98 protein-coding genes and 4 tRNA genes are annotated in these 103,409 nt (G+C 67.1%); 58 read left to right on the plus strand and 44 right to left on the minus strand.

The window, feature by feature from the left end; translation table 11 throughout:
• Positions 1 to 403: 403 nt before the first annotated feature.
• Both GGR43_RS16760 and GGR43_RS16765 read right to left on the minus strand, forming a co-directional pair.
• Positions 404 to 1,024 (minus strand): hypothetical protein, encoded by a 621-nt coding sequence (locus GGR43_RS16760; RefSeq protein ID WP_188073121.1) that lies wholly within the window; start codon positions 1,022 to 1,024, stop codon positions 404 to 406.
• Between the two features lie 470 nt (positions 1,025 to 1,494).
• Positions 1,495 to 1,569 (minus strand) — tRNA-Gly (locus tag GGR43_RS16765).
• Positions 1,570 to 1,781: 212 nt separating this feature from the next.
• Here GGR43_RS16765 and GGR43_RS16770 point away from each other — a divergent pair.
• A complete protein-coding gene (locus GGR43_RS16770) occupies positions 1,782 to 2,693 on the plus strand; it encodes a tetratricopeptide repeat protein (protein WP_188073122.1) in 912 nt (303 codons plus the stop codon).
• Between the two features lie 16 nt (positions 2,694 to 2,709).
• Positions 2,710 to 3,327, plus strand: coding sequence for an LON peptidase substrate-binding domain-containing protein (locus GGR43_RS16775; RefSeq protein ID WP_188073123.1), 618 nt, complete (start codon positions 2,710 to 2,712; stop codon positions 3,325 to 3,327).
• Positions 3,328 to 3,330: 3 nt separating this feature from the next.
• Here the strand turns inward: GGR43_RS16775 and GGR43_RS16780 are convergent, their stop codons facing one another.
• From GGR43_RS16780 to GGR43_RS16800, 5 genes are all read right to left on the minus strand, one after another.
• Positions 3,331 to 3,783, minus strand: a complete 453-nt coding sequence (locus GGR43_RS16780; protein WP_188073124.1) for an MAPEG family protein — start codon at positions 3,781 to 3,783, stop codon at positions 3,331 to 3,333.
• 559 nt (positions 3,784 to 4,342) lie between these two features.
• The gene (locus GGR43_RS16785; protein WP_188073125.1) at positions 4,343 to 5,545 is read right to left on the minus strand and encodes a type III PLP-dependent enzyme; all 1,203 of its coding nucleotides are present in this window, start codon (positions 5,543 to 5,545) and stop codon (positions 4,343 to 4,345) included.
• Between the two features lie 150 nt (positions 5,546 to 5,695).
• The gene (locus GGR43_RS16790; RefSeq protein ID WP_188073126.1) at positions 5,696 to 6,883 is read right to left on the minus strand and encodes a carboxynorspermidine decarboxylase; all 1,188 of its coding nucleotides are present in this window, start codon (positions 6,881 to 6,883) and stop codon (positions 5,696 to 5,698) included.
• Between the two features lie 13 nt (positions 6,884 to 6,896).
• Complete coding sequence (locus GGR43_RS16795) at positions 6,897 to 7,268, minus strand: hypothetical protein (RefSeq protein WP_188073127.1); 372 nt, start codon at positions 7,266 to 7,268, stop codon at positions 6,897 to 6,899.
• Position 7,269: 1 nt separating this feature from the next.
• A complete protein-coding gene (locus GGR43_RS16800; protein ID WP_188073128.1) occupies positions 7,270 to 8,478 on the minus strand; it encodes a saccharopine dehydrogenase family protein in 1,209 nt (402 codons plus the stop codon).
• Between the two features lie 301 nt (positions 8,479 to 8,779).
• Here GGR43_RS16800 and GGR43_RS16805 point away from each other — a divergent pair, with 301 nt between their 5' ends.
• Positions 8,780 to 9,547: a PilZ domain-containing protein gene (locus GGR43_RS16805; RefSeq protein WP_188073129.1), complete on the plus strand. Its 768-nt coding sequence runs from the start codon at positions 8,780 to 8,782 to the stop codon at positions 9,545 to 9,547.
• A 179-nt stretch (positions 9,548 to 9,726) separates the two neighbouring features.
• Here the strand turns inward: GGR43_RS16805 and GGR43_RS16810 are convergent, their stop codons facing one another.
• Positions 9,727 to 10,341: an FMN-dependent NADH-azoreductase gene (locus tag GGR43_RS16810; protein ID WP_188073130.1), complete on the minus strand. Its 615-nt coding sequence runs from the start codon at positions 10,339 to 10,341 to the stop codon at positions 9,727 to 9,729.
• Between the two features lie 137 nt (positions 10,342 to 10,478).
• On the opposite strand from GGR43_RS16810, the gene GGR43_RS16815 reads away from it, so the two are divergent.
• Complete coding sequence (locus GGR43_RS16815; protein WP_223177494.1) at positions 10,479 to 11,354, plus strand: LysR family transcriptional regulator; 876 nt, start codon at positions 10,479 to 10,481, stop codon at positions 11,352 to 11,354.
• Here GGR43_RS16815 and GGR43_RS16820 read toward each other — a convergent pair.
• The 3 genes from GGR43_RS16820 to GGR43_RS16830 are packed head-to-tail and all read right to left on the minus strand — an operon-like array spanning position 11,351 to position 15,527.
• Positions 11,351 to 12,781 carry an efflux transporter outer membrane subunit gene (locus GGR43_RS16820; RefSeq protein WP_188073131.1) on the minus strand — a complete coding sequence of 477 codons (1,431 nt, stop codon included), beginning with the start codon at positions 12,779 to 12,781 and terminating at the stop codon, positions 11,351 to 11,353. The two genes, GGR43_RS16815 and GGR43_RS16820, sit on opposite strands and share 4 nt — an antisense overlap.
• An 8-nt stretch (positions 12,782 to 12,789) precedes the next feature.
• Positions 12,790 to 14,373 carry a DHA2 family efflux MFS transporter permease subunit gene (locus GGR43_RS16825; protein WP_188073132.1) on the minus strand — a complete coding sequence of 528 codons (1,584 nt, stop codon included), beginning with the start codon at positions 14,371 to 14,373 and terminating at the stop codon, positions 12,790 to 12,792.
• Positions 14,370 to 15,527, minus strand: coding sequence for an HlyD family secretion protein (locus GGR43_RS16830; RefSeq protein ID WP_188073133.1), 1,158 nt, complete (start codon positions 15,525 to 15,527; stop codon positions 14,370 to 14,372). The genes GGR43_RS16825 and GGR43_RS16830 overlap by 4 nt, the downstream gene beginning before the upstream one ends.
• 80 nt (positions 15,528 to 15,607) lie before the next feature.
• Here GGR43_RS16830 and GGR43_RS16835 point away from each other — a divergent pair, with 80 nt between their 5' ends.
• Complete coding sequence (locus GGR43_RS16835; RefSeq protein WP_188073134.1) at positions 15,608 to 16,060, plus strand: MarR family winged helix-turn-helix transcriptional regulator; 453 nt, start codon at positions 15,608 to 15,610, stop codon at positions 16,058 to 16,060.
• 511 nt (positions 16,061 to 16,571) lie between these two features.
• The gene (locus GGR43_RS16840) at positions 16,572 to 18,605 is read left to right on the plus strand and encodes a M3 family metallopeptidase (protein WP_188073203.1); all 2,034 of its coding nucleotides are present in this window, start codon (positions 16,572 to 16,574) and stop codon (positions 18,603 to 18,605) included.
• Between the two features lie 19 nt (positions 18,606 to 18,624).
• Here the strand turns inward: GGR43_RS16840 and GGR43_RS16845 are convergent, their stop codons facing one another.
• From GGR43_RS16845 to GGR43_RS16855, 3 genes are all read right to left on the minus strand, one after another.
• On the minus strand, positions 18,625 to 19,182 hold the full coding sequence (locus GGR43_RS16845) for an NADPH-dependent FMN reductase (RefSeq protein ID WP_188073135.1): 558 nt from the start codon (positions 19,180 to 19,182) through the stop codon (positions 18,625 to 18,627).
• Positions 19,183 to 19,217: 35 nt separating this feature from the next.
• Positions 19,218 to 20,111, minus strand: a complete 894-nt coding sequence (locus GGR43_RS16850; protein WP_188073136.1) for a pirin family protein — start codon at positions 20,109 to 20,111, stop codon at positions 19,218 to 19,220.
• Positions 20,112 to 20,379: 268 nt separating this feature from the next.
• Entirely contained in the window at positions 20,380 to 21,255 is an 876-nt protein-coding gene (locus tag GGR43_RS16855) for a pirin family protein (RefSeq protein ID WP_223177495.1), read from the minus strand.
• Between the two features lie 114 nt (positions 21,256 to 21,369).
• Between GGR43_RS16855 and GGR43_RS16860 the strand changes: the two genes are divergently transcribed.
• Positions 21,370 to 22,284: a LysR substrate-binding domain-containing protein gene (locus GGR43_RS16860; protein ID WP_188073137.1), complete on the plus strand. Its 915-nt coding sequence runs from the start codon at positions 21,370 to 21,372 to the stop codon at positions 22,282 to 22,284.
• A 239-nt stretch (positions 22,285 to 22,523) separates the two neighbouring features.
• Here GGR43_RS16860 and cydX read toward each other — a convergent pair whose 3' ends face one another.
• From cydX to GGR43_RS16875, 3 genes are read right to left on the minus strand one after another with little or no spacing between them, the layout of a single operon-like run.
• The gene (cydX, locus tag GGR43_RS16865; protein WP_188073138.1) at positions 22,524 to 22,634 is read right to left on the minus strand and encodes a cytochrome bd-I oxidase subunit CydX; all 111 of its coding nucleotides are present in this window, start codon (positions 22,632 to 22,634) and stop codon (positions 22,524 to 22,526) included.
• An 18-nt stretch (positions 22,635 to 22,652) separates the two neighbouring features.
• A complete protein-coding gene (gene cydB / locus GGR43_RS16870) occupies positions 22,653 to 23,801 on the minus strand; it encodes a cytochrome d ubiquinol oxidase subunit II (RefSeq protein WP_188073139.1) in 1,149 nt (382 codons plus the stop codon).
• An 11-nt stretch (positions 23,802 to 23,812) separates the two neighbouring features.
• Positions 23,813 to 25,384, minus strand: coding sequence for a cytochrome ubiquinol oxidase subunit I (locus GGR43_RS16875; protein ID WP_188073140.1), 1,572 nt, complete (start codon positions 25,382 to 25,384; stop codon positions 23,813 to 23,815).
• A gap of 89 nt (positions 25,385 to 25,473) precedes the next feature.
• Here GGR43_RS16875 and cydD point away from each other — a divergent pair, with 89 nt between their 5' ends.
• The 15 genes from cydD (at position 25,474) to GGR43_RS16950 (ending at position 37,969) form a co-directional block, all read left to right on the plus strand.
• A complete protein-coding gene (cydD, locus tag GGR43_RS16880) occupies positions 25,474 to 27,066 on the plus strand; it encodes a thiol reductant ABC exporter subunit CydD (protein ID WP_188073141.1) in 1,593 nt (530 codons plus the stop codon).
• A complete protein-coding gene (locus GGR43_RS16885; protein ID WP_188073142.1) occupies positions 27,063 to 28,679 on the plus strand; it encodes an amino acid ABC transporter ATP-binding/permease protein in 1,617 nt (538 codons plus the stop codon). The genes cydD and GGR43_RS16885 overlap by 4 nt, the downstream gene beginning before the upstream one ends.
• Positions 28,680 to 28,776: 97 nt before the next feature.
• Complete coding sequence (leuC, locus tag GGR43_RS16890; protein ID WP_188073143.1) at positions 28,777 to 30,216, plus strand: 3-isopropylmalate dehydratase large subunit; 1,440 nt, start codon at positions 28,777 to 28,779, stop codon at positions 30,214 to 30,216.
• Positions 30,213 to 30,374, plus strand: a complete 162-nt coding sequence (locus GGR43_RS16895; protein ID WP_188073219.1) for a hypothetical protein — start codon at positions 30,213 to 30,215, stop codon at positions 30,372 to 30,374. The genes leuC and GGR43_RS16895 overlap by 4 nt, the downstream gene beginning before the upstream one ends.
• Complete coding sequence (gene leuD / locus GGR43_RS16900; protein WP_188073144.1) at positions 30,374 to 30,967, plus strand: 3-isopropylmalate dehydratase small subunit; 594 nt, start codon at positions 30,374 to 30,376, stop codon at positions 30,965 to 30,967. Before GGR43_RS16895 ends, leuD begins: the two co-directional genes overlap by 1 nt.
• 57 nt (positions 30,968 to 31,024) lie before the next feature.
• Positions 31,025 to 31,348, plus strand: coding sequence for a DUF1476 domain-containing protein (locus GGR43_RS16905; protein ID WP_188073145.1), 324 nt, complete (start codon positions 31,025 to 31,027; stop codon positions 31,346 to 31,348).
• Between the two features lie 21 nt (positions 31,349 to 31,369).
• Positions 31,370 to 31,603 carry a BolA/IbaG family iron-sulfur metabolism protein gene (locus GGR43_RS16910; RefSeq protein ID WP_188073146.1) on the plus strand — a complete coding sequence of 78 codons (234 nt, stop codon included), beginning with the start codon at positions 31,370 to 31,372 and terminating at the stop codon, positions 31,601 to 31,603.
• Between the two features lie 52 nt (positions 31,604 to 31,655).
• The gene (gene grxD / locus GGR43_RS16915) at positions 31,656 to 31,988 is read left to right on the plus strand and encodes a Grx4 family monothiol glutaredoxin (protein ID WP_188073147.1); all 333 of its coding nucleotides are present in this window, start codon (positions 31,656 to 31,658) and stop codon (positions 31,986 to 31,988) included.
• Positions 31,989 to 32,409: 421 nt separating this feature from the next.
• Positions 32,410 to 33,108 carry a DUF2726 domain-containing protein gene (locus tag GGR43_RS16920; RefSeq protein ID WP_188073148.1) on the plus strand — a complete coding sequence of 233 codons (699 nt, stop codon included), beginning with the start codon at positions 32,410 to 32,412 and terminating at the stop codon, positions 33,106 to 33,108.
• An 84-nt stretch (positions 33,109 to 33,192) separates the two neighbouring features.
• Entirely contained in the window at positions 33,193 to 34,080 is an 888-nt protein-coding gene (locus tag GGR43_RS16925; RefSeq protein WP_188073149.1) for an MBL fold metallo-hydrolase, read from the plus strand.
• Positions 34,077 to 34,730 carry a DUF4230 domain-containing protein gene (locus tag GGR43_RS16930; RefSeq protein WP_284278466.1) on the plus strand — a complete coding sequence of 218 codons (654 nt, stop codon included), beginning with the start codon at positions 34,077 to 34,079 and terminating at the stop codon, positions 34,728 to 34,730. The genes GGR43_RS16925 and GGR43_RS16930 overlap by 4 nt, the downstream gene beginning before the upstream one ends.
• Before the next feature lie 13 nt (positions 34,731 to 34,743).
• Positions 34,744 to 35,748: a quinolinate synthase NadA gene (gene nadA, locus GGR43_RS16935; RefSeq protein WP_188073150.1), complete on the plus strand. Its 1,005-nt coding sequence runs from the start codon at positions 34,744 to 34,746 to the stop codon at positions 35,746 to 35,748.
• A gap of 25 nt (positions 35,749 to 35,773) precedes the next feature.
• Positions 35,774 to 36,334: a DUF924 family protein gene (locus tag GGR43_RS16940; RefSeq protein ID WP_188073151.1), complete on the plus strand. Its 561-nt coding sequence runs from the start codon at positions 35,774 to 35,776 to the stop codon at positions 36,332 to 36,334.
• Between the two features lie 50 nt (positions 36,335 to 36,384).
• Complete coding sequence (gene nadC / locus GGR43_RS16945) at positions 36,385 to 37,245, plus strand: carboxylating nicotinate-nucleotide diphosphorylase (RefSeq protein ID WP_188073152.1); 861 nt, start codon at positions 36,385 to 36,387, stop codon at positions 37,243 to 37,245.
• Positions 37,238 to 37,969, plus strand: coding sequence for a ribonuclease T2 (locus tag GGR43_RS16950; protein WP_246343848.1), 732 nt, complete (start codon positions 37,238 to 37,240; stop codon positions 37,967 to 37,969). Before nadC ends, GGR43_RS16950 begins: the two co-directional genes overlap by 8 nt.
• A 277-nt stretch (positions 37,970 to 38,246) precedes the next feature.
• On the opposite strand, the gene GGR43_RS16955 is transcribed toward GGR43_RS16950, so the two are convergent.
• Both GGR43_RS16955 and GGR43_RS16960 read right to left on the minus strand, forming a co-directional pair.
• Positions 38,247 to 38,322 (minus strand) — tRNA-Ala (locus GGR43_RS16955).
• A gap of 155 nt (positions 38,323 to 38,477) precedes the next feature.
• Positions 38,478 to 38,816, minus strand: coding sequence for a TIGR02300 family protein (locus GGR43_RS16960; RefSeq protein ID WP_188073153.1), 339 nt, complete (start codon positions 38,814 to 38,816; stop codon positions 38,478 to 38,480).
• A 176-nt stretch (positions 38,817 to 38,992) separates the two neighbouring features.
• Here GGR43_RS16960 and aroA point away from each other — a divergent pair, with 176 nt between their 5' ends.
• From aroA to GGR43_RS16990, 6 genes are all read left to right on the plus strand, one after another.
• Positions 38,993 to 40,324, plus strand: a complete 1,332-nt coding sequence (aroA, locus tag GGR43_RS16965) for a 3-phosphoshikimate 1-carboxyvinyltransferase (RefSeq protein WP_188073207.1) — start codon at positions 38,993 to 38,995, stop codon at positions 40,322 to 40,324.
• Positions 40,321 to 40,950 (plus strand): (d)CMP kinase, encoded by a 630-nt coding sequence (locus GGR43_RS16970; protein ID WP_188073154.1) that lies wholly within the window; start codon positions 40,321 to 40,323, stop codon positions 40,948 to 40,950. The genes aroA and GGR43_RS16970 overlap by 4 nt, the downstream gene beginning before the upstream one ends.
• 218 nt (positions 40,951 to 41,168) lie before the next feature.
• Positions 41,169 to 42,875, plus strand: coding sequence for a 30S ribosomal protein S1 (rpsA, locus tag GGR43_RS16975; protein WP_188073155.1), 1,707 nt, complete (start codon positions 41,169 to 41,171; stop codon positions 42,873 to 42,875).
• Positions 42,876 to 43,090: 215 nt separating this feature from the next.
• Entirely contained in the window at positions 43,091 to 43,378 is a 288-nt protein-coding gene (locus tag GGR43_RS16980) for an integration host factor subunit beta (protein ID WP_188073156.1), read from the plus strand.
• Between the two features lie 348 nt (positions 43,379 to 43,726).
• Positions 43,727 to 43,812 (plus strand) — tRNA-Leu (locus tag GGR43_RS16985).
• A 226-nt stretch (positions 43,813 to 44,038) separates the two neighbouring features.
• The gene (locus tag GGR43_RS16990; RefSeq protein WP_284278461.1) at positions 44,039 to 45,412 is read left to right on the plus strand and encodes an ABC transporter substrate-binding protein; all 1,374 of its coding nucleotides are present in this window, start codon (positions 44,039 to 44,041) and stop codon (positions 45,410 to 45,412) included.
• Positions 45,413 to 45,418: 6 nt separating this feature from the next.
• Here GGR43_RS16990 and GGR43_RS16995 read toward each other — a convergent pair whose 3' ends face one another.
• On the minus strand, positions 45,419 to 46,072 hold the full coding sequence (locus tag GGR43_RS16995) for a prolyl hydroxylase family protein (RefSeq protein WP_188073158.1): 654 nt from the start codon (positions 46,070 to 46,072) through the stop codon (positions 45,419 to 45,421).
• 158 nt (positions 46,073 to 46,230) lie between these two features.
• On the opposite strand from GGR43_RS16995, the gene GGR43_RS17000 reads away from it, so the two are divergent.
• From GGR43_RS17000 to GGR43_RS17060, 13 genes are all read left to right on the plus strand, one after another.
• A complete protein-coding gene (locus GGR43_RS17000) occupies positions 46,231 to 47,094 on the plus strand; it encodes a type II secretion system protein N (protein ID WP_188073159.1) in 864 nt (287 codons plus the stop codon).
• Entirely contained in the window at positions 47,091 to 49,292 is a 2,202-nt protein-coding gene (gene gspD, locus GGR43_RS17005) for a type II secretion system secretin GspD (protein ID WP_188073160.1), read from the plus strand. Before GGR43_RS17000 ends, gspD begins: the two co-directional genes overlap by 4 nt.
• A complete protein-coding gene (gene gspE / locus GGR43_RS17010; protein WP_188073161.1) occupies positions 49,289 to 50,881 on the plus strand; it encodes a type II secretion system ATPase GspE in 1,593 nt (530 codons plus the stop codon). The genes gspD and gspE overlap by 4 nt, the downstream gene beginning before the upstream one ends.
• Complete coding sequence (gene gspF, locus GGR43_RS17015; RefSeq protein ID WP_188073162.1) at positions 50,874 to 52,106, plus strand: type II secretion system inner membrane protein GspF; 1,233 nt, start codon at positions 50,874 to 50,876, stop codon at positions 52,104 to 52,106. The genes gspE and gspF overlap by 8 nt, the downstream gene beginning before the upstream one ends.
• A gap of 44 nt (positions 52,107 to 52,150) precedes the next feature.
• Positions 52,151 to 52,648, plus strand: coding sequence for a type II secretion system major pseudopilin GspG (gene gspG, locus GGR43_RS17020; protein ID WP_188073208.1), 498 nt, complete (start codon positions 52,151 to 52,153; stop codon positions 52,646 to 52,648).
• A 112-nt stretch (positions 52,649 to 52,760) separates the two neighbouring features.
• Complete coding sequence (locus GGR43_RS17025) at positions 52,761 to 53,255, plus strand: GspH/FimT family pseudopilin (protein ID WP_281392519.1); 495 nt, start codon at positions 52,761 to 52,763, stop codon at positions 53,253 to 53,255.
• The gene (gspI, locus tag GGR43_RS17030) at positions 53,248 to 53,628 is read left to right on the plus strand and encodes a type II secretion system minor pseudopilin GspI (RefSeq protein WP_284278104.1); all 381 of its coding nucleotides are present in this window, start codon (positions 53,248 to 53,250) and stop codon (positions 53,626 to 53,628) included. The genes GGR43_RS17025 and gspI overlap by 8 nt, the downstream gene beginning before the upstream one ends.
• Positions 53,625 to 54,395 carry a type II secretion system minor pseudopilin GspJ gene (gene gspJ / locus GGR43_RS17035; protein WP_188073164.1) on the plus strand — a complete coding sequence of 257 codons (771 nt, stop codon included), beginning with the start codon at positions 53,625 to 53,627 and terminating at the stop codon, positions 54,393 to 54,395. Before gspI ends, gspJ begins: the two co-directional genes overlap by 4 nt.
• A complete protein-coding gene (gene gspK / locus GGR43_RS17040; RefSeq protein WP_188073165.1) occupies positions 54,388 to 55,389 on the plus strand; it encodes a type II secretion system minor pseudopilin GspK in 1,002 nt (333 codons plus the stop codon). The genes gspJ and gspK overlap by 8 nt, the downstream gene beginning before the upstream one ends.
• Complete coding sequence (gene gspL / locus GGR43_RS17045; RefSeq protein ID WP_188073166.1) at positions 55,386 to 56,519, plus strand: type II secretion system protein GspL; 1,134 nt, start codon at positions 55,386 to 55,388, stop codon at positions 56,517 to 56,519. Before gspK ends, gspL begins: the two co-directional genes overlap by 4 nt.
• Entirely contained in the window at positions 56,516 to 57,007 is a 492-nt protein-coding gene (gspM, locus tag GGR43_RS17050; RefSeq protein ID WP_188073167.1) for a type II secretion system protein GspM, read from the plus strand. Before gspL ends, gspM begins: the two co-directional genes overlap by 4 nt.
• Positions 57,004 to 57,726 carry a type II secretion system protein N gene (gene gspN, locus GGR43_RS17055; RefSeq protein WP_188073168.1) on the plus strand — a complete coding sequence of 241 codons (723 nt, stop codon included), beginning with the start codon at positions 57,004 to 57,006 and terminating at the stop codon, positions 57,724 to 57,726. The genes gspM and gspN overlap by 4 nt, the downstream gene beginning before the upstream one ends.
• A gap of 14 nt (positions 57,727 to 57,740) precedes the next feature.
• On the plus strand, positions 57,741 to 58,484 hold the full coding sequence (locus tag GGR43_RS17060; RefSeq protein ID WP_188073210.1) for a prepilin peptidase: 744 nt from the start codon (positions 57,741 to 57,743) through the stop codon (positions 58,482 to 58,484).
• Here GGR43_RS17060 and GGR43_RS17065 read toward each other — a convergent pair whose 3' ends face one another.
• The 3 genes from GGR43_RS17065 to GGR43_RS17075 form a co-directional block, all read right to left on the minus strand.
• Positions 58,485 to 59,111: a glutathione S-transferase family protein gene (locus GGR43_RS17065; RefSeq protein ID WP_188073169.1), complete on the minus strand. Its 627-nt coding sequence runs from the start codon at positions 59,109 to 59,111 to the stop codon at positions 58,485 to 58,487. It abuts the gene before it with no gap.
• A 121-nt stretch (positions 59,112 to 59,232) separates the two neighbouring features.
• Positions 59,233 to 61,554 carry an ATP-dependent Clp protease ATP-binding subunit ClpA gene (clpA, locus tag GGR43_RS17070; protein ID WP_188073170.1) on the minus strand — a complete coding sequence of 774 codons (2,322 nt, stop codon included), beginning with the start codon at positions 61,552 to 61,554 and terminating at the stop codon, positions 59,233 to 59,235.
• A 147-nt stretch (positions 61,555 to 61,701) separates the two neighbouring features.
• Positions 61,702 to 61,905: a DUF1192 domain-containing protein gene (locus GGR43_RS17075; RefSeq protein ID WP_425502246.1), complete on the minus strand. Its 204-nt coding sequence runs from the start codon at positions 61,903 to 61,905 to the stop codon at positions 61,702 to 61,704.
• Positions 61,906 to 62,054: 149 nt separating this feature from the next.
• On the opposite strand from GGR43_RS17075, the gene GGR43_RS17080 reads away from it, so the two are divergent.
• The gene (locus tag GGR43_RS17080; protein WP_246343854.1) at positions 62,055 to 63,020 is read left to right on the plus strand and encodes an NAD(P)H-quinone oxidoreductase; all 966 of its coding nucleotides are present in this window, start codon (positions 62,055 to 62,057) and stop codon (positions 63,018 to 63,020) included.
• A 159-nt stretch (positions 63,021 to 63,179) separates the two neighbouring features.
• Positions 63,180 to 63,908 carry a DUF1013 domain-containing protein gene (locus GGR43_RS17085; protein ID WP_188073212.1) on the plus strand — a complete coding sequence of 243 codons (729 nt, stop codon included), beginning with the start codon at positions 63,180 to 63,182 and terminating at the stop codon, positions 63,906 to 63,908.
• 425 nt (positions 63,909 to 64,333) lie between these two features.
• Here the strand turns inward: GGR43_RS17085 and GGR43_RS17095 are convergent, their stop codons facing one another.
• On the minus strand, positions 64,334 to 65,107 hold the full coding sequence (locus GGR43_RS17095) for a sulfite exporter TauE/SafE family protein (RefSeq protein WP_188073173.1): 774 nt from the start codon (positions 65,105 to 65,107) through the stop codon (positions 64,334 to 64,336).
• Positions 65,108 to 65,284: 177 nt separating this feature from the next.
• Positions 65,285 to 67,453 (minus strand): primosomal protein N', encoded by a 2,169-nt coding sequence (locus GGR43_RS17100; protein ID WP_188073174.1) that lies wholly within the window; start codon positions 67,451 to 67,453, stop codon positions 65,285 to 65,287.
• Between the two features lie 122 nt (positions 67,454 to 67,575).
• On the opposite strand from GGR43_RS17100, the gene fsa reads away from it, so the two are divergent.
• On the plus strand, positions 67,576 to 68,229 hold the full coding sequence (gene fsa, locus GGR43_RS17105; protein ID WP_188073175.1) for a fructose-6-phosphate aldolase: 654 nt from the start codon (positions 67,576 to 67,578) through the stop codon (positions 68,227 to 68,229).
• 160 nt (positions 68,230 to 68,389) lie between these two features.
• Here fsa and GGR43_RS17110 read toward each other — a convergent pair whose 3' ends face one another.
• Entirely contained in the window at positions 68,390 to 69,577 is a 1,188-nt protein-coding gene (locus GGR43_RS17110; protein ID WP_188073176.1) for a penicillin-binding protein activator, read from the minus strand.
• A gap of 11 nt (positions 69,578 to 69,588) precedes the next feature.
• On the opposite strand from GGR43_RS17110, the gene rsmI reads away from it, so the two are divergent.
• Genes rsmI through GGR43_RS17130 form a run of 4 tightly spaced genes read left to right on the plus strand, consistent with a single transcriptional unit; the run spans position 69,589 to position 72,449 of the window.
• A complete protein-coding gene (rsmI, locus tag GGR43_RS17115; RefSeq protein WP_188073177.1) occupies positions 69,589 to 70,425 on the plus strand; it encodes a 16S rRNA (cytidine(1402)-2'-O)-methyltransferase in 837 nt (278 codons plus the stop codon).
• Positions 70,422 to 70,799, plus strand: a complete 378-nt coding sequence (locus GGR43_RS17120; protein ID WP_188073178.1) for a YraN family protein — start codon at positions 70,422 to 70,424, stop codon at positions 70,797 to 70,799. The genes rsmI and GGR43_RS17120 overlap by 4 nt, the downstream gene beginning before the upstream one ends.
• Before the next feature lie 29 nt (positions 70,800 to 70,828).
• Positions 70,829 to 71,788 (plus strand): glutathione synthase, encoded by a 960-nt coding sequence (gene gshB, locus GGR43_RS17125; RefSeq protein ID WP_188073179.1) that lies wholly within the window; start codon positions 70,829 to 70,831, stop codon positions 71,786 to 71,788.
• A 34-nt stretch (positions 71,789 to 71,822) separates the two neighbouring features.
• Positions 71,823 to 72,449 carry a DedA family protein gene (locus GGR43_RS17130; protein ID WP_188073180.1) on the plus strand — a complete coding sequence of 209 codons (627 nt, stop codon included), beginning with the start codon at positions 71,823 to 71,825 and terminating at the stop codon, positions 72,447 to 72,449.
• 162 nt (positions 72,450 to 72,611) lie between these two features.
• Here GGR43_RS17130 and GGR43_RS17135 read toward each other — a convergent pair whose 3' ends face one another.
• On the minus strand, positions 72,612 to 73,511 hold the full coding sequence (locus GGR43_RS17135) for a tyrosine recombinase XerC (RefSeq protein ID WP_246343856.1): 900 nt from the start codon (positions 73,509 to 73,511) through the stop codon (positions 72,612 to 72,614).
• 7 nt (positions 73,512 to 73,518) lie between these two features.
• Positions 73,519 to 74,700 (minus strand): radical SAM family heme chaperone HemW, encoded by a 1,182-nt coding sequence (hemW, locus tag GGR43_RS17140; protein ID WP_188073182.1) that lies wholly within the window; start codon positions 74,698 to 74,700, stop codon positions 73,519 to 73,521.
• A 46-nt stretch (positions 74,701 to 74,746) separates the two neighbouring features.
• On the opposite strand from hemW, the gene GGR43_RS17145 reads away from it, so the two are divergent.
• Positions 74,747 to 75,472: a CAP domain-containing protein gene (locus GGR43_RS17145; RefSeq protein WP_246343858.1), complete on the plus strand. Its 726-nt coding sequence runs from the start codon at positions 74,747 to 74,749 to the stop codon at positions 75,470 to 75,472.
• Positions 75,473 to 75,653: 181 nt separating this feature from the next.
• Here the strand turns inward: GGR43_RS17145 and rdgB are convergent, their stop codons facing one another.
• Both rdgB and rph read right to left on the minus strand, forming a co-directional pair.
• Complete coding sequence (gene rdgB / locus GGR43_RS17150; protein WP_188073183.1) at positions 75,654 to 76,283, minus strand: RdgB/HAM1 family non-canonical purine NTP pyrophosphatase; 630 nt, start codon at positions 76,281 to 76,283, stop codon at positions 75,654 to 75,656.
• The gene (gene rph / locus GGR43_RS17155) at positions 76,280 to 76,996 is read right to left on the minus strand and encodes a ribonuclease PH (RefSeq protein WP_188073184.1); all 717 of its coding nucleotides are present in this window, start codon (positions 76,994 to 76,996) and stop codon (positions 76,280 to 76,282) included. The genes rdgB and rph overlap by 4 nt, the downstream gene beginning before the upstream one ends.
• 206 nt (positions 76,997 to 77,202) lie before the next feature.
• Here rph and GGR43_RS17160 point away from each other — a divergent pair, with 206 nt between their 5' ends.
• The 4 genes from GGR43_RS17160 to GGR43_RS17175 all read left to right on the plus strand — a co-directional run bounded on the left by GGR43_RS17160 (position 77,203) and on the right by GGR43_RS17175 (position 80,913).
• A complete protein-coding gene (locus GGR43_RS17160) occupies positions 77,203 to 78,288 on the plus strand; it encodes a hypothetical protein (RefSeq protein ID WP_188073185.1) in 1,086 nt (361 codons plus the stop codon).
• Between the two features lie 111 nt (positions 78,289 to 78,399).
• Complete coding sequence (gene hrcA, locus GGR43_RS17165; RefSeq protein ID WP_188073186.1) at positions 78,400 to 79,464, plus strand: heat-inducible transcriptional repressor HrcA; 1,065 nt, start codon at positions 78,400 to 78,402, stop codon at positions 79,462 to 79,464.
• Positions 79,461 to 80,021: a nucleotide exchange factor GrpE gene (gene grpE / locus GGR43_RS17170; protein ID WP_188073187.1), complete on the plus strand. Its 561-nt coding sequence runs from the start codon at positions 79,461 to 79,463 to the stop codon at positions 80,019 to 80,021. Before hrcA ends, grpE begins: the two co-directional genes overlap by 4 nt.
• Positions 80,022 to 80,328: 307 nt before the next feature.
• Positions 80,329 to 80,913 carry a PadR family transcriptional regulator gene (locus GGR43_RS17175; protein WP_223177499.1) on the plus strand — a complete coding sequence of 195 codons (585 nt, stop codon included), beginning with the start codon at positions 80,329 to 80,331 and terminating at the stop codon, positions 80,911 to 80,913.
• A gap of 237 nt (positions 80,914 to 81,150) precedes the next feature.
• Here the strand turns inward: GGR43_RS17175 and GGR43_RS17180 are convergent, their stop codons facing one another.
• Positions 81,151 to 81,627 carry a vgr related protein gene (locus GGR43_RS17180; RefSeq protein WP_188073188.1) on the minus strand — a complete coding sequence of 159 codons (477 nt, stop codon included), beginning with the start codon at positions 81,625 to 81,627 and terminating at the stop codon, positions 81,151 to 81,153.
• A gap of 26 nt (positions 81,628 to 81,653) precedes the next feature.
• Positions 81,654 to 82,193 carry a copper chaperone PCu(A)C gene (locus GGR43_RS17185; protein WP_188073189.1) on the minus strand — a complete coding sequence of 180 codons (540 nt, stop codon included), beginning with the start codon at positions 82,191 to 82,193 and terminating at the stop codon, positions 81,654 to 81,656.
• Positions 82,194 to 82,369: 176 nt separating this feature from the next.
• Here GGR43_RS17185 and dnaK point away from each other — a divergent pair, with 176 nt between their 5' ends.
• Together dnaK and dnaJ are read left to right on the plus strand one after the other, a co-directional pair.
• Positions 82,370 to 84,277 carry a molecular chaperone DnaK gene (dnaK, locus tag GGR43_RS17190; protein ID WP_188073190.1) on the plus strand — a complete coding sequence of 636 codons (1,908 nt, stop codon included), beginning with the start codon at positions 82,370 to 82,372 and terminating at the stop codon, positions 84,275 to 84,277.
• A 109-nt stretch (positions 84,278 to 84,386) separates the two neighbouring features.
• The gene (dnaJ, locus tag GGR43_RS17195; protein WP_188073191.1) at positions 84,387 to 85,535 is read left to right on the plus strand and encodes a molecular chaperone DnaJ; all 1,149 of its coding nucleotides are present in this window, start codon (positions 84,387 to 84,389) and stop codon (positions 85,533 to 85,535) included.
• A 300-nt stretch (positions 85,536 to 85,835) separates the two neighbouring features.
• Here the strand turns inward: dnaJ and GGR43_RS17200 are convergent, their stop codons facing one another.
• Both GGR43_RS17200 and GGR43_RS17205 read right to left on the minus strand, forming a co-directional pair.
• On the minus strand, positions 85,836 to 88,244 hold the full coding sequence (locus GGR43_RS17200; protein ID WP_188073192.1) for a patatin-like protein: 2,409 nt from the start codon (positions 88,242 to 88,244) through the stop codon (positions 85,836 to 85,838).
• A gap of 73 nt (positions 88,245 to 88,317) precedes the next feature.
• On the minus strand, positions 88,318 to 89,316 hold the full coding sequence (locus tag GGR43_RS17205; protein ID WP_188073193.1) for a 2-hydroxyacid dehydrogenase: 999 nt from the start codon (positions 89,314 to 89,316) through the stop codon (positions 88,318 to 88,320).
• Positions 89,317 to 89,549: 233 nt separating this feature from the next.
• On the opposite strand from GGR43_RS17205, the gene GGR43_RS17210 reads away from it, so the two are divergent.
• Positions 89,550 to 89,981 (plus strand): SH3 domain-containing protein, encoded by a 432-nt coding sequence (locus GGR43_RS17210; protein ID WP_246343871.1) that lies wholly within the window; start codon positions 89,550 to 89,552, stop codon positions 89,979 to 89,981.
• Positions 89,982 to 90,120: 139 nt separating this feature from the next.
• Here the strand turns inward: GGR43_RS17210 and GGR43_RS17215 are convergent, their stop codons facing one another.
• From GGR43_RS17215 to GGR43_RS17235, 5 genes are all read right to left on the minus strand, one after another.
• Positions 90,121 to 90,633, minus strand: coding sequence for an MmcB family DNA repair protein (locus tag GGR43_RS17215; RefSeq protein ID WP_188073216.1), 513 nt, complete (start codon positions 90,631 to 90,633; stop codon positions 90,121 to 90,123).
• A 5-nt stretch (positions 90,634 to 90,638) separates the two neighbouring features.
• Positions 90,639 to 91,310: a ligase-associated DNA damage response endonuclease PdeM gene (pdeM, locus tag GGR43_RS17220; RefSeq protein WP_188073194.1), complete on the minus strand. Its 672-nt coding sequence runs from the start codon at positions 91,308 to 91,310 to the stop codon at positions 90,639 to 90,641.
• A gap of 203 nt (positions 91,311 to 91,513) precedes the next feature.
• On the minus strand, positions 91,514 to 93,961 hold the full coding sequence (locus GGR43_RS17225) for a ligase-associated DNA damage response DEXH box helicase (protein ID WP_188073217.1): 2,448 nt from the start codon (positions 93,959 to 93,961) through the stop codon (positions 91,514 to 91,516).
• 261 nt (positions 93,962 to 94,222) lie between these two features.
• Positions 94,223 to 95,734 carry a succinyl-CoA:acetate CoA-transferase ScpC gene (gene scpC, locus GGR43_RS17230; RefSeq protein WP_484592892.1) on the minus strand — a complete coding sequence of 504 codons (1,512 nt, stop codon included), beginning with the start codon at positions 95,732 to 95,734 and terminating at the stop codon, positions 94,223 to 94,225.
• Positions 95,735 to 96,017: 283 nt separating this feature from the next.
• Positions 96,018 to 96,094: transfer RNA gene (locus GGR43_RS17235), tRNA-Arg, on the minus strand.
• Between the two features lie 101 nt (positions 96,095 to 96,195).
• On the opposite strand from GGR43_RS17235, the gene GGR43_RS17240 reads away from it, so the two are divergent.
• On the plus strand, positions 96,196 to 96,939 hold the full coding sequence (locus tag GGR43_RS17240; protein WP_188073195.1) for a queuosine precursor transporter: 744 nt from the start codon (positions 96,196 to 96,198) through the stop codon (positions 96,937 to 96,939).
• A 174-nt stretch (positions 96,940 to 97,113) separates the two neighbouring features.
• Here GGR43_RS17240 and purQ read toward each other — a convergent pair whose 3' ends face one another.
• From purQ to GGR43_RS17265, 5 genes are all read right to left on the minus strand, one after another.
• On the minus strand, positions 97,114 to 97,788 hold the full coding sequence (gene purQ / locus GGR43_RS17245; RefSeq protein ID WP_188073196.1) for a phosphoribosylformylglycinamidine synthase subunit PurQ: 675 nt from the start codon (positions 97,786 to 97,788) through the stop codon (positions 97,114 to 97,116).
• Positions 97,789 to 97,815: 27 nt separating this feature from the next.
• On the minus strand, positions 97,816 to 98,049 hold the full coding sequence (gene purS / locus GGR43_RS17250; protein ID WP_188073197.1) for a phosphoribosylformylglycinamidine synthase subunit PurS: 234 nt from the start codon (positions 98,047 to 98,049) through the stop codon (positions 97,816 to 97,818).
• 85 nt (positions 98,050 to 98,134) lie between these two features.
• Positions 98,135 to 98,917: a phosphoribosylaminoimidazolesuccinocarboxamide synthase gene (purC, locus tag GGR43_RS17255; protein WP_188073198.1), complete on the minus strand. Its 783-nt coding sequence runs from the start codon at positions 98,915 to 98,917 to the stop codon at positions 98,135 to 98,137.
• A gap of 272 nt (positions 98,918 to 99,189) precedes the next feature.
• Entirely contained in the window at positions 99,190 to 100,107 is a 918-nt protein-coding gene (locus GGR43_RS17260; RefSeq protein ID WP_188073199.1) for a DUF4349 domain-containing protein, read from the minus strand.
• A 21-nt stretch (positions 100,108 to 100,128) separates the two neighbouring features.
• The gene (locus GGR43_RS17265) at positions 100,129 to 100,908 is read right to left on the minus strand and encodes an SDR family oxidoreductase (protein WP_188073200.1); all 780 of its coding nucleotides are present in this window, start codon (positions 100,906 to 100,908) and stop codon (positions 100,129 to 100,131) included.
• A gap of 98 nt (positions 100,909 to 101,006) precedes the next feature.
• Between GGR43_RS17265 and parC the strand changes: the two genes are divergently transcribed.
• Positions 101,007 to 103,298 (plus strand): DNA topoisomerase IV subunit A, encoded by a 2,292-nt coding sequence (gene parC / locus GGR43_RS17270; protein ID WP_188073201.1) that lies wholly within the window; start codon positions 101,007 to 101,009, stop codon positions 103,296 to 103,298.
• Positions 103,299 to 103,409 lie beyond the last annotated feature (111 nt).

Here is a 103,409-nt window from a genome sequence, read left to right on the forward strand (position 1 = left end):
TCAGGAGGCTATGTGATGGTCCGGCGACCGCGCGCCATGCCGTTCGTCATGCCGGAGAAGAAATGGCGCAACCTGCCTCTATGGATCGACGCCGGGAAGGGGGAGGGATGACTGCGATATCGGACATAGCGAAGAAGTTCCGGCGCGCTCTGCGCAACCAGACCGGTACATCATTTTCACCGGATGAGCTTCGCGCTCTCGCTACGATCGGCGTATTGGAGGCTGTATCGTCAGCCGAACTTGAGGAATTGAAGCAGCAATGTCGCGTGGAAAGCGCACCTTTGAATATAACGGCTTCTGGCTCGAATACCGACGAGACGGAAAGGCCCCAGGTATCTGGCAGATCGCGGCCTATAAGCAGGCGTCCCGATCAGTCGTATATCGCAGCACTCGGACGGACAGCCTAGAGGATGCGAAAGCAGCCCTCATCAGCCATGCCAATCTTGAAAAGGCGAAGCAGCGTCAGCGCGCAGAGGACGCGGAGGTCATTCCGCTCATCATGACCTATTGGCAGGAACACGCGAAGAGCCTGATCGCTGCCGACCAGTCGGCCCGGAGCTTCCGCGCCTTCATGTCGTTCCTGAATATGGATGAGGCGGGTCCGCGCGCGGTGGTGACAGATATGAATCCGGCGCTGTTCGAACGCTTCCGGCGCTGGCGGATGGGGCCGCACAAGTTTTCCATGCCATGGGGTACGAAGGAATATTCTGTCGATTCGCAGGGCGTCTCTGGCGACACTGTGGAGCGGAATATCAATGATGTGCGAGCGGCGATCAACCATGCGGAATTGAACATGCGGATCGCGCTGGCGCCGCGCATCAAAGGCGTTGATGCGAAGCACAAGAATCCACTGCGCGAGCGCGTTCTGACCGAGGACGAGTTGGCGCGCATATTCTGGTATGCGCGCCACTTCCCGATGTTGTTCCGCTTTATCGCTCTCCAGATGGCCACCAGCGTGCGCCCGGATGCCGCCAAGAAATTTGATGCCCGGCAGCAATTCGATGGTCGGTTCATCGATCTGCAACCGGATGCCGCGCCGCGCACGAAAAAGCGCAATGCAATCATCCCTGCGATTCGTCCTATGCGCCCGATCCTCCGCGCATGGGCGAAAGAGGACTACGCGCCTGTAACCAGCCACAAGACCGCATGGCGCACCCTGCGCCGCGTCCTCGGCCTATCCGATGACGTTTTCCCCAAGACGATCCGGCATACGGTCGCGACATGGCTCTACAATGATCCAGCGATACCGGAGCGCCAGATTAGCGAGATGCTGGGGCACGAAGGCTCTTTGCGGCGGACAAGCCGCCTCTACGCGAAGTACCGCCCGGACTATCTAGGGGAGGTGGAGGCGGGACTGGAGCGCATCTGGCTGCGGACCACGATGCAGGCCAAGCGCTATGGCGCTGGCCATTGTTTGGCCACCGACAAATATGGCGCACTAAAAGTGGTTGCGGCTGATTCGGAATTTTCCTACGATTTACGCAGGGTTGAAACTGGAGCGGGCGAAGGGATTCGAACCCTCGACCCCAACCTTGGCAAGGTTGTGCTCTACCCCTGAGCTACGCCCGCTCTGGCGGCCGGTGGTGGGTGGCGGTTGCCTCCATCTCCCGGCGGGTGGCGGCCAACTAGCATCGGGTCGGGACCTCGGCAACCCCCTTTTTCAACTTATTTTGCACATTCTTCGATGACGGTTGCGCAACGCGCGCTTCCTCCCCACATAGAGGGCCGTTATCGGGGGCCGGACGGCCCGCTTGTGGGTTTGATCGATCAGGAGGGTAGACGTGGCGACCTTGGGCCTCAGCGAAGCGGACAGGAAAGCGGTCGAGGATTTCCGCAGGGACGTGGTCGACCCGTCCCGCACCGCGCTGGTCATCGTCGATTTCTGGGCGGAATGGTGCGGCCCCTGCAAGCAGCTGGCGCCCATCATCGAAAAGGTCTGCGCCGATTATGCCGCCAAGGGCGTGCAGCTGGTGAAGATCAATGTCGATGAGAACCGCTTCATTGCCGCGCAGTTCCGGGTGCAGTCGATCCCCACCGTCTATGCCGTGTTCCAGGGCCAGCCCGTCGCCGACCTCAGCCAGGCGCGCACCGAGGGGCAGCTCAAGCAGATGCTGGACCAGATCTTGGCGCAACTGCCGGTGGAATCGGAAGAGAAGCTTCAGGCCGAGGAGATCGCCCCGCTGATCGCGATGGGCGAGGGCGCGCTGGACGAAGGCGACGGCGAGCGCGCGCTGTCGATCTTCAGCCAGATCGCGGAGATGGTGCCGGATCATCCGGTGGTGATCGCGGGGCAGGCGCGCTCGCTCGTCGCGCTCGGCCGGCTGGACGAGGCCGGGGCCGTGCTCGACGCCGCGCCGGAGGAACTGGCGAAGGACCAGGCGCTGGAGCGCGCCCGCGCCGCGCTGTCGCTGGCGCGCGACGCCAAGCCGGTGCAGGACCTGTCCGGGCTGGAGGCACGCGTCGCGGCCAATCCCGATGACCATGAGGCGCGATTCGAGCTGGCGGGCGGGCGCATGGCCAATGGCGACCGACAGGGCGCGGCCGACGCGCTGCTGGAAATCGTCGCCCGCGACCGGGAATGGAACAACGGCGCGGCGCGCGCGCAACTGCTCAAGCTGTTCGAGGTGGTGGGCCTCGAAGATCCGTGGGTATCCACCCAGCGGCGGCGCCTGTCGGCGATCCTGTTCACCTGACGGGCCGGGCAGGGTGATGAAGAGGCAGCGCATCTCCCTTTTTCCGCTCGCGGGGGCCCTGCTGTTCCCCGGCGCCCATCTGCCGCTCCATATCTTCGAGCCGCGCTATCGGGCGCTGGTCAGCGACGCGCTGGCCCGCGACCGGCTGATCGGCATGGTGCAGCCCAGCGACACCAGGCCGCGCCCGGCGCTCTATTCCATCGGCTGTCTGGGGCGGATCGTCGAATGCGATGCGCTGGACGACGGCTGCTTCAACATCGTGCTGCTGGGGCTGGCGCGCTTCCATATATTGAACGAGCTGGACGTGGTGACGCCCTTCCGGCAGGTGGAGGCGGAGATCGAGCCGGAAGAGGAGGGGGGCACCGCCGCCCTCGCGCCCGCGACGCGCGCCGCGCTGGAGATGGAGGCGCGGCGCTTCGCCGATCATCTGGGCTATGTCGTCGACTGGTCGGCGGTCACCCGGCTGGACGATCAGGCGCTCGTCAACGGCATCGCGCAGGTGGCGCCGTTCGACGTGGCGTCGAAACAGTCGCTGCTGGAGGCGCGGACGCTGGACGAGCGGGTCGAACGCACCATCCAGCTCATGCAATTTTACGGCCGCACCGACCGGGACGGCTCGCCCACGCTGCAATAGGCGCTACAGCGCGGCGGCGAGCGCGGCGATCAGCGCGTTGATCGCCAGCAGCATCAGCACCAGCGACGACAGCAGGAACAGCCCCGCCCGGATGGCGACGATGTTGACGCGCGCCTGCCAGATGCTGTGGACGATGCGCAGCAGCACATAGGCCCATGCCAGCCCGAGGTTGAGCGCGCTTCCCTGCCCCAGCAGCGCGAGGATGAGAATGGTGGGGTAGAACAGCGTCGGCTGCTCCATCAGATGCGCATAGTTGTGCGCGGGCCAGTTCGCCTGTGGCGGCAACATCCGGTCGAGTTCCTGTCCGCGCCCGCCGCGCGGCACCTTGCGCAGGTCGATCCCCGCGACCTTGAACGCCGAGAACCGGACGATGAGCAGCCAGACCAGCATCGCCAGCGACCAGACGACCAGCGCCGCCGCGGGCACGAGCAGGGATGGGGCGAGATGGACAGGCATGGTGAAGTCCCCCGGATGGATATGCGCGGGAGAAGGTGCGAGGGCTGGCCGGGGTTGTCAATCGACCGTGAGGGGGTGCTGAAGTTGCATCGTGAAGCAGGCTTGCGGTGAAGGGCGGACTTTGCCTTTGCGGTCACCCCAGCGACCCGAAGGGCGACCGAAGGTCAATGCTGGGGTCGCTGGCCCCGGCGCGCGTCGCCTCCTGAGAAGCCAGCCTGCGCTGGCATGACGTGGATGACAGGTCTGGGGCTGGAGAGCGAACCTCGAATGTTGCGCCATATGAGTTCACGCGGAGGCGCGGAGACACGGAGACGCGGAGATGATGTCGCGAAGCCTGTTTCTCGTGCGGCAACAGGAGGTGAGGCGGCGCGGGTGTAAGGGGCCTGCGGCTCGAACTCTCTCTCCGCGTCTCCGCGCCTCCGCGTGCCCGATTCTGTTGCGCTGGTGGTGTCCGCTTCTGGCCGAAATCCGCCAAGGCGCCGGCTGTCGAACGTTCCAGATGCAAAAGGCCGGGTCCGATTTCCCCGACCCGGCCTTTCGCTATTCCATTCCGGCGGCGTTACTGGCCGATCTGCACCACCGTGGCGCTTTTCGCGCGGCGGGGTTCGACGATGCTGTCGTCGTACATGCTCGCCATCGGCTCGTCCGTGACCTCGACCAGCGTTTCGGCGGTGAAGCCGTTGAAGCCGGTCCGCATCGCGCAGCCATAGGCGCCCAGCATGCCGATCTCGATATAGTCGCCGGGGCCGATATCGGCGGGCAGCAGGAAGGGGCCGGCCATATGGTCCATGTCGTCGCAGGTCGGGCCGTAGAAGCTGAACGCCTGCATCTCCGCCTCGCTGCCTTCCTCGCGCAGCAGGTCCACCGGGAAGCGCCAGCCGACATGCGCCGCGTCGAACAGCGCGCCATAGGCGCCATCGTTGATGTAGAGCTCATCGCCCCGGCGGCGTTCCACGCGCACGATCAGCGAGCTGTATTCGGCGCACAGCGCGCGGCCCGGCTCGCACCAGAGTTCCGACGAATAGCTGACCGGCAGGCTTTCGGCCGCGCGGTAGATGGCGTCGAAATACAGCTCCAGCGCGGGCGGTTCCATGCCCGGATAGATGGAGGGGAAGCCGCCGCCGACATCGATGATGTCCACCGTCACCGCCGCGTCGACGATCGCCGCGCGCACGCGCTCCAGCGCCTGCGTATAGGCGTGCGGGGTCATCGCCTGGCTGCCGACATGGAAGCAGATGCCCAGCGCATCGGCCGCCTGGCGGGTCGCCATCAGCAATTCCTTCACCTCGCCCAGTTCCGCGCCGAATTTCGACGCGAGGGAAAGCTCGCTATGCTCGGACGACACGCGCAGGCGCACGCACAGTTCCAGATCGGTCGCGTTGCCGGTGGCGCGCATGATCTTCGTCAGCTCTTCCATCGTGTCGAGCGAGAAGGTGCGCACGCCGTAGCGGTGATATGCCTCGGCAATGGCTTCCTCGGCCTTCACCGGGTGCATGAAGCACAGCTTCGCTTCCGGCAGCGTCTCGGCGACGAGGCGCACTTCCGCGATGGACGCGACATCATAATGGGTGATGCCGCTGGCCCAGAGGGTGCGGAGCAGATCGGGAGACGGGTTCGCCTTCACCGCATAGAGCGACTTGCCCGGAAACTTCTCAACGAAGAAACGGGCGGCGCGGGCCGCGGCCTGCGGGCGAATGAGCGTTACCGGTGCTGCCGGTTTGAGGGTGGTTGCTACCCCCAGCGCGCTATGGAGCTTGTGCAATTCAAGGGACCTCCAGAAACAAGTGCGACGAGTCAAGCTGCCTTGCGGTGGAAGTCCCATGGGGCAGCGGGGTGCCGATATATGGATTGTGGCCGGGGGTGTAAAGCGTCTTTCCCCAAAAAAATCCGCATGCAGGCGCCGGGTTGCGGCTCAGGAAAGACGGCGCTTGAATTCGTCGTAATCGAAGCACCTTATGGCGCGAAAATCCCCGTCTTCGCTGTTCCACAGGAAGATGGAGGGCAGCGGCACGCCGTTGAAGGTGTTGGTCTTGACCATCGAATAATGCGCCTGGTCGAGGAAGGCGAAGCGCTGGCCGACCCGCGGCAGGCCGCCGAATCGATAATCGCCGATGATGTCGCCGGCGAGGCAGGACGGGCCGCCGAGGCGAATCGCCGGGCCGTCCTCCGCCTCGCCCAGCAGCGCCGGGCGATAGGGCGCCTCGATCACGTCGGGCATATGGCAGGTGGCGGAGATGTCGACGATCGCGACCGGCATGCCGTTGTCGATCACGTCCAGCACCTCGCCGACGAGGATGCCCGCGTCGAGCGCGATCGCCTCGCCCGGCTCCAGATAGAGGTCGAGGCCGGTCTGCGCCTTCACCGCGCGCAGGAAGGCGATGAGGTCCTCGCGCTGGTAATCGGCGCGGGTGATATGATGGCCGCCGCCGAAGTTCAGCCATTTGAGGCCGGGCAGGAACGCCTCGATCCGGGGGAGCAGCGCCTCCCATGTGCGGCGCAGCGGCACGAAATCCTGCTCGCACAGCGTATGGAAATGCAGGCCGTCGACGCCGTCGAGATGCTCCGCGCGCAACTGGTCGACCGGGAAGCCGAGGCGGCTGTGCGGCTGGCACGGGTCATATTTGGCGACCTCGCCCTCGGCATGGAGCGGGTTGATGCGCAGGCCCACGTCGAAGCGGTGGCCGTCCGCCCGCGCCCGGTCGAGGATCGGGCGGAAGCGCTCATGCTGGAAGGGCGAGTTGAAGATGAGATGATCGGACAGCGCGCAGATTTCCGGCAGGTCCTCCGCCTTGTAGCCCGCGCAATAGGTCGCGACCTCGCGCTTGCCGTCGGGCCCGGAATATTCCTCGCGCCCCAGCCGCGCTTCATAGAGGCCCGAGGCGCAGACGCCGTCGAGATACTCCGCGACGACCGGCCCCAGCGACCACATGGAAAAGGCCTTGAGCGCGGCCAGCACCTTCACGCCCGCCCGGTCCCGCACATCGGCGAGGATGGCGAGGTTGCGGCGCACGGCGGCCTCGTCCACCACGAAGGCGGGCGAGGGGACGCTGCCGAGGTCGAAATGCGCGAAGGCGCCGGGATCGCCCGCTCTGGTTTCCATGTCCGAAAAATCCTCAGTCCACGCAGATCGACGATCTGACCTTGCCATTTTCCACTTCGGCATAGCAGCCGAACAACCTGTCATCCGCCTGACACCAGCCCGCGGCGGGCGTTCCGACAGCGGGCAGGCCGCCCTCGCCGGGGTCGGCGATGCATTTGCCCTCGCAATCGGATCGGGAGGCGCAGGCCTTGCCCGCATCGGCATAGCGGTGGACGCACATCAATGTCTGGCGCCTGCCCCTCGCGTCGAGAAAGCCGCCGGAGCGCGCGCAGGCGCTGATCTCGCGGCTCGGCCCGCTCCCCGCCATCCGCATGTCCGGCGCGCAGCCGCCGGGCAGCGCCGCGAGCGGGGCGAGGAGGAGAAGGAGCAGCGCGCGAGCGGTCACGTCAGAAGGCCAGCGGGCCGTCCAACTCCCGCACCTGCCAGGGCAGGCCCTGCCGGTTCAGCATGTCCATGAACGGATCCGGGTCCATCTGCTCCATGTTGAACACGCCTGCGCCGGTCCATGTGCCGGTCAGGATCATCGCCGCGCCGATCATCGCCGGAACGCCGGTGGTGTAGCTGACCGCCTGATTGCCGGTTTCGGCATAGGCTTCCTCATGGTCGCAGATATTATAGATATAATAGGTCTTTTCCGACCCGTCCCTGGCGATGCCGGTGGCGATGTCGCCGATATTGGTCTTGCCCTTGGTCGTGGAGCCGAGCGTCGAGGGTTCGGGCAGCACGGCCTTGAGGAACTGGAGCGGGATGATCTCCTGCCCGTTGTAGATCACCGGATCGATCCGGGTCATGCCGACATTCTGGAGCACCTCCAGATGCTTGAGATAGGCGTCGCCGAAGGTCATCCAGAAGCGGATGCGCTGGATTTCCGGCAGGTGCCTGGCAAGGCTCTCCAGCTCCTCATGATACATGAGGTACATGTTCTTCGGCCCTACAGCCTCGAAGTCGAACTGCTGCTTGTGCGAGAGGGCGGGGGTCGTCACCCATTCGCCGTTTTCCCAGTGGCGCGCGGGCGCGGTCACCTCGCGGATGTTGATTTCCGGGTTGAAGTTGGTCGCGAAATGCTGGCCATGGTCGCCGCCGTTGCAATCGAGGATGTCGAGCGTGTCGATGCGGTCGAGATAATGCTTTTTGAGATAGGTCGCGAACACGCTGGTCACGCCGGGGTCGAAGCCGGAGCCGAGCAGCGCCATCAGGCCCGCTTCCTTGAACCGCTCCTGATAGGCCCATTGCCAGCTATATTCGAAATGCGCCTCGTCGCGCGGTTCGTAATTGGCGGTGTCCATATAGTGCACGCCCGCGGCAAGGCAGGCGTCCATGATTGCAAGATCCTGATAGGGCAGGGCGAGGTTGACGACGAGCTGCGGCCCGACCTCCTCGATCAGCGCGGTGGTGGCCGCGACGTCGTCGGCGTCGATCTGCGCGGTGCGGATGGTGACGCCGGTGCGCTGCTTCACCGAGTCCGCGATCGCGTCGCATTTCGAAAGGGTGCGGCTGGCGAGCGTGATTTCGTGAAAAATATCCGGGTTCATCGCCATTTTATGCACAGCGACCGACCCGACGCCACCGGCACCGATAACCAGAACCTTGCTCACTTCACGCTCCTGTCACGCATCCACGAAAGGCGCGATATAATGTGCCGGCGTTACAGTGCAATGTCGCATCTTGCGCACGGGCGCGCGATCGGCCGGGCGGTGACCGGCGCGCCAGCGGGAAAGACGCGGTTTCGGGCGCGATTCCGGCGCTCCCGCGCGTGAATGCAGGCTGATTTCGCCGGATTTTAACCGATCCTTAGCCTTGATGGTGTTTAATGGGCACCATCGACCCGACCGCTTCGGGCGCGGGAAAAGCAGACATCGCCCGGTAGGAAGGCCGGGAACGACAGGAAACCGGAGGATGAACGGCTTGCAATCGGAGGACGCGATGACGACCGAAGGCCAGGACTCGCCGGAAGGGGGAACGGCGGACCGCCGCACCGGCGCGCGCCAGATCTCGGTCCTCATCAATGCGGGAATAGTCCATCGGGGCGACGATGCGCTGTGCCGCATCCGCAACCTGTCGACGGGCGGGGTGATGATCGAATGCCCGTTGCCGCTGGCGGTGGACGATCCGGTCGAGCTGCATCTGCGATCCGGCAGCCATGTGCGCGGCACCGTGCGCTGGGCGAAGGAGGGGCAGGCGGGCGTCGCCTTCGACGATCCGGCCAGTGCGGCCCTCGTCGGCGCGACGCAGCAGCCGGCCCCGAAACGCGTGTCCATCCGCAGGCAGCCGGAAAGCGCATCCCCCATCGGCCATCCCGTCTTTCGCCGGAACTGCTGGGCGCATCTCTCCGCCGGGAACATGAAGGGCCGCACGCCGGTGCTGCAAATCTCGCCCGCCGGCATCATCGTGGAAAATTGCGTGGAATGGGGCGGGGAGCGGCTGTTCTCCGTGACGATCGAGGGGCTGGGCCGCTATTCGGCGCGGCTGGACAATCCCCTGTGCGTCGAGGATGCCGAGACGGCGGCGCTGATCTTCGTGGAACCGGTGCTCTACCGCACCTTCAACGAATGGCTGATCGCCACGCCGCGCCGGGCGGAAAGCGAGCCTGCCGTGCCGCCGGAGAACGGGTGCCCGGCCGGAAGGCACGGTGCGCGCGGATTGGATCTGACAGAACAGTCCTGATCCTCCCCGGTACGGGGAGGGGGACCGCCCGCAGGGCGGTGGAGGGGCACTATCCATCGAGCGTGACGCCCGTCCGATCAAGCGCAAGGTCCGTCCGATCAAGTTTCACGTCCGGCGTCCTGTGCCCCTCCACCATGCTTCGCATGGTCCCCCTCCCCCAAGGGGGAGGAATGGCAGCTTTAAAGCGCGCCCGCCCGCCGCTCCAGTTCGGCCGTGGCCGCGCCGATGGCGGCGGTGGCGGCGTCCTCGCCGAAGGCCAGCCCTTCGGCCAGCACCACAGCGATATCGGTGAGGCCGATAAAGCCCAGCACCAGCCGCAGATAGGCGATCTGGTGATCCATCGCGGCGGCCGCGCCCTCGCTATAGGCGCCCGCGCGGCTGGCGACGATCAGCGCGCGCTTGCCCTTCAGCAGACCCTCCGGGCCGTTGGCGGTGTACTGGAAGGTCGCGCCCGCGCGCAGCACATGGTCGAGCCAGCTCTTCAGCGTCGAGGGAATGCTGAAATTATACATGGGCGCGCCGATGACGATCAGGTCGGCGGCCTGCATTTCGCCGATCAGCCTGTCCGACAGCTCGCGCGTCGGCTTCGCCTCGTCGGTTTCCGGAGCGGGGCGGCCGATGCCGGCCAGCGTCGCCGAGCGCACATGCGGCACGGGATCGGCGTCGAGGTCGCGGTCCGTCACCTCGATCGAGGGATCGGCCGCCTTCGCCGCGCCGAGAAAGGCGTCGATCAGCCGGTTGGACACGGAATTGGCGCCATTGGCGCTGCTGCGGACGACCAGAAGATGGGACATTGAGAAAGCTCCTGTCTCTGAAAAGCCAAGGGAATGGGAGAGCCATTCCGATACGGTAGCCGCGATGTGGCATTAAAGGTTTTTGCATGCAATTGGCCACTATTGCCTAATATGCATTCATTTTTGTATAGAGACGCATGGACTGGGATGATTTGCGCCTGTTTCTGGCGATCGCGCGGCACGGCACGCTCTCGGCGGCGGGACGGGCGCTCGGCGTGTCGCAGCCGACCATGGGCCGCCGCCTCGCCGCGATGGAGGCGCGCATCGGCGCGCGCCTGCTGCGCCGCACGCCGGAGCGCTATGTGCTGACGCCGCTGGGCGAAACCGTGCTCGGCAATGCGGAGCGGGTCGAGGCGGAGATATTGGCGACGGAGCGCGCCATTTCCGGCCACGACTGCGCGCTGGAAGGGAAGGTGCGCGTCACCACCGTCGATACGCTGGCCGCGCGGATCCTCGTGCCCGCATTGGCGCGGTTACAGAAGGAGCATCCCGGCATCGTGGTGGAGCTGCTGTCCGATACGCGCCAGCTCAATCTGGCGCGGCGGGAAGCTGATATCGCGATCCGCATGGTGCCGTTCGAGGGGCAGGAGATCATCACCCGCAAGCTGGGCACGCTCGGCATGGCCTTCTATGCGGCGCGCGGCCATGACGGCGAGCGCCGCCCGCCCCGTATCGTCACGGTGCTGGACGATCTGGCGCATCTGCCCGAAGCGCAATGGCTGCGGCGGCACTTCCCCGATGCGGAGGTCGCGCTGCAATCGAACAGCCGCGAGGCGCATCTGTGGGCGGCGCGGCAGGGCATGGGGATCGCCTGCCTCGTCTGCTACCGGGCCGAGGCGCTGCCGGACCTGGTCCGGGTGCGGCCGGACCTGCCGCTGCTGCGGCGGGACATCTGGCTGGGCGTCCACCGCGACATGCGCCATATGCCGCGCATCCGCGCGGTCATCGACGCCATAGACGAGGAAATCTCGTGCCGTCGCGAGGAACTGTTTCCCGAAGGGGACGCGTCCTAGTTCCAGCCGAGGCCGAGCGCCTTCTGGATCGCGATATAGTCCGCCGTCAGCGCGGCGGTCGCCTGCGCGACGGTCTGTTGCGCGCCCATCGCCTGCCGTTCCGCCTCCAGCAGATCGATGCGGCTGGCGGTGCCCGCGCCGAAACGCTGGCGCGTCAGGCTGAGCGTGCGGTCCGCCGAATGGCTGGCGCGCGTGGCGCTGGCGACATTCTGGCGGCTGGCGCCGTAGCGGGCGAGCGCATCCTCCGCATCGCGCAACGCGCCGAGCACCGCCTGGCGATAGCGCGCTTCGGCTTCGTCGCGCGCGCCCTCGGCCTGGCCGATGCGGGCGGCGTTGCGGCCGAAGTCCAGCAGGTTCCAGCTCAGTCGGGGCATGGCGATGGCGGCGAGATTGTCGGGATCGAAGATCGCGTCCGGCTCCGTGCCGCCGATGCCGATCAGGCCCATGAAGCTGATCCGGGGGAAGCGGGCGGCCTCGGCCACGCCGATTCTGGCGGTGGCGGCGGCGAGCTGCCGCTCGGCGGCGCGGATGTCCGGCCGGCGCTGCAACAGCGCCGCGGGATCGCCGACCGCGACCGTGGCGGGGGGCAGGGGGATTGCGCCCGGCCCTGCCAGCATCGCGTCGACCGCGCCGGGAGCCTGCCCGGTCAGCACCGCGAGCGCGTTCAGATAGGCGTCGCGTTCCGCCCGCAGCGGCAGCAGGGCGGCGTCGGCCTGCTCGGCAAGGCTGCGCTGGCGCTCGACCTCCAGTGCGGAGACGGTGCCGTGCGTCTGGCGCTGCCGCGTCAGGTCCAGCACCTCGCGCTGCCGGGCGGCGGATTGTTCGGCGAGGGCCAGCCGTTGCTGGCGGTCGCGCAGATGGACATAGGCGCCCGCCACCTCGGCGGCGAGGCTGACTTGCGCGTCGGCGATACTGGCCTGCGCCGCCTCCAGCGAGGCGCGGCTGGCCTCCATCGTGCGCCGGTGGCCGCCGAACAGGTCGATCTCCCAGCTCGCGTCGAAGCCGAGATTGTAGAAATTGAGGGCTTCGCTGCTACTGCCGTCCCCGCCGCCTTCCTCCTCTCCGTCGCCGGAGGAGCCGAGGTCGATGCCCGGCAGCCGCGCATGGGCATAGGTCAGCTGCGCATTGGCGTTGGGCAGGCCGTTGGCGCGGTCGAGGCGCAGCGCGGAGCGGGCCTGCGTCAGCTTGGCCTGAGCGATGGCGATGGACGGGCTGTCGGCCAGCGCGCGCCGTTCCAGCTCGTCGAGCAGCGGGTCGCCCAGCGCCGTCCACCACGGGGCGACGGCGGGCGCAGCGGGGATCGCCGCTTCCCCGGCGCGCGCGAACCGTTGCGGCGCGGCTCCGGCCGAAGCGGGACCCTGATAATCCGGGCCGGCGGTGCAGGCGGCGAGAGCCAGAAGGGGGAGGAGCGAAAGGGGGGAGCGCATGACGGGCCTCAATGCATGGCGACGGCCTGCCCCTTGGGCAGCGGCCGCAGGAACAGAACCAGCGGAATGACGATGACGATGCCGACCGTCAGCAGCCAGAATATGTCGTTATAGGTCATCACCAGCGCCTCGCGCTGGATCGTGCCGGAGAGGGTGCGCAGCGCGGCCTCCGGGCTGCCCAGCGCGTGGGTCAGGCCGGCGATATATCCCTGCACATTGTCGGAATTGGCGTTGAGCGTTTCCTCTATGCGGCGGCTGTGCAGCCACAGGCGCTGGTCCTGCACGACGGCGATGCCCGCGAGCGCGAAGGAGCCGCCCAGATTACGCACCGAATTGAACAGCCCGGCCGCGTCGCCCGCATTTTCCGTCGATACCGACGCGATCGCCGCCTGGTTGAGGAAAAGGAAGGCGAGGATGACCCCGACGCCGCGCAGCAACTGGGATTCGATGAAATCGGCGCCCGCGGCGTCGGCCGTCATCACCGTATCCACCCAGCAACTCGTCGCCATGATGAGCAACCCGGTGGACACCGCGATCCGAATGTCGACATGCTTGATCATCAGCGGGGTGAAGGGCATCAGGATCAGGCTGGGTATGCCGGACAGCAGCACGATCTTGCCCGATTGCAGCGCATTGTAATCGGATATGGCGGCGAGGAACTGCGGGATCACATAGGCGGTGCCGTAGATCATCATGCCGATGACGAAGCCCATCAGCGCGATCGCGCCGAACTGGCGGTTCAGCAGCAGGCTGAGCTTGATCACCGGGCGTTTCGCGAAGACCTGCCCGGCGAAGAGCAGGATGAAGCCGACCGCCGACACGATCGTCATCTGCACGATTTCCGCGCTTTCGAACCATTGCTCGCGCTGCCCTTCCTCCAGCACGATGGTGAGGCCGCCCAGGCCGAAGGCAAGGCCCGCTATGCCCATCCAGTCCGCCTGCCTCAGCTCGTCCAGCTTCGGCTTCTGGTGGGACAGGCCGACCAGCAGCAGCGTGATGAGCAGGATGCCGACCGGCAGGTTGAGGAAGAAGGCGTAGTGCCAGCTGATATTCTCGGTCAGCCAGCCGCCGATCAGCGGACCCAGCACCGGGCCGAGAATGGCGGTGACGCCGAACATCGCATTGCCGATCGGCTGTTGCTCGCGCGGCAGGCGGGTGGCGATGATCGTCATCGCCGTGGGGATGAGCGCGCCGCCGGTGAAGCCCTGGCCCACGCGGCCGATGATCATCGTCGTCAGGTTGGTCGCGATGCCGCAGACCATCGAGAAGCCGGTGAACAGCGTCGCGGCGATCAGCAGCAGGGTGCGCAGGCCCAGCAGGCGCTCCAGCCAGGCGGAAAGAGGGATGATGACGATTTCGGCCACCAGATAGGCGGTCGCGATCCAGGTGCCCTCGGTGCTGCTGGCGCCGATCTCGCCCTGGATGGTCGGCAGGGCGGAATTGACGATGGAAATGTCGAGCGTGGCCATCATCGCGCCGAGGCTGCCCGCGCACACCGCCAGCCATGCGGCGGCGTCGGCGCGTTGCGGCGGGGCCTTGGCCGGGGCCGCTCCGCCGGGCAGGGCGCCCGCGTCGGCGGCGGCGCCGCTCATTTTCCGATCCGCCGGTTATACTGCTCCTGCTCCCGCCGGATCTGCTCGGTCGCGCCCTTGGCGGAGCGGGTGTCGACCGACACCTCGACCGACATGCCCGGAACCAGCAGCTTGCGGGTTTCGGGGCCGACATGGATAGCGATGCGCACCGGCACGCGCTGCACGATCTTGGTGAAGTTGCCGGTGGCGTTCTGCGGCGGCAGGATGGAGAATTGCGCGCCGGTGCCGGGCGAGATGCTGGCGACGGTGCCCCGGATCTCGACGCCGGGCAGCGCGTCGACTTCCACGCTGACCGGCTGGCCGACGCGCATCAGGCCGACCTGCGTTTCCTTGAAATTCGCCTCGATATAGAGGCTGTCGGCGGGCATCAGCGTCATCAGCCGGGTGGCGGGCTGCACGAACTGGCCCTGCTGCACGGTCTTGTCGCCGATGCGGCCGTTCGTGGCGGCGCGGATGATCGTCGATTGCAGGTCGGTATTGGCGGCGGAAAGCTGGGCGCGGGCGGCCTGGCCCTGCGCCTGCGCCTGCCGTATCTGGGCCTCCAGCGTGGCGACGCGCTGCCGCGCGCTGGCGGCGGCGGCGCGGGCCGAGGCCAGCTTGGCGTTCGCCTGCGCCGCTTGATTTCGCAGCTGCGAAAGCCGTTCCTTCGTTTCCGCGCCGCTCTGGGCAAGAGGTTGGTAGCGGGCGACCTCGCTATTGGCGAAATCCGCATCGGCCTGCGCCGCGGCGAGTTGCGCCTCGGCCTGGGCGATGGCGGATTGCTGCTCGCGGATCTGCGCCTCCGTGCCCGCCGCGCTGGCCGCCGCCAGCGCGATCTGGGCGTGGGACTGCTCGGCCTGGGCACGATAGTCGCGCGGGTCGATCTGCACCAGCGGCTGCCCGGCCTTCACCTCCTGATTGTCGATGACGAACACCTTGTCCACATAGCCCGAAACCTTGGGCGACACGGTCACGCCGTCGGTCTGGACATAGGCGTCGTTGGTGGACTGCTGATATTTGCCGTAGCTTTCATGCCGCGCGAACCACAGCGCGCCGGCCGTCACCGCCGCCGCCGCGATGATCAGGATGATGCGGCGGGCGCGCCTGTTCTTGCCGGAACCGGCGGAACTGTCGTCATCCTGCGCGATTGGGCCAGCGGTGGTTTCGGCACTCATGTCAACACCCGTCCTTGAAATTCGGCCACCGCATATGCGCGCACTTGTGATGCAATGCAATACACATTATGAGGAACCTCATGAAAGTGTGCGACGAAGAGTTGTTCAAGGAATTGGCGAGCGTGTTCCTGATGGCGCACCGCCAGATGGACCGGGCGATGACGGCGCAGGGCGCGTCGTTGGCGCGCACCAAGCTGCTGCTCTACATCCAGCGGTGCGGCGGCAATGCGCGCGCGGCCGATATCGCGGAACTGTTCGGCCAGGCGCCCCGCACGGTGACGGACGCGCTGGATGCGCTGGAACGCGACGGCCTCATCCAGCGCGCCACCGACGCGGGGGACCGCCGTGTCAAGCGGATCGCCATCACCGACGAGGGGGAGCGCGCGATCGCCGCGACCGAGCCGCTGCGGCGCGATCTTGTGCGCGATTTCTGCCGCCTGCTGACCGACGAGGACAGGCGGGTGCTCCATGATTGCCTTCAGAAAATGGCCATCGCGATCAACCCGCCGTCCCCGCCCGGAGACGGCATCTGACCCCTTGCGAATCTCCACGGATTTGATAGCATCCTCTTGTCAAACCCGCGAAAAAGCGGGGTGGCGAGGATGAACTGGAGGATGCGATGGAACGGGTTCATCACAGCCTTTGCCTGTGCGATTTCGGGCTGCTGTGCATGTCGAGCCTGGCGGCGTTGACGATTACCGGGATTGCCTTCGTCCTGCTGGGCTGAGGCGCTTTTCCCGTTGTAGCGGCGTATCGGCCGATTGGCCGGGGTGGCGCCGTTCGTTTGCTGGCGGTCCTCTTGTCGGGCCGCCCTCCGATTGTCTTTCTCTCTCCTTGCCGGACCCGCCATTGCGGGACTTTGCTGGAACCCTTCCCTTATGAAGACGATAGGCCGCACCGCGTGAAAGGCTGCCTTTCGCGGAGGTGAAAGCCGCGCATCATGGCATCATGGCGCCCAAGGCTCGCAATCATCGCGGGAGGTCCTATATCAGGCGATGATCGCTCCTTTCCCAAGGGCCGCGACTTTCCTTTTCGCTGTTATGGATCGCTTTCGTGACAAATCCCCTGCTTGATGCCATCGCGCTGCCGCGCTTCTCCGAAATATCGCCGGACCTGATCGCCCCCGCGCTGGACGAGGCGATCCACGCCCATGAAGAGGCCGTCGCCGCCGTGACGCAGGCGCGGCCCAGGGATTTCGCCGAGGCGTGGCTGCCGCTGGAGCGGGCCGACCGGGTGCTGGATGCGCTGTGGTCCACCGTGTCGCACCTCCACGCCGTCGCCGATACGCCGGAACTGCGCGCCGCCCATGCGGAAGGGCAGGCGCGGCTGGTCGAGAATGCGATGAAGGTCGCCCAGAATCACGATCTTTATGAGGTGCTGGACGGGCTGTCCGCGGTGCCCGGATTTGATGCCCTGCCGGAAGCGGACCGGGCCGCGGTCGCCCATGCGATCCGCGATTTCAGGCTGGCGGGCGTGGCCCTGCCGCCGGAAAAGCGGGCGCGCTTCGCGGAGATATCGGTTGAGCTGTCGGGTCTGTCCAACGACTTCGCCAGTGCCGTGCTGGACGCGACCGATGCGTGGGAAGAGCATGTGACCGACGAGGCGCTGCTGGCTGGCATTTCGGATGCCGACAAGGCGATGTTCGCGGACGCCGCCCGCGCGCGCGATCTCGATGGCTGGCTGGTGACGCTGCAATATCCCAGCGTCACCGCGATCCTGACCTTCGCGGAAGATCGCGGCCTGCGCGCTCGCGTCTATGAGGCGTTCAACACCCGCGCGTCCGACCGGGGGCCGCATGCCGGGCGCTTCGACAACAGCGCGCGCATCGCCCGCATCCTGGAGCTGCGGCGCGAAAGCGCGGCGCTGCTGGGATTTGCGGGGCCGGTCGAGTGGCTGCTGGCGACCCGCATGGCGAACAGCGCGGACGAGGTGCTGCATTTCCTGCGCGATCTGGCCGCGCGCGCCAAGCCCTTTGCCGAGCGGGAAATGCGCGAACTGCGCGATTTCGCCGCCGTCGAACTGGGGCTGGAAGACCTCCAGCCCTGGGATGTCGGCTTTGCCGCCAACCGGCTGCGGCAGGCGCGCTATGCGGTGGACGAGCAGGCGATCCGCGCCTATTTCCCGGTCGATCGGGTGATGGAAGGCTGGCAGACGCTGCTTCGCCGCCTGTTCGGCATCCGCCTCGCCGAGCGCGACGATGTGCAACTCTATCACCCCGATGCCCGCTATTGTGATGTGGTGGACGAGGACGGATCGACCTTCGCGGGGCTCTATCTCGACCTGCATGCCCGGCCCGGCAAGCGCGGCGGCGCGTGGATGGCGCAGGCCCGCCCGCGCCTGCATGACGGCGGCGTGATCGGCGTGCCGGTCGCCTATCTGGTCTGCAACTTCTCGCCCAGGGGCGGCGAGACGCCTTCGCTGCTGTCGCATGGCGACGTCACGACGCTGCTGCATGAAACGGGGCATTGCCTGCATCATCTCTTCACCCGCGTCGACCGGCCCAGCATCGCCGGAACCAACGGCTTCGAATGGGACGCGGTGGAGCTGCCGAGCCAGCTGATGGAGGATTTCGCGTGGGATCGCGACGTGCTGACCGCCATGTCCGGCCATTACCGGACGGGCGAGGCGCTGCCCGTCGAGCAGTTCAACCGGCTGGTCGCCGCACGGCATTTCCAGTCCGGCATGTTCATCGTGCGTCAGATCGAGTTCGGCCTGTTCGACATGCTGCTGCACATGGGCACGCTGGGCGACGATCCGGTGCCGGTGATGCAGGCGGTGCGCGAAGAGGTGGCGGTGATCCATCCGCCCGAATGGAACCGCTTTTCCCACAGCTTCAGCCATATCTTCGCGGGCGGCTATGCGGCGGGCTATTACAGCTATCTCTGGGCGGAGGTGCTGGCGGCCGACGCGTTCGAGCGGTTTGCGGAAGAAGGGCTGGTGGACCGGGCGACCGGCGACCTGCTGCGCGAGGAAATCCTTTCGCGCGGGGCGACCCGCCCGGCGGCGGAAAGCTTCCGCGCCTTTCGCGGGCGCGACGCCGACCCGGAGGCGATGCTGCGGCGGCGCGGGTTGATGTAGGGCGGGGGGACGCCCGCCTCTATTTCCCGTGCCGGGTGAAGGCGACGAAGCCCGCGAGGAAATCCTTCAGCCGCTGACGGGTGCCCTCGTCGGTCAGGCGGCCGTCCTCATCATAAAGGTCGCCCGCGCGCGACACCATCAGCCGGCCTTCGAACCAGGGCCGGGTGCCGAGCGTCCGCAGCACCGGCAGCCAGCCGTCCTGCGCCAAGATCGTGCCGAAATTGCCCGGCGTCGCGCCCATCACCGCGACCGGCCTGCCTTTGAAGATGCGAGGTGAGTCGCTGGGCGGGCGGGACAGCCAGTCGATCGCGTTCTTGAACGCGCCGGGGATGCCGTTATTATATTCCGGCGTCGCCAGCAGCAGCCCGTCGGCCTGCACGATCGCGGTCTTGAGCGCCGTCACCGCCGGGGGAATGCCCTCGGCTTCCTCCACATCGCCATCGTAGAGCGGTATGCCCTCTATGCCGTGCACGTGCAGGTCCACCCCGCCGGGCACCAACTCCCTTGCTGCCTCCAGCAGACCGCGATTATAGGATGTGCGGCGCAGGCTTCCAACTATTCCGACGATCCGTGTCATGGCGATATCTCCTTGAACATAGGGCGCGCGGGCCATCAGGACATGGCGGGCGGCGAGGGCATCGGCGTATCGGGCAGCGGGATATATTCGCCGTCATCGGTATCGGGCAATTTCATGCGCCCCGCCTTCCAGTCCTCCGCCGCCTGCGCGAGCCTTTCCGTCGAGGACGAGACGAAGTTCCAGTAGAGGAAGCGTTCGCCCACCGGCTCGCCGCCCAACAGCATCAGCGTCGATCGCTGCGCCGCGCGCACGCCGGACGCATCGGGGCCGAGGACGAGCATGGTTCCCGCGCCGAAGCGCCGCCCGTCCAGCTCGACCTCGCCCGACGCCACATAGAGCGCGCGTTCGGCATGGCCGGTCGGTATTTCCGCCGTCGCCCCGGCCTCCATGTCGAGATGGGCGTAGAAGAGCGGCGAGTGGGTGCGCGCCCCGGCGGTCAGCCCATAGGCGCTGCCCGCGATCAACTGGCCGCGCACGCCGCCCTCGCTCCATTGCGGCAGGTCGTCGCCTTCATGGTGGGAAAAGGCGGGGTCGGTTTCCTCATATTCCTTCGGCAGGGCGACCCATGCCTGGATGCCGTCGAGAAAATCCCCCTCCGCCCGCGCCTTTTCGAAGCGCTCGCTATGGGTGATGCCGCGCCCGGCGGTCATCCAGTTGACCTCGCGCGGGCGCACCGGCAGCTCGGAACCGACGCTGTCGCGATGCATCACCTCGCCCGCGAACAGGTAGGTGATGGTCGAAAGGCCGATATGCGGGTGCGGGCGCACGTCCACTTCGGCGGGGATGCCCGCGGGCAGGCCGATCGGCCCCATATGGTCGAAGAAGATGAACGGGCCGACCATCCGCCGTTTCGCGAACGGCAGCACCCGCCCGACTTCCAGCCCGCCGCCGAGGCTGCGCCGCCGCTGTTCGATTACCATTTCGATCATGACCGTTCCCTTCTTCCGTGAAGCCGGACCGTCCCGCCGGCCCTTATAACATGAGCGCGCGCGCTTTGGTTGCGCGCTCGCGGCCGGGCGGGAGGAAAATGCGCTATTATATCCACAGGCGGAGCGGACCTTCGCCTTTATCGTCACCCCGGCACAAGTTGGGGTCATAGGGCATGGTGCGCGCCACCTCCCTGAGATGCCAGTCTGCGCTGGCATGACGCGATAGGATGGAGGCCCGGCCCCGCCCAAACGGAGCCGGGCCATCCCGTCAGGCGGCGATATGCTCGAACCGCCCGCTATTGAAATCGTCGATCGCCTGCCGGATCTCCGCCTCGCTGTTCATCACGAAGGGACCATAGCCGACGATCGGCTCGTCGATCGGTTCCCCGGTCAGCACCAGCAGCGTGACGTCGCCATCGGCGTGGATCGATACCCCGCTGCCTTCGCGGCCGAGCAGCAGCACCTCGGCCTCGCCCACCGGCTGCGTGCCGTTGACGGTCGCATGCCCGCCCAGCACCACCAGCAAGGCGACATGGCCTTCGGGCAGTTCGGGCGTCCATTCGGCATCCCGGCGCAGGCGCGTGTCCCAGACATTGACCGGGGTGAAGGTCCGCGCCGGGCCGGTGACGCCGCCCAGTTCGCCCGCGATGATCCGCGCCGTGCCCGCGTCGCCGGGCAGGTCGACGGTCGGAATGTCGGCGGCGGCGATGCCCTGATAGCCGGCGTTCGCCATCTTGTCCTTCGCGGGCAGATTGACCCAGAGCTGCACCACGCGGAACCGCCCGCCCGTCTTTGCGAAGGCGGGGGAGTGGAATTCCTCGTGGATGATGCCGCCCGCCGCCGTCATCCACTGCACGTCGCCGGGGCCGATGATGCCGCCATTGCCCGTCGAATCCCGGTGCGCGACCTCGCCGTCATAGACGAGGGTCACGGTTTCGAAGCCGCGATGGGGATGCTGGCCGACGCCGCGCGCGGTGGTGGTCGGCGCGAAATCATGCGGCCCGGCATAATCGAGCAGCAGGAACGGGCTGATATGCGCGCCCAGGTTGTTGTAGGAAAAGAGCGTGCGGACGGGGAAGCCGTCGCCCACCCAATGACCTTGTTCATTGCCGTACCGGCCCAAAATGGTCTTGTTCGTCATCATTCTGTCTCCTGGGCGGCTCTCCCGTCAGGGGCGCCGCTGTTGAGCCGAAGATAGGCGCGCAACGATGATTGCGGAAGATTGCGATATCCGACGCATCGTCCTATCCTTGCAACGATGCAGGACCTGAACGACCTCGTCTATTTCGTCGCCGTCGTCGACCATGGCGGCTTTGCCGCCGCCGGGCGGGCGCTCGGCATTCAGAAGTCGAAGCTCAGCCGCCGCGTGCTCGCGCTGGAGGAGCGGCTGGGCGTGCGGCTGCTCAACCGCTCGTCGCGCCATTTCTCGGTGACGGAGATCGGGCGCGCCTATTATGAGCGCTGCCTCGCGGTGCTGGTGGAGGCTGAGGCGGCGGACCAGTTGATCGCGCAGACCCGTTCCGAACCGCGCGGCGTGGTGCGGGTGAGCTGCCCGGTGGGCCTGCTCTCCTTCCGCTTCGCCCCGCTCATCAGCCGCTTCCTTGAGGAAAACCCGGCGGTCGAGGTGCATCTGGAGGCGACCAACCGCCGCGTGGACGTGATTGCGGAAGGGTTCGACCTCGCGATCCGCGTGCGCTTCCCCCCGCTGGAGCCGAGCGATCTCGTCATGCGGCGGCTCGATGAAAGCACGCAATGTCTGGTCGCCAGCCCTGCGCTGGTTGGGCGGCCGCTGCGGTCCCCCGCCGATCTGGCGGGCCTGCCCAGCCTCGATCAGGGGCCGTCGCGGCGGAGCCACGAATGGACGCTGCATCATGCCGACGGGCGCACGGCGGGCGTGCCCCATGCCCCGCGCCTCGTCACCGACGACATGGCGAGCCTGCGCGCGGCCGCGATCGCGGGGATCGGCATCGTCCAGCTGCCGACGATGGCGGTGTGGGAGGATATGCGGGCGGGGCGGCTGGTCGGCGTGCTGCCGGACTGGCGGCCGCGCGCGGGCATCATCCACGCGGTGTTCCCGTCGCGCCGGGGCCTGCTGCCTTCGGTGCGGGCGCTGCTCGATTTTCTGGCGCAGGGCTGCGCGGAGCAGCGCAGGCGGATGGGGGAGGATGGCTGATCCGGGGCCGATCCGGCCTGATCCGGCAATCTCTTTTTATTAGGTTGACATAATATAACGATTAAACGATAGGGCGCCCCGTTATCGGATGGCGCTCCGGCGGTCCGCATCCCGTTGCGCTGTGGGGGCTAGCAGCGGGCGATGCGGTTCCGGCGCGTCATGCCCGCCGGCATCGAGGCGCGATGGGGAAAAGGCCGAAGCATCGCTGCTCCGGCCTTTTCCCTTTTGGCATCCGGCGATCAGACCGTGCCGTCCTCATCCGGGTCCGAATGGAATTCGTGCCACATGCCGTTCAATATTCCGAAGCCGACCGCAAGGCCCAGCCCCAATATCCAAGAGAAATACCACATCGAGCCGTCCCTTTCCGGTCAGTAGAAATCGGGGTTGCTGCCGACCTGCTCCCGCGTCACCCGACCGAACAGCACCTTGTACACCCATGCGGTGTAGAGCAGCACGACCGGCAGCAGCAGCGCCGTCGCCACCAGCATGATGAACAGCGTCACATGGCTCGACGAGGCGTTCCAGACCGTGAGGCTGGAGGCCGGATCGATCGAGCTGGGCAGGATGAACGGGAACATCGACAGGCCCACGGTCGAGATGATGCCGACCGCGCCCAGCGAGGAGCCGCCGAACGCCAGCGCCTCCTTGGCCCGGATGATGCCGAGCAGCGCCAGCGCCGGGCCGAGGAAGCCGAGGAGCGGGGCGAGGATCATCCACGGATGGCGCGCATAATTGTCGAGCCATGCGCCGCCCACGGCGACGCTTTGGGTAAAGTGGGGGTTGGAGGGGCCATGCGGATCGACCAGCCCCTCGATGCGGAAGCCCAGCCCGCCTTTCCAGACGAACAGGCCGCCCAGCGCGAACAGCGCGATCGAGGCGATCGCCGCGATCCGGCCGAAGCGGGCGGCGCGGTCGTGCACCGGGCCGCGCTCTATCTTGATCGCGAGCCAGCTGGCGCCGTGCAGCACCAGCATCGCGACCGACAGCAGCCCGGCCAGCAGCGAGAAGGGATGGAACAGCCCCAGCAGCGAGCCTTCGTAGAAGGCGCGCAGGTCGCCGTCGAGGCGGAAGGGGATGCCGGTCAGCACATTGCCGACCGCCACGCCGAACACCAGCGCGGGCACGAAGCCGCCGATGAACAGCGCCCAGTCCCAGCGGGCGCGCCAGACAGGGTCGGTCTTTTTCGAGCGGTATTTGAACCCCACCGGCCGCAATATCAGCGCCGACAGCACAAGGAACATCGCGAGGTAGAAGCCGGAGAAGCTGACCGCATAGACGAAGGGCCATGCCGCGAAGATCGCCCCGCCGCCGAGGATGAACCAGACCTGATTGCCTTCCCACGTCGCGCCGATCGAGTTGATGACCATGCGCCGTTCCGCGTCGTCCTTCGCGACGAAGGGCAGCAGCGCCGTGGTGCCGAGGTCGAAGCCGTCCGTCAGCGCGAAGCCGATCAGCAGCACGCCCAGCAGCGCCCACCAGATCAGCCGGAGGATTTCATAATCGATGGGAGGTGCCATGATGTCACTCCTTATTCAGCGGGCAGCGGCGCATAGCCTTCGTCCGGGCCTTCCCCGGCGGGGATCTCATGCTCTTCCACCGGCCCCTTGCGGATCGCCGCCAGCATCAGCCGCACCTCGATCACCGCCAGCGCGCCATAGAGGATGGTGAAGCCCGCGATCGTCGTCCAGATCTGCGCCACGGTCAGGCTGGACGCGCCGAGGAAGGTCGGCAGCACGCCGTCGATCGCCCAGGGCTGACGGCCGATTTCCGCGAGCAGCCAGCCGAACTCGATCGCCACCCAGGGCAGCGGGATCACCCACAGCGCCGTCTTGAGGAACGGGCGGGAATCGAAGCGGCGGACGGTGGCGAGGAAGAAGGCGACGCCGAAAAAGGCGATGAAGAAGAAGCCCAGCCCCGCCATCACGCGGAAGATCCAGAACATCACCGGCACATTGGGCACGGTGTCCCACGCCGCCTGCGCGATCTGCTCCGGCGTCGCGGTGCGGGGATCCTCGACATAGCGCTTGAGCAGCAGCGCATGGCCGAGGTCGGACTTGTGCCGCTCGAACTGCTCGCGCGCGGCCATGTCGTTGCGGTCCATCTTCAGCTTCTCGACTGCGTCATAGGCCTCGATGCCGCTGACGATATGCACGCCCGCCTTCTGCACCAGCTCCTCTATGCCGGTCACCTCGCCGGTGAGGCTGCGGGTGGAGATGAGGCCCAGCAGATAGGGCAGCTTTATCTCGAAATGGGTGGTGCGGTCGGCGACGCTGGGGAAGCCGATGACGGTGATCCCGGCGGGGGCCGGTTCGGTGTGCCACATTGCCTCCAGCGCGGCGAGCTTCATCTTCTGGTTGTCGGTCAGCGCATAGCCGCTCTCGTCGCCCAGCACGACCACCGACAGCGAGGAGGCGAGGCCGAAGGCCGCCGCCACGGTGAAGCTGCGCTTCGCCACCGCCGTCCACTTGCCGCGCAGCAGATACCAGGAGGAGATGCCGAGCACGAACACCGACGCGCAGACATAGCCCGCGCTGACGGTATGGACGAACTTGGCCTGCGCGACGGGGTTGAAGAGCACCGCCATGAAGTCGTTGACTTCCATGCGCATGGTTTCCGGGTTGAACCGCGAGCCGACCGGATGCTGCATCCAGCCGTTGGCGACGAGGATCCACAGCGCGGAAAGATTGGTCCCCAGCGCGACCATGAAGGTGACGAGAAGATGCACGGGTTTGGAAAGCTTGTCCCAGCCGAAGAACATCAGGCCGACGAAAGTCGCTTCAAGGAAAAAGGCCATAAGGCCTTCAATGGCCAGCGGCGCGCCGAAAATATCGCCGACATAATGCGAATAATAGGACCAGTTCATGCCGAACTGGAATTCCATGGTGATGCCGGTGGCGACGCCCAGGGCGAAGTTGATGCCGAACAGCTTGCCCCAAAAACGCGTGATGGTGCGCCATATCTCGCGGCCCGTCATCACATAGATGCTTTCCATTATGACAAGCAGAAAGGAAAGCCCAAGTGTCAGCGGTACGAAGAGAAAATGATAAAGCGCCGTCAGCGCGAATTGCAGCCGGGAAAGTTCAATGACGGCCATGTCCATGATAAGGCCCCCGTTCGTTGCGACCGGAGCTTATAGCTCCTTGAGTCGGTTGCAAATCTAGCGGTTGTTCTTTACTCCTGCCGGGGAATATGAACAACCTCCCAAAAGCCGTGAAGAACAGGAAGGCCGCCTTGTTCTGGCTGGCCGACGCGGCGTGCGCGATCGGCGGGGCTGCCTTTCTTTCCCTGGCCGTTTCGATAATTCCGCAAGGCGATATCGGGTTCCTTTCGCTGGCGGTGATCGGTCTGTGCACCCTCTATGCCGCTCGCGCGCTGATGCAAGCCGGAGCTGCGGTGGTGGGACAATATGACGCGGACGGCGCGCGCGCGGGCTGGCGCCGGGCCTGCTACCCCGCGCTGCTCTCGGCCGTGCCGGGCGACCGGCGCATGCTGGGGGAGGCGGTGGCCGACGCGGTGGACCGGATCGAGGATCTGGACGGCTATCACGCCCGTTTCCTGCCGCTGCGGCTGGCGGCGGTGGCCGCGCCGCTGATGATCGCGCTCGCCGCCGCGCCTGCGAGCCCGGTCGCGGCGGCGATCCTGCTGGGCACGCTGCTGCCCTTCGGCCTCGGCATGGCGCTGGCGGGGACGGCGGCGTCGCGCGCGGCGCGGCGGCAACTGGAGGCGCTGGGCCGCCTGTCCGGGCTGTTCGTCGACCGGGTGCGGGCGCTGCCGGTCATCGTCGGCTTCGGCGCGCAGGACCGGGTGAGCCGCCAGTTGGAGCAGGCAACGCGGGAGGTTGCCGACCGGACGCTGGGCGTGCTGCGCGTTGCCTTCCTGTCCGGCGCGGTGATGGAATTCTTCGCCGCGCTGTCGGTGGCGCTGGTCGCCGTCTATTGCGGCTTCAACCTGCTCGACCTGCTGCCTTTTCCCGCGCCGGAAAGGCTGACGCTGGGCCAGGCGCTCTATGTGCTGCTGCTGGCGCCGGAATTCTACCTGCCGATGCGGCGGCTGGCTGCGGCCTATCATGAGAAGCAGGTCGGCGAGGCGGCGCTGGAGCGGCTGGCGGCGATGGGGCAGGCGGGGGCGAGCGCGCCCGCCTCTTCTCCGCTGCCTCGCCCGCCCGCGCTGCGGTTCGAGGCGGTGGTCGTCGATCATGGCGAGGCGCGGGTCGGGCCTTTCTCCTTCGACGTGCCCGCCGGGCGGATGACGGCGATCCGCGCGCCCTCCGGCATGGGCAAGTCGAGCCTGCTGCATGCGCTGCTGGGGCTGGCCCGGCCGGGGGAGGGGCGGATCATGGTGGAGGACGGCGCGGTGGCGCTGGCGGCCCTGCCCGGCCATGTCGGCTGGGCGGGGCAGGCGGTCGCGCTCGTGCCCGGCACGCTGGCCGACAATATCCGCCTCGCCCGCCCGGATGCGAGCGATGCCGAGGTGGAGGCGGTGGCGCGCCGCGCCGGGCTCGGCCCGATGATCGACGCGCGCGGGCAGGGGCTGACGCTGCGGCTCGACCATCGCGGTTCCGGCCTTTCCGGCGGGGAGCGCCGCCGCATCGCGATCGCGCGGGTGCTGCTGAAGGATGCGCCGCTCTGGCTGCTGGACGAGCCGACGGCGGACCTCGATGCGGCCTCCGCGGCGGATATCGGCGCGATCCTGCGCGCGGAGGGGCGGGGTCGGACGGTCTTGCTCGCCACCCATAGCGAGGCGCTGGCCGCGCTCGCCGATCATCAGGTGGTCCTCACATGAACAAGGCCGATCCCGAAACGCTGCTGGCGCGGGCGATCGCCCCGCAGCGCCCGGCGGTGCGCGCGGGGATGCTCTGCGCGGCGGTCGCGGCGGTGGCGGGCGTGTGCCTGCTCGGCCTGTCGGGCTGGTTCATCACCGGCGCCGCGCTGGCGGGGCTGGGCGGGGTGCTCGTCGCGCAGTCCTACAACTATATGCTGCCGAGCGCGCTGATCCGCCTGCTGGCGATCCTGCGCACCGCCTCGCGCTATGGCGAGCGCTATTACAGCCACAAGGCGGCGCTGCTGGCGCTGGCGACGGTGCGGGCGCGGCTGTTCGACGCGATCCTTGCCGCCCGCGACGCGCGCGCCTGGTCCGCCGGGGAGGCGGTGGCGGGGCTGGTGCAGGATATCGGCGCGCTGGAGGACCGGCTGGTGCGCAAGCCCGCGCTGCCCGCCGCGCTGGCGGGCGGCGGCGCCGGGCTGGCGCTGACGCTGCTCGCCGGGCCATGGGCGGCGCTGGCGCTGCTCGCGATCCTGATCCTGCTGCCATGGGCCGCGCTGCGCCTGTCGCCGCCGATGCTCAACCGTCCCGCCGCCGAACTGGCCGGGGCGCTGGGGCGGCTGAAAACCGATATGATCGGCTATGCGCAGGCCTCGCCGGAGATCGTCGCCTATGGCATGGCCCCGGCCTTGCAGCAGGCGCTGGAGGCCGAAGCGCGGACGGCCGACCGGGCGCGGCTGCGGCTGGCGCGGGGGGAGGCGTTGATCGGCGGCCTGCTGACGCTGGGCGGCGGCGTGGCGATGGCGGCGGCGCTGCTGCTGTCGGACGGGCCGTTGCCGCTGCGGGTGCTGGCGGCGCTGGCCTCGGCGGGCGCGGTCGAGAGCCTCGGTGCGCTGGTGCGGGGCATCATGCGCGACGCGGTGGTGGGCGCGGGGCTGGAGCGGCTCCGCGCGCTCGCCGCGCAGGGGGAGGCAGGGCCGGCCTCGATGGCGGTCGAAGGCCTTGCCGGCGAAACCCTCGAACTGCCGACGCCTTCCGGCCCGCTGCTGCTGAAGGCGGGTGAGCGGCTGGCGATCATCGGTCCTTCGGGCAGCGGCAAGACGCGGCTGGCCGAGGGGCTGGCGGGCATCCGGCCGCAGGAGGGGGGCGGCATCCGCATCGACGGCCATGCGCTGGCCGATCTGCCGCCGGACCAGGTGCGGGCGCTGTTTGCGCTTTCGCCGCAGGAGGGCGGGCTGCTTTCCGGCACGGTGCTCGACAATCTGCGCCTTGCCCGGCCGGGCATTCCCGAAGCGGAGATGTGGGAGGCGCTGGAAGCGGCCAGCCTCGCGCAGGAGGTGAGGGCGATGCCGGACGGGCTGAACCAGTGGCTCGGCGATGGCGGCATGCGCCTTTCCGGCGGCCAGCGCAAGCGCCTGTCGATCGCGCGGGCGCTGCTCGCCGGGCGGCGCTGGCTGGTGCTGGACGAGCCGAGCGAGGGGCTGGACGCGGCGACCGAGGCGCGGCTGATGCGGGGGCTGGACGGCTGGTTGCGGCGCACCGGCGCGGGCCTTATCCTCATCACCCACCGCCCCGCGCCGCTCGCCCTGTGCGAGCGCCGGTTCGATCTGGGGGCTGCCGCTTCCGGCAATTGAAAAAAAGTGGAGTTTTTTACCGCAAATTTTGGTAAATATCCGCAAATGGGGTGTTTCCATCTTTCGTTGCGTGCACGATGGCGCTAGGGACGCGCACATGACACAGTCACGCACTTTGTATGAGAAGATTTGGGACGCTCATGTCGTTGAGCGTCGGGAAGACGGCACCTGCCTCATCTATATCGACCGGCACCTCGTTCATGAGGTGACCAGCCCGCAGGCGTTCGAGGGACTCCGCATGGCAGGCCGCAAGGTGCGCCGCCCGGACCTGACGCTCGCCGTGCCGGATCATAACCTGCCGACCACCGCCCGCATTGACGGGCAGGGGCAGCGCATTCCGATCGCCGATCCCGAAAGCGCGCAGCAGCTTGCGGCGCTGGAGCGCAACGCGCCGGAATTCGGCGTCAAATATATCGGCGCGACCGATCCGGAACAGGGCATCGTCCATGTCGTCGGGCCGGAACAGGGCTTCACCCTGCCGGGCACGACCCTGGTGTGCGGCGACAGCCACACGGCGGCGCACGGCGCGCTCGGCGCGCTGGCCTTCGGCATCGGCACCAGCGAGGTCGAGCATGTGCTGGCGACGCAGACGCTGCTGCTCAAGCCCAGCAAGACCATGGAAATCCGCGTCGAGGGCACGCTGGGCGCCGGTGTGACGCCCAAGGACGTGATCCTGCACGTGATCGGCGTGATCGGCACGGCGGGCGGCACCGGCCATGTGATCGAGTATCGCGGCAATGTGTTCGAGGAAATGTCGGTCGAGGGGCGCCTCACCGTCTCCAACATGTCGATCGAGGGCGGCGCGCGCGCGGGGCTGTTCGCGCCCGACGAAAAGACCTTCGCCTATCTGAAAGGGCGCCCGATGGCGCCGAGGGGCGCGGATTGGGACGCGGCGGTCGCCTGGTGGAAGACGCTGCGCACCGATGAGGGCGCGCGCTTCGACCGCTCGGTGGTAATCGACGCGGCCGATATCGCGCCGACCGTCACCTGGGGCACCAGCCCGGAGGACGTGGTGCCGATCACCGGCACCGTCCCCGCGCCGGAAAGCTTCGAGGATCCGACCAAGCGGGCGGCCGCCGAAAAGGCGCTCGACTATATGGGCCTGACCGCCGGGCAGCGGATGCAGGACATAGAGGTCCAGCATGTGTTCATCGGCAGCTGCACCAACAGCCGCATAGAGGATCTGCGCGCTGCCGCCGCCGTGGTGAAGGGGCACAAGGTCGATCGTCGCATCCGGCAGGCGCTGATCGTTCCAGGATCCGGCCTCGTCAAGTTGCAGGCGGAGAAGGAAGGGCTGGACCGCATCTTCATCGACGCGGGCTTCGAATGGCGGGAGCCGGGCTGCTCCATGTGCCTGGGCATGAACCCGGACAAGGTGCCGAGCGGCGAGCGCTGCGCGTCGACCTCCAACCGCAATTTCATGGGGCGCCAGGGTCCGGGCGCCCGCACCCATCTGGTTTCCCCGGCAATGGCGGCGGCCGCCGCGATTACCGGGCATCTCACCGATATCCGCGAACTGACGGGGGAAGAGGCATGAAGGCTGTGTTCTGGATGTTGGCCGCGGGGGCTCTGGCCAGCGCGGCGCTGGCCGCGAGCGTCGGTCAGGCGGAGGATAACGCCCTCGAAGGAACCGCCGGGCAGGAGTCCGGCGCGGATGCTCCTGCCCCCGCTTCCGGGGCGAAGGCGGTGCGCTGATGGAGCCGATCAACACGGTCGAGGGCCGGGCCTATCCGCTGGGTGTAAAGAATGTCGACACCGACATGATCATCGCCGCCAAATGGCTCAAGACCATCAGCCGCGCGGGGCTGGGCAAGGGCGCGTTCGAGGCGATGCGGCAGCAGCCGGGCAATGTGTTCGACGATCCCGAATATGCCGGCAGCCCGATCCTGATCGCCGGCGACAATTTCGGCTGCGGGTCGAGCCGCGAGCATGCCGCCTGGGCGCTGATGGACATGGGCGTCAAGGTCGTGATCGCGCCGAGCTTTTCGGACATTTTCTCCGGCAATGCGTTCAAGAACGGCATCCTGACCGTGGTGCTGCCGCAGGAGATGATCGATCGTCTGATGGAGGTCGCGAAAACCGACCCCATCCATATCGACCTGGAAGCGCAGACGGTGACGACGCCGTTTCAGGACCGTTTCCGGTTCGAGATCGACCCGTTCCGCAAGAGCTGCCTGCTGGGCGGACTGGACGAAATCGGCCTGACGCTGGCAAATACCGCCGGCATCGACCGTTATGAACAACGCCGGGTGGCCGACCAGCCCTGGCTGGTGCCCGTTCTTGCCTGAACGGACCGGCGGCCTTACCTTGGCCATGATCTTCATTGCTTATCGAGGCGCACAGAAATGACGAGTTTTCAGGATCGCGAACGGGCTTTCGAAGCGAAGTTCGCCCATGACGAAGAAATGCAGTTCCGCATCATCGCCCGCCGCAACCGCCTGCTGGGTGAATGGGCCGCCGCCAAGATGGGGCTGGATGCCGCGGAAACCGATGCCTATGCGAAGGCGGTGGTGCAGGCCGATTTCGAGGAAGCGGGTGACGAGGACGTGATCCGCAAGCTGGTGGGCGACCTCACCAGCGCGGGCGTCGATATCGACGAGGCGGCGGTCCGCGCGGCGCTGGACGAGCAGACGGTCATCGCCCGCCGCATGTTCATCGAGCCGCAATAAGCGACGGGGGCGAGATATCCCATGCCGATGGCGGCCGATGATATTGCCGGTCTTATCCGCGAGGCCATTCCCGACGCCGTGGTCGAGATCACCGATCTGGCCGGGGACGGCGACCATTATGCCGCGAAGGTCATCTCGGAAAGCTTCCGGGGCCTGAGCCGCGTGCGCCAGCATCAGGCGGTCTATGCGGCGCTGGGCGGGCGGATGGGCGGCGTGCTTCACGCCTTGCAACTGACGACCGCCGTTCCCACCTGATAGCCGTGGCGCGTCTGGTCAGGGCGCGGGATATTTCCGTTAGGAGCCGAATATGAGTGAAGAAGTACAGGCGCGCATCGCTGGCATCGTCGGCGGCAATGATGTGGTGCTGTTCATGAAGGGCACGCCGCTGTTCCCGCAATGCGGCTTTTCCAGCCGCGCCATCGCCATCCTGGAGCATCTGGGCGTCCCCTATGAGAGCGTCGACGTGTTGCAGGATCAGGAAGTGCGGCAGGGCATCAAGGCCTTTTCCGACTGGCCGACCATTCCCCAGCTTTATGTGAAGGGCGAGTTCATCGGCGGCAGCGACATCATGATGGAGATGTACGAAGCCGGGGAACTGCATCAGCTGATGGCCGAAAAGGGCGTTGTCAGCGCGGGGTGAATTGCCCCTATCGCATCGGTACGGAAGAGGGCGGCTTCGGCCGCCTTTTTTCATGCGCCACTCGCCGGGAGAGGGGCGGGGCTCGCTTGATCGTCACGGGTCTGCAGGGGGGTCCGGGTGGGGGATGCGTCGCGGAGACAAGGCGCCGGCATCCCCCTCGTTCGGAAAGCTGAACGGGTAGTGCGACAAGATATGCAGCGAGCGTGCCAGTTCGCGATACTGCCGGAATATCGGGCGATATGATGGTTAACACCGGTTTTGAGGTTTTTGCTTTTGTAAAATTTCCCGACGTTTCACTGTTCGGAAGGACGCGATCCCATCCTCTGTGTGGGTCGTTACCGGGGAGGGTGATTGGCAGTAATCCGCCGAAAATGGACGGAGTTTAACTTTCTTCTTACCTAAATACCGGCATAAGCGCACTATGTTGGCTGAACTGAATATGATGCTGGACATGCCGGTAGCGCTCTTCCTCGTGCTGGCGGTTGGGGCGGCGATTGGCGTCGGCGCGGAGAAGCTGTTCACCGCGATCGATCGGGAAAAGCGTCGTGCCTATTGGCAGGGACGAAATGCGGGCAAAGCGCAGCGGCGCGTGGTCACATCCATTTCGGCCGCACCCGCAAAATCTGATTCAACCCAGATTGCGGCCGATCAGTTGCGCACGGTCATGAACGCCGAGTTCAAGCCTCGTCCCTTGCTCAACAAGCCGGAACGTCGCCTGTTGAGCTGTATCGATCGCGTGCTGTCGGAAGAGAGCCCCGGCTGGCGCGCCATGGGGCAGGTGTCTCTGGGCGAAATCCTGTATAGTCATGACAAGGAGGCATTCTGGGCGATCAACGCCAAGCGGGTGGATTTGCTGATCATCGATCCAGATTGCCGTCCGCTGCATGCGGTGGAATTTCAGGGCACTGGCCATCATGGCAGCCCGGAGACGGCTGCGCGGGATGCCGTGAAAAGGGAAGCCCTGCGCCGTGCAGGGATCGGCTATGTGGAAGTTATGAGCGGCGATACGCCGCTTGAAGTGCGGGAGAAGGTCCGCAAGCTGATAAGTCGCGGTAATGCGCTGCTTCAGCCCGCCTCCTCGGTGAGGCAGGCGGAGAAGATTCAACGCGCGCCTCATTGATGTTGAGCACGCGCTCTTCCCGTTCCTGATAGCATTTTGCACCGAAAGCCTTGAATAATCGCGGCGGATCGGCACATGGGAAGCATGGAACCGCCTTTCGATATCGCGACCCTGCCCGCTGGCCGGGCGATGCGTCTCTCGCCGCTGGTGAGCCGGGTGCTGGCGCCCAATCCGTCGCCTTTCACCTTCACCGGCACGCAAAGCTATGTCGTCGGGCAGGCGCGGGTGGCGGTGATCGATCCCGGCCCGGACGAAGGCGTGCATCTCGACGCGCTGATCGCCGCGATCGCCGGGCGGCCGGTGGCGGCGATCCTGTGCACCCACACCCATCGCGACCACAGCCCGGCGGCGGCCCCGCTCGCGCACAGGACCGGCGCGCCGGTCATCGGCTGCGCGCCGCTGACGCTGGACGATGAAGGGCCGCGCGCCGACGCCGCCTTCGATGCCGACTATCGCCCCGACGAGGTGATGGCCGATGGCGCGGTCCTCTCCGGCGACGGCTGGACGCTGGAGGCGGTGGCGACGCCGGGGCATACCTCCAACCATCTCTGTTTCGCGCTGGCGCAGGAAAGGGCGCTGTTCACCGGCGACCATGTGATGGGCTGGTCCACCAGCGTGGTTTCCCCGCCCGATGGCGACATGGGCGAGTATATGCGCTCGATGCAGAAGCTGCTGGAGCGGGACGACGCGATCTACTACCCCGCCCATGGCGAGCCGGTCGACCGGCCGCAGCGGCTGGTGCGCGGCATGATGGGGCATCGCAAGCATCGCGAGGGGCAGATATTGCGCCATATCACCGCCGGGCCGCGCGGCGCCGCCATCCCCGCGATGGTCGAGGAAATGTACAAGGGCGTCGACCGCAAGCTGCACCCGGCGGCGGCGCGATCGGTGCTCGCCCATCTGCTCGATCTGGAACAGCGGGGCCTCGCCACCCATATGGGAGGGGATATCTGGAAAGGACTCGCTGGGTGAAGAAACTGCTTCTTTCTCTTCTCGCCGTGCTGGCGGTCGCCGGGGCGGCGCTGGGCGGGGGCTATTATGTCTACAGCAAGCTGCGCGCCGATGCGGGCGGCACCGTGCAGAGCGTCACCACGGCGAGCCTTGCGGGCCTGCACGAGCAGGCGCGGTTGACGCCGTTCATCGCCCGCTTCGTCGCGGTGGTCACCTCGCGCCAGCAGCGCATGGGCCTGTCCGCCGAACGGACGATGATCATGCCCGGAACCGTGCGCTACGAGATCGACCTGACGAAGATCACCGCGCAGGACGTGACGTGGGACGAGGCGACGAAAACGCTGTCGGTCCGGATGCCGCCACTGATCCTCGCCGGGCCGGAGGTCGACCTGTCGGGCATCCGCCAATATGGCGAGAAGGGCCTGCTCACCATGTTCACCGATGCGGAAAAGCTGCTGGACGACACCAACCGCAAGGAAGGGCAGGAGGAATTGATGCAGCAGGCGCGCAGCGCGGTGCCCATGCGCCTCGCCCGCGACGCCGCCCGCTCCGCGATCGAGCGCACCTTCGCATTGCCATTGCGGGCAATTGGGGTACAGGCGGATGTGAGGGCCAGCTTCGCCGATGAGCGGGCGGAAGAACAACAGGGCGGCATCGCCGCCGCCGAGTAAGAAGGTATTGGCTATGGACGCGCGTGGTGGAATGGGCGGATCGCTCGCTGGGGTCGACCTGCTGGCGGAGATCAACCGGCTGAGGAAAGAACGGAACGCCGTCATCCTCGCCCATTATTATCAGAAGCCGGAAATTCAGGACCTCGCCGATTTCGTCGGCGATTCGCTGGAATTGTCGCGCAAGGCGGCGGCGACCGACGCGGACGTGATCGTCTTTTCCGGCGTGCGCTTCATGGCGGAAACGGCCAAGATCCTCTCGCCCGACAAGATCGTCGTGCTGCCGGATATGGACGCGGGCTGTTCGCTTGAGGACAGCTGCCCGCCCGACCAGTTCAAGGCGTTCCGCGAGGCGCACCCGGATCATATCGCGCTGACCTACATCAACTGCTCGACCGAGGTGAAGGCGCTCAGCGACATCATCGTCACCAGCAGCTCGGCGGAAAAGATCCTCGCGCAGATCCCGCCGGAGCAGAAGATCATCTTCGGCCCGGACAAGAATCTCGGCGGCTATCTCGCGCGCAAGACCGGGCGCGACCTGCTGCTCTGGCCGGGCGTGTGCATCGTGCACGAGGCGTTCAGCGAAACCGAACTGATGAAACTGAAGATCGAGCATCCCGACGCGCCCATCGCCGCGCACCCGGAATGCCCGCCCTATATCCTCGACCATGCCGATTATGTCGGGTCGACCAGCGGCATCCTCGACTATTCGAAAACGATGGAAGGCGATATGCTGATCGTCGCGACCGAGCCGCACATCATCCACCAGATGGAAAAGGCGGTGCCGGAAAAGACCTTCATCGGCGCGCCGGGCGCGGACGGCAACTGCAACTGCAATGTGTGCCCTTATATGGCGCTCAACACGCTGGAGAAAATCTACCTCTGCCTGCGCGACCTCGAACCGCGTATAGAGATAGAGGAAGGGCTGCGGCTGGAGGCGAAGAAGAGCCTCGACCGGATGCTCGAACTGGCGTCGAACACGGTCGGGCAGGGCGATCTGGGCACGCGCCAGCCGGCCTGAAGGAAGGGAAGAGGGGCGACAGGTCATGGAGACGGAGGATAGCCGGACAGCCGCCAGGACCGTGCTGGATTTCTGGTTCGGGGAGCTGACCCCGCAGCAGCATTTCGGCAAGGATCCGTTGCTCGACGAGGTGATCCGCAGGCGCTTCGCCGGGCTGCGCGAGGAAGTGTTCGCGACCGATGCGGCCGGGTGGCAGGACAGCCCCGAAACCATGCTCGCGGCGGTGATCGTGCTCGACCAGTTCTCGCGCAACCTGTTCCGGGGCGCGGCCGAGGCCTATGCCGCCGACCCGCTGGCACTGGACCTGGCGCTGGCGGCCATCGCCAGGGGCTATCACGCCGATCTGGAACCGCAGCGCCGCGCCTTCCTCTACATGCCGCTGATGCATTGCGAGGACAGGGGCGTGCAGCTGTTCTCGATCCGCTGCTATTCCGACCCCGGCCTCGACTATAATCTGGAGTTCGCCAAGGCCCATGCCGAGGTGATCGAGCGCTTCGGCCGCTTCCCCAGCCGCAATGCGGCGTTGGGGCGCCAATCCACCGAGGCGGAGCTGGCCTATCTCGCCCAGCCGGGCGCGGGCTGGTAAACGGCATTTCCCGGCGGCCTCGCGCCGCCTTTTTCATCAGGCGACGATATATGAGCTTTTCTCTGCCCGGTTTCGATCTTTCCGCCTTTGTCGCCGCGACCCTGGAGGAGGATCTGGGCGGGCCGCCGGGACGAGGCGGCTGCGACGTGACTTCCGAAAGCGTGATCCCGGCCGATGCGCGCTTCACCGGCGTGATGGACAGCCGCGACGCGGTGACGGTGGCGGGCCTGCCGCTGGCCGAGGCCTTTTTCCGCGCGCTCGACCCGCAGGTGAAGGTCGAGATATTGGTGGGCGAGGGCCAGAAGGTCGCCGCCGGAACCGAGCTGATGCGCATATCCGGCAAGGCGCGGGCGCTGCTGACGGCGGAACGCTCCGCGCTCAACACGGTGCAGCATCTAACCGGCATCGCGACGATGACGCGCGATTATGTAGAGCGGATCGCCGGCACGGGCGCGACGCTGCTCGACACCCGCAAGACGATCCCCGGCCTGCGCGTGCTGGAAAAATATGCGACCCGCATGGGTGGCGCGACCAATCATCGCATGGGCCTGTGGGACGCGGCGATGATCAAGGACAATCATGTCGCGGTGGCGGGTTCCGTGGGTGAGGCGGTGCGGCGCGCGGTGGCGGCGGGCGTCGAGCGGATCATCGTGGAGGTGGACCGCATCGACCAGATCGAACCGGCGCTGGAGGCGGGGGCGACCCATTTGCTGCTCGACAATATGGACCCGGCGACGCTGCGCGGGGCGGTGACGCTGGTGAACGGGCGGGTGCCGACCGAGGCGTCGGGCGGCGTGCGGCTCGATACCATCCGCGCGATCGCGGAAACCGGCGTAACCTATGTCAGCGTGGGGCGCCTGACCCAGTCAGCGCCCGCCGCCGACATCGGCCTCGATTTCATGCATGGCTGACCCTTCGGCCGTCGGCATCGCGCTGTTTCTGGCGCTGATGCCGTCCTCCGGCGCGGCGCGGCCGCAGTCGGCGGGGGAGGGCGCGCAATGCCGCGTTCCCGCCTCGCTGCCCATGCCGCGCGCCGTGCGGGCGCCCGATCCGTCCGAGGTGCGCCGGATGCCGATCGGCGGCTATACGCTGGCCCTGTCCTGGTCGCCGCACTATTGCGCGGGACGGAAAGGCCGGGCCGACAGCCAGTGCGACGGGCGCGCGGGCCGCTTCGGCTTCATCCTCCATGGCCTGTGGCCTGAAGGACGGGGCGGGCGGAGCTGGCCGCAATATTGCGCGCCCGCTGCCTTGCTTCCCCGCCCGGTGCTGGCCGCGCAATTCTGCACCACGCCTTCGGTCCAGCTGATGCAGCATGAATGGGCGAAGCACGGCACCTGCATGACCCGGCGGCCGGAGGAATATTTCGCGCGAGGGCGGGCGCTCTACCAGCGGTTGCACCTTCCCGACATGGCGCGGCTGGCGGGGCAGAAGGGCCTGACGGCCGGGTCGGTGGCGCAGGCGTTCGCGGGCGGCGATCCGGGCCTGGATATCGGGATGATTCGCATCCGGGCGGAACGCGGATATCTGAGCGAGGTCTGGCTGTGCCTCGACACCGCCTTCCGTCCGGCCCGCTGCCCGGCAGGCAAGGCGGGCGCGCCGCTCTCCAGCCCGATTCGCATTCGCCCGCCGTCCTGACGGGAAGGGTCTGCGTCGGTTGCCGCTTGGGCAGCCTCAATCCCCTTTCGTCATGCCAGCGCAGGCTGGCATCGTTCACGGCGATACGGAACCAAGCCTCAACAGATGCCAGCCTGCGCTGGCATGACGGGAAGAAGGGTACCGGGAAGGGCCAAGAGAAGCTTGCGTTCTTTGGTGTCTCTGGAAACGGCGGAGCCTAGCGGGATCGAACCACGCCAGATGCACCGTGCGCATATGGCCATCAAAAGACTCAGCGGTTCGCGAGAGAAGGTTGAAATGGTGGAGCCTAGCGGGATCGAACCGCTGACCTCCTGCATGCCATGCAGGCGCTCTCCCAGCTGAGCTAAGGCCCCATTACCATTTCCGACCAACGGGTCTGGAAGCCCGTTAGAGGGATCATTTCCCGATTGCAAATCCTATTTGCGGGCCCCTGATCCGGGGGTCGACCCAAGGGTCTGCCTTGCGTCGAGGCGCTGCCTTTAGGGGAGCAGCGCCCCGGTTGCAAGCATTAATTATCGTCTTCGTTGTCGTCGTCGCCGGCGGCCACGCCCAGATCGTCGTCGCCGCCCAGATCGACGTCATTGTCCGGCGAATCGCCATCGTCATCGACATCGATGTCGATGTCCAGATCGGTGTCGACCTCGGCCAGATCGCCGTCCGCGGCCTCGCTCTGCTTGCTGGTCTGCACCTCTTCATAGGGCAGGGGCTGCTTCGACTTCAGCACCGGCTCCGGCTCCCACGAGACGCCGCAGGAAATGCAGGTCACGGGCTGATCCTTGCCGAGATCGTAAAAGCGGGTCGAGCATTTCGGGCAGGTTCTTTTCGTGCCCCATTCAGGCTTCACCATGTGCCGCCGTCCATCCTTCAAGTGAACAAGTGAAATATGTAACCCGAGGTTACACCGCGCAAATCGACGGGCGCCTTGCCATAGCAATGCGGCGCTGTCAAAAGCCGGTGCGATTTTTATACGAGAAAGCCGATAATCCAATGCAATTTCTTGCCGATGACGACCGGAATCAGTCGATGACCTTTCGCGCGCCCGCAAAGGGCCTGTCGGGCCGCGTCGCTGTGCCGGGCGACAAGAGCATCTCTCACCGCGCGCTGATGTTCTCCGCGCTCGCGGTCGGCGAAAGCCGTGTCGAGGGCCTGCTGGAAGGGGAGGACGTGCTCGCCACCGCCGCCGCGCTGCGCGCGATGGGCGCGCGGATCGAACGGGACGGCGAGGGCGTCTGGCATATCGCTGGAGTTGGCGTCGGCGGCCTGCTCCAGCCGCAACAGGCGCTGGAAATGGGCAATAGCGGCACCTCGACCCGGCTGCTGATGGGCCTGCTGGCGAGCCACGACCTGACCGCGACCTTCACCGGCGATGCTTCGCTGTCGAAGCGGCCGATGGGGCGGGTGATCGAGCCGCTTTCCCGCATGGGCGCGGAATTCACCGCCACCCCCGGCGTGAAGGGCAGCCAGACCCTGCCGCTGACGATGCGCGGCCTCGTGCCCGCCGTGCCGATCGAATATCGCCTGCCGGTGGCTTCGGCGCAGGTGAAGTCGGCGATATTGCTCGCCGGGCTCAACACGCCCGGCATCACCCGCGTGATCGAGCCGGAAGCGACCCGCGATCATAGCGAGCGGATGCTGCGCGGCTTCGGCGCGGAACTGACGGTCGAACAGGACGGCGAGGGCGCGCGCATCATCTCGATTCGCGGCGAGGCGGAATTGCGGCCGCAGCATATCCTGGTGCCGGGCGATCCGTCCTCGGCGGCGTTCCCGCTGGTCGCGGCGCTGATCGTGCCGGGATCGGACGTGACGATCACCGGCATCGGCATCAACGACACGCGCATCGGCCTCGTCAGGCTGTTGCAGGCGATGGGCGGCGACATCGAATTGCTGGACGTGCGCGACGAAGGCGGGGAGCCGGTTGCGGACCTGCATGTCCGCGCCTCGCGCCTGCGCGGCGTGGAGAACGACCCGGCGGACGTGCCGAGCATGGTCGACGAGTTCCCGGTCGCCTTCGTTGCGGCGGCGCTCGCCGAAGGGCGCAGCGTCTTTCGCGGGCTGGAGGAACTGCGCGTCAAGGAAAGCGACCGCATAGCGGTGATGGCGCAGGGGCTGCGCGCGATCGGCGCGCGGGTCGAGGAAACGGAGGACGGCCTTGTCATCGACGGCACCGGCGGGGAGCCGCTGGCCGGCGGCGGGCCGATCGCGACGCATCTCGACCATCGCATCGCGATGAGCTTCGCCGTCGCCGGGCTGGCGAGCCGGAACGGCGTCACCATCGACGACATGCGCCCGGTGGAAACGAGCTTCCCCGGCTTCGCGCCGCTGCTGAACCGGATCGGCGCCGGGGTGGAGGCGTGATCGTCGCGGTGGATGGACCGGCTGCTTCCGGCAAGGGAACCATCGCCCGCGCGCTGGCGGCGCATTACGGCCTGCCGCATCTCGACACCGGCCTGCTCTATCGCGCGGTGGCGTTGACGCTGAAGCGCGCCGGGGGCGACCCCGAAAGCGAGGCGGATGCCGTCGCCGCGACGGATTTCCCCGCCACGCTGCTTACCGATCCCGAATTGCGGACCGAAGCCACGGGCGCGCTGGCCTCGCGCGTGTCGGCCCATGGCGGCGTGCGGGCGGCGCTCAAGGCGCGGCAGCAGGCGTTCGCGGGACAGGCGGGCGGGGCGGTGCTTGACGGGCGGGACATTGGCACCGTCATCGTGCCGGATGCCGATGCAAAGCTCTATGTCACCGCTTCGCCGCAGGTGCGGGCGGACCGGCGCGCGCGGGAAATGGAGCAGCATGGCCTCGCCGCCGACCGCGAGGCGATGATCGCGGAGATCGTCGCGCGCGACGCCCGCGACATGGGGCGGGACAACGCGCCGCTGATGCAGGCCGCCGATGCGGACTTGCTAGATACCAGCGATTTGACTATAGCAGAGGCCGTCCAGAAGGCGATTGCGCTGGTGGATGCACGGGTGGAACGCCACCGATAAGAGTGGCGGCAGGCAAGGCGCACGGAGTCTCCGGGCGCCCTTTTTTGCTTATTCCGCGTGCATTTCGCTTCGTTTCCGCCGGATGGGTGCCGTTTGCGCATGGGGCGCCGGCGGCGGTTTGGCCAGGACGACAGAATCGCATTTCGTGATTCGGGTCCAGTTTGGAAAGACCTCCGGAGACAACCGGATGGCCAGCAAAAGTGAGTGAAGGAACCTATATGGCCTCAACGGCATTTCCGTCGCGCGACGATTTCGCGGCACTTCTCAATGATTCCCTCGGTGGCGAGGACGGCGGCTTCGAAGGCCGCGTCGTAAAGGGCACCGTTACCGCTATCGAAAATGATCTGGCCGTCATCGACGTGGGCCTCAAGAGCGAAGGCCGCGTGCCGCTGCGCGAATTCGCCGCGCCGGGCCAGAAGGCCGACCTGAAGGTCGGCGATGAAGTCGAAGTCTATGTCGATCGCGTCGAAAATGCCTATGGCGAAGCGATGCTGTCGCGCGATCGCGCGCGCCGCGAAGCCGCATGGGACAAGCTCGAATCCGAATTCGCCGAGAACGCCCGCGTCGAAGGCGTCATCTTCGGCCGCGTCAAGGGCGGCTTCACCGTCGACCTCGACGGCGCCGTGGCGTTCCTGCCCGGCTCGCAGGTCGACATCCGCCCGGTGCGCGACGTCACCCCGCTGATGGACATTCCGCAGCCCTTCCAGATCCTGAAGATGGATCGCCGCCGCGGCAACATCGTCGTGTCGCGCCGCGCCATCCTCGAAGAGACTCGCGCCGAACAGCGCAGCGGCCTCATCCAGACGCTGGCCGAGGGCCAGATCATCGAGGGCGTGGTCAAGAACATCACCGATTATGGTGCGTTCGTTGATCTGGGCGGCATCGACGGCCTGCTGCACGTCACCGATCTCAGCTACAAGCGCGTCAACCACCCCAATGAGATGATCAACATCGGCGATACCGTCCGCGTGCAGATCATCCGCATCAACCGCGACACCCAGCGCATCAGCCTCGGCATGAAGCAGCTGGAAAGCGATCCGTGGGAAGGCGCCGAAGCCAAGTATCCGGTCGGCGCGAAGCTGACGGGCCGCGTCACGAACATCACCGAATATGGTGCGTTCGTCGAACTGGAACCGGGCATCGAAGGCCTGGTCCACGTTTCGGAAATGAGCTGGACCAAGAAGAACGTCCACCCCGGCAAGATCGTGTCGACCAGCCAGGAAGTCGAAGTCGTCGTCCTCGAAGTCGACAGCGAGAAGCGCCGCATCTCGCTCGGCCTCAAGCAGGCGCAGAACAATCCGTGGGACAGCTTTGCCGAGCGTCACCCGATCGGTTCGACCGTCGAGGGCGAAGTCAAGAACGCGACCGAATTCGGCCTGTTCATCGGCCTGGAAGGCGATGTGGACGGCATGGTCCACATGTCCGACATCGCCTGGGGCATCTCCGGCGAGGACGCGCTCAACCTGCACCGCAAGGGCGAGGTCGTGAAGGCGGTCGTGCTCGACATCGACGTCGAGAAGGAGCGCATCAGCCTCGGCATGAAGCAGCTTGAAAAGGGCGCGCCGGGCGTCGGCCAGTCGACCGGTTCGGGCCTGTCGAAGAATCAGACCGTCACCGTCACCGTTCTCGAAGTCCGCGACGGCGGCCTAGAGGTGCAGGCGGGCGAGGATGGCGCCACCGGCTTCATCAAGCGCAGCGACCTTGGCCGCGACCGCGACGAGCAGCGCGCCGAGCGCTTCCAGCCGGGCCAGAAGTTCGACGCCATGGTCATCGGCTTCGACCGCAGCAAGAAGCCCAACTTCTCGATCAAGGCGCTGCAGATCGCCGAAGAAAAGCAGGCGGTCGCCCAATATGGTTCGTCCGACAGCGGCGCATCGCTGGGCGACATTCTTGGCGAAGCATTGAAAGCGAAGAGCGAAGGCTGATAGCCAAATTCTCTTCGGTTTGATTTAAAAGCCTCGCTGCGACTTTGTTGCAGCGGGGCTTTATTATTATTTTATTTTAGATATTTACAAAAATTTACGGATAATAATGTCCGTATTTGGGAAGTCGCGCCGAACAGGAACGTTGTCATCTCCGTGTCATTTGCGTAATAAGAGAAATCCGGCAATGAGTGGGACTGCCGGACTAAGGAGGACAAATGATCCGTTCCGAACTGATTCAGCGTCTGGCGGAAGAGAACAAAGACCTTACCCTTATGGAGGTCGAGCGGATTGTGGAACTTTTCTTTTCCGAAATCACCGAGCAACTCGCCAAGGGTGGGCGTGTGGAGTTGCGCGGTTTCGGAGCCTTTACGACGCGGTCGCGCGAAGCGCGCATGGGGCGCAATCCGCGCACCGGGGAATCCGTCGATATCAAGGCGAAGAAAGTGCCGTTTTTCAAGCCGGGCAAGGAAATCCGCGAACGCCTGAACGGCGGCGGCGACTAGGCGCCGGCTATCCTGTTTCCTGACGAAGAGAAGGCGCGCGGGCTTTCGCGCGTCCTGAAGGTGCACGGGATTGCGGTTTTGAATGGTCGGTTGACCTATCTTCTATCGTCACCCCAGCGCAGGCTGGGGGGCGTTGGCCTTGTCGCGCGTCGCCTCTTGAGGTGCCAGCCTGCGCTGGCATGACGCGATGGAGATGGCTGGCTTCGGGTGGTTAGCGATATTCCTCCTGCGCCGGAGGATCAGGGCGGAAACCCGGAATTGCCGGAACGGCATCCGTCCAACGGACGCTTGACGTCGCCACCGCGCCATTGCAGGGGTGGCGGGCCTGCCCCTTGCGAAGGGACTCTGGCGGACGTGGCGAAATCGGTAGACGCAGCGGACTTAAAATCCGCTTCCCTTCGGGAGTGCGGGTTCGAGTCCCGCCGTCCGCACCATCCTGCATCATCACAGGGCGGCCGGGGCCTCAACCCGTCCGGGCGCGCGCCACCGATGCGGATATCGGCTTGGACTTGCCCCGGCGTCGCGATAGGATGGCGACCGCCTTCTCCCTGACCGGAACCTGTTCCCTTGCCGTCTCGCTTCCCCCGCGCCGTTCTTTATCTGTCGCTCCTCCCCTTGCTGTTGGCCGCGGGCTGCGACCGTGGGCGCAGGGACGGGCCGGTGCGCGTCAGCGTCATGGGCAGCGAGAAGGAGGTGGAGGCCCCGCTCGCCCATATCGGAACCCGCGCGGGACAGGTGGTGTTCGCCGCGACGGCGCAGGGGCTGGTCAGCTATGACGCCGCCGGCGACGTCATTCCGGGGCTGGCGCAGCGCTGGATCGTCGTGGACGACGGCCGCAGCTACATCTTCCGCCTGAGGCGGGCGAAATGGCTCAACGGCAAGCGGGTGGACGCGCGCGACGTGCGCCGCCTGCTACTGGCCCGGATGGAGCGGGAGGTTGCGCGCGATCCCTACGGCATCATGGCGTCGGTGGACGAGGTGCTGGCGATGACCGGCGACGTCATAGAGATACGCCTCGTCGCGCCGCAGCCCGATTTCCTGCTGGCGATGGCCCAGCCGGAAATGGGCGTCGCCTTGCCCGACGGCGGCACCGGTCCCTATCGCCGCACCGGCGAAAGCAAGGAGAAGGGGGTGCTGCTGCTCGCCCCGGTCGAGGATGCGGACGAGGGCGTGACGGAGCCCAGGGCGCATGAGCGGCTGGTGCTGCGCGCCGAGCGGCCCAGCCGGGCGCTGGCGCGCTTCACCGGCGGAAAGGCCGATCTGGTGCTGGGTGGTACGCTGGCGGAATTCCCCTATATCGCGCTCGGCGAGGTGCCGCCCCGGACCGTGCGTTTCGACCCGGTGCAGGGGCTGTTCGGCCTCGCCCTGTCGCCCGACACGCCGATGTTCGCCGACGCCAATGTGCGCGAGGCGCTGTCGATGGCGATCGACCGGCAGGCGATCATCGGCTATTTCGATATGAGCCGGTGGAAGATCGCCGAGCAGATCCTGCCGCAGCAGCTCAACCTGCCGCATCCGCCGACCGCCCCCGGCTGGAGCGCGATGAGCATGGAGGATCGGCGCAATTTCGCCATCGGCGTGATCGCGCGCTGGCAGGCGCAGCATGGCGGCAAGCCGGTGGAACTCAGCATCGCGCTGCCGCCCGGACCGGGTATGAGCCTGCTGTTCCTGGCGCTGAAGGCGCAGTTGCAGGCGATCGGCATCACGGTGAGGCAGGTCGAGAAAAAGGGCGACCTGACCCTGATCGACGAGGTGGCGCCTTATGACAGTGTGGTCTGGTATCTCGGCCGCCTGAGCTGCGCGCGCAAGGTGCATTGCGACAAGGCGGCGGAGGATCTGCTCAAGCAAACGGTGAAGGCGACCGACATGAGCGCCCGGCTGTTCCTGCTGGGGCAGGTCGAGCCGCTGATCCAGCGGCATAACGGCTTCATTCCGCTCGCCATGCCGGTGCGCTGGTCGCTGGCGGCCTCCCGCCTCAACGGCTTCCAGCCGTCGCCGCGCGGGGATCGCAGCCTGCGCGGGCTGGTGGAGTAGGCCGCCTCAACCGCTCCACGGCCGCTCGCGATACCATTTGGTGATGACATATTTGGTGCCGCCGCGCACCTTCATGCCGTGGTGGATGCTGTCCGGGTTGAGGGAACCGTCGGCGCGGCGGTTGCTCCACGCCAGCATCTTGCCGGTCTGCGGCCGGATCGTCTTGCCGATACTGGTGAAGCGCGTCGCGCCGCCCTGCGCCGGTTCGTTGAGGTAGATCATCGCCGTCCACGTCCGGTTGCCCGCGACCGAGCAATAGCGCGCATAATCGGACCCATTCGGCTCGAAATAGTCGGTATGCGGCTTGAATTCCTGCCCGGCGGCGTAGCGCTGGCCCTGTATCGGTTCGCCATGGGCCGGGTCGATGCCGAGCCAGCCGGCGATCCGCGCGTCGATATCGGCAACGAACGGGTCGCCATGATCGAGATCGCAGGTCTCGCTGGTGCGGAACAGGCTGTCGCCATTGGCGTCGGCGATGGTGGAGGGGCGCCGCCGCGCGTCGATGCGGCCGATCAGCGCGGCGCATTCGTCCGGCGTCAGGAAATGCTTCTGCTGAAAGAGGATCAGCGCGGCGCCGGGGAAGCGCTGGACCCCCGGATGCCGGGCGATCCGCGCGAGGTCGGCGGTCGTGGCCGAGGGGGCGGTCTGCGATGGCTGCATGGACGAATCCCTATCCGGTTTTCCGCCGCATACACGCCCCGCCGCCGGGGACGCAAAATGAAATATTTCCGTAACATAGCCGTCATGGAGGCGTCATGAACGGCTTCTAGCAGCAGCCTGCTTCCACAGGGGAACGGGCGTTGAAATATTTTGCGGGCATGGGAAAGACAGGCGGCGAAAAGGTGGGCGGCATCGCCGACCGGCTGCGGATCATGCACTGGCCGCGCCTCGCGCAGGGGCTGCTGCTGCTGGCGCTGGCGATCCAGATCGTCCGCCTGTTCTGGGCGATCGTGACGCCGGTGGGCCCGCTGGGCGACTGGCGCGGGCGCACGGCCGATATTCCCGCCGCATCCGCGCGGGCGGCGCTGTTCGGCGGCTTCGACCCCTTTTATCCCGCCGCCCCGGCCAGCAGCGCCGGGCCGCAACAGGTGACCTCGCTGGCGCTGACGCTGTTCGGCATCCGCCTCAACGAGGGCTCCGGCCTCGGCTCGGCGATAGTGGCGAGCGGCGACGGCGCGCAGAACAGCTATGCGGTCGGCGACGAAATCGCGCCGGGCGTCGTGCTGAAGGCGGTGGCGTTCGACCATGTGGTGATCGACCATGCGGGCACGGAGGAAATGCTGTTCCTCGACCAGTCGTCCCCGGTTCCCCCCGCCGGCGGCCGACCGGACGAGCAGGGCGGCGATGCGCGGGACGGCGCGTCGTCGCCCTCCGCATCGCCGCCCGCAAGGCCTGTCGCCGGAAGCCTGACGGTTTCCGCGCTGAAGGCGGGCGTGGGTTTCGGCCCGCGCATGAGCAACGGGCGCATCACCGGCATCGTCCTCTCCCAGAAGGGGCCGGGATTCGAGGCGGCGGGCTTCCGCCCCGGAGACATCATCACGCAGGTCAACGGCAGGGATATAGGCTCGGCCGACGATCTCGCCGCCCTGCAACAGGCGCTCGCCCCCGGCGCGCGGATCAGCCTGACGGTCGAGCGCGGCGCGCAGGCCGTCCCCATAGCGATAGTGGTTCAAGGACAATGAAGAAGAAGCTGCTCCGGCTCTCCACCGCGCTCGCCCTGTGCTGCGCGTCCCTTTCCCTGCCGTCCGCGGCCCAGGCGCAGCAGACGCTGAACGTGCGCGACGCCGACATCCGCGCCTTCATTCAGGACGCCGCGCGGGTGACGGGGCGGACCTTCATCATCGACAACCGGGTGCAGGGCAAGGTGTCGGTGGTGACCGACCGGCCGCTGTCGCGATCCGAATATTTCGAGATTTTCCTTTCCACCCTGCGCGCCAACGGCCTCGTCGCCGTGCCCGCGCCGGGCGGCGCCTATCGCATCCAGCCCGCCGACGGCGCGGCGGGCCAGCCCGGCGGCGTGGGCCGAGCGGCCAGCCGCGACCAGTTCGTGACGGAGATATTCCGTCTGCGCTCGACCGACGCCGCCTCCGCCCTCGAAACGCTGCGCCCGCTGGTGAGCAAGGACGGGTCCGTCACCGCAAACAAGTCAGGGAACAGCGTCGTCGTCGTCGATTATGCCGACAATGTCGCGCGCATCAGCCAGATCATCCGGCAGATCGACCGCGACAGCGCGGCGACCGAGATGGTCGCGCTCAAAAATGCGGGCGCGCGGGAAATCGCCACCTCGCTCCAGGCGCTGATGGCGGGCGGGGGCGAGGGCAATGCCGCCGCCGCGACGGTCGCGGCGATCGATGCGAGCAACAGCATCGTGCTGCGCGGCCAGCCGGGAACGGTCGCCCGCCTCGCCCAGATGGCCCGCGATCTTGACCGGCAGGCGGCGAGCGGCACGGACATCCGCGTCTACTGGCTGGACCATGCCGATGCCGACAAGCTGATGCCGGTGTTGCAGCAATTGCTGGGGCAGGGCGGCGGCGCGGTGGCGTCCGCGCCCGTTTCCGGCGGGGGGCAGGGCGGCGCGAGCGCATCCGCCGCGCCCGCACCCGCCTCCGCGCCGGTCGCCGTCGCCAGCGCCGGGGGCACCGGCATCGCCACGCGCGGCCCGGCGATCGTCACCCGCTATGAGGGCGCGAACGCGATCATCGTCGCCGCCAATGGCGACGTGCAGCGCATGATCGGCGAAACCATCCGCCAGATCGACACGCGGCGCCAGCAGGTGCTGGTCGAGGCGATCATCGTCGAGATCAGCGATATCGCCGCGAAGAAGCTGGGCGTACAATTCCTGCTCGGCAGCACCAGGACAGGCTTTGCCGCGACCAATTACAGCAACGCGACGCCCAACATATTGACGCTGGCCGGGGCCTATGGGGCGACGAAGCTGGGAACGACGAAAACCACGGTGGTGGCCGCCGACGGCACCACCACCACGACCGAAACGACCGAGAACAGCGACCTTGCGGGCACGCTCCAGCAGGCGGCGGTCGATTCGCTGGCGGCGGCGACCGGCGGCTTCGGCGGCATCGCGACGCAGATCGGCCAGAACGGCTTTTTCGGCGCGATCCTCAATGCCGTCAAATCCGATACCGACAGCAACATCCTCTCAACCCCGTCGGTGATGACGCTCGACAATCAGAAGGCGTCGATCCTCGTCGGGCAGGAGGTGCCGATCACCACCGGCGAGGCGCTGAGCCAGAATTTCGACAACCAGTTCCGCACCGTGCAGCGCGAGAATGTCGGCATCCAGCTGGAGGTGCGGCCGCAGATCAATGCGGGCGGAGAGATCAAGCTGTTCCTGCGGCAGGAGGTGTCGAGCATCGCCGGGCCGGTTTCCAACAGCAGCAGCGACCTCATCATCAACAAGCGCGAGATCGAAACAACCGTCACCGTGGACGATGGCGAGATATTGGCGCTGGGTGGCCTGCTCGACGACAATGAGCGCAAGACGATCGAGCGCATCCCGCTGCTGTCCGACATTCCCGGCATCGGCGAACTGTTCAAGTCGCGCAGCCGCAGCCGCAGCAAGACGAACCTGATGGTGTTCATCCGCCCGACGATCCTGCGCAGCAAGGCCGACGCCGCGCGCCTGACGGCCCAGCGCTACGGCTATATTCGCGGGCAGCAGCTGGCCCGCAACCCCGACAGCGAACCGAGCCTCGATGAGCTGGTGCGCGATTATATGGGCGCGGTGCCGCCCGGCGCGCCCGCGCCGCTGCGGCCGGGGGACGAGATCATCCAGGGCGGCGTGGAAGCGCCGCAGGTGCGGGAAAGCTCGACCGTGGTGCGCCCGGCCGAAGTGCCGCCAAGCAGGGCAGAGCAGCGATGAGCAACGGGGAACGGGACGAGGCGGAAGGGACTCCGCTGCCCCTGGGGGCGGCCACGGGGCCGGAGGAAGAGGCGGGCGGGGCGCCGTCGGGCAAGCCCCTGCCGCCGCCGCGCGCGGTCGACATTCCCTATGCCTATGCCCGCGCCCATGGCGTCGTGCTGACGGGGCAGGGCGAGGACGGCCGGGCGCGCGTCGCCTTCCGCCAGGGCGGCGATATCGCGACGCTGCTGGAGGTGCGCCGCTATCTCGCCAGCAGCTTCGAGGTGGAGTTCGTCGATGCCGCGACCTTCGACCGCCACCTGTCCGATCATTATGCGATGGAGGGCAGCGCGGCGGCGATGGCCGGATCGATGCAGGTCGGCGAGGATGAGCTGGATCTGATCGCGGGTGACATTCCCACCGCCGAGGACCTGCTGGACAGCGCCGACGACGCGCCCGCCATCCGCCTGATCAACGGCATCATCGCCGAGGCCGCGCGGCAGGGCGTTTCCGATATCCATATCGAGCCCTATGAGACGGGCCTTGTCGTGCGCATGCGCATGGACGGCGTGCTGCGCGAGACGCTGCGCATGCCGCCCCATGTCGCGCCGGTGCTGGTGAGCCGCATCAAGGTGATGGCCCGCCTCGACATCGCCGAGCGGCGGGTGCCGCAGGACGGGCGCATCGGCTTGACGCTGGGCGGCAAGCTGCTCGACGTGCGCGTCTCGACCCTGCCCAGCCGGGCGGGCGAGCGGGTGGTGCTGCGCATCCTCGACAAGGAAAAGGCCGGGCTGTCGCTCGACGTGCTGGGCATGTCGGGGCATGCCGACCGCCTGTTCCGCGAGGCGCTGCATGAGCCGAACGGCATCATCCTCGTCACCGGGCCGACCGGGTCGGGCAAGACGACGACGCTCTATGCCGGCCTGCGGGAGCTGAACGACGGCAGCCGCAACATCCTGACGGTCGAGGATCCGGTCGAATATGCGATGGAGGGCGTCGGCCAGACGCAGGTGAATGCGAAGGTCGGCCTCAGCTTCGCGGCGGGCCTGCGCGCGATCCTGCGGCAGGACCCGGACGTGGTGATGGTCGGCGAGATACGCGACCGCGAAACCGCCGATATCGCGGTGCAGGCGTCGCTGACGGGGCACCTCGTGCTCTCGACCGTGCATACCAACGACGCGGTCGGCGCGATCACCCGGTTGCGCGACATGAAGATAGAGCCGTTCCTGCTCGCCTCCACGCTGCGCGCGGTCATCGCCCAGCGGCTGGTGCGGCGGCTCTGTCCCGACTGCCGGGAACCGGTGCAGGCGGACAAATCGGCCTGCGCGCTGCTCGGCCTCGATCTCGGCACGGTAATCTATCATGCGGAAGGCTGCGCGAGTTGCAACCATAGCGGATATAAGGGCCGGATCGGCGTGTTCGAATGCGTGCGCGTCGACGACACCATCCGTCGCCTCATCAACGAGGGCTGTGACGAAACCTTGATCGCGCGCCACGCATTCCTCAACGCGCCCAATCTGGGGTCGGCAGCGCGGATGCTGGTCTGCGCGGGTGAAACCTCGGCCGAAGAGGCGATCCGCATTTGCCGGCGCGAGGATGTGGATGACTGAGTTCACCTATCTGGCCGTCGACCGCCGGGGGCGCGAGAAATCGGGGCGGCTGCGCGCCGACACGATCGACCGCGCGCGGGCGATGCTGGATGGCCGGGGGCTGGCCGTGCTGAAGCTGGAGCAGGGGCGGGAGGCTGACGGCGGCGACCGGAGCGGGAAGGGGCGGCCGCTGCTTGCGTTGCGTGCGCGCCGCCTGTCGGCCAAGGGACTGACTCTCTTCACCCGCCAGCTGTCGACGCTGGCGCAGGTCAGCCCGCTGGAAGAGGCGCTGCGCACCCTGTCGCGCCAGACCGAAGGCGGCCCGGCCCGTGCGGTCCTTGCCAACACCCATATGGGCGTGATGGAAGGCCGCCGCCTTGCCGATGCGATGGCGGCCGAGCCGCGCAGCTTCCCGCCGCTCTATCGCGCGATGATCGCGGCGGGCGAGAATTCGGGCAGCCTGCCGGTGATCCTCGAACGCCTCTCGCGCCTGCTGGAACGGCAGGCGGCGATCCGGTCGAAGGTCATCACCGCCATTGCCTATCCGGCGGTGCTGGCGGGCTTTGCCGTGCTCGTCGTGGTCGCGCTGATGGTGCTGGTGGTGCCGAGGGTGGTCGAGCAGTTCGACACGGTGGGCCAGACCCTGCCGCTGCTGACGCGCATCGTCATCGGCATTTCGGACCTGCTCGCCCATTGGGGCTGGCTGATCGCGCTGCTGCTGGCGCTGGGCGGGCTGGCGGCGTGGCAGGTGCTGCGGCACGAGGGACCGCGCGCCCGGTTCGATGCGGCGCTGCTGCGTCTGCCGGTGCTGGGCCGCCTGATCCGCGACCTGCACGCCGCCCGCATGGCGCGCACGCTGGCAACGATGGTGGCGAGCCGCCTGCCGTTGCTGGACGGCCTCGCGCTCACCGCGCAGACGGTGCACAACCGGGTGCTGCGCCGGGCGAGCGAGAATATCGTCGAGGCGATCCGGGGCGGGGGCAGCCTGTCGGCGGCGCTGCGCCGGGCGGGCGTGTTCCCGCCGCTGCTGGTCTACCTCGCCGCGAGCGGAGAAAGCGCCGGGCGGCTGGACGAGATGCTGGAGCGCGCCGCGGAGTATCTGGAGCAGGAATTCGACACCTTCACCTCCGCCGCGCTGGCGATGCTGGAGCCTGTCATCATCATCGCGATGGGCGGCATCGTCGCCGTCATCATCCTCGCGATCCTGCTTCCCATCCTGCAATTGCAAAGCCTTACGGGGCTTTAGGAGGATCGATTATGAAGTTTTTTCGAAAGAAGCGCCGGGGCGGCATGGTCCGCCGTTCCGCCGAACACGGCTTCACGTCTTTAAGGCGCTCCGCCGAACACGGCTTCACGTCTTTGCGGCGTTCCGCCGAACACGGCTTCACGCTGGTCGAGCTGATGGTGGTGATCGTCATCATCGGCCTGCTGGCGACCATTGTGGCGATCAACGTGATCCCGGCGACCGACACCGCCCGCGTTGAAAAGGCGAAGGCCGATATCGCGGTGATCGAGCAGGCGCTGGAGCAATATCGCCTCGACAATCTGGGCTATCCCACCCAGACACAGGGCCTCGCCGCGCTGCTCTCGGCGCCCGCGGGCCTCGCCCAGCCGGAGCGCTATCGCCGCGGCGGCTATATCAGGAAGCTGCCGGACGATCCGTGGGGCCGCGCCTATCAGTACAGGGTGCCGGGCGAGAAGGGCGCGTTCGACATCATTTCGCTGGGCGCCGACGGCCAGCCGGGCGGGACGGAGGACAATGCGGATATTCGCTCCAGCGCCCTTTGACGCGAAGGTCGGAGGCGGGCGTTCCGCCCAACAGGGCTTCAGGTTTTTGGGACGTTCCGCCCAAGAAGGCTTCACGTCTTTGCGGCGTTCCGCCGAACACGGCTTCACGTCTTTGGGACGTTCCGCCGAACACGGCTTCACGTCTTTAGGACGTTCCGCCGAGCACGGCTTCACGTTGGTCGAACTGATGGTGGTGATCGCGATCATGGGATTTGCGTCGGCGGCGGTAATGCTGGCCGTGCCCGATCCGCGCGGGCGGCTGGTCGATGATGCGGACCGGTTCGCGGCGCGGCTCGCGGCGGCGCGCGACCAGGCGGTGATCGCGGCGCGGCCCGCCGCCATCTGGGTGTCGCCCGGTGCCTATGGCTTCGAAACCCGCGATAGGGACCGGTGGAGCGAGCCCGCCGATGCGCCTTTTCCCGTCACCCACTGGCGCGCGGGGACGCGGGCGCTGGTGGGGCAGGATGGAAAGACTGGCGGCCGCCTGATGCTGAGCTTCGACAGCACCGGACTTCCCGCGCAGCCCGCGCGCATCACGCTGATGCGCGACGAGGAGAGCGTCGCGGTCACGCTCGACGGCGCGGGCAGGGTGCGGGTCGGTGGGTGAACGCGGCCGCCTCGACAGCACCGAAGGGTTCACCCTGCTGGAGATGCTGGTCGCGCTGGCGGTGTTCAGCCTCGCCGCGCTGGCGCTGATCCGCTTGCAGGCGGTCGCGGTGCGCGCCACCGCCGATCTCGACCAGCGGCAGATGGCGCGCATCGTCGCCCGCAACCAGATGGTCGACCTGCTGACTTCCCCCGACATGCTGGCGATCGGGGAGGAGCAGGGCGAGGCTGAAAATGGCGGGCGCCAATGGCATTGGGAACGCAAGGTCGCCAGGACCGGCGAGGAAGGCGTCGTCCGCATCGACCTGCGCGTGACCGGCGCGGCGGATGCGTCGCCCGTGGTGCTGACCTTCCTGCGGGAGCAGCCGCGATGAGCCGCCCCGCCCAACAGGGCTTCGAGCCTTTGGAGCGTTCCGCCCAACAGGGCTTCGAGTCTTTGAGGCGTTCCGCCCAACAGGGCTTCACTTGTTCGGAGCGTTCCGCCCAACAGGGCTTCACTTGTTCGGGGCGTTCCGCCCAACAGGGCTTCACGCTGATCGAACTGCTGGTCGCGCTGTCGATCTTCGCGATGCTGGCGGCGGCGGGGGTGCTGCTGCTCGGCAATGCGGTGTCGGCTCAAGGCGCGGTGAAGCGGCATCTCGACGGGCAGGGCGACATGACGCGGGTGGTCGCGCTGATCGATCAGGACATGGCGCAGGCGCTGCCGCGCATCAGCCGCACCGAAAGCGGGCTTCTCGCGCCCGCCTTCTTCTCGCGTCCGCCTTCCGACGAAGCGCCGTTCCTGCATTTCGTGCGCGGCGGCTGGAGCAACCCGGACGACGCGCCGCGCGCGTCTGTGCAGAAAGTCGAATATTGGCTGCGTGGCGGCAGGCTGGAGCGGCGCGGTTATCCGATGGTCGACGGCGCGGTCGGGGACGAACCCGCGTTGCTGCTGGACGATGTGCGTGCGCTGTCCGTCGCCTTTCGCGAGCCGGGCGGCGAATGGATCGACCTCTGGCAGCGGGACAGGCCGCTCGCGATGCCGGTGGCGATGCGCATGGTCGTCACCCGCGCGGGCCAGCCGCCGCTGACCCTGCTGTTCCGCATCGGCGGCGGGCGGGAAGAGGCGTATAACGGGCAGAAGGAGGCAGGCGATGAATGACCGCGCTTCCCGGCCTCTTCCCGATCGCGAGCGGGGCGCGGCGCTGCTCACCATATTGCTGCTGGTCGCGGTGATGGCGGTGGTGTCGGCGGCGGTGCTGGAGCGGCTGACGCTCGCCACCCGCCTTTCGGCCAACAGCGCGGTGCTGGAGCAGGCGCACGCCTATGCCGACAGCGCCGCCTTGCTGGTCGGACGCCGTCTCGATGCGCTGATCGAGAAGGAGCCGGGCAAGCTGACACTGGCGGGCGGATGGCTGGGGCAGCCCCGGCCGGTCGCCGTGCCGGGCGGCAGCGTCGCAGTGACGATCCATGACGGCGGCAACTGCTTCAACCTCAACAGCCTGGTGGCGGGCAAGGACGATGCCGACCTGCGGCAGCGCCCGCTCGCCGTCGCCCAGTTCACCGCGCTGATGGAATTGCTCGGCGTGCGCCCGGCGCAGGCCCGGCTGGTGGCGCTGGCCGCCGCCGACTGGATCGACAGCGACAGCGTGCCGGTGCAGGGCGGGGCGGAGGATGAAAGCTATCTGGCGGGCGACCGGCCCTATCGCGCCGCCAACCGGATGATGGCGGACGCCAGCGAGCTTCGCGCGGTGGCGGGCGTCACGCCGGACCTCTACAACCTGCTGCGCCCGTGGATATGCGCGCTGCCGGCGGCCGACCTCTCTGCCCTCAACGTGAACACGCTGATGCCGCAACAGGCGCCGCTGCTCGCTATGCTGGCGCCGGGCAAGCTGACGCTCGACATGGCGCGGGCGATGATCGCGCAGCGGCCGGGCGGCGGCTATGACAGCACCGTCGCCTTCTGGGCCTTGCCCGCCGCACGCGGGGTGGTGCCGCTGGCGGAGGCGGCGCAGCAGGCCCAACTGATGACGCGGTGGTTCAAGGCGGAACTGGAAGTGGATATGGGGGGCACGGCGCTGCGCCAATGGGCGCTCTATGATGCGCGGTCCGCGCCGGTGCGGCTGGTGCGCATGACATGGGGAGACGAAGGGTGAAGGGTGCCGAAGGACTGATCGTCCTGCTGTCCCCCGACAATGCGGGCGATCCGCGCTGGTGGCGGGTTGCCGAAGGGCGCATCGGATCGCGGACGCAAGGGGCCGTCCCGGCGGGAACGGACGGCGGCGGGCCGGTGATGCTGGTGCTGCCGCCCGATGTCGCGGTGCTGCGCCGGGTCGAGCTGGATCCGGCGATGCCGCCCGCCCAGGCGCGCGCGGTCGCCATCCGCAAGGCGCTGGAGGCCGGGATAACAGACCCGGCGGAGATGCATGCGGCGGCGCTGGAGCCGGTGGAAGGCGGCGCGCCGGGGGTCTGGCATATCGCGGTCATCGCGCGCGCCGATCTGGCGCATTGCCTCGGCTGGGCGGGCGATCGGGGGCTGGATCCCGACATCGTGCTGCCGCTGGGGGCGATCCTGCCGGAGCCGGAGGAAGGCCCGGAGCAAGGTCCGGAGGAAAGCTATGTCCGCGCGGACCTGGCGGGCATCGCCGTAGCGCGCGGGCGCAAGGGCGCGGGCCATGCCGATGCCCCGTGGATGCAGGCGCTGCTGAGCGGCGTGCCGGTGGAGACGCTGCCGCCCGAAGAGGCCGAGGCCGCGCTGGTCGCGGCGCTGGCGCGGCCGCCGGTCAACCTGCGCTCCGGCCCGTTCGCGCGGAGGCGGCGCAGCGGTGCGGATGCTGCCTGGCTGCGGCGGATGGCGCTGCTGGCCGGGCTGCTCCTGCTCGTCTCGCTTTCCATCACCGTCGCGCTGATCGCCCGCAATGCGTGGAGCACATCGCGCCTCGACGCCCGCACGGTCGCCCTTGCGCGGCCCTTCGCGCCCGCCGCCGGGGATGCGGCAAGCGCGGCGGCGGAGATCGACCGGCTGGTGGCGGAAAGGGGTGGCGTTCACGCCTTCACCGGGCCGCTTGCCGGATTGATGCAGGCGATGCGCCCCGTTCCGGGCGTCAGCCTCGCCACGCTCAGCCTGAACGAGGACGGGCTGCTGCATGCGACGCTCGCCTCGGCGCGGGCCGAGGATATCAACAGGGTGCTGCTCGCGGTTCAGGGGGCCGGTTTCCGGATCACGGCGACCTCCTCGACCGATCCGGGCGGCCGGGTAATCGCGGAAATCACGGTGCAGCCATGACGGAAAACCTCAACCATTGGTGGAACGGCCGCGCGCCGAGGGAGCGACTGCTGCTGGCGATCATGCTGGCGCTGCTCGCGGCGGTGGCGGGCTGGCTGGGCGTGCTGCGTCCGCTCGAAAGCGGCCTGCGCGGCGCGATGCGCGCCAATGCCGAAGCGGCGGAACGCCATGCCGACGTGGCGCGCAAGGTCGACTGGTTGAAGGGCGGGCAGGACAGTGCCGCGCGCGCGCCGTCCTCGCTGCCGGTCGACCAGATCGTCGGGCAGAGCGCGGGCGAGGCGGGTTTCACGCTCGACCGGGTGCAAGCGCAGGGGCGCGACCGCGTGGATATCACCATCGCGACCGCGCGCCCGACCGCGCTGCTCGGCTGGATCGCCGCGCTGGAGGGGCAGGGGATCGCGGTCGACAAGGCGTTGATATCGCCTTCCGGCGCCACCGGGACGGTCAGCGCCCAGCTGGGCTTCCGCCGCGCGGGGAAGGGGACATGATCCGCGTCCTGTCCCTTTCCCGCCGTGCCGTCCTCCTGCTGGGGGTGGCATGTTTGCTGGCGCTGGCCGCCTTTTTTCCGTTGCGGATCGCGCTCGATCTTGCGGGGCTGGGCGCCCATGGCGTCACCGCGCGGCAGGTGCGGGGCAGCATCTGGCAGGGCGGCATCGACGGGCTGATGCTGGGTCCGGTCGGGCTGGGCGACGTCAGGGCCGCCGTCGCGCCGGGGCCGCTGCTGCTCGGCCGTATCCGCCTGGACCTGTCGCGCGAGGGGGAAGGGGACGCGCTGCGCGGGGCGTGGGTCAGCGGCTTCAACCACAAGGGCATAGCCGATGTGACGGGCAGCATGGCGGCGGGCGGCCTTTTCCCCGCGCTGCCGGTCAGCCTGCTCGAATGGCAGGACGTGACGGTGGAGTTCGCGGGCGATGCCTGCGCCCGCGCCGAGGGGCGGTTGCGCGTGCGGTTGAACGGCCCCTATGCGGGCCTCACCCTGTCGCAGGGGCTGGAAGGCCCGGCGACCTGCGACGGCGCGGCCGTCCTCTTTCCGCTCGTCAGCCAGACGGGGATGGAGCGTCTGTCGCTGCGTATCGATCGCGACGGGCGCTACAGCGCGAGGATCGCGGTGAAGCGCGCGAAGGATGGCGACGGCGCCGCTCTCGCCGCCGCCGGGCTGCGCGCGCAGGGCGAGGATTATGTGCTCTCGCTGGAAGGGCGGATGTGACTGCCTTTTCCGCCATGGTGCTCGGCGGCGGCGTGCTGGGCCTTATCTTCGGCAGCTTCCTGGCCGCGCTGGTGATGCGCTGGCCGGAGGGGCGGTCGGTCCTTTCGGGGCGATCGTGCTGCGATCATTGCGGGCGGACCCTGCACGCGGCCGATCTCGTCCCGGTGCTGAGCCATCTCGCCAGCCGGGGGCGGTGCCGTGGCTGCGGCGGCCGGATCGATCCCGTGCATATGCGCATGGAACTGGGCTGCGCGGCGATCGGTGTCGGCGCGATGCTGGCCGCGCCGGTGCCGCAGGCGCTGGGGTGGATGGTGCTGGGCTGGGGCCTCTTGGCGCTGGCGGTGCTGGACGCGCGCCATTATTGGCTGCCCGATGCGCTGACCCTGCCGCTCGCCCTTCTGGGCTTCGCCGTCGCGCCGTGGATCACGGGTGTCGGGCTGAAGGAGGCGCTGGTCGGCGCGGCGCTGGGCTATGGCGTGCTGCTCGCCCTGTCGCTCGGTTACCGCGCGGCGCGCGGGCGCGACGGGCTGGGGCTGGGGGATGCGAAGCTGCTGGGCGCGCTGGGGGCATGGTTCGGCTGGCAGGCGCTGCCGTTCATCCTGCTCGCATCCTCGCTGCTGGCGCTGGCGTGGGTGCTGCTGCGCGCGCTGAGCGGCTACGCCATCGATCGCACGACACGGATAGCGTTCGGCACCTTCCTGTGCATCGCGGCGATCCCGGCGGGGGTGGCGGCGCGCGGCCTGCTGGCATCCGGATAGCTACCCGCCCTGCTGCATCTTAGCGATCAGCGCGCCGTCGATCTCCTGTGCGCGCCGGTAGGCCGGGCGCTCTCGCAGGGGCAGGACATAATCGGCGAAGGCGGCGCGGTCCGGCATGGTGCCGAAGCGCAGGCCCCAGTCGATCTGCGCGCCGACATAGACGTCGGCGGCGGAGAAGCGATCGCCCGCGATGAAGCTCTTGCCCGCGACCGCCTGTTCCAGCGCGTTCATCACATCCTCGTAGCTGCCAAAGCCGACCGTCCTGCGCTGCTTCTCGTCCGGGGTCCAGTGAAAGGCGTGGCTGGTGACGGCCTGTTCCACCGGCCCGGCGGCGAAGAACAGCCAGCGATAATAGTCCGCGCGGGCGGAGGGTGGCGGGACCAGCCGCTTCTCCGGAAAGGCATCGGCGAGATAGGTGCAGATCGCCGCGCCCTCCGTCACCACCTGCCCGCGATGGACGATGGCGGGCACCTTGCCCATCGGATTGACGGCGAGATAGTCCGGCGCCTTCATCGTCGTGCCGTAATCGAGCAGGCGTTCCTCATAAGGCTCGCCCAGCTCCTCCAGCATCCACCGGACGATCTGTCCGCGCGACATGGGATTGGTGTAGAATATCAGCTCGCTCATCTGCATCCTCCTGTCGTTCTTCTCTTGCGGGGACGTTGGGTTCCCACGCACCCGGCCCGGCTATCAACGAAAACGGGCGGAGAATGACCCCGCCCGTTCCGTTTCCTCAACCCCGCGCCGATCACTCCGTATCGGCGGCCTTCGCCTTCGGCTTCGCGCTGGGCTTGCCTTTGCCCTTGGGCGCGGCCGGGATGATCTGGAAGGTCAGCGCGTCGTCCTTCAGGCCGACGACCACCTCGCCGCCATGGACGAGCTTGCCGAACAGCAGCTCCTCGGCCAGCGGCTGCTTGATCTTCTCCTGCATCAGGCGGCCCATCGGGCGGGCGCCGTAGAGCTTGTCATAGCCCCGGTCGGTGAGCCACTTGCGCGCCTCGTCGCTGAGCGTGATGTGGACGTCGCGGTCGGCCAGTTGCAGTTCCAGTTGCAGGACGAACTTGTCGACCACCCGTGCGACGACCTCCGGCGGCAGATAGCCGAACGGAACGATCGCATCGAGCCGGTTGCGGAATTCCGGCGTGAACAGCCGCTTCACCGCTTCCTCGCTCGCATCCTCCTTGCTGATGACATCGCCGAAGCCGATGCCCTCGCGCGCCATGTCGGATGCGCCCGCGTTGGTCGTCATGATCAGGATGACGTTGCGGAAATCCACCGTCTTGCCGTGATGGTCGGTCAGGCGGCCATTGTCCATCACCTGCAACAGGATGTTGAACAGGTCCGGATGCGCCTTCTCGATCTCGTCGAGCAGCAGCACGCAATGCGGGTTCTGGTCGATCGCGTCGGTCAATAGGCCGCCCTGGTCATAGCCCACATAGCCCGGAGGCGCGCCGATCAGGCGGCTGACCGAGTGGCGCTCCATATATTCGGACATATCAAAGCGTTGCAGCGGAATGCCGAGAAGCGATGCGAGCTGCCGCGCGACCTCCGTCTTGCCGACGCCGGTGGGGCCGGAGAAGAGGTAGTTGCCGATCGGCTTGTCCGGATCGCGCAGGCCCGCGCGGGAAAGCTTGATCGCGCTTGCCAGCACCTCGATCGCCTTGTCCTGCCCGAACACGACGCGCTTCAGGTCCTGCTCCAGCGAGACGAGGACGGTCTTGTCGTCGCTCGACACGGTCTTGGGCGGGATGCGCGCCATGGTCGAGATGACGGCCTCGATCTCCTTGGACGTGATGATCTTCTTGCGCTTCGATGGGGCGACCAGCATCTGCATCGCGCCGACCTCGTCGATCACGTCGATCGCCTTGTCCGGCAGCTTGCGGTCGTTGATGTAGCGGGCGGAAAGCTCCACCGCCGCCTTGATCGCATCCGCCGTGTAGCGGACATGGTGATGCTCCTCGAAATTCGGGCGCAGGCCGGTGAGGATCTTGATCGTGTCCTCGATGGTCGGCTCGTTGACGTCGATCTTCTGGAACCGGCGCAGCAGCGCGCGGTCCTTCTCGAAATGGTTGCGGAACTCCTTGTAGGTGGTCGAGCCGATGCAGCGGATGGTGCCGCCGGACAGGGCGGGCTTCAGCAGGTTGGAGGCGTCCATCGCCCCGCCGCTGGTCGCGCCCGCGCCGATCACGGTATGGATCTCGTCGATGAAAAGCACCGCTTCCGGCATCTTTTCAAGCTCGTTCACCACGGCCTTCAGACGCTCCTCGAAGTCGCCGCGATAGCGCGTGCCGGCGAGCAACGCGCCCATATCGAGCGAGTAGATGACCGCGTCCTTCAATACGTCGGGCACGTTGCCCTCGATGATCTTGCGCGCGAGGCCTTCCGCGATGGCGGTCTTGCCGACGCCGGGGTCGCCCACATAGAGCGGGTTGTTCTTCGACCGGCGGCACAGGATCTGGATCGTGCGGTCGACCTCGGCGCTGCGGCCGATCAGCGGGTCGACCTTGCCCTCCATCGCCTTCTCGTTGAGGTTGACGGTGAACTGGTCGAGTGCGCTGTCCTTCTTTTCCTTGGTCTGCGCCTTCTTCTCCTGCTCGTTCGCCTTGGTTTCGGGCTGCGCGGGCTGGGCGGTCGCCTTGCCGACGCCGTGCGAGATATAGGACACCGCGTCGAGGCGGCTCATATCCTGCTGTTGCAGGAAATAGACGGCATAGCTTTCCCGCTCGGAAAACAGCGCGACCAGAACATTGGCGCCGGTCACCTCGTCCTTGCCGGAGGACTGGACGTGCAGGATCGCCCGCTGCACCACCCGCTGGAAGCCGCTGGTCGGCGAGGGGTCGGTGTCGCTGTCCACTTTCAGGCTGTCCAGCTCGGTATCGAGATAATGGGTTACGGAATCCGTCAGTTCGCCCAGATCGACGCCGCAGGCCTGCATCACCTTGGAGGCGTGCTCGTCCTCGATCAGGGCGAGGAGCAGATGTTCCAGCGTCGCATATTCATGGTGCCTCTCGGACGCATGCGTCAGCGCATTGTGCAGCGTGGTTTCGAGGGCGGAAGCAAAAGACGGCATTTCAGTTCTCCCGGCATCCGAGGGGGATGCCATTTTCCACTATGTCGGCACGCGTTACCGCTTGGTCAAGGGCGCCGACCCAAATCCCCGTCCTCCGTCCTTCAGGGCCGGTTTTCCCGCCGGCGGCGACGAGGAAAGGGGATAAGCTCATTTTCGGAATAAGGCCTCGGCGCTGGCCTTGTGGCTGACCGCCCGGTCGATCGTCTTGCGGACGCGCTCTATCTCGGCCTCCAGCGCCGCGACGCGGGCGCGAAGCTCATCGACAGACAGGGGGGCAAGATCCTGCCTGATCAACAGGTTGAGCGGGTCATCCGCCCGCTTCGGCAGATAGTCGTCCATATCCATCGACATTAATGTTGACCCTATCAGGAGCAGTGTCAATATGGCATGGCGATCGGGCGGCGGATCATGGGCCACTCACATGAGCCGGCTGCCCGGACAGTGGGGGGAGATCAGGTGTGGCGCTGGAGATAATATCCAAGGAAATGCGGGCTATAGGCATGGATCGTCCGGGCGGGCCGGACGTGCTGGCCGAAAGGACGATGGCCATTCCCGCGCCGCGCAAGGGCGAGGTGCTGATCCGCGTGCATGCGGCCGGGGTGAACCGGCCCGACCTCCTCCAGCGGCAGGGCAATTACCCGCCGCCTGCCGGGGCCTCTCCGCTGCTGGGGCTGGAGGTGTCGGGCGTGGTGGTGCAACTGGGCGCGGAGGTGGACGTGGCGCTGCTGGGGCAGCGCGTGTGCGCGCTCACCAATGGCGGGGGCTATGCCGAATATGTGACGGTCCCCGCCGGGCAATGCCTGCCCGTGCCGGACGGATACGACATGGTGGAGGCCGCGGCGCTGCCCGAAACGCTGTTCACCGTGTGGACCAACCTGTTCGAGCGCGCCTATGCGGTCGAGGGCGACACGGTGCTGGTGCATGGCGGCACCAGCGGCATCGGGACGATGGCCATTTCGCTGTGCCGCCTGTTCGGCGTGCGGATCATCGTCACCTGCGGCACGGACGAGAAATGCAGGGCGGCGCTGGACTGGGGCGCCCATCATGCGATTAACTACCGCACGCAGGATTTCGTCGAGGAAGTCCGCGCCATCACCGACGGGCGCCGCTGCCAGGTGGTGCTCGACATGGTCGGCGGCGATTATGTCGCGCGCAACCTCAAATGCCTCTCCGACGACGGGCGGCATGTGTCGATCGCCGTTCTGGGCGGCAGCAAGGCGCAGATTTCCATGGCCGAGGTGATGATGCGGCGGCTGACGCTGACCGGCTCCACGCTGCGGGCGCGATCCGACACGTTCAAGGCGCTGGTCGCCGACGAGATCGGCAACCATGTCTGGCCGTTCGTGGCCAAGGGCGAATTGCGTCCGGCCATCGACAGCGTGGTGCCGCTGGCCGAAGCCGCCCGCGCCCATGCCCGGATGGAGGCGGGCGAGCATTTCGGCAAGATCGTGCTGCAGGTGGAATGACGGGGCGGGGAACGGAGGCAGGGCCGGGAAAGCATTTTACTTGCTCTCGCACCGGCTTTGTTTTATCCGTGACTGGTTTGGCGGCCACCCTGCTTGGGTGGCCCTTATTATTTCCGATGTTGTTTCAAGACTGGAGCGCACGCCTTGTCCCAGCCGCTTATGCCCCACGCCACCGCCTGCTGGCTGATCGAGAATACCGGCCTCAGCTTTTCGCAGATCGCCGATTTCTGCGGTCTGCACATGCTGGAGGTACAGGCCATCGCCGACGATACGACGAGCATCAAATATACGCCGCGCGATCCGGTGCGCGCGCATGAACTGACGGTCGAGGAAATCCGCAAGGGCGAGGCCGATCCCGATTATGCGCTGAAGATTTCGCGCGGCAGCGAGCCTGTCCGCCGTACCAAGGGGCCGCGTTATACGCCGGTTTCCAAGCGGCAGGACAAGCCGGACGGCATTGCGTGGATCCTGCGCAACCATCCGGAGATTTCCGACGGCGCGATCGGTCGCCTGATCGGCACGACCCGCACCACCATCGCCGCGATCCGCGACCGCAGCCACTGGAACATCGCCAATATCGTGCCGAAGGATCCGGTGACGCTCGGCCTGTGCTCGCAGCGCGAACTGGATGCCGAGGTCGCCAAGGCGGCGAAGAAGGCCGGGATCGAGGCGCCCGCCGACACGCGCCTCGACGGCGCCAAGGCTGCGTTGATCGAGGAACTGCGGCGCCAGCGCGACGACGCCGGGCGCGATGAGGCGGGGCGCGACGATGCGGCGCGCGTCGAGGAAGGCGAGGAGCAGAGCATTCCGGCTTCCAACCCCTTCCGCGAAGAGGCGGAACGCCTGTTCGGCCGCTCCAGCGACGGCGGCGAAGCGGACCGGGACTGATCGCGGGATATAGACGGCAATGGAAAAGGGCGGGGCAATCCCCGCCTTTTTTCTTGGGCGCTTATGGGGCTGCAAAGCTGTTTGGGGAAGGCTGCCTGGGGTGTTGTCTTACCGTCACCCCAGCGAAGGCTGGGGTCGTAGGCCATGTGGTGCGACATCCCCTGAGATGCCAGCCTTCGCTGGCATGACGGAGAAAAGAAGAGGTTATTTAGGTAGTTAGATTTAACCCGATCGTCATGCTGAACTTGTTTCAGCATCCATCAAGCCCCACAGACCGATGGTCAATCCGGCGAAATGGACCCTGAGCCGAAGGCCGGCGCAGCTAACCAAGTTCAGGGTGACGGTAAAGGCAATGTCAGCTCTTGGCCGCAACCTGTTGTTCAACGGGAAATAGGTCATGCCGGCCTGCGCTCTGGCATGACGGATCACCCCACCCAGTTCAGCGACTTGGCGATGCCATAGGCCGAGGTGAGGGTCAGCACGACGCCGACCAGCAGCAGCAGCCGGTTGGGTGCGATATGCTTGGCGAGCTTCGCGCCCAGCGGCGCGGCGACGACGCCGCCAATCAGCAGGCCGGTGGTGGCGATGGTGAAGCTTTCCCAGCCCAGATGGACGAGGAAGGTGATGCTGACCGACAGGGTGAGCAGGAATTCCGCCGTGTTCACCGTGCCGATCGTGGTGCGCGGGTCGCCGCCCTGCAACAGCAGGTTCGACGTGACCACCGGCCCCCAGCCGCCACCGCCGCTCGCGTCGAGGAAGCCGCCGACAAGGCCCAGCGGCGCGACGACGCGCGGGTCGCGGGCGCGGTGGATCACATGGGTGCTGCGCCAGATCAGCCACAGGCCGATCGAGGTCAGATAGGCCAGCACGAACGGCTTGATGACCCCGCTGTCGATGTTCGACAGCAGATAGGCCCCGCCCACGCCGCCGATCACGCCGGGAATGGCGAGGCGGCGGAACAACTGCCAGTCGATGTTGCGGTGATAGATATGGCTGAGGCCCGAAACGGCGGTGGTGAAGGTCTCTGCGGCATGGACGCCCGCCGACGCATGCTTGGGCGACACGCCCATCGCGATCAGCAGGGTGCTGGATATGACGCCATAGGCCATGCCCAGTGCGCCGTCGATCAATTGCGCCGCGAAACCAATAAAAATGAAGGGAAGCAGGGCTGGAAGAATCTCCCCCATCAGATACGTCATGTGATTCTCCGAATTCTCTGCTTGCGTATAGAAAAAAGTCGCCGGGCGGCAATGCAAATTTTCTATCGAAAAGGTAGGCAATTCTTTGTTCCGCTTATCTTGTTGAGATAAGGCGATATACTCCTTTTCGGACGATATGGATGAAGCGGTAGGGCATAGAAATCAGGCGCCCCTATATCAAAGGAAGCTGTAAGGGTCGATATCGACCGTCACGCGGACCGAGGCGGGCCAGTCGGCCGCGCCCAGCCAGTTCGCGATCGCTTCCTGCACATTGAGGCCGCGCGAGGCGTGGACCAGCAGGCGGTGGCGGTGGCGTCCGCGCAGCTGGGCGAGCGGGGCGGGAGCGGGGCCGTAGACGTGCAGCCCCTCCGCCTGCGGGGCGCTCTTGCCCAGCCGCCGGGCGATGTCGGCGGCGGTGGCGGCGTCCTCGCTCGACACGATGATCGCGGCATAGCGGCCGAAGGGCGGCGCATGGGCGATGCGGCGGTTCTCCGTCTCGGTCGCGTAGAAGCGCTCGGCATCGCCGGACAGCAGCGCCTTGATGACTGGCGCGTCGATCATCCGCGTCTGGAGGAACACCCGGCCCGGCTTCTCGCCGCGCCCGGCGCGCCCGGAAACCTGGCTGATCTGCTGGAAGCATCGCTCCGCCGCGCGCAGGTCGCCGCCCTCCAGCCCCAGATCGGCATCGATCACGCCCACCAGCGTCAGATTGGGGAAATGATAGCCCTTGGTGACGAGCTGCGTGCCGACGATGATGTCGATCGCGCCGTTTTCCACCCCCGCGACGAATTCCGCGACCTTTTCCGGCGACCAGAGCGTGTCGGAGGTGACGATGGCGGTGCGCGCCTGCGGGAACAGCAGCGCCACCTCGTCGGCGATGCGCTCGACGCCGGGGCCGCAGGCGACCAGCGCGTCCTCCTCATGGCATTCGGGGCATTCGCGCGGTGTCGGCATCATATGGCCGCAATGATGGCAGGCGAGGCGGCGGGTCAGCTTGTGCTCGACCATCCAGGCGGTGCAATTGGGGCATTGGAAGCGATAGCCGCAATGGCGGCACAGCGTCAGCGGCGCATAGCCGCGCCGGTTCAGGAACAGCAGCGCCTGCTCGCCCTTGTCCAGCGTCTCGCGCATCGCCTTCACCAGCGGCGGGGCGATCCAGCGCTGGCGGTCGGGCGGATCGCGCAGCAGGTCGATGCCGGTGATCTCCGGCATCTGCGCGCCGCCGAAACGCGACGGCAGGCGGATTTCCCTGTAGCGGCCCAGCGTCACCTGATGCCGCGTCTCGATGGCGGGCGTGGCGGAGGCGAGCAGCACCGGGCATTTCTCGAACACGCCGCGCATCACCGCCACGTCGCGGGCGTGATAATGAACGCCGTCCTCCTGCTTGAAGCTGATCTCATGCGCCTCGTCGACGACGATGAGGCCGAGATTGGGGAAGGGCAGGAACAGCGCCGAGCGCGCGCCGACGACGACGCTCGCCTGTCCGCGCGCGACGGCGAGCCAGGCGCGGCGGCGCTCGCTTTGCCGCAGGCCGCTGTGCCAGGCGACCGGCGCGACGCCGAAGCGCGCCTCGAAGCGTTTGAGGAACGGTTCGGTCAGCGCGATTTCGGGCAGCAGCACCAGCGTCTGCCGCCCGTCGCGGATCGCGCGGGCGATGGCCTCGAAATACACCTCGGTCTTGCCCGATCCAGTCACGCCGTCGAGCAGGAAGGCGTGGAAGCCGCCCGTGTCGATCGCTTGCGTGAGCGTATCGGCTGCGGCCTGCTGCGCCTCATTGAGCTGCGGCACCTGATGGTCGGGGTCGGGCGCGGGATAGGGGGCATTGGCCTCGACCTCCACCGGCTCCAGCGCGCCCGCCTTGATCAGGCCGCGCAGCACGGCGAGCGAGACGTCCGCCTTTTCCGCCAGCTCGCGGGGGACGCCCTGAAAATCGCCGATGCGTTCGAGCGCCTGCGCGCGCTGGGGCGTCAGCCGGTCGGGGATGAGGCCGCTGGCGCGATATTCGATCACCGTGCGCTGGTCGGTCAGCGCCGCGCCGGAGGACAGCGCCATGCGCAGCACGGCGGCGGCGGGCGCCATATAATAGTCGGCGGTCCATTCGATCAGGCGGCGCAGCGGCGCGGGCAGGGGCGGGGCGGGCGATACCCATGTCAGCGGGCGCAGGCGGTTGTCGCCGACGCTCTCGACGCCGGGAAAGCGGTCTTCCTCCCACACCACGCCCGCGATGCGGCGCGGGCCGAGCGGCGCCTCGACGATGCTGCCCGGCTCCACCGCCATGCCGTGCGGCACGCGATAGTCGAGCGGCCCCAGGGCGCTGTTGAGGATGAGGACACGGGCGCGAGTCATGGCCCCCTAGTAGCAACGGAGGGATCGCGCGCGCCAGCCCCGCCTTGATCGCGGCCTTATCGTCCGGGGCGGAAGGGGGTATAGGGGCGGGCGAATCAGCGCTTGCAGAAGGAGCCGCCGCCATGAAATTTTTCGTTGATACCGCCGATACCGATGCGATCCGCGACCTTGAGGCCACGGGGCTTCTGGACGGGGTGACGACCAACCCGTCGCTGATCCACAAATCGGGGCGCAAGTTCACGGAAGTGATCGCGGAGATCTGCAAGATCGTCGACGGGCCGGTGTCGGCGGAGGTCGTCGCGCTCGACCATGCGACGATGATGAAGGAGGCCGAGATCCTCCGCAAGATCGCCGACAATGTGTGCATCAAGGTGCCGCTGACGGTCGACGGACTCAAGACCTGCAAGGCGCTGACCGGCGAGGGTACGCAGGTCAATGTGACACTGTGCTTCTCGGCCAATCAGGCGCTGCTGGCGGCGAAGGCGGGGGCGAGCTTCATCTCTCCCTTTGTCGGGCGGCATGACGACAACGGCTTCGACGGCATGAAGCTGATCGAGGACATCCGCCTCATCTACGACAATTACGCGTTCGCGACCGAGATCCTCGTCGCCAGCGTGCGCAACCCGATCCATGTGCTGGAAAGCGCGAAGATCGGCGCCGACGTGATGACCGCCCCGCCCGCCGTCATCCTCTCGCTCTTCAACCATGTGCTGACCGACAAGGGGATCGAAGGCTTCCTCGCCGATTGGGCCAAGACAGGGCAGACGGTCGGCTGATCCGTTCTCCGCGCGTCGCCCCAGCGCAGGCTGGGGCCGCAGGCCATGTTACGCGCCGTCTCCTGAGATGCCAGCCTGCGCTGGCATGACAGGAAAAGGGCAAAAAAGGGCGGCTCCCATATCGGGGCCGCCCTTTTTCATGGCCCTTGTCCCGCCGGGGTCAGAACCCCCTGGGCGCGGCGTCGATTACCGTGAACTTGCCCGCGTCCACCTGCTGCACCTCCAGCGCGCGGTCGGCCACGCCGTCGCGGTCGAAGCGGAAGGCGCCGTCGATGCCGGCGAAGCCGCCCTTGTCATTGAGGCTGCTCACCGGGAAGGCGGTGTCCACCTTCCAGTTCTGGGCGATCCGCACGGTCAGCAGCACCGCGTCATAGCCCAGCGCGGACAGGCGATAGGGCGCGGTCTTGAAGCGGGCGCGATATTTGGTCGCGAGCTGGCGATAATAATTATCCGACACGCTGGCGAACCATGCGCCGCGCAGCGCGGGGCTGGCGGCGATCGTGCTTTCCTCGGTGTTCCACAGCTCGGTGCCGAGCAGGCGCGCCTGCGCCCCGCCGCCCTGACGGATGAGCGGTGCGGCCTGAAGCGCGATGCGCCCGCCATCGGCGATCAGCACCGCGTCATAGCCGGAGGGCAGCTTCTTGACCGCTGCGGAAAGCGACCCGGCGCTGCGCTGGAAGGTTTCCATCGCGATCACGGTGCCGCCCGAAGCCTCCACCGCGCGCAGCATCGCCGTGCCCGCCCGCTCGCCATAGACGCCCGCGGGCACCAGCGCGGCGAACTTGCTCATGCCGCGCGAGCGGGCATAGCCGACGACGCGCTCCACCGATTGTGCCGGGGAATAGCCCATGATGTAGACGCCGTTCCCGGCGATGCTGGCATCGTTGGAAAAGCTGATGATCGGGATGTTCGCCTTGCGCGCGGCGGGCGCGGTCGCCTTCACCTCGTCGCCGGTCAGCGGGCCGAGGATCAGCCGGTTGCCGTCCGCGACCGCACGGGCGGCCGCCGCCGCCGCGCCCTTGCCGGTGTCATAGGTGGTGATGCGGACATTCTTTGCCTGCGTGTCGAGCAGGGCCAGCGTGGTCGCATTGGCGATCGACTGGCCGACCCCGGCATTGGGGCCGGTGGTGGGCACGAGCAGGGCGATTCGGTGCCGCTGCGTGTCGGTCGGCAGGCCGGGCTGCACCGGGGCGGGCGGCGGCGGCGCGGGCTGTTCCGGCCCGGTCCCCTTGGGCACAATCGTCTGACAAGCGGCGAGGAAAAGCCCGCCCGCGAGAACAAGGCCCCGGCCCAGGCCGCGCAGGCGGCCCCATATGTTTGCTTGCCCAAGGCCGTCCGACTCTGCCATGGAAACTCCTTATGGTGGATGCTCTAACTCCCGGCCTTTATATCGTTGCAGGGCCGATCGGCAACTTGTCTGACCTCAGTCCAAGGGCGGCCGACATATTATGCCGCGCCGACGTGGTCGCGGTGGAGGACAGCCGGGTCAGCGCGAAGCTGCTGCGCCATGCGGGGTCCGACCGGCCGATGATCGTCTATCACGACCATAGCGACGAAAGCGTGCGGGCGCGGCTGATTGCGCGCATGGGGGACGAGGCGGTGGCGCTGTTGAGCGATGCGGGCACGCCGCTCATCTCCGACCCCGGTTACAAGCTGGTACGCGACGCGCGGGCGGCGGGCCATGCGATCACCACCATTCCCGGCCCCTGTGCCGCCATCGCCGCGCTGACCCTCTCGGCGCTGCCGACCGACCGTTTCCTGTTCATGGGCTTCCTGCCCGCCAAGTCCAAGGCGCGCGGCGACACGCTGGCCGAGGTGGCGGCGGTGCGCGCGACGCTGATCTTCTACGAAAGCGGCCCTCGCCTTGCCGCCTCGCTTTCCGACATGGCGCTGGCGCTGGGGGATCGCGACGCCGCCGTCTGCCGGGAGATCAGCAAGAATTATGAGGAGGTGAGGACCGGCCCGCTCACCGATCTGGCCGCCGCCTATCGGGATACGCCCCCCAAGGGCGAGATCGTCGTCGTCGTCGGCCCGCCGGGCGAGAAGGAGAAGGCGAGCGGGGAGGATGCCGATGCACTGCTGCGCGAGGCGCTGGCGCGCCTGCCGGTGGGCAAGGCCGCGAGCGAGGTGGCGAAGGCGACCGGCCTCGACCGGCGGGCGCTCTATGCCCGCGCGCTGGAGCTGAAGGGGCAATGACGTCGGGCATCGGGGGTTCTCCGGCAAGACTGGCGGCGGAGAGGCGCGGGCGGCAGGCGGAGCGCCTCTGCGCCTGGTGGCTGCGGCTCAAGGGCTGGACGATCCTCGACCGGCGGGTGCGCTGCCGGGCCGGCGAGGTCGACCTGATCGCGCGGCGCGGCGCCCTGGTCGCATTCGTCGAGGTGAAGGCGCGCGGAAGCGCGGCGGAGCTGGACTTCGCCATCGACGAGCGGCGCCTGTCGCGGGTCGCGGCGGCGGCGGAAAGCCTCGCCCCTCGCTATCTGCAACCGGGCGACGACATGCAAATCGACGTAATGCTGCTTGCGCCCGGCCACCCCCCGCGCCATTTGAGCAACGTCTGGCACGGGGGCTGAGTCCCCGTTCGCAATCAGGGAAGAACCATATGTCGATCAAGGCCGCCGTTCAGATGGACCCGATGGAGGGAATCAGGATTGGCGGGGATTCGACCTTCGCGCTGATGCTCTCGGCGCAGGCGCGCGGCTATGCGCTCTATCATTACGGCGCGCCCGACCTCACCTGGCGTAACGGCCGCCTTTATGCCGAGGCGCGCGCGGTGACGGTGCAGAAGGTGGAGGGCGACCATTTCCGCTTCGGCGAGAAGGTGACGCTCGACCTCGGCCGCGACGTCGACGTGGTGCTGATGCGGCAGGACCCGCCCTTCGACCTGAGCTACATCACCGCGACGCACTTGCTGGAGCGGATCGAGGACGAGACGCTGGTGGTCAACAACCCCGCCTCCGTCCGCAACGCGCCGGAAAAGCTGTTCGTGCTCGATTATGCGCGCTTCATGCCGCCGACGATGATCACCCGCAGCCTTGCCGACGTGCGCTCCTTTCTCGCCGAGCATGGCGATATCGTGGTGAAGCCGCTTTACGGCAATGCGGGCAGCGCGGTGTTCCGCGTCGGCCCGGACGGCGCGAACCTTTCCGCGCTGGTGGAACTGTTCAACGCCTCATGGGTCGAACCCTTCATGGTGCAGGCGTTCATCCCCGCCGTCCGCGAGGGCGACAAGCGCATCGTGCTGGTCGACGGAGAGGTCGCGGGCGCGGTCAACCGGGTGCCGGGCGCGGGCGAGATCCGCTCCAACCTCGCGGTGGGCGGATCGGCGGCCAAGACCGAGCTGACGGAGAAGGAACGGGAAATCTGCGCCGCGCTCGGCCCGGAGCTGAAGAAGCGCGGGCTGCTGTTCGTCGGCATCGACGTGATCGGCGGCGAATGGCTGACGGAGATCAACGTCACTTCCCCCACAGGGATCGTTTCGATCGACGAATTCAACGGCACCGACACGGCGGGCATGATCTGGGACGCGATTCTCCGCCGCCTTGCGAAGGCGAAGGGCTGACCGGCCCGCGCGGGATCATGACAGGCTGGCCATCATGACCGACTGGGTCGTCAACCTCATCGACGCGGGCGGCTATTGGGGCATAGCGCTGCTGATGGCGCTGGAGAATATCTTCCCGCCCATTCCGTCCGAGCTCATCATGGGCATAGGCGGCATCCGCGTCGGGCAGGGGCGGATGGAGATGGCGCCGCTGCTGTTCGCCGGCACCGTGGGCACGGTGATCGGCAATTATTTCTGGTACTGGATCGGCTGGAAACTGGGGAAGGAGCGGCTGCGCCCGCTGGTCCGCCGCTTCGGCCGCATATTGACGATAGAGTGGAAGGAGGTGGAAATGCTCAACCGCCTCTTCAAGCGCCATGGCGAGAAGATCGTGTTCTTCTTCCGCTTCATGCCCGCCTTCCGCACGATCGTGTCGCTGCCCGCCGGGCTGTTCCACATGGGGCATGTCCGCTTCCTGATCTGGACCGGCATGGGCGCGCTGATCTGGAACATCATCCTGGCGGGGAGCGGCATGTTCCTCGGCTCGCATTTCCGGCGCATCGACGATTATCTGGGGCCGGTGACGACGGCGGCGGTGGGGCTGATCGTGATCGCCTATGTCTGGCGGCTGATCCGCTGGCGGCCCAATGGGGACACCAATGGAGACAAGCGCGAGGATTGATTACTGAGGCTATATCCCGTTCGGGCTGAGCCTGTCGAAGCCCTGTCTTTCTTCTTTTTCCAACGTAGAAAAGAAGTACAGCCGTTGGGCTTCGCCCGCCCTTCGGGTCGACAAGCTCAGGGCGAACGGATAGTTTACCAACCTAACGTGCCCCGCTTTCCCCTATGCCCGCGGATGGGCGTTGCGGTAGATGTCGAGCAGATGGGCGGCGTCCACCTGCGTGTAGATCTGGGTCGAACTGAGGCTCGCATGGCCGAGCAGTTCCTGAAGCGAACGCAGGTCCGCTCCGCGCCCCAGCAGATGCGTCGCGAAGCTGTGGCGCAGCGCATGGGGGCTGGTGCGTTCGGGCAGCATCAGCCGCCGCCGCGCTTCCCGCACCGCCTTGCGGATGATCGCCGGGTCGAGCGGCCCGCCGCGCGCGCCCCGGAACAGCGGCTCGTCCGCGCCCGGCGCAAAGGGACAGGCGCGCGCATAATCGGCCAGCGCCTCGCGCACCTGCGGCAATATCGGCACGATGCGCGTCTTGCCGCGCTTGCCGGTGACGCGCAGCGTTTCGCCAGCGGGCACGTCGCGGCCCTTCAAGGACAGCGCCTCCGATATGCGCAGGCCGCAGCCGTAGAGTAGCAGCAGCACCGCCCAGTCGCGCGCGGCGATCCACGGCGCGCGCGCATTTTCCGAGACGTCCTCGGCCAGCGCGATCACCTCGTCGGGGGAGATGGGGCGGGGCAGGCCCTTCTTCACCGCCGGCCCGCGCAGCACCGGCACCTGTGCGTCCTCGCCGCCGATGAAGGCGAGGAAGGCGCGCACCGCCGACAATTCCCGCGCGGTCGAGACATTGCCGATGCCCTGCGAGCGCCGATGGGCGAGGAAGGCGCGCAGCTCGGCGGCGGGCAGGGCGGAAAGGGCGGCGTCGCCCGGCACCGCGCCATGATGCGCGGTCAGGAAATCGAGCAGCCGCCCGGCGCTCGCGACATAGGCGCGCACCGTATGCGGCGATCGCCGCCGCTCATGGGCGAGATGGCGGTGCCAGCGGGCCAGCCGGTCCTGATGGGCGAGGCTCATGGGCGCGCTATAGCACGATTTCGGCGAGGATGGCATCGAGCAGCAGCGCACCCTCAGCCGTGACGCGCAGCCGTTCGCCCTCGTGCGCGACGAGGCCATGAGCGGCGAGGCGCGCGATTCCTTCGGCATCGACCAGCCCGGCCTCGGCAAGGCCGGTGCGCGCGGCGATGGCGGCGAGGTCTACCCCTTCGCCGAGGCGCAGGCCCATCAGCAGCGCCTCGCGCGCGCGGTCCCCGGCATCGAGCGGGGTTTCGCCTTGCATCCCATGGCCGTTGCGCTCCACCGCGCCGAGCCAGTTTTCCGGCTTGCGATGACGCTGCGTCGCGACCGGCGTTCCGGCGGCGTCGGCGCGGCGGCCATGGGCGCCGGGGCCGATGCCCGCATAGTCGCCATAGCGCCAATAGGTGAGGTTGTGGCGGCTTTCCTCGCCGGCGCGGGCGTGGTTGCTCGTCTCATAGGCGGGCAGGCCCGCCGCGCCGGTCATTATCTGCGTGCGCTCGTAAAGGTCGGCGGCATGATCGGGATCGGCGGGGGTGAAGCTGCCCTGCCGCACCAGCGTCTCGAACCGCGTGCCCGGCTCGATCGTCAGCTGATAGAGCGAGAGATGGCCGGTACCGAAGGAAAGCGCATGGCCGAGCTGGCGTTCCCATTGGGTGGCCGACTGGCCTGGCAGCGCATAGATGAGGTCGAAGCTGACCCTATCGAAATGCCGCTGCGCCACCTCTATCGCGCGCGTCGCCTCGCCCGCGTCATGGGCGCGGCCGAGGAAATGAAGCGCCTCGTCCTCGAACGACTGCACGCCCAGCGACACCCGGTTGACCCCGGCCCGCGCCAGATCGGCGAAGCGGTCCACCTCGACGCTGTTCGGGTTGGCTTCCAGCGTGATTTCCGCATCGGGCGGCAGGCGCCAATGCTCCGCCGCCGCCGCGATCAACTCCGCGACCAGCGCGGGCGGCATCAGCGAGGGGGTGCCGCCGCCGAAGAAGATCGACCCCAGCGGCCGCCCGCCGGTCAGCGTCGCCTCATGCGCCATGTCCGCCAGCAGCGCGCGGCGCCACAGGTCGATGTCGACCCGTTCGCGCACATGGCTGTTGAAATCGCAATAGGGGCATTTGGAAATGCAGAAGGGCCAATGGACATAGAGGGCCAGCGGAGCCGATTTCGCGTTGGATTGCGGGCGATTAACCATCGCAGGGGGGAACTCGTTAACCGCTGGTGTATTAGAAGCGCAATTCATGATCGGGGGTATCTATATGCGGGTTCGGGGTCTTGCGCCACCGTTGCTTGTCGGTCGGGCGCTTGCCGTTCTGGCGCTCACCCCGCTTTTCCTCTCCACCCCGGCGCAGGCTGACAGCGCCTTGGCGCCCTCCTATTCCGAACAATGGATCTATTATCCCGATCATGGCGGCGCGACCGCGCGGGGATCGCTCGCCGAGACGGTCCTTTCCGCGCATAATGGCGAGCGGCAGCGCTGGCGCGTGCCGCCGCTGAACTGGGACGACCGGCTGGCCGCCGACGCGCGCGCCTATGCGCGGCTGCTCGCGCAGAAGGGCTATCTCCAGCATGCGGACATGACGGGCAGGGCCCAGCCGCAGGGCGAGAATCTGTGGATGGGGACGCGCGACGCCTTCGGCTACGACCAGATGATGGCGGGTTTCCTCGACGAGCGGCGCAACTATGTCGCGCGCGCGGTGCCCCACATCAGCCGGACGGGCAACTGGCAGGATACGGGCCATTACAGCCAGATCATCTGGCGCACGACCACCTCGGTCGGCTGCGCGCTCGCCTCCAACCGGGATTTCGACTTCCTCGTCTGCCGCTACAGCCCGGCGGGTAATGTCTGGGGCATGCGCGCCGATGAGGGCGGCGCGGAGGTGCTGGCCGATGCCAGGAGGCAGGGTGGGGCAGGGGAAGCGCGCAGGCGCGGCGCGCAACGGAGAGTCGCGCTGCTGCCTGAGTGATCGGGGTGGCGGCTATTTCCAGACATCACAAAACCGTTCGTCCTGAGCCCTTCGACAATCTCAGCCCGAACAGTGAGAGGACCGTTTCATCTTCTTTTCCGTCATGCCAGCGTAGGCTGGCACCTCAGGAGAGGGAACGCGACGACCCCAGCCTGCGCTGGGGTGACGATCAGGACCGCCCCTAGAAAGACGCCGCCACCAATTGGCGGAAGGCGTCGGCGCGGTGGCTCATCGCATGCTTCTTCGCCGGGTCCATCTCGGCGAAGCTGATGTCGTGGCCGAGCGGCTGGAAGATCGGGTCGTAGCCGAAGCCCTTGTCGCCGCGCGGCGGCCAGACGATCATGCCGTCCACCCGGCCTTCGAACGCCTCCACATGCCCGTCGGGCCAGGCGAGGGCGAGCGCGCAGACGAAATGCGCGCCATGGCCCGCATCCGGCCCCTTGGCGGCGATCGCTTCCCACACCAGGCGCATCGCCAGGTTGAAATCCTTGTCCGGTCCGGCCCAGCGGGCGGAGAAGATGCCGGGATCGCCGTTCAGCGCCTCGACGCACAGGCCGCTGTCGTCGGCCAGCGCAGGCAGGCCGGAGAGGTCCGCCGCCTGCAACGCCTTCAACTCCGCATTGGCGATGAAGGTGGTGCCGGTCTCGTCCGGTTCCGGCAGGCCGAGCGAGCCGGCCGATACCGGCTCTATGCCATGGGGGCCGAGCAGTTCGGCGATTTCGCGGACCTTGCCCGCATTATGGCTGGCGATCACCAGCTTGCCGGGTTGCAGCTTGCGAACCGACTGCTCATTCCCCCAATTGTCCGTCATCGTCCGGTGGCCTTCCGCTGCGCGGCGAATATTTCCCCACAACCGATACGCGCGAGGCGCAGCAGGCGCAACAGCTCTTCCTCGTCGAAGGTCGCGCCTTCCGCCGTCGCCTGCACCTCGGCCAGCTTGCCGTCGCCGGTCAGCACGAAATTGGCGTCGGCCTCGGCGGCGCTGTCCTCGACATAATCGAGGTCGAGCACCGGCGTGCCGCCGCAAATGCCGCAGCTGACGGCGGCGACCTGTTGGCGAATGGGGTCGGCGGCGAGCAGGCCGTCTTTCATCAGCTTGTCCACCGCGATGCGCAGCGCGACCCACGCGCCGGAAATGGCGGCGGTGCGGGTGCCGCCATCGGCCTGGATCACGTCGCAGTCGATGGTGATCTGCCGTTCGCCCAGCGCCTTCAGGTCGACGATCGCGCGCAGCGAGCGGCCGATCAGGCGCTGGATTTCCTGCGTGCGGCCCGACTGCTTGCCCTTGGCGGCCTCGCGGCTGCCGCGCGTATGGGTGGCGCGGGGCAGCATGCCATATTCGGCCGTCACCCAGCCTTCGCCCTTGCCGCGCAGGAACGGCGGCACGCGCTCTTCCACGCTGGCCGTGCACAGCACCCGCGTGTCGCCGAAGCTGACGAGGCAGCTGCCCTCGGCATGCACGGTGAAACCCGGCTCCATGACGATGGAACGCATTTGATCGGGGGTACGGCCGGATGGGCGCATGGGGGGAGGGCCTTTCATGAAAATCTGATGAGTTAGAAATATGCGACGCCGATATGCGTCCGCCGCGTCCGGCACAAGCCCGATCGGGAGAAAATCCCCCAACGGTTCGTCGCTGCTGGGGCACATTTCCCTCGGCTGGCCGAAAAGGGGCGTCTTTCCGTCGCCGTGGAGGAGAACCGGCGCGGGCCTTCCGGGTTTACGGGTGCATGAGAGAGATGCTTTCCCCCTTCGCCCCGGCCTGCACCGCGATTGCCGCTGTGCTCGCCCTGTCCTCCATCCCCGCGCTGGCGCAGGAAGCAGCCGTCGCGCCGCCGCCAGTGACGCAGACCGCACCGGCCGCGCCGGTCGCACCGCCCGCGAGTGCGCAGACGCCCGCGTCCTCCCAGACGCCGACCATCCAGTTCACGCCCGCGCAGCCGGTGGTCCAGCCTCTGCCCGAAAGGACGCCCGAAAGGACGGAAGCGGCCCCGCCGCCTGCGCCGACGCCTGAGCATGCCCGCGAAACCACGGAGCCGCGCCGGGCCGCCGCGCCGGAGCCGTCCTCGTCCCCCACCCCGACGCGCCGCGCGGAAACGCGCACGGAACCAAGAGCCGAGCCGAGGGCCGAGGCTCCTCAGGCCGAAGCGGAAAGCGCGCTTCGCGAGCCTGCGTTCACGCCCGCTCCGGCCGCGCCGCTGGATATGGAGGCAGAGCCGCCCGCGCGGACCGCTGCCGAACCCACCGTTCCCGCTGATGGCCAGGGGAGCGATGACAGCGCCCTGTGGCTGGGCGGCGGCGCGCTGGCGCTGTTGCTGGGCGGCGCGGGCGTGTTCCTGATGACCCGCCGCCGTCGCGATGCGGAGGATGATTCGGTGTTCGTGCCGGAAGAGGAGCCGCTTGCTTCCGAGGCGCCTATCCTGCCGGAACGGCCCGTGACGGACCCCGTGGCGGAAGCGGCGCCGGTCGCCGCCGCCGCCCCTGCGGCCCCGGTCCGCTCGCCCTCGCCGCTGGACGGCCCCGCCATGGGCAGTGCGCCCGTCGGCGATGCGGCGCAGAACCTGGAGGAGATGGTCGCTCGCGATCCGTCGCCGGAAAACCCGTTCCTCACCCGCAGGAACCGGATGCGCCGCGCCAGCTTCCTGATGACGCAGAGCTACCCGGCCACCGCCCGGCTGGATGACCGCCCGCCGCTTACCCCCGCTGCCCGCGCGGCGGAGACGGGCGAGGGCGAGCGGCCGCTCCAGCTGAGCTATAATTTCGGCAAGCCGGACCGGCCTTCGCCCCGGCTGAAACCCCGCCTCAGCCGATCCTGAGCGGTCCACCCCCAGGATAAGGCGCCCCTTGCCGGGCGCCTTTCCATTATGAACCTGAGGCGATGAAGCCGAGCATTGAGAAGTACGCCGTCCTTTCCTAGATTGGGAGCCATGAGCCTGACCCCGATCACAGAAATGAACGATCGCGCCCGCGATATATTCCGTCTGGTGGTCGAAAACTATCTCGGCACCGGGGTGCCGGTGGGCTCGCGCACGATCAGCCAGCTGCCGGGGCTCAACCTCTCTTCCGCGTCGATCCGCCATGTGATGCAGGAGTTGGAGGAGATGGGCCTGCTCGCCGCGCCGCATGTGTCGGCGGGGCGGATGCCGACCGAATATGGGCTGCGCATCTTCGTCGACGGCATGATGCAGATGACCGAGCCGTCGCCTGAGGAACGCCGTGCGATCGAGCGGCAGGTGACCGAAAGCGGGCCGATAGAAGACGCGCTCGCCGCCGTCAGCACCGCGCTGTCGGGCCTGTCCGCCTGCGCGGGCATGGTGATGGTCCCCCGCCGGGAAATGGTGCTGCGCCAGTTCAGCTTCGTGCCGCTGGGTCCGGCGGGCGGGCAGGGCGGCGTGGCACAGGCGCTGGCGGTGCTGGTCGGGTCCGATGGCGGCATCGAGAACCGCGTCGTCGATCTTCCCCCCGGCATTCTGCCCTCCGCGCTGGTGGAGGCGGGCAATTATATCTCCTCCCGCCTCTCCGGCCTGACGCTTGCCGAGGCGCAGGAAAGGCTGATGCAGGAACTGGCGCGCGACCGGCAGGCGCTGGACGAGGCCGCGCGCGGGCTGGTCGAGCGGGGCCTTGCCAGCTGGAGCAACGACGCCGCCGACCGCCCGGTGCTGATCGTCCGGGGGCAGGCCAATCTGATCGACGAGCATGCCGCCGACGATCTGGAACGGGTGCGGCAATTGCTGGAGGATCTGGAAGGAAAGAGCGAGATTTCGCGCCTGATGGAAGGGGCGCTGGCCGCATCCGCCACGAAAATCTTCATCGGTTCGGAAAACAAGCTCTTTTCCTTGTCCGGTTCTTCGGTCATAGCCGCACCCTATCGCAACGGGGGCGGCCGCGTCGTCGGCGTCGTGGGCGTGATCGGCCCGACCCGCTTGAACTATGCGCGGGTCATCCCCATGGTGGATTTCACTGCACAAACGCTTTCGAGATTGATGAGATGAGTGAAGACAAGATGGAAATGGAGTCCCCGGTGGAAGAGGAAAAGCTTGCCGCTGCCGAAACGGCTGCCGCCGACCCGGCCGCAGCTCTGGAGGAAAGGCTGGCCGCGCTGGAAAATGATCTGGCGGCCGCGAAACAGGATGTGCTCTATGCCCATGCCGAAACGCAGAATGTGCGGCGGCGCATGGAAAAGGAACTGGCCGACACGCGGGCCTATGCGGCGACGGCCTTCGCCCGCGACATCCTGTCCGTCGCCGACAATCTGGGCCGCGCGCTGGCGGCCATTCCCGCCGAACTGCGCGAGGACGAGAAGCTGAAGGGCCTCGTCACCGGCCTGGAGGCGACCGGGCGGGAGCTGGAAAGCGTATTCGGCCGCCATGGCATAGAGAAGATCGAGGCGCTGGGGCAGGCGCTCGACCCCAATCTGCATCAGGCGATGCTGGAAGTGCCGAGCGACGAGGAGCCGGGCACGATCGTGCAGGAAATGCAGGCGGGTTATCGCATCAAGGATCGCCTGCTGCGTCCGGCGCTGGTCGGCGTGGCGAAAAAGCCGGACTGACCGGCCGGCACGGGCATCCGCATAAGCTGAAGGAAAAGGGGTGGCACCGGCTTGGTGGCCACCCCTTTTTTACGGAAAATCCATCTAAGATATATTTTAATCTTGACTCGTTGTGAATTTAAGATATATCTTTGAGCTATCGGAGCAGTTCGAAGGAAGAATGATGAAATTGGATATGCAAGGACGCCGGGGCGGAGGCAGAGGCCGCGCCTTTCGGGAGCGTCCCGAAACTGGCGGCGTCGGCCGGGAGCGGCGCGCGACCATGGAAGGGCGGGGTGGCCGCGGAGGGCGCGGGGCGGACTCGCCGATGCGCGGCATGCGCGAAGGCGGCCGGGGCTTCGGACGCGGTCGCGGCGGATTGCCGGGCTTCGGCGATGAACCCGGCGGTTTCGGCGAAGGCCGGGGCGGTCGCGGCGGCGGCGGGCGCAGGCGCCTGTTCGACAATGCCGGGCTGCGGCTGTTGCTGCTGCACCTCACCGCGCAGGAACCGCGCCACGGCTATGACCTCATCCGCGAGATCGAGACGCTGTCGGGCGGCGCCTATGTGCCCAGCCCCGGCATGGTCTATCCCGCGCTCACGATGATGTCGGAAATGGAGCAGATCGCCGAGCAGCCCAGCGAGGGCACGCGCAAGCGTTTCGCCGCGACGCCGCAGGGCGAAGCCTATCTCGCCGAGCATGCACAGGAGCGGGACGCGCTGCTCGCCCGGCTGACTTCGCTGGCGGAACAGGCCCGGCCCTCCGCCGATTATGCGCCGGTCCGGCGGGCGATGGACAATCTCAAGGCATCGCTGCGCATCCGCCTCCAGAAGGAAGGCGCCGACGCGGAAACCATATTGGATGTCGCGGCGCTGATCGACGAGGCCGCCGCGAAGATCGAGCGCTTGAAGTAAAAGGAGGTAGAAAGAAGGCGATTATATCCTGCTGGCATGGGCTCTGGAACCGGGTTGGGTGGTTAGCTGACTCTTCGCCTTTACCGTCACCCCAGCGCAGGTTGGGGTCGTAAGCCATGTTGCGCGCCACCTTCTGAGATGCCAGCTTACGCTGGCATGACGTGGGAGGGGCGGAAAGCGGACGTCCCCACCTCCGTTCGCCCTGAGCCCTTCGGCAAGCTCAGCCCGAACGCTTTCTTATGCGCCCTCTCGGCGCGTGAAGGGCAACAACGCCTCATAGACGGGCAGGGGCGGCTTTCCCGGCACGCCGACGCCCTGCCGCAGCAGGAAGGCATGGCGGACGATTTCCGCCTGCTGTTCTATGCCATAGGCGGCGAAGGGCTTGCCGGGCAGCAGGTCGTAGCGATAGCGGCAAAAGGGGTGGCGCATCAGCGGCAGATACCAGCGCCCCCTCGTCTGCGCCTGCCACACATGGGTCATCTCGTGCAGGAAATGCGCTTGCAGGCCCAGCGGAGTTTCGGCGCAGAAATCCCTGCAATAATGACTGGCATTCGGATGGAACCAGAGGTGGCCGTCCGGCGCCATGGTGATGTGACGCGGCTGGAGCGGCCACCAGCATTTCCGGTATATGCGCACCGCGCCATAATCGATCGCCGCGCCGAAGATCGACGCGGCGAGATCGCGTTCTCCCATGGTTAGGGGGCGGCTGGTCATGGCGGGAAGAATGCCCGGCGGCCCTGTCAGTGGGAGGCGTGCTCGCCGCCCGCATCGCCTTCCTTCGCGGCGCTTTCCTTCGCCGCGCTGTCATGCATGCCGCCCATCGCCTGCTGGCCGCCGGTCGCATTGCCGCCCTTCTGGATCGGCGCGTCGACGATCAGCCGGTCGCCGTTGGAGAACATCATGACCATCGTCAGCTTGCCGCTTTCAACGATCGCGGGATTGACGTTGAAGATCATCAGATGCTTGCCGCCCGGCGCGAATTTCACCTCGCCCTTGGCGGGAATGTCGACGCTCTCGACCGGCTGCATCGTCATCATGCCGTCCTTGCTGATGCTTTCATGCATCTCGATCCGCTGCGCGGCCTCGCTGGAAACACGCAGCAGCTTCACGGCTTCCTCCCCGCCATGGACGGTGAAATAGCCCGCAGCCGGGCCTTCGCCATTGGGGTTGAGCTGCACCCAGGCGCGGTCGACATAGAGCGGCGCGGGGTCCGCGCAGGCGGTCAGCGCGAGCGGCGCGGCCAGCACCGTCAGGGCGGTGGCGAAGCGGGAGAAATACATGATGCTTCCTTTCCGAAAAACGTATCATTTTCGTTCAAGACGCATAGCTAGTGCGCAAGCCTTCTTGTGCCAAGAAAAAGCGCTCCTATATCGCATGGCGAAAGGTGGTGCGTCGGCTCGTCTGATAGCGGTGCATTGCCATAAACCGCTGAACTTTTGGGGTTGAAGAGGAATACATGGCTAAAGTTATCGGCATCGACCTGGGGACGACCAATAGCTGCGTTGCGGTGATGGACGGGGGCAAGCCCAAGGTGATCGAAAATGCGGAAGGCGCGCGCACCACGCCGTCGATCGTCGCGTTCACCAAGGACGGCGAGCGCCTGATCGGCCAGCCGGCGAAGCGTCAGGCCGTCACCAATCCGGACAACACGATCTTCGCGGTGAAGCGCCTGATCGGCCGCCGCTACGACGATCCCATCACCCACAAGGACACCGAGCTGGTGCCCTACACCATCACCAAGGGGCCGAATGGCGACGCCTGGGTGAAGGCGGGCGGCGAGGAATATTCGCCGTCGCAGATTTCCGCGTTCACGCTTCAGAAGATGAAGGAAACCGCCGAAAGCTATCTCGGCGAAACCGTGACGCAGGCGGTCATCACCGTTCCGGCCTATTTCAACGACGCCCAGCGTCAGGCGACCAAGGACGCGGGCAAGATCGCGGGCCTTGAGGTGCTGCGCATCATCAACGAGCCGACGGCGGCCGCGCTCGCCTATGGGCTTGAGAAGCAGGACGGCAAGACCATCGCGGTCTACGATCTTGGCGGCGGCACCTTCGACATCTCGATCCTGGAGATCGGCGACGGCGTGTTCGAGGTGAAGTCCACCAATGGCGACACCTTCCTGGGCGGCGAGGATTTCGACGCCAAGATCGTCGAATATCTGGCCGAGGGCTTCAAGAAGGAAGAGGGCATCGACCTCACCAAGGACAAGCTCGCGCTCCAGCGCCTGAAGGAAGCGGCCGAAAAGGCGAAGATCGAGCTGTCGAGCGCGCAGACGACGGAAGTCAACCTGCCGTTCATCACCGCCGACCAGAACGGCCCGAAGCACCTTGTGAAGTCGATCACGCGCGCCGATCTGGAGCGCCTCGTCGCCGACCTCATCAAGCGGACGCTGGAGCCGTGCAAGAAGGCGCTGGCCGACGCGGGCGTTTCCGCTTCCGAGGTTTCCGAAGTCGTTCTCGTCGGCGGCATGACCCGCATGCCGCGCGTGCGCGAGGTGGTGAAGGATTTCTTCGGCAAGGAACCGCATACCGGCGTCAACCCCGATGAAGTCGTCGCCATGGGTGCGGCCATTCAGGCGGGCGTGCTGCAGGGCGACGTCAAGGACGTGCTGCTGCTCGACGTGACCCCGCTGAGCCTCGGCATCGAGACGCTGGGCGGCGTGTTCACCCGCATGATCGACCGCAACACCACGATCCCGACCAAGAAGTCGCAGGTCTATTCCACCGCCGACGACAACCAGCAGGCGGTGACGATCCGCGTCTTCCAGGGCGAGCGTGAAATGGCGGCGGACAACAAGCTGCTCGGCCAGTTCGACCTCGTCGGCATCCCGCCCGCGCCGCGCGGCGTGCCGCAGATCGAGGTGACGTTCGACATCGACGCGAACGGCATCGTCAATGTCAGCGCCAAGGACAAGGGCACCGGCAAGGAACAGCAGATCCGCATCCAGGCGTCCGGCGGTCTTTCCGATGCCGATATCGACCAGATGGTCAAGGATGCCGAGCGTTTCGCCGAAGAGGACAAGAAGAAGCGCGAGGCGGCCGAGGCGAAGAACAACGCCGAGAGCCTCATCCACACGACCGAGCGCCAGTTGGAAGAGCATGGCGACAAGGTCGATGCGGCGCTGAAGGGCGAGATCGAAACCGCGATCGCGGCGGCCAAGTCCGCCGTCGAGGGCGGCGAGGTCGAAGCGATGCAGGCCAAGGCGCAGGAACTGGCGCAGGTCGCGATGAAGCTGGGCCAGGCCATCTATGAGAAGGAGCAGGCCACCGCGGCTTCTCCGGGCGGCGATGCCGGTGCGGCGAAGGCCGATGACGATGTCGTCGACGCCGAATTCTCGGAAGTGGACGAAGACAACAAGGCCTGAGGACCATGACGAAGGCATATGCTTTCGGCGCCATGAATCGGGGGCGGCATCCGCGCGATGCCGCCCGCATTCATGGGGTTCCCCATATCCGTAGCGGGAGGGCAGGCGCGTGAGTGTGCAGGCCGATTATTATGAATTGCTGGGCGTCGAGCGGAACGCCGACGGCGCGACCCTCAAATCCGCCTATCGCAAGCTGGCGATGCAATATCATCCGGATCGCAACCCTGGCTGTCAGGACAGCGAGGCGAAGTTCAAGGCGATCAATCAGGCCTATGACTGCCTGAAGGACGACCAGAAGCGCGCGGCCTATGACCGCTTCGGCCATGCGGCGTTCGAAAATGGCGGTCCGGGCGGCGGCAACGGCTTCGGCGGCGGCGCTGGCTTTTCCGACCTCGGCGATATTTTCGAGAGCATTTTCGGCGCGGCCGGTTTCGGCGGCGCGGCGGCGGGCGGTCGCGGCCGCCAGCAGCGGCGCGGCGCGGACCTGCGCTACGACATGGAGATTTCGCTGGAGGACGCCTTTGCGGGCCGGACCGAGGAAATCACCATCGACGTTTCCGCCCGGTGCGACGATTGCGACGGATCGGGCGCGACGCCCGGCACCGGCAGCCGCACTTGCTCGACCTGTCACGGCCATGGCCAGGTGCGGGCGCAGCAGGGCTTTTTCGTGGTCGAGCGGACCTGCCCGTCCTGCCACGGCGCGGGGCAGGTGATCGAGGAGCCGTGCCGGTCCTGCCGCGGCGAGGGCCGGGTGGACAAGCGCAAGACGCTGTCCGTCAATATCCCCGCAGGCGTGGACGAGGGCACGCGCATCCGTCTGGCCGGCGAAGGCGAGGCGGGCGCGCGCGGGGCGCCGGCGGGCGACCTCTATATCTTCCTCCACATGAAGCGGCACAAGGTGTTCGAGCGCGACGGCACGACGCTGTTCTGCCGCGCACCGGTCAGCTTCACCACCGCCGCGCTGGGCGGGGAGATCGAGGTGCCGGGACTCGACCGGCAGACGGTGAAGATCAAGATCCCGGCGGGCATCCAGTCCGGCAAGCAATTGCGCCATCGCGGCGCGGGCATGCCTGCGCTCAACGGCCGGGGCGGACGCGGCGACATGGTGGTGCAGATCGACGTCGAAACGCCTACCCGCCTGACGCCGAAGCAGAAGGAATTGCTGCAGGCCTTCCGCGAAACCGAAACCGGCGAGGAATGCCCGCAATCCACCGGCTTTTTCAGCAAGCTGAAGGAAATGTGGGACGATCTGGGCTAGGACGGATCGAGATTGACCTACGGTCGTCTTCGGCTTCAGCGCTGACGGTCTGCAAATGGCGGCTTTCTGCGCTTCCGGTGCTCACGACCCTTTAGGTCGCTGTGCTCCGGGTCGCAAAAACCCACCATGTTGGCCTACGGCCGTCTACGACTCCGCCTCGTCATCATCTGAATCTCGATCCGTCCTGGGACGCCGGGTCATCCGCCTGTTTCAACCCGTCACCCCAGCGCAGGCTGGGGTCTTTGGCCAGCTTGCGCGCCGTCTCCTGAAATGCCGGCCTGCGCTGGGATGACGAATGAGTCAGGCCGCGTTCGCTCCGCCATCCCGCGCCAGTTGTTCCCGCAACTCAGCGATCAGGTCGGCGACATGGGTCAGGCGGTCTTTTTCCTCCTCCAATATCGCGGCGAAGGCCCGCTTCTTGTAGCTGTCCGCCCGGTCCCGCAGTTGCGCCTGATCGCCGGACAGTGTCGAGAGCACGATGTCGATCAGCCGCTCGGTGCCGTGCAGCCGCCCCCAGAGATAGTCGTTTTCCCGATAGGCGCGGCTGAAGAAGGCGCCGAAATTGTTGAATTCTATGCCCTTCAGCGTCGCTTCCGCGCCGCCTGAGCGCAGGCCGGAGCAATCCTCTGGCGAAATGCGGTCGACCTTGATCGGGTCATATTCGTCCAGCCCCTCGCCCTGAAGCAGCGGCAGGGTGGCGATGTCGTAGAAGGGGAAGCCGAGATAGGTGAGCAGCATCTGCCGCCGCTCGCCCCTCGGCAGTTCGTTGAGGGCGTCGGCCAGCATCACCTCCGTTTCCCGGTCCCGTGCCTTGAGCGAGCGCGCCTGCGCCAGCGCGTCGAGCGCGCGGCCGGGATCGACCGGGCAGAGATGGGCCGCCGCGACGATCTGGTCGCTGAAATAATCGATCGCCTCGGCTTCCTGATATCTGGTCAGCGCGCCGTAGATCGCCTTGCGCATCGCGCCCACCGCGTCCTGCAATTCGGGGTCGCGATTGTCCATCGCCTGCGTCAGCCGCCGCGCCATGAAGCGCAGGCGGCGGATGCGGAAGCCCAGATCGTGATCGACGAAGAAGCCGACGAGGTCGACCTCCGGCCCGCGTTCGCTCTCGCGGCGGATATTGTCCAGCCCGCGCGAGCGCACATGCTCCCACAACGCCTGCCGGAAGGCGGCGCGGGAGGCGGGGCTGCCGTCGCCGCCCAGGCGGAAGAGCATGTCGGCGCTTTCCTCGACGATCGAGGACAGCTTGACCATCGCATAGGCCGGATAGGCGAAGCCCGCCGCCGCTGCCGCGCGCTTCTGCGTCCGCGTGCTCCAGGCGGAAAGCCGGGCCGGGGTCGGGCGGTCGAGGAACAGCGTGCGGCCGAAGCTGTCCTCTATCTCCTGCTCGATCTGCGGGCGCAGCGCCTCGGTGATCCGCCGCATGCGCCGGATGGTGCGAGAGCGCGCCTCGATCGCCTCCAGATTGTCGCGGATCGGCTGCTCGCGGGGAATGTCGCTCAGCGATCCGAAGATGGTTCGGAAAAAGCCCGGTGCGATGGTGCCGTTGCGGGGCTTTGCCTCCTTGCCGTCCCCGTCCCGGTCGCCGCTGCTCCAGTCCGGGGCGGGGGCGGCGCTTTCCGCCTCCTCGCGCGATACCGCATGATGCAGCGGCTTGGGATCGATATAGACGAAGCGGCGGTCGATCTCCCGGCGGGCGGGGCGGTTCTTCAGCGCGGCGATGGCGGGCGCGAACGGCGCGTTGGTGAGGACCGAACCGTCGATCAGCACCGCGTCCTCCGCCCGCTCCAGCGCGGCATGCTTGGGCAGCGCGCGGGCCAGGAACGCGCTGCGCCCCGGCCAGGTGCGGCCCATGCGGACCAGCACGCGGTCCAGCTCCTTCACCGTGAAGGGCGGGAAGGCGCCCGGAAAGCTGGCGGTCGCCCGCGCGGCGAAGGCCAGCTCCGCCGTATCGGCCAGTCGCTCGCTGCGGTAGCGCTGGCGGAAGTTCAGCGTCAGCCGATGCTCTATCTCCAGCACCTGCGGCGGGCTGTTGAGGCGCAGCGTTTCGGGATAGCCCTCGAAATCGGTGACCGTCACCATCAGGTCGAGCGGATAGGCCGGGGGCAGCAGCGGCGCTTCCCTGGGCGAAGCCGCCATGCTGTCGAGCGCGTCGATGATCATCCCGGTGAAGATCTCCCCGCCGAAGGGCGGCTGGAACCAGCGGGAACGCACGAAGTGGGAGAGCTTTTCCCGCACCTCCTCGCGCGTTTCCTCCGACACGGTGCGCTCGATCGTGTCGTCCCGGCGCCGCGCGGCCATCCAGACGATCGGCGCGGCCCAGAATTTGGTGAAGCGCGCGGCGGGCCGGGCATCGGGGTCGAGCAGCTTGTCGACATCGGCATTGTCGAGCCACAGGTCGGTCAGCGGTTCGAGCGATTGCCCGGTTTCGACCGCCTGCGCGAGGAAGATGCCGTTGATGCCGCCCGCGCTGGCGCCCGCGATGATGTCTATCACCACGCGCAGGCGCAGATCGGCCTCATTCTCTATGTCGCGCAGAATTTCCGCATAGAGGCCGGGCAGGCCCTTGTCCGCGACCGTCCCGCCATGGTGCCAGTCGCGGCTGGCGCGGGCGAGATTCCAGATTTCCTTGGTGATCCCGTGCATGTAGACGGCAAGGCTGATGCCGCCATAGCAGATCAGCGCCAGCCTCAGTTCCTTCTCCCTCATGGCCGGGACAGTGGCAAAGAAGTCAGGGCTTGTCGAGCCGGAGCATGGGCGTGGCGGCGGGTCGGGGCGGTTTTCAGATCAGCCCTTCCAGCACCTGGTCGCGCGGGCGGTGGCCGTCCACCCAGGTGCGGATATTGGCGATGACCTTCTCGCCGGTCGCCTCGCGCGCCTCATGCGTGGCCGATCCCATATGCGGCAGCGTCACCACATTGGGCAGGGCGAGCAGGCGCGGGTCGATATGCGGCTCGTCATGATAGACGTCGAGACCGGCGCCCGCGATCCGGCCCTGTTCCAGCGCCTCGATCAGCGCTTCCTCGTCGCATACCTCGGCGCGGGCGGTGTTGATGAGGAAGGCGGAGGGCTTCATCAGCGCGATGCGGCGCGCGTCGATCAGATGGCGGCTGTCGGCGTTGAGCGGGCAGTTGAGCGAGAGGATGTCGCTTTCCGCCATCAGCCGGTCGAGATCGTCATACCAGATCGCGCCGCTTTCCTCCTCCGCCGCCACCGGCAGGCGATGGCGGTTGTGATAGGCGATGGTGAGGCCGAAGGCGCGGGCGCGCCGGGCGATGGCCTGGCCGATGCGGCCCATGCCGACAATGCCGAGCTGTTTGCCGCCGATGCGGCGGCCCAGCAGGAAGGTGGGGCTCCAGCCCGGCCAGTCGCCGGAGCGCGCGATATTGTCGCCCTCGATGAAGCGGCGCGGGGTGGTGAGGATCAGCGCCATCGCCATGTCGGCCGTGTCCTCGGTCAGCACGCCGGGGGTGTTGGTGACGATGATCCCCTTCGCGCGCGCGGCGGCAAGGTCGATATGATCGACACCGTTGCCGAAATTGGCGATCATCTGCAACCGGTCGGGCGCGGCGCCGATCAGTTCCGCGTCGAGATGGTCCGTCACCGTCGGCACCAGCACGTCGCAGTCCGCCATCGCGGCGGCGAGGGCCGCGCGGTCCATCGGCCGGTCGTCCGGGTTCAGCGTGACGTCGAACAGCTCGGTCATCCGGGCTTCGACCGTCGCGGGCAGGCGCCGCGTGACGATGACCTTGGGACGGGCGGGGCGGTCTTTTTTCAGCATGACTATCGCGCTAATCCCATGGGGGCAGGCAGGTCAAGCCCGATAGGCCGCGAGGCGCGCGCCTTTTTGCCGCAGGCGAATTTTCCGGTGCTTTCCCGCCGCGACCGCCCGCATGGGGGCTTGTGCGGGCGGAGCAAAAAGCTATTTTTGACGGCGTGACCAGAACAGCCCTTTCCCTGACCGCGCCTGCGCGATTTTCCGGCGCTTTCGCCTTGCTGCTCTTCGCGGCCTTCCTGCTGATCGGCGGCTCCGAAACGGCGCGGGCGCAGACGCGCACTCCGCCTTATTGGGCGTCGATCTCGGCCAACGAGGCGCGCATGCGCGTGGGGCCGAGCCTCGATTATCCGTCCAACTGGGTCTACCGGCGGCGCGACCTGCCGGTGCGGGTGGTGCAGATTCACGGCAACTGGCGCAAGATCACCGATGAATCGGGCGCGCAGGGATGGATGCATGTCCGCCTGCTCAGCGATACCCGCACCGCGATCGTCTCGGTGCCGCAGGGTCGGCTGTACAAGAAGCCGGACGACCGCTCGCAACTGCTGTTCCGGGCGGAAAAGGGCGTCGTCGGGCGACTGGGCGATTGCAGCGGCGACTGGTGCCTGATCGATATCGGCGGGAAGAAGGGGTATATACGCGCGTCCTCGCTATGGGGCGCCGTCCGTTAGGCGGATCGACATTCCGCTCATGCGGGCCTGCGAACCGCGCTCTGCTGCGCTTCGGTGCTCACGACCCTTTAGGTCGCTGCGCTCCGATGCTCGAAGAGCACGCTTCTCGGCTCCACCTGAACGAAATGTCGATCCGCCTTTAATCCTGATCTATCATCAGGCCGAAGCCGGGATCGCTGATGCCGGTCAGGCGGCGCATCGCCTGCCGGGCCAGGCGCAGCGTCTCCACCTTGCGGCGGCTGGCGGCGAGCGGGTGGAGGCCGGCTGGGCGCACTATCTCCGCATCATAGGCATCCGCGACGATCAGCCCCGTCCGTTCGGGCAGGAACCGGTCCTGATGCAGCTCTTCGCAGAGAATCTCCGGACAGACCGCCCAATAGAAGCGGTCGCAGAAATCGAGATAGTCGGTCCATTTCGCATCGCCCAGCAGGTCGCCGCGCGCGCATTTGATCTCCACGATGACGATGTCGCCATTCTTCGAAAGGCCCATCAGGTCGGCGCGGCGGTTGTTGCGCAGCGGCATCTCCGTGACGGTGAAGATGTCGTGGCGGCGGAACAGGCGGCACACGCCGCGCGTGACCGCCGCCGCGCCCTGCAACGCGGCGGAGAGCGGCTCCGTGCCGAAATCGGCAAGATCGGGGGGCGGCGGCATGTCGGTCATGCGGCGCGCATCCCTTCCACCGGAAAGCGCAGCAGCCGCTCCCGGCCCGGAACCAGCGCGGTGACGGGCGGGCGCAGCGCCGCGTGGATGGCCGGATGCCGCGCGTCGAGGCCGCCGGTCAGCGCGCCGAAGGCGGGCAGGATCAGCTTCGTCTCGTTCATCAGGAAACAGCGCCGGGCGATCGACTGGCCACGGGCGCGCAGCCGGATCTTCGGATGGAAATGGCCACTCAGCTCCGGCTCCGCGCAGGAGGTTGCCTCATGGCGCAGCGCAAGGCCGCGCAGCGTCATCTCCGTGACGCTGTGCCCGAAGGAAAAGGCCGCCGCGCCGTCATGGTTGCCGGTGATCCATATCCACCGGTCGAGCCGCGCGCGCAGCGCTTCCAGTATCGCGCGGGCCTCCATCGGCAGGGTCAGCGCGCCCGCCGCGTCGTGGAAGCTATCGCCGAGGCAGAGGACCTGCCGGGCGCCGACTTCCTCGACCTGCGCGGCGAGCAGGCGCGCGGTCTCGATGCTGTCATAGGGCGGCAGGAACTGCCCCGTCCCGGCGTAGAATCGCGCCTTTTCGAAATGCAGGTCGGCGACCAGCAGCGCCCGCTCCGCAGGCCACCACAAGGCGCCGCTGCGCAGCGGATGCACCGTCTCGCCATGGAACAAAAGGGGAACCATATGACGGCATATGACCGCTTTCGCGGGATCGATCAAGGTGAAATCGGTGGACGGCGTTTGGGTCCTGCGAAAACCGTTCGGACTGAGCTTGTCGAAGCCCTGTCCTTTCTTGCTCCAAGAGAAAAGCAGCCGTTGGGCTTCGCCCGCCCTACGGGTCGACAAGCTCATGGCGAACGGGTGTGGGAAATGCTTCAAACAGGAATTCAAACCGGGACGCTGCCAGCCGCCGGCACGTCGCTCTCTTCCGCGATGATCGCCTCCAGCTCCGCGATCAGCTCTTCCTCCGCCGCGCCGCCACTCACGCTTTCGCGGCCAATGATCACCAGCACCGGCACGGACAGCGGCGAGACATGGGGCAGGTCGCGATGCACCATCGTCGCCCGCGCGCGCTCCAGCAGGCGGGCGAGGCGACCCACCTCGACCAGCTTGGTCGAGGCGTCGGCCCAGGCGGCGCGCAGCAGCACATGGTCGGGCTCATGCCGTTGCAGCACGTCGTAGATGAGGTCGGTCGAGAAGGTGACCTGCTTGCCCGTCTTGCGCTTGCCGGGATGCTGGCGTTCGACCAGCCCGCCGATCACCGCGACCTCCCGGAAGGCGCGCTTGAGCAGATAGGACCGGTCGAGCCACCGGCGCAGTTCCTCGTCCATCACCTCCGGGTCGAGCAGCGCGCCGGGATCGGCTATCGGTTTCAGGCCGTAGACGGCGAGGCTGTAGTCGTTGGAGACGAAGCCGACCGGATCGAGGCCGCATTGCTCCATCCGCTGGGTGATGAGCATGCCGAGCGACTGGTGCGCATTCCACCCCTCGAAGCTGTGCAGCACCATATGATGCAGGCCCTTGTGCTCGAAGGTTTCGACCAGCAGTTCGTCGGCAGCGGGCAGGCGGGAAAAGCGCGCCTGCGCCGCCAGCCATTCGCGGATGTCGGATGGCAGGCGGTCATGCTCGCCGGGGTCGTGCAGCAGTGCGCGCACCCGGTCCGACAGGCTGGTGGAAAGCGCCATGCGCGTGCCCGAATAGCTGGGGATGATCGCCGACTTGCGGGTGGCGCGGACGATGAGGTCATTGTCCACCATCGCCTCCACCTCCAGGTCGAGGCCGGAAAAGCGGAAGGTGTCGCCGGGGCCGAGCGTGGCGCCGAAGCCTTCCTCCAACTGCCCCAGCTTGCGCCCGTTGCGGAAACGGACGGTCACCATCGGCGCCTCGACGATGATGCCCGCGTTCATCCGGTACTGGCCGATGAAGCGCGGGTGGCTGACCTCCCACAGGCCGTCCGCATTCTGGCGGATGCGCTGGAAGCGGTCATAGGCGGCCAGCGCATAGCCGCCGTTGCGCACGAATCCCAGCACCCGGTCGAACTGCGAGCGGGTGAGGTCGCGATAGGGCGCGGTGGTGGTCACCTCGGCATAAAGGGCGTCGGCGTCGAAGGGGGCGGCGCAGGCCATGCCCATGATATGCTGGGCCAGCACGTCCCACGCGCCGGGCCGCCACGGCTCGGTGTCGAGCTGCCTTTCCGCTATGGCGTCGAGGGCACAGCGCGCCTCCAGATATTCGAAGCGGTTGCCGGGGATGATCCACGCCTTGCTGGGCATGTCGGCGCGATGGTTGGAGCGGCCGATGCGCTGGAGCAGGCGCGCCGTCCCCTTGGGCGCGCCGAGCTGGATCACCAGATCGACATCGCCCCAATCGACGCCGAGGTCGAGCGCGGAGGTGCAGACGAGCGCGCGCAGCCTGCCTTCCGCTATCGCCTGTTCGGCGCGCTGGCGGACCTCCAGCGAGAGCGAGCCGTGGAAGATGCCGATGGGCAGATTGTCGGGATTGATCGCCCAGAGCTCCTGCAAGGTCAGCTCGGCAAGGCCGCGCGTGTTGCAGAAGATCAGCGTCAGCCGATGCTCCCGCACCGCCTCCATCACCTGATGCGCGGCATAGCGGGCCGAATGGCCGGACCATGGCACGCGGCCTTCGGGAACGACGATGCGGATATCGGGCGGCGGGCCGTCCTTGCCGGTGACGAGCGCCACTTCCTCGCCCCGCCCGGCGCGCGACAGCCAATCGCGATAGGGCGCGGGATCGCCGATGGTGGCGGAGAGGCCGGCGCGGACATGGCCGGGCGCGAGGGCATTGAGCCGCGCGAGGCAGAGCGCGAGCAGATCGCCGCGCTTGCCATGGGCGAAGGCGTGGACCTCATCGACGATCACCCGGCGCAGCGACAGGAAGAGCCGGGGCGCATCCGGGTGGCTGAGCAGCAGGGAAAGCGATTCGGGCGTCGTCAGCAATATATGCGGCGGCTTGGTGCGCTGCCGCGCCTTCACCGCGCCGCTGGTGTCGCCGGTGCGGCTTTCGACGCTGATCGGCAGCCCCATTTCGGCGATCGGCGCGGAAAGGTTCCGCTCGATGTCGTTGGTCAGCGCCTTGAGCGGCGAGATATAGAGGGTGTGCAGTCCTTCGGCCGGATCGTCCGCGAGGTCGGCCAGCGTGGGCAGGAAACCGGCGAGCGTCTTGCCCGACCCGGTGGAGGAAATGAGCAGCGCGTCCTGCCCCCGCCGGTGCGCATCCAGCATCGCCAACTGATGCGGGCGAACCTGCCAGCCGCGCGCGTCGAACCAGCGTTCGATCCTTGCGGGAAGAGGGGAAGGAGCAGGGCGGGGAGCCATGCCCTTCATATAGGGGCTTGCGGGTCCGGCAACAGGGGGCGAGCCCTCCTATTCCCGACCGTTCGGGCGATCCCCCTTATACTCCCCGTCATGCCAGCGGAGGCTGGCATCTCAGGAGGCAGCGAGCGACAGGGCCTGCGACCCCAGCGTTGACCTTCGGTCGCCCTTCGGGTCGCTGGGGTGACGGGTGTGGGGCCAGGCCCCCGCTATTCTCTGATCCTGCTGGTAACGACGCCCGGAGACGCCGCTGCCCGCATTCGATCACATCTTCATCGACCCGGTTTCGATGAACCGCTGGTGCCAGGACAGCGCTTCTGCGGGCAGTGAGGGCGCGTGCAGGCCATAGGCGCCCTTGAGTGCGCGATTGTAATAGTCGCGCAGCGCGTCGCGATACTCGGGGTGGGAGCAGTTGCCGATCACCAGTTCGGCCCGCTTCTTCGGGCTGAGGCCGCGCAGGTCGGCGAGGCCCTGTTCCGTGACGATCACCGCGACGTCCTGCATGATATGATCGACATGGCTCGCCTGCGGCACGATCGCGGAAATCTTGCCGCCTTTGGCGGTGGAGGGCGTCACGAAGATCGAGATATAGGCGTTGCGGGCAAAGTCGCCCGATCCGCCGATGCCGTTCTGGATGCGCGAGCCCATGATGCAGGTGGAATTGACGTTGCCGTAGATGTCGGCCTCGATCAGCCCGTTCATCGCGATGCAGCCCAGGCGGCGGACGACCTCCGGATGGTTGCTGATCTCCTGCGGGCGCAGGATCATGCGGTCGCGATAGCGGTGCATGTCCTTGTTGACCCGCGCGGCAGCCTCCGGGCTCAGCGAGAAGGCGGTGGCCGACGCCATGCGCAGCCGCCCGCTGTCCAGCAGGTCGAGCATGCCGTCCTGAATCACCTCGGTATAGGCGGTCATGTCGTGGAACGGTCCGTCGACAAGGCCGCGCAACACCGCATTGGCGATATTGCCGACGCCCGATTGCAGCGGCAGCAGGTTTTCCGGCAGGCGGCCCTTCTTCACCTCATGCGCGAGAAAATCGAGCAGATGCCCGGCGATGGCGTGGGCGCACGCATCGGGCGGGGTGAAGGGGGCGTTGCGGTCCGGCGAGTCGGTGACGACCACCGCGACCACCTTTTCGGGATCGCAGATCAGCGTCGGCTGGCCGATGCGGTCGTCCGCCTTCACGATGGGAATGGGCACGCGATGCGGCGGCAGGGCGGTGCCGTAATAAATGTCGTGCATCCCTTCCAGCGCCGGGTTCTGCCACCGGTTCACCTCCAGGATGATCCTCTTCGCGCGGTCGAGCCAGGTCTTGTTGTTGCCGACCGAGGAGGAGGGGACCAGCGTGCCGTCGGGGCGGATCGCCGTCACCTCGATGACGGCGACGTCGAGATCGCCGAGAAAGCCCTGCCACGCCATTGGCGCGACGAGGCTCAAATGCATGTCGAGATAGTCCATCTCGCCCTTGTTGATCCGCTCGCGCGCGATGGGGTCGGAATTATAGGGCAGGCGCAGCTCGATGCCGTTGGCGCGGGCGAGCGCGCCGTCCAGCTCCGGCCCTGTGGACGCGCCGGTCCACACCTTCACGCGCATCGGCCGCCCGGCGGCATGCTCGGCCTCGATCCGTTCCGCCAGCGCGACGGGGACGGCCTTGGGATAGCCGGATCCGGTGAAGCCGCTCATGCCGATGGTCATGCCGTGGGAAATTTTCGCCGCGGCTTCCTGCGCGGACATGACGAGGCCGCGGAAATGCGGATGGGCAATAGGATCGGACAAACCAGTTCTCCCTCATGGTTCCTGAACTCCGGCCCGGTCGGGTCGGAGATTATCCGGCGCCATGATATCGCGTCGCGATCCAGCGATCGCGCCGCCCTTCGGGCGCGCCGGCCATCCTCACCGTGCCCATCGCCGTCCTGTGCTCACGCGATGGCGGGGAAGCCGGCGCATGCGGGCGGTCGATGGTCGGGCGGGAATAGCCAAGATCCGGCCGGGAGCATAGCCCTTAATGACGCTCCGGCCATGCCCCCTTGGGGCGGGCAAGATACTGTCGGATGGGCGTTGGCGACCCCGGCAGGATTCGAACCTGCGACCATTCGCTTAGAAGGCGAATGCTCTATCCAGCTGAGCTACGGGGCCGGGCCATGGCTTTGCCGCGATCCTCCCCGCGACGGGAAAGGGATCGCGCCTGTGCGCATAGCGCGGTTTGCAGCGCAGGCAAAGCGGGATATGACGGCGTCATGACAAGCGAACAGACCGTCCGGCATGTCGCCGCCTCCCAGCTCGCCGGGCGGCCGCTGCGCTATTATGATTTCATCATGGCGGCCTTCGTCGCCATATTGCTGCTTTCCAACATCATCGGCGCGGCCAAGCGGTCGGAAATCGACCTGCCGCTGATCGGCACATGGTCCTTCGGCGCGGGGATATTGTTCTTTCCGCTGAGCTACATCATCGGCGACGTGCTGACCGAGGTCTACGGCTATGCGCGGGCGCGGCGGGTGATCTGGACCGGCTTCGCAGCGCTGATCTTCATGGCGTTCATGAGCGCGGTGGTGGTCGCCCTGCCGCCCGCGCAGGGATGGACCGACCAGGGCGCCTATGAGGCGGTGTTCGGCAGCACCTGGCGCATCGTCGCGGCGTCGATCACCGCTTTCTGGGTGGGCGAGTTCGCGAACAGCTTCGTGCTCGCCAAGATGAAGATCTGGACCGGCGGCAAATATCTGTGGACCCGCACCATCGGCTCGACGATCGTGGGGCAGGGGTTCGACAGCCTGCTCTTCTACCCGCTCGCCTTCTACGGGCAGGACGGCTGGCCGCTCGACCAGCTGATGATGGTGGTGGTGTCGCAGTTCGTGCTCAAGACCGGCTGGGAAATCCTGCTGACGCCGGTGACCTATATGGCGGTGGGCGGCCTCAAGCGGCGCGAGGGCCTCGATATCTATGACGAGGGGACGGATTTCTCGCCGTTCCACACCAAGGTTTAGGCTCGCGGGGAGTTGGTGGCGGTTTTCGGGCAATTTCCGGCCCTGTAACCGTGTCATGCCAGCATAGGCTGGCCTTTCGGGAGGCCGCGCGGGACATGGCCTGAGACCCCAGCCTGCGCCGGGGTGACGGATGCAGGAAGATGGCAGCTAACCACCCCCAACCCGCCAAGCGCGTCAGGCGGCCGCCATCAGCCCTTCGACGAGGCCGCGGAACATGCGCGCGCCGTCGGTGTTGCCGTGGGCGTCCTCCACCGCGCGCTCCGGGTGGGGCATCATGCCCAGCACATTGCCGCCGTCGTTGAGGATGCCCGCGATGTTGCGGGCCGAGCCGTTGACCTGCTCGGCATAACGGAAGGCGACGCGGCCCTCGCCTTCGAGGCGGTCGAGCGTCGCGTCGTCGGCGAAGAAATTGCCGTCATGATGGGCGACGGGGAAGACCACCTGCTCGCCCTGCGCATAGAGGGACGTGAACGCGCTCCGGCTGTTCTCCACGGTCAGCTTCACGTCGCGGCAGACGAAATGGATGCCCGCGTTGCGCATCAGCGCGCCGGGCAGCAGGCCCGATTCGGTCAGCACCTGGAAGCCGTTGCACACGCCCAGCACATAGACGCCGCGCGCCGCCGCCTCGCGTACCGCCGCCATGACCGGCGAGCGGGAGGCCATCGCGCCGGAGCGCAGATAGTCGCCATAGGAAAAGCCGCCCGGCACCGCGATCAGGTCTATGCCCGCCGGAATTTCGGTTTCGCGATGCCACAGCATCACCGGCTTGACGCCGCTCGCCAGTTCGAGCGCGGTCGCCATGTCGCGATCGCAATTGGAGCCGGGGAAGGTGATGACGGCGCTTTTCATGGCCCTGCTGTCCTTATGATTCGGAAATCAGCCGATTTTCTCGATGCGGTAATTCTCGATCACCGTATTGGCGAGCAGCTTGCTGCACATGGCGTCGATATCGGCATCGGACGTGCCGTCCGCAAGGTCCAGTTCGATCAGCTTGCCCGCGCGCACATCGTTGACGCCCGAAAAGCCCAGCCCTTCGAGCGCATGGTGGATCGCCTTGCCCTGCGGATCAAGGACGCCGCCTTTGAGCGTTACGAAGACACGGGCTTTCATGGCTGGGCGACTCCTTGGCTGGCCAGATATAGTGGATGGGGCCTCCCCTATGCCCGGCGCGGGGCAAGGGCAAGCCCCGCTGATGTCAGTTGCCGCGCTTTTTGCGGTGCGTGTCGAGGTCGAGCACGGTCGGCTCCCCGCCTTCGTCCTGCAACAGGCCGAGACGGCGGGCGACCTCCTGATAGGCCTCCACCTCGCCGCCGAGGTCGCGGCGGAAGCGGTCCTTGTCCAGCTTCTCGCCGGTCGCCATGTCCCACAGGCGGCAGCCGTCCGGGCTGATCTCGTCGGCGAGGATGATGCGGCTGAAATCGCCGTCCCACAGCCGGCCGAACTCCAGCTTGAAGTCGACGAGGCGGATGCCGATGCCAGCGAACAGCCCGCTCATGAAGTCGTTCACGCGGATCGCCATGTCGGCGATGTCGTGCATCTCTTCCTGGCTGGCCCAGCCGAAGCAGGCGATATGCTCCTCGGTGATCATCGGATCGCCGAGCGCGTCGTCCTTGTAATAATATTCGATCAGCGTGCGCGGCAGCTGCGTGCCTTCCTCGATGCCGAGGCGCTGGCTGAGCGAGCCGGCCGCGACATTGCGCACCACCACCTCGATCGGCACGATCTCGACCTGGCGGACGAGCTGCTCGCGCATGTTGAGGCGGCGGATGAAGTGGGTGGGCACGCCGATATTGCCGAGCAGCGTGAACACATGCTCCGAAATGCGGTTGTTGAGGACGCCCTTGCCGTTGATCGTGCCCTTTTTCTGGGCATTGAACGCGGTCGCGTCATCCTTGAAATATTGGATGAGCGTGCCCGGTTCGGGGCCTTCATACAGAATCTTAGCCTTGCCCTCGTAAATCTGGCGGCGACGGACCATTTCGGGGTGCCTACTCGTAGTGAAACATGCCAAAAAATCTGCCCCGGCGCGCGAATCATGGAAAGATCAGCGATGCCGGGGCCGGTTCGCACTGCCCCTTATACCAAAGCGGGGGGAGGTGCAAATCGGGGCGGGTAGCGGGTATCTCTCCACCCCGTTCGCCCTGAGCTTGTCGACCCGAAGGGCGAGCGAAGCTCAACGGCTGCTTTTCTCTTGGGGCAAGAAGAAGGACAGGGCTTCGACAAGCTCAGCCCGAACGGGTGTTGGAGGCATTACCCCTCCGTTTCCGCCTGTGTACCCCCACGCCGCCATCTCCAGCGCGGCCAGCGGCCGCCCAGCTTGCGGTAGAGCTTCACCGCGCCCCACAGCACCAGCAGCCACGGCAGCGCCGCGACGAGGAAACGGATGAGCGCGCCGACGCTGAAGCCCAGTATCTCGCCCGCCGAGGAGATCGCGTCGCGCACCGGGGAGAGGAGGCTGCTGCTCGCCGTCGGGGTCGAGGAATAGGCGATCGTCATGTCGGACATGGCGACGCGGCCCTTCATCTCGGCCAGCCAGGTGCGGGCCTGGTCCAGTTCCTCCTGCACCTGGGACAGCGCGCGTTCGGCCTCGACCAGATCGGCGACCGATCCGCCCCGCGTCGCCAGCAATTGCGTCAGCCGGTCGGCCAGCAGCGTCTTGGCGCGGATGCGGGCGTCGGTGTCGACGATCTGCTTCGACAGATCCTCGGCGGTGATCCCCGCGTCGATCTGCTCCCCGCCCTTGCCGGAGACGATGCCGCCCATATCGGCGGCGAAGGCGCGCGCGAGCTTCGCGTCGATGCTGAGCTTCAACTCGCCATATTGGCGGTCCTCATCGCCCGACCGGCTGAGACTGATGACGCGGCAGCGCGCCACGCCCAGCTTCTCGCAGGCGGCGGCGTGGGCCTGCTGCGTTTCCGCGACCCGGTTCGACGGCAGGCGGAAGCCGTAGCGATAGCTGTAGGCAAGCTGCGGCTGAGAGAGGGGAATGGCGTCTTGCCGATCGCCGCCGCCTTCCGGTGCGGCCTGCTTTGCCGGCGCGGCGGGCGGCGCGACGGAGAGGTCTTCCGACGCCCTCATCGCGTGGTCGGGCGCGGAGCCGCAGCCCGCCAGCATCAGCGGGAGCATCGCCCCGGCAAGCGTGGATTTCCAATGCCGGAAATGGGTCAAGACGCTCTCCTTCTTTTGCCCCTACATCACGCCGGGGAAGGCGCCGCCGTCGAGCAGCAGGCTCTGCCCGGTGATATAGCCCGCCTGCGCGGAGCAGAGGAAGGCGCAGGCCGCGCCGAATTCCTCGGGGGTGCCGAGGCGCCCGGCCGGGATCGCGGCTTCGCGTCTCCCGCGCATCGCTGCGGGCGTGGTGTCCGCCTTTGCCGCCAGCGCCGCATCCAGCGCGGCGATGCGGTCGGTGTCGATGGAGCCGGGCAGCAGATTGTTGATCGTCACATTATGCGCCGCCACCTGACGCGCCACCCCGGCGAGAAAGCCGGTCAGCCCGATGCGCGCGCCGCTCGACAGGTCGAGGCCGGGCAGCGGCGCCTTGACCGAGGAGGAGGTGATGTTGACGATCCGTCCGAAACGCCGTTCCACCATGCCGTCGAGCACCGCCTGCACCAGTGCGATCGGGGTGAGCATGTTCGCTTCCAGCCCGGCGATCAGCGCGTCATGATCCAGCGCGCGGAAATCCGCCGGCGGCGGGCCGCCATTATTGTTGACGAGGATGTCGACCGGCCCGGCCGCCTGAAGCAGCGCGGCGCGCCCGTCGGCCGTGCCCACATCGGCGGCGACGGCGACGACCTGCGCCCCGGTCGCCTGCGCGATCTCCCGCGCGGTCTGTTCCAGCCGCGCCGTGTCGCGTCCGTTGATGACGACGCGGGCGCCCTCGCGCGCCAGCGCCAGCGCGCAGCCGCGGCCCAGCCCCCGGCTGGAGGCGCAGACAAGGGCGGTCTTGCCGATGATTCCAAGGTCCATGAACGGGATTCCTTCAGGGTAGGGGAAAGAAATATGCCGGTGCTGTCGCACACACAAGACCATCGACGCAACGCCCGCCGCTTGCTATCGCGTGGGGCATGTCCGATTTTCGCGATCCGTTCGACGCCATCAAAGACCATCCTTTCGACGATGCCCTGTCCGAGCGCTATCTCGTCTATGCGCTCTCGACCATCACCGCGCGCTCCCTGCCGGATCTGCGCGACGGGCTGAAGCCGGTGCATCGGCGCCTGCTCTGGGCGATGCGCCTGCTGCGCATGGAGCCGGGCGGCGCGGCGCCCGACGTGCTGATCGCCAATCCGGCGCGCAACACCACGCCCTACAAGAAATGCGCGCGCGTCGTCGGCGACGTGATCGGCAAATATCACCCCCATGGCGACGCCAGCGTCTATGACGCGATGGTGCGGCTGGCGCAGGATTTCTCGCTGCGCACGCCGCTGGTCGACGGGCAGGGCAATTTCGGCAATATCGACGGCGATAACGCGGCGGCGATGCGCTATACCGAGGCGCGGCTGACGCAGGCCGCCGCCGACCTGATGGCGGGCCTCGATGAAGGCACGGTCGATTTCCGCCCCACCTACAATGGCGAGGAGCAGGAACCGGAGGTGTTCCCCGGCCTGTTCCCGAACCTGCTCGCCAATGGCGCGAGCGGCATCGCGGTCGGCATGGCGACCAGCATCCCGCCGCATAATGTCGGCGAGATCATCGACGCGGCCAGCCTGCTGATCGACAAGCCCGATGCCGATCATGCCGAGATCATGCAGATCGTGCGCGGGCCGGACATGCCGACCGGCGGCGTGCTGGTGGACAATCCGTCGATCATCTCCGAAGCCTATGCCACCGGACGCGGGTCGATGCGGGTGCGGGCGAAATGGCACAAGGAGGAGGAAGGGCGCGGGGCGTGGGTCGCGGTCGTCACCGAAATCCCCTATCAGGTGCAGAAATCCAAGTTGATCGAGCAGATCGCGCATCTCATCACCGAAAAGAAGCTGCCGATCCTCGCCGACATCCGCGACGAGAGCGACGAGAAGATCCGCATCGTGCTGGAACCGCGCAGCCGCACGGTGGAACCCGATGTGCTGATGGACAGCCTGTTCCGTTTGTCGGACCTCGAAAATCGCTTCTCGCTCAACATGAACGTGCTCGACGCCAGCCACACGCCGCGGGTGATGGGCCTGCGCGAGGTGCTGACGCAATGGCTCGCGCATCAGATCGACGTGCTGATGCGCCGCTCCAACCACCGGCTGGAAAAGATCGCCGCGCGGCTGGAACTGCTCGACGGCTATATCATCGCCTATCTCAACCTCGATCGGGTGATCGAGATCATCCGCACCGAGGATGAGCCCAAGGAGGTGATGATGGCCGAGTTCAGCCTGACCGACCGGCAGGCGGAAGCCATCCTCAACATGCGGCTGCGGTCCTTGCGCAAGCTGGAGGAAATGGAGCTGCGGCGCGAGCATGCGGCGCTGGTGAAGGAACGGGGCGAGTTGGAGAAGCTGGTCGCCGATCCGAAGCTCCAGAAGAAGCGCCTGAAGCGCGACCTTGCCGACCTGCGCAAGCGCTACGGCCCGGAAACGGAGCTGGGCCGCCGCCGCACGGCGATAGAGGAAGCGGCCCCGCCGCGCGAAATTCCGCTGGAGGCGATGATCGAGAAGGAGCCGATCACCGTCATCCTGTCGCAGCGCGGCTGGATCCGCGCGATGAAGGGGCATGTCGACCTCGCCTCGGCCGAGACGCTGAAGTTCAAGGAAGGGGACGGCCTCGCCTTCGCCTTCCATGCGCAGACGACCGACAAGCTGCTGCTCGCCAGCGCCAATGGCCGCTTCTACACGCTGGGCGCGGACAAGCTGCCCGGCGGACGCGGCTTCGGCGAGCCGGTGCGGGTGATGGTGGATATCGAGAATGACGCGGCGATCACCGCGCTGCTGCCTGCCCGGCCCGGCGGGCGGATGCTGCTGGCGGCGAGCGACGGGCGCGGCTTCGTCGCCGCGATGGACGATGTGATCGCCGAAACGCGCAAGGGCAAGCAGGTGGTGAACGTCAAGGCGGGCGCGCGGCTGGTGGTGGTCCACCCGATCGCGGAAGGCGCCGATAGCGTGGCCGTGATCGGCGAGAACCGCAAGCTGCTGATCTTCCGCCTCAACGAACTGCCGCAAATGGCGCGCGGGCAGGGGGTGCAGCTGCAACGCTATCGCGACGGCGGGCTTTCCGACGCCATCGCCTTCCGGCTGGAGGATGGCCTCAGCTGGACGATGGGCGGCGAAACGGGCCGCACGCGCACCGAAATGGACCTCAGTCTCTGGCGCGTGGCGCGCGGCGCCTCCGGCCGCATGCCGCCACAGGGCTTCCCGCGCAACAACCGCTTTTCGTGAGGCCGGTTAGTATCATGAACCGTTCGGGCTGAGCTTGTCGAAGCCCTGTACTTTCTAAAGGTTGAAAAACAGCCGTTGGGCTTTGCCCGCCCTTCGGGTCGACAAGCTCAG

Source organism: Sphingobium jiangsuense (assembly GCF_014196495.1).
Classification (GTDB): Bacteria; Pseudomonadota; Alphaproteobacteria; order Sphingomonadales; family Sphingomonadaceae; genus Sphingobium; species Sphingobium jiangsuense.

Excerpts from the sequence above, each read along its gene's own strand:
- fsa (WP_188073175.1), top strand. The coding sequence starts at position 67,576 with ATGAAATTTTTCGTTGATACCGCCGATACCGATGCGATCCGCGACCTT.
- clpA (WP_188073170.1), bottom strand. The coding sequence starts at position 61,554 with ATGCCGTCTTTTGCTTCCGCCCTCGAAACCACGCTGCACAATGCGCTG.
- cydX (WP_188073138.1), bottom strand. The coding sequence starts at position 22,634 with ATGTGGTATTTCTCTTGGATATTGGGGCTGGGCCTTGCGGTCGGCTTC.
- GGR43_RS16855 (WP_223177495.1), bottom strand. The coding sequence starts at position 21,255 with ATGATGACGAACAAGACCATTTTGGGCCGGTACGGCAATGAACAAGGT.
- GGR43_RS17135 (WP_246343856.1), bottom strand. The coding sequence starts at position 73,511 with ATGAGCCTCGCCCATCAGGACCGGCTGGCCCGCTGGCACCGCCATCTC.
- hemW (WP_188073182.1), bottom strand. The coding sequence starts at position 74,700 with ATGGTTAATCGCCCGCAATCCAACGCGAAATCGGCTCCGCTGGCCCTC.
- GGR43_RS17095 (WP_188073173.1), bottom strand. The coding sequence starts at position 65,107 with ATGACGTATCTGATGGGGGAGATTCTTCCAGCCCTGCTTCCCTTCATT.
- cydB (WP_188073139.1), bottom strand. The coding sequence starts at position 23,801 with ATGGCACCTCCCATCGATTATGAAATCCTCCGGCTGATCTGGTGGGCG.
- GGR43_RS16895 (WP_188073219.1), top strand. The coding sequence starts at position 30,213 with ATGAAGGCTGTGTTCTGGATGTTGGCCGCGGGGGCTCTGGCCAGCGCG.
- GGR43_RS16775 (WP_188073123.1), top strand. The coding sequence starts at position 2,710 with ATGAAGAGGCAGCGCATCTCCCTTTTTCCGCTCGCGGGGGCCCTGCTG.
- GGR43_RS16910 (WP_188073146.1), top strand. The coding sequence starts at position 31,370 with ATGCCGATGGCGGCCGATGATATTGCCGGTCTTATCCGCGAGGCCATT.
- grxD (WP_188073147.1), top strand. The coding sequence starts at position 31,656 with ATGAGTGAAGAAGTACAGGCGCGCATCGCTGGCATCGTCGGCGGCAAT.
- nadC (WP_188073152.1), top strand. The coding sequence starts at position 36,385 with ATGAGCTTTTCTCTGCCCGGTTTCGATCTTTCCGCCTTTGTCGCCGCG.
- GGR43_RS17160 (WP_188073185.1), top strand. The coding sequence starts at position 77,203 with ATGAGAGAGATGCTTTCCCCCTTCGCCCCGGCCTGCACCGCGATTGCC.
- purQ (WP_188073196.1), bottom strand. The coding sequence starts at position 97,788 with ATGAAAAGCGCCGTCATCACCTTCCCCGGCTCCAATTGCGATCGCGAC.
- GGR43_RS17100 (WP_188073174.1), bottom strand. The coding sequence starts at position 67,453 with ATGACTCGCGCCCGTGTCCTCATCCTCAACAGCGCCCTGGGGCCGCTC.
- aroA (WP_188073207.1), top strand. The coding sequence starts at position 38,993 with ATGACCTTTCGCGCGCCCGCAAAGGGCCTGTCGGGCCGCGTCGCTGTG.
- GGR43_RS16815 (WP_223177494.1), top strand. The coding sequence starts at position 10,479 with ATGGACTGGGATGATTTGCGCCTGTTTCTGGCGATCGCGCGGCACGGC.
- gspJ (WP_188073164.1), top strand. The coding sequence starts at position 53,625 with ATGAGCCGCCCCGCCCAACAGGGCTTCGAGCCTTTGGAGCGTTCCGCC.
- GGR43_RS16845 (WP_188073135.1), bottom strand. The coding sequence starts at position 19,182 with ATGACACGGATCGTCGGAATAGTTGGAAGCCTGCGCCGCACATCCTAT.
- GGR43_RS16920 (WP_188073148.1), top strand. The coding sequence starts at position 32,410 with ATGTTGGCTGAACTGAATATGATGCTGGACATGCCGGTAGCGCTCTTC.
- GGR43_RS17065 (WP_188073169.1), bottom strand. The coding sequence starts at position 59,111 with ATGAGCGAGCTGATATTCTACACCAATCCCATGTCGCGCGGACAGATC.
- GGR43_RS16925 (WP_188073149.1), top strand. The coding sequence starts at position 33,193 with ATGGAACCGCCTTTCGATATCGCGACCCTGCCCGCTGGCCGGGCGATG.
- purC (WP_188073198.1), bottom strand. The coding sequence starts at position 98,917 with ATGGTCCGTCGCCGCCAGATTTACGAGGGCAAGGCTAAGATTCTGTAT.
- GGR43_RS17205 (WP_188073193.1), bottom strand. The coding sequence starts at position 89,316 with ATGCTGAAAAAAGACCGCCCCGCCCGTCCCAAGGTCATCGTCACGCGG.
- GGR43_RS16835 (WP_188073134.1), top strand. The coding sequence starts at position 15,608 with ATGAAAGTGTGCGACGAAGAGTTGTTCAAGGAATTGGCGAGCGTGTTC.
- GGR43_RS17215 (WP_188073216.1), bottom strand. The coding sequence starts at position 90,633 with ATGCCGCCGCCCCCCGATCTTGCCGATTTCGGCACGGAGCCGCTCTCC.
- GGR43_RS17175 (WP_223177499.1), top strand. The coding sequence starts at position 80,329 with ATGCGCGGCATGCGCGAAGGCGGCCGGGGCTTCGGACGCGGTCGCGGC.
- GGR43_RS17060 (WP_188073210.1), top strand. The coding sequence starts at position 57,741 with ATGGTGCTCGGCGGCGGCGTGCTGGGCCTTATCTTCGGCAGCTTCCTG.
- cydD (WP_188073141.1), top strand. The coding sequence starts at position 25,474 with ATGAACAACCTCCCAAAAGCCGTGAAGAACAGGAAGGCCGCCTTGTTC.
- GGR43_RS16960 (WP_188073153.1), bottom strand. The coding sequence starts at position 38,816 with ATGGTGAAGCCTGAATGGGGCACGAAAAGAACCTGCCCGAAATGCTCG.
- GGR43_RS16905 (WP_188073145.1), top strand. The coding sequence starts at position 31,025 with ATGACGAGTTTTCAGGATCGCGAACGGGCTTTCGAAGCGAAGTTCGCC.
- nadA (WP_188073150.1), top strand. The coding sequence starts at position 34,744 with ATGGACGCGCGTGGTGGAATGGGCGGATCGCTCGCTGGGGTCGACCTG.
- GGR43_RS17085 (WP_188073212.1), top strand. The coding sequence starts at position 63,180 with ATGCCCCACGCCACCGCCTGCTGGCTGATCGAGAATACCGGCCTCAGC.
- GGR43_RS16780 (WP_188073124.1), bottom strand. The coding sequence starts at position 3,783 with ATGCCTGTCCATCTCGCCCCATCCCTGCTCGTGCCCGCGGCGGCGCTG.
- GGR43_RS16940 (WP_188073151.1), top strand. The coding sequence starts at position 35,774 with ATGGAGACGGAGGATAGCCGGACAGCCGCCAGGACCGTGCTGGATTTC.
- GGR43_RS17200 (WP_188073192.1), bottom strand. The coding sequence starts at position 88,244 with ATGAGGGAGAAGGAACTGAGGCTGGCGCTGATCTGCTATGGCGGCATC.
- GGR43_RS16875 (WP_188073140.1), bottom strand. The coding sequence starts at position 25,384 with ATGGACATGGCCGTCATTGAACTTTCCCGGCTGCAATTCGCGCTGACG.
- GGR43_RS16980 (WP_188073156.1), top strand. The coding sequence starts at position 43,091 with ATGATCCGTTCCGAACTGATTCAGCGTCTGGCGGAAGAGAACAAAGAC.
- gshB (WP_188073179.1), top strand. The coding sequence starts at position 70,829 with ATGTCGATCAAGGCCGCCGTTCAGATGGACCCGATGGAGGGAATCAGG.
- GGR43_RS16950 (WP_246343848.1), top strand. The coding sequence starts at position 37,238 with ATGGCTGACCCTTCGGCCGTCGGCATCGCGCTGTTTCTGGCGCTGATG.
- gspF (WP_188073162.1), top strand. The coding sequence starts at position 50,874 with ATGACTGAGTTCACCTATCTGGCCGTCGACCGCCGGGGGCGCGAGAAA.
- GGR43_RS17080 (WP_246343854.1), top strand. The coding sequence starts at position 62,055 with ATGGATCGTCCGGGCGGGCCGGACGTGCTGGCCGAAAGGACGATGGCC.
- rph (WP_188073184.1), bottom strand. The coding sequence starts at position 76,996 with ATGCGCCCATCCGGCCGTACCCCCGATCAAATGCGTTCCATCGTCATG.
- GGR43_RS17130 (WP_188073180.1), top strand. The coding sequence starts at position 71,823 with ATGACCGACTGGGTCGTCAACCTCATCGACGCGGGCGGCTATTGGGGC.
- GGR43_RS16820 (WP_188073131.1), bottom strand. The coding sequence starts at position 12,781 with ATGCGCTCCCCCCTTTCGCTCCTCCCCCTTCTGGCTCTCGCCGCCTGC.
- gspM (WP_188073167.1), top strand. The coding sequence starts at position 56,516 with ATGACGGAAAACCTCAACCATTGGTGGAACGGCCGCGCGCCGAGGGAG.
- GGR43_RS17265 (WP_188073200.1), bottom strand. The coding sequence starts at position 100,908 with ATGGACCTTGGAATCATCGGCAAGACCGCCCTTGTCTGCGCCTCCAGC.
- GGR43_RS16810 (WP_188073130.1), bottom strand. The coding sequence starts at position 10,341 with ATGTCCCATCTTCTGGTCGTCCGCAGCAGCGCCAATGGCGCCAATTCC.
- gspG (WP_188073208.1), top strand. The coding sequence starts at position 52,151 with ATGGTCCGCCGTTCCGCCGAACACGGCTTCACGTCTTTAAGGCGCTCC.
- GGR43_RS16850 (WP_188073136.1), bottom strand. The coding sequence starts at position 20,111 with ATGATCGAAATGGTAATCGAACAGCGGCGGCGCAGCCTCGGCGGCGGG.
- GGR43_RS17185 (WP_188073189.1), bottom strand. The coding sequence starts at position 82,193 with ATGTATTTCTCCCGCTTCGCCACCGCCCTGACGGTGCTGGCCGCGCCG.
- hrcA (WP_188073186.1), top strand. The coding sequence starts at position 78,400 with ATGAGCCTGACCCCGATCACAGAAATGAACGATCGCGCCCGCGATATA.
- leuD (WP_188073144.1), top strand. The coding sequence starts at position 30,374 with ATGGAGCCGATCAACACGGTCGAGGGCCGGGCCTATCCGCTGGGTGTA.
- GGR43_RS16995 (WP_188073158.1), bottom strand. The coding sequence starts at position 46,072 with ATGCAGCCATCGCAGACCGCCCCCTCGGCCACGACCGCCGACCTCGCG.
- gspK (WP_188073165.1), top strand. The coding sequence starts at position 54,388 with ATGAATGACCGCGCTTCCCGGCCTCTTCCCGATCGCGAGCGGGGCGCG.
- GGR43_RS16790 (WP_188073126.1), bottom strand. The coding sequence starts at position 6,883 with ATGGAAACCAGAGCGGGCGATCCCGGCGCCTTCGCGCATTTCGACCTC.
- grpE (WP_188073187.1), top strand. The coding sequence starts at position 79,461 with ATGAGTGAAGACAAGATGGAAATGGAGTCCCCGGTGGAAGAGGAAAAG.
- gspN (WP_188073168.1), top strand. The coding sequence starts at position 57,004 with ATGATCCGCGTCCTGTCCCTTTCCCGCCGTGCCGTCCTCCTGCTGGGG.
- GGR43_RS17240 (WP_188073195.1), top strand. The coding sequence starts at position 96,196 with ATGACAAGCGAACAGACCGTCCGGCATGTCGCCGCCTCCCAGCTCGCC.
- GGR43_RS17110 (WP_188073176.1), bottom strand. The coding sequence starts at position 69,577 with ATGGCAGAGTCGGACGGCCTTGGGCAAGCAAACATATGGGGCCGCCTG.
- parC (WP_188073201.1), top strand. The coding sequence starts at position 101,007 with ATGTCCGATTTTCGCGATCCGTTCGACGCCATCAAAGACCATCCTTTC.
- GGR43_RS17225 (WP_188073217.1), bottom strand. The coding sequence starts at position 93,961 with ATGGCTCCCCGCCCTGCTCCTTCCCCTCTTCCCGCAAGGATCGAACGC.
- rsmI (WP_188073177.1), top strand. The coding sequence starts at position 69,589 with ATGGTGGATGCTCTAACTCCCGGCCTTTATATCGTTGCAGGGCCGATC.
- GGR43_RS17075 (WP_425502246.1), bottom strand. The coding sequence starts at position 61,905 with ATGTCGATGGATATGGACGACTATCTGCCGAAGCGGGCGGATGACCCG.
- GGR43_RS17000 (WP_188073159.1), top strand. The coding sequence starts at position 46,231 with ATGGGAAAGACAGGCGGCGAAAAGGTGGGCGGCATCGCCGACCGGCTG.
- GGR43_RS16860 (WP_188073137.1), top strand. The coding sequence starts at position 21,370 with ATGCAGGACCTGAACGACCTCGTCTATTTCGTCGCCGTCGTCGACCAT.
- GGR43_RS17180 (WP_188073188.1), bottom strand. The coding sequence starts at position 81,627 with ATGACCAGCCGCCCCCTAACCATGGGAGAACGCGATCTCGCCGCGTCG.
- pdeM (WP_188073194.1), bottom strand. The coding sequence starts at position 91,310 with ATGGTTCCCCTTTTGTTCCATGGCGAGACGGTGCATCCGCTGCGCAGC.
- GGR43_RS17120 (WP_188073178.1), top strand. The coding sequence starts at position 70,422 with ATGACGTCGGGCATCGGGGGTTCTCCGGCAAGACTGGCGGCGGAGAGG.
- gspD (WP_188073160.1), top strand. The coding sequence starts at position 47,091 with ATGAAGAAGAAGCTGCTCCGGCTCTCCACCGCGCTCGCCCTGTGCTGC.
- GGR43_RS16805 (WP_188073129.1), top strand. The coding sequence starts at position 8,780 with ATGAACGGCTTGCAATCGGAGGACGCGATGACGACCGAAGGCCAGGAC.
- dnaK (WP_188073190.1), top strand. The coding sequence starts at position 82,370 with ATGGCTAAAGTTATCGGCATCGACCTGGGGACGACCAATAGCTGCGTT.
- GGR43_RS17145 (WP_246343858.1), top strand. The coding sequence starts at position 74,747 with ATGATCGGGGGTATCTATATGCGGGTTCGGGGTCTTGCGCCACCGTTG.
- rdgB (WP_188073183.1), bottom strand. The coding sequence starts at position 76,283 with ATGACGGACAATTGGGGGAATGAGCAGTCGGTTCGCAAGCTGCAACCC.
- purS (WP_188073197.1), bottom strand. The coding sequence starts at position 98,049 with ATGAAAGCCCGTGTCTTCGTAACGCTCAAAGGCGGCGTCCTTGATCCG.
- leuC (WP_188073143.1), top strand. The coding sequence starts at position 28,777 with ATGACACAGTCACGCACTTTGTATGAGAAGATTTGGGACGCTCATGTC.
- GGR43_RS16825 (WP_188073132.1), bottom strand. The coding sequence starts at position 14,373 with ATGAGCGGCGCCGCCGCCGACGCGGGCGCCCTGCCCGGCGGAGCGGCC.
- GGR43_RS16830 (WP_188073133.1), bottom strand. The coding sequence starts at position 15,527 with ATGAGTGCCGAAACCACCGCTGGCCCAATCGCGCAGGATGACGACAGT.
- rpsA (WP_188073155.1), top strand. The coding sequence starts at position 41,169 with ATGGCCTCAACGGCATTTCCGTCGCGCGACGATTTCGCGGCACTTCTC.
- gspE (WP_188073161.1), top strand. The coding sequence starts at position 49,289 with ATGAGCAACGGGGAACGGGACGAGGCGGAAGGGACTCCGCTGCCCCTG.
- GGR43_RS16885 (WP_188073142.1), top strand. The coding sequence starts at position 27,063 with ATGAACAAGGCCGATCCCGAAACGCTGCTGGCGCGGGCGATCGCCCCG.